This window comes from Amycolatopsis sp. NPDC045836 (assembly GCF_056431745.1).
Genome location: NZ_JBWKKF010000004.1, coordinates 1 through 110261, shown reverse-complemented (window position 1 = coordinate 110261; position 110261 = coordinate 1). Strand labels below are relative to the sequence as shown.

Sequence of the window (110261 nt, the reverse complement as noted above, 5' to 3'; positions counted from 1 at the left end):
GAGGTACCGGCACAGGTGCCACAGGGAGTGGAAGGTGGAGTGCAGGTCGACCGCGGTGGCCGACGGACCGGCCTCCAGCACCTCCACGGCGAAGGCGGCGGCGCCCTCGAGCAGCCGCGCGCGTTCCGCCGCGCCCGCCTCGAACACCGTGCCCTCCAGCAACTGGCGCACCACCCCGAAGGCGAAGTCGCGTTCCAGGCGGGCCGACCGCGCGGTGAGCACGCGGAACCCGCGGGCGGTGGCCTCGGCGGTGGCCGCGGTGAGCAGGGCGGTCTTGCCCGCTCCGGCGGCTCCGGCCAGGTTCAGGATGGCGGGGCGGCCGGCGGCCACCGCGTCGAGGCGGCCGCCGATCGCGCACAACTGCTCGGCACGTCCGCGAAGCCGCGGCTCGTGCGGGACGGAACCCTCCACGGCTACCTCCCGTGTGCTGTTTCCGGCCCGGGGTGTGCGCGACGGCCAGCGCCCTGTCCGGCTGTCCGACAGGTATCCGGGGGACCCTGTCACCGGAGCGGGAGCACTGTCAAGGCGGGCCGGTCGGTCCTGGTTGCGGCGGGCACCGGCTCAGCCCCCGGGTTCCCGGCGGGTACCGCCGGCCGGGCGAAGACGCGGCCGGACGGGTGACGGGGCGGAACGGGCGAACGCGGCGGAAAGTGTGATTCTCGCCGTGGGGGCTGCGAGATCGGATGCGACGGTGTTCACTGTGTTGCGTGCGTGTTTCTCGTTAGAGCGCATTAATGGACACCTCCCGCTGACGGGCCGAACTGCGCGACCGGACCGGTTCAGGCAATCCATATCCTAGGCGAGCCCGCCCGGCCGTGTGGTGAATTAACATGCACTTAAGGTTGCGCCGCCCCGGGCACCGGGTGGGGCGCCCCGGGTGGTCCGCGGCTCCGCAGGGTGGTCACGGCCAGTGTCCGGGAACTACCGTTCGTGATCATCCACTGTGGTGCCCCCAGCCCACGGCGCCGCCCGGCCGGTCCCCCGCCCGTTCCGGGCCGAACCTGCGCTTTCCTTGCCGGCCAAGGTTTTCCGCGTGGTTCTGTGACGCTGTTACGCGGCTCGGGCGGATAGTTCCCAACATCTCTGTGGATCGACCTGTGGAGTTCCGCAGTACCTGTGGAGTGACTCATGTGTGACGATAGGTGCACTCGAGCAGTTACATGAGTCGAGGGACCGGGGCCCGCTCGGTGGGCGCGGGGAACGCCGCGGCGACTCCGCCGCCGGGCTGCCGGGCAATTGCCACAAGCGATTGACCGGTGACCCGGCGACCGCCCGGGAAGCGGATTTCGGTCCGGAATGCCGGAACTCGCTCGATGTGAAAGTTTTTCGAGTTCGACCGGCAAGAGTCGGGGTGAAAGTTCGTGAGGTTCTGCGTTCTCGGTTCTCTGGAGATGGTCGACGACGGTCCGCCGGTCGAACTGAGCGGCGTGAAGCAGCGGGCCGTGCTGGGCTACCTGCTGCTGCACGCGAACAACGTGGTGCCGACCAGCCACGTGGTCAAGGCGCTGTGGGCCGACGGCGTGCCCTCGACCGGCCGCAAGATGGTGCAGAACGCCGTCTCCGCCATCCGCCGCACGCTGGCCTCCCGCCCGCACGCCCCCGGCCGCACCCCGATGCTGCTCACCCACGCCCCCGGTTACCTCCTGCGCGTGGACCCCGAGTCGGTCGACCTGCACCACTTCCAGTCACTCGCCGAGCGCGGCCGCGCGGAACTGGCCGAGGGCCTGGCCGAGCCCGCCGCCCGCACGCTGCGCGAGGCGCTCGGCCTCTGGCGCGGTCCCGCGCTGGCCGACCTGGTCGAGACCGGGATCGCCTGGCCCGAACTGGCCGCGCTGGAAAAGCTCAAGCTGGTCGCGCTGGAGGACCGGTTCGAGGCGGAGCTGAGCTGCGGGCGCCACCACGAGGTGATCGCCGAACTCGAAGAGGTGGTCGCCGCCGAACCGCTGCGGGAACGGCTGTGCGGGCAGCTGATGCTCGCGCTCTACCGGTCCGGCAGGCAGGCCGACGCGCTGGACGCCTACCGCCGCACCTACGCGCTGCTCGTCGACGGCCTCGGCATCGAACCCGGCCGCGAACTGCGTGAACTGCAGCGGATGATCCTCAACCAGGACGCCGAACTGACCGTGCCGGGCCTGCCCGCCGGGCAGATCCGGGTGGCCGTCACCAGCACCCCGCGGGCGATCCCGGGCCAGCGCCGCCCGCTCCCGGAACCGGCGGAACCGCCCGTGCACCAGGAGGCGCCGGCCACCACCGCCGAGCCCGCGCCGGTGGCCACCGTGCGGCTGCCGCCGTCCGCGCCCGCCGACGCCAGGGCCGAGCGCAAGAACGTCAGCGCGCTGCTGGTCTCCGCGCAGCTCGGGCCGGGCATGGCCGAGGCCGATCCCGAGGACGTCGACGAGGCGATGCGCGGGGTCGGCGCGATCATCGGCGGCGAGGTCCGCCGGTTCGACGGGGTGGCAGGCGGCTCGATCGGCTCGATGTACCTGGTGCTGTTCGGGGTGCCCCGCAACCACGAGGACGACGCCGAACGCGCGGTGCGGGCCGCGCTCGCCATCCGCGACCGGTTCCTCGCCGACGAGATCCCCGGGCTGAGCCGCCGGGCGGCCACCGGCATCAGCGTCGGGGTCGCGGTGGCCACCGGCCCCGCGCTGGTCCGCTACGGCGCCGCTGGCTGCGACGGGCCGCCGATGGTCACCGGTTCGGTGATGGACGGCTGCGCGCGGCTGCTGGCCGCGGTGCCCGACGGCGACATCCTCGTCTGCGACACCACCCGGTACGCCACCGAGGAGGCCATCACCTACGCACCGGTGCCCGGCGGCGGGCGCGGGGCGCTGGCCGTGGCACCCGCGCCGCGGACGATCGGCGTGCCGGAGACCGGGCCGGGCCTGGTCGGCCGGGACCACGAACTGCAGGTGCTGCGCAGCCTGCTCGGCCAGGTGCGCGGCTGGCGGCGGCCGCACCTGGTGACCGTGCTGGGCGAGCCGGGCATCGGCAAGTCCCGGCTGCTCGCCGAATTCGGCAGGCAGGCCGCCGAACGCGGGGAGATCGCCGCCGCGCTGACCGGCGACACGCAGCCGTTCGCCGCCGAAGCGCCGTACGCCGCGCTGACCGGGGTGCTGCGCGAGCACTGCGGGTTCGCCGCCGCCGACCCGGCCGGGGTGGTGCGCGAGAAGATCGCCACCGCGATCGACCGGCTCGCGGTGCCCGCCGAGGCGGCCGCCTGGATGCGGGAGAACCTGTGCCGGCTGGCCGGGCTGGGGGAGCGGCCCGCCGACCCGGGGCAGATGCTGGCCGCGTGGTGCCGCTTCCTCGAAGCCATCGCCGTGGCCGGTCCGGTGGTGGTGGTGCTGGAGGACCTGCACTGGGCCACCGACGAACTGCTGGACTTCGTCGACGAGCTGTCCGACCACGCCGCGCCGGTGCCGTTGTTCGTGGTGGCCACCGCGCGTCCCGAACTGCTGCAGCGCCGCCCCGGCTGGGGCGGGGGACGGCGCCACGCCACCACCACCACGATGGACCCGCTCTCGGACGAGGCGATCACCGGCATCCTGCAAGACCTGGTCGCCGGGGACGGGGCCGAGCCCGCCGAGGAGCAGGACCCGATCGTGGCCGACTCGCTGACCGAGTTCTGCCGGGTGCTGGCCGTGCGGGTCGGCGGCAACCCGCTGTTCGCCGTGGAGTACGCCAGGGTGCTGGCCGACCGGCTGCGCAGCGGCGACTGGCCCGATTCCGAACGCGACCAGCTGCCGCTGCCGCAGGCGGTGCGGAGCGTGATCGCCGCCAGGCTGGACACCCTGCCCGCGGTGGACAAGGCGGTGCTGCTCGACGCGTCCGTGGTCGGCGAGCCGGTGACCCCGGCGGCGGTGGCCGCGGTGGGCGGCCGGGAACCGGCCGAGGTGGCGCGGGCGCTGGGCAACCTGGAGCGGCTGGAGTTCCTGCGGCGGGCCCGCCCGGCGGGCGCGGGCGGCGAGGCGGCGTACGCGTTCGGCCACTCGCTGGTCCGCGACGTGGCTTACGCGCAGTTGCCGAGAGCCGAGCGGGCGGACAAGCAGCGGCGGGCGCGGGAGTGGGGCGAGGCCGCCGGCTGGGCGCCGCCCGCGCTGGCCGAGGAGAAGTGCGCTTCTTGACCGGGAGGGCCCGTGGACCCGTTCCTCGACGACCCCGGTGCGCGTTACCTGGTGCTGGAGAACGGAACCGGGGAGCACTCGCTGTGGCCGTCCTACGTGGACGTGCCGCGGGGCTGGCGGGTGGCCCTGCCCGCCACCTGGCGCGCCGAGGCCATCGCGTACATCACCGCGAAGCAGACCGAACTGCTCTTCGCCGATGATGCACCCGCGGTGGTCTGACCTGCGTGGCCACCGGCGAGTTACTCGCCGGTGGCCATCGGGTGGACAGCGAAACCCGCCGAAACCTTTGCCCCGGCGCCGCCGCCTGCCTACCTTGGAGTAGGAGGGGCGGCCGGGAACGCCGGCCGGGTGAGCGGGGCAAGGAAGGTCGGCGGTGATGAGCAATCCGTTCGCGGATCCCCGGGGCCGGTTCGTGGTGCTGCTGAACGAGAGCGGGCGGTACTCGCTGTGGCCCTCGTTCGTGGAGGTCCCCGCGGGGTGGACCACGGTGCTGGGCGAGTCCCCGCGGCAGGACGCACTGGACTACATCCACGGCACACGTGTGACCGGGCGGAGTTCGGGTACCCGGATCGCGTAAGCAACCGCGATCGAGGAGAACCCGTGGGCACGATCACCGAGACCGTCGAAGTCGGCGTACCGGTTTCCACCGCGTACAACCAGTGGACCCAGTTCGAGTCCTTCCCGGAGTTCATGGAAGGCGTGGAGGAGGTCCGCCAGCTGGACGACACGCACACCCACTGGCGGGTGAAGATCGGTGGCGCGGAAAGGGAATTCGACGCCACGATCACCGAACAGCACCCGGACGAGCGCGTGGCCTGGCGGTCGGACGACGGGCCGCGGCACGCGGGCGTCATCACCTTCCACCGGATCGACGACAACCGCACCCGGGTGACCGCGCAGATGGACATCGATCCGGAGGGCTTCGTCGAGCAGGTGGCTGACAAGCTCGGTGTGCTCGACCGCCGGATCAAGGGTGACATGAAGCGGTTCGAGGAGTTCATCGAGAAGCGCGGCCGGGAAACCGGTGCCTGGCGCGGTGACGTCCAGCGTCCCGGCAACTGACGGGGAACGCGAAAAAGGGGGCTTCCGGAAATCCGGAAGCCCCCTTTTCGGTCGATCCGTCAGCGGCCCAGCGCCTGCTGCAGTTCCTTCTTGGTCATCGTGGACCGGCCCTTGATGCCGCGCTTCTTCGCGTCGTTGTAGAGCTGGTCCTTGGTCGGCCCGCCGGGACCCCTCCGGTTGCCCGACCGCTTGCCGCCGCGGTGCTGCGGCGAGACGTCGCGCACGGAGGATTTGCTGGCCTGCTTGGCTTCCCCGGCCTGCGCGCGGTTCTTGTTGACCGTGCGCGCGGCGATCTCCTCGGCCCGGCCCTCGCTCGCGCCGCGGTCCTGCTGGCTCGACTTGATGTGCTCGTACTGCCGTTCCCGCTTGTTGCTCCAAGCCTGCTGCGGCATTTCCCGCCTCCTTCCGGAGAGTTTCCTGCGCCCGGCGGGTACCCGGGCACCGGTGGCGCAAACGGCCCGGTTGAGCCTCCGGCGATCGGGGTAGCCGGGCGGTAACAGCGCACGGGAGGTAACGATGACTCAGGACGACCGTTCGGTCTCCCAGTTGGTGGGGGACGCGTCCGAGCAGTTGAGCAGACTGGTCCGCGACGAGATGCGGCTGGCGACGGCGGAGCTGCAGCAGAAGGGCAAGCGCCTCGGCGCGGGCGCCGGCCTGGCCGGGGCGGCCGGGTTCGTCGCGCTGCTGGCGGTGCTCACCCTGGTCGCGGCCGCGGTGCTCGGGCTGGCCGTGGTGCTGCCGGGCTGGGCCGCCGCGCTGATCGTGGCCGGTGTCCTGCTGGTGCTCGCCGGGATCGCGGGCCTGCTCGGCAAGGCGCAGCTCAAGCGCGCCACCCCGCCGGTGCCCGAGGAGGCGGTGGCCAGCGTGCAGACCGACGTCAAGGTGCTGAAGGAGAGTGTGCGCTCATGAGCGGCGGCGAGTCCGGTGCCGGGTCGCAGCAGGGTAAAACCGCCTTCCCGCGCAACGCCGAGCAGGCGCGGGTGGACATCGAACTGACCAGGCAGGAACTCGGCGAGACGATGGAAGCCTTGGCGCACAAGGTGAACGTGCCCGCCCGCGCCAAGGAGCAGGCCCACCGGGCAGCGGATTCGGTGCACCGCAACCCGTGGCCGGTCGCCGGTGGCGGCGCCGCGTTGCTGGCCCTGATCGTGCTGCTGATCATCCGCAGGAGCCGCAAATGAACAAGGTGCTGTACAAGCCGCTCGGCCTGGTGGTCAGTTCACTCGGCGGGATCGCCGCCAGCGCGCTGTTCAAGCAGATCTGGAAGCGGGTGCGCGGGCAGGACGACGCCCCCGACGCCACCGACGCGAAGTACGGCTGGGCCGAGGTGGTCATCGCCGCGGCCGTGCAGGGCGCCATCTTCGGCGCGGTGAAGGCGGCGGTGGACCGGGCCGGGGCCGAGGGCTACCGCAAGGCCACCGGCGACTGGCCCGGCGACGAGTAACCGCTCACTCCCCGTCCGCCGTCGGCTCCGCCGCCCCGGGGGGCCGCCGGCGGATGTGGTGGGGCACCACGAACCACAGCACGCCGAAGAGCACGCCGATGGCGGGGCCGATCAGGGCCATCGACAGCGAGCCGAAGATGACCTTGGCGATCAGCGCCACCGTGGTGGTCACCGCGAGCGCCAGGCAGACCAGCCCGGCCAGCACCGATTTGTTGCCCAGCTGCAGGATCTCCTCGCGGCGGCCCTGCCGGAACAGCATGCGGTGCCAGACCGGGGGAGCGGCCAGCAGTGCCGTCGAGGTGGCGGCCAGCAGCACCGCGGTCAGGTGGATGCCCTTCTCGAACCCGCTCGCCTCGCGGAAGTGGTCGGTGAAGGTGATCGTCAGCAGGAAGCCGAAGAGGAACTGCACGGCTGCCTGGGCCACGCGCAGTTCCCCGAGCAACTCGCTGACGTTGCGCGCGAGCTGCTCGTCGCGGGATTCAGCGGTGGGCTGGCTACTCATCCATTCGTGGTACCCCGTGCGGTCGTTTTCCATTCCGTTCGCTTCGCGTTCACTCACCGAACCGGACGCCACCGGGATCCCGGCCCGGCAGCAGGCCGCGCCAGCGCGGGGTGCGCAGGCACGCCGCGTCGGTCCAGCCGCGGAAGACCACCTCGCCGACCAGGCACGGGCGCACCCAGTGCGCCCCGCGGGCCTGCGGGTCCGGCACGGAGTGGAACGGGGCGGTCTTGCGCTCCAGCCGCCGCAGCCGCCCGGCGAGCACCCCGAGCGCGTCGTGGGTGAACCCGGTGCCGACGTTGCCCACGTAACGCAGCCCGCTGCCGTGCGGAATGCCGAGCAGCAGCGAACCGAAGGTGCCCGCCCGCGAGCCGCCACCCGGCCGCCAGCCGCCGATCACCACCTCCTGGACCCCGGTGCCGGTCACCGCCAGCCAGTGGGCACTGCGCTTGCCCGGCTGGTACGGGCTCTTCAGCCGTTTCGCCAGCACCCCCGGCAGGCCGCGCGCGAGCGCCGAGCGCAGGGCCGCGCCCCCGCCGCCGAGCTGGTGCCCCGGGGTCTGCCAGGCGGGCCCGTGCAGGTCGAGGTCGGCCAGCAGCTCGCGGCGCTGCAGGTACGGCAGGTCCAGGCACGGGGTGCCGTCGAGGTGCAGCACGTCCGAGAGCAGGTACCAGGCCTTGGCGCGCCGCTTCCCGCGCCGCCGCAGCGCCGCCGGGCTGGGCAGGCCGCCGTCGAAGGCCATCAGCTGGCCGTCCAGCAGCACCTCGGTGCCGCCCAGCGCCGCGCCGATCCCGGCCAGTTCGGGGAACTCGTCGGTGATCACCCGGCCCGAGCGCTCACGGACCGACGTCCGGCCGTCCTGCACGCGGACCAGGGCCCGCGGACCGCCCCAGTCGAATTCGTAGGCCCATTCCTCGTCTTCGGCGACCGGCGGCAGGGAGCCCGGTTTCGCCTGCATCGGCGGGAGGAAGACGGGGAGCGGCTGGCGCCCGTCGTGCTCCGGCCCGAAATCCCGGGTGTGCACGGGGCGGGGATAACCACCGCGGGCCGGAACCAAACCCGCCGCGGGTTTGCCGGGGTACCTGATCGGGTAGTCCACCCGGAGGTGAGGCAGCGCGGCCGGGTGAGGTGAGGCGGGTGCGGGAACGGTTCCACGGCCAGCTCACGGACCTGGGCGAGCAGCTGATGGGGTTGTCCACCACGGCCGCCACCGAACTGCGGCTGGCCAGCCGGGCGTTGTTCGACGCCGAACCGGCGGTGGCGGCCGAGGTGGTGGCCAGCGACCGGCGGCTGGACCGGGCCAGGGACGAGTGCGAGCGGGCCGCGCACCGGCTGCTGGCGCTGCAGGCGCCGGTGGCCGGTGACCTGCGGCTGGTGCTCGCCGCGGTGTACTGCGCCGATCGGCTGGAGCGCATGGGAGATCTGGCCAGGCACATCGCCGAGACCGCCGCGCGCGCCCATCCGGCGCGGGCGGTGCCCGAAGAGCTCCTGCCCGCGTTCGAGCAGCTCGCCGCGTGCACCACGAGCATGGCCGAGGACCTGTGCGAATTCCTGCACGGCGCCGCCGAGACCGCGGTCGGGCGGCTGAGCGCGGCCGAGGCCGAAGTGGACGCGCTGCACCGGCACCTGCTCACCGAGGTCACCGATCCGGGCTGGCCCCACGGGGTACCCGCCGCGGTGAACGTGACCCTGCTGGCCCGGTTCTACGGCCGCTTCGCCGACCAGGTGGTTTCGGTGGCCCGCCGGGCGGATTTCGCGACGACGGGCGCACTGCCCGGCTGAACCAGGAGGCCGTGAGTTGACCGGAGTGAGCACCCCCGCCGAACCGCGGACCGCGGTGGAGCGCGAACGCAAGTTCGACTTCCCGCTGGACCGCCCGATCCCGGACCTGCGGGCCCGCGGGCCGGTCGCCGGTCAGTCCGAACCCCGCGAGCTGCGGCTCGACGCGACCTACTACGACACCCCGCGTTACGACCTGGCCCGCGCCGGGGTGACGCTGCGCCGCCGCACCGGTGGCGGGGACGAGGGCTGGCACCTGAAGCTGCCCGTCGGCGAGGACGCGCGCGAAGAGATCACGCTGCCACTGGGCGAATCCACCGAGGTACCGGCCGAACTGGCGGAACTGGTGCGCGGGCACAGCCGCGGTGCGGAGCTCATCGGCGTGGCCGGGCTGCGCACCGTGCGGTACGAGGTGGAACTGGCCGACGCCGACGGCCGCGTGCTGGCGACGCTGACCGACGACCACGTGACCGGGGAAGCGGCCGGTGCGGTGGCGCGCCTGGACCAGTGGCGGGAACTGGAGGTCGAACTGGCTCCCGAGACCGGCGACGGGACCCTGGCCACACTGGCGGACCTGGTCGTCGACGCCGGGGCGGTGCCGTCGGCGTGGCCGTCGAAGCTGCGGCGGCTGATCGGCGACCTGCTGCCCGCCGAATCCGGTGCGCCGCCGCGCAAGAAGGCGACCGCGGGCGAGGTGGTGCTGCACTACCTGCGCACGCAGGTGGAGGCGATGCGCCGCCACGACGCCGGGGTGCGCCGCGACGCCGGCGACGCGGTCCACCAGATGCGCGTGGCGATGCGGCGGCTGCGCAGCGCCCTCGGCTCCTTCCGCCGCGTGCTCGACCGCGACGCCGTGGCACACCTGCGTGAGGAGCTGAAGTGGCTCGGCGGTGAGCTGGGCCCGGTGCGGGACAACGAGGTGCTGCACGCCGGGCTGGCCGGGCAGGTGACCGGGCTGCCCCGGCGGCTGACCATCGGCCCGGTGGCGGTCTTCCTCGGCACCTACTTCGAACAGCGGGCCGCACGGGCCAGGACCGGCGCGCTCACCGCGTTGAACAGCACGCGGTACCTCGAACTGCTGCGGGCACTGGACGCGCTGCTCGACGACCCGCCGCTGACCAAGAAGGCGAAGCGCCCCGCCCGCACCGAACTCCGCCACGCCGTGCGCCGTGCCGCACGGCGGCTGGAGAAGGCGGTGGCCGCGCTGGACACCGCGAAGGACCGCGACGCCGCCCTGCACGAGGTGCGCAAGAAGGCCAAGCAGGCCCGGTACACCGCCGACGCGGTGCGGCCGGTGATGGGGAAGCGGCTCGACGCGTGGCGCAAGCGCGTCAAGGCGGTGCAGTCGGTGCTCGGCGACCACCACGACGGTGTGGTCGCCCGCGAGGAACTGGTGCCGCTGGCGGTGGCCGCCGATCGCGAAGGGCACAGCTCGTTCTCCTTCGGCGTGCTGCACGGCCTCAACGCCACCGAGGGCGCCGCGCTGGAGGCGGAGTTCCGGCGGAAGTGGGCTCGCGTCCGCGGCGACCGGCCCGGCTGGCTGGGGTGAACCCGGTTCGCCCGCCACGGCCGCGGGTCGTCCGGCGGCGGGCGATCCCGCGCGTGCCGCCCCCGGACGGCGGCGTCCGCGCTGCTCCGCACCGAACCGGCTGGTAGCGTGCCCGCGATGCCTGCGATCCGTGTCGTCCTCGTCGAAGACCACGACATGGTGGCGGAGGCGATGGAACTCGTGTTCGCCGGTATCGGCGACATCGACCTCGCGGCGCGGGCCGGTTCGCTGGCCGACGCGGTGCGCGAGGTGGAACTGACCAACCCGGACCTGGTGCTGCTGGACCGCAGGCTGCCCGACGGCGACGGCCTCGAACTGATCGCCCGGCTGCGCGCGCTCGCCGCCGCGCCCAAGGTCCTGCTGCTCACCGCCGAGGTCAGCGCCGGGGTGGCCACCCGCGTGGTCGAGGCGGGCGGTGCCGGCGTGGTGTCCAAGGCGGCCGGGCTGCACCACCTCGCCGACGCCATCCGCCGGGCGGCGGCGGGGGAGATGGTGTTCGACGCCGGCCTGCTCGGCGAGGTGATCGGCAGGCTCTCGGGCCGCGGCGCACCCGCCGAGCTGACCGCCCGCGAACGCGAGATCCTGCGGTTGTTCGCCGACGGCGCGACCGTCGAGGACATCACGCGGCGGTTGCACCTGGCCCGCAACACCGTGCGGAACCACGCCCAGCGCGCACTGGCCAAACTGGGTGCGCACTCCCGGCTGGAGGCGGTGGCGATCGCCCGCCGCCGCGGGCTGCTCGACTGATGCAGGTGCATCAGTGGATCGGACACCGCTGCGTCTAGCCGGACTGCGCCGGACGGGTGGACGATGGGAGATGATGGACAGCATGCTGAGTGCGGACGACCCGGTCACCGCGGTGCTGCCTGCCGACCTCACCGCCGAGGGCGAGGCCAGGCGGTTCGTCGCCCGCGTGCTGGCGCCGTGGCAGGGCACGCTGCCCTTCGAGGACGCCACGCTGATCGCCTCCGAGCTGGTGGCCAACGTGGTCCGGCACGCCGGCGGCAAGCCGACGCTGAGCATCACCTGCACCCGCGGCCTGATCCGGATCGAGTGCGAGGACGGCAACCCGGCCAGGCCGCGGCCCAAGCTCGGCGGGCCGGAGGGCGGCTGGGGGCTGGCGCTGGTGGAGCGGCTGTCCCAGAACTGGGGCGTGCAGGCCAGGGGTGGCGGCAAGGTGGTCTGGTGCGAGTTGCGGCTGCCATCGCCGAGCGGAAATGGCTGAGTCGTGGTCCCCGGCTGGTGAGCTTCCCGGAGTGAGCGGGCCGGAACCCGATGGTGTGGACGAGGCCGACCCGCTCGACGATCCCTATTCCGGTGATTCCTTCCGCCTGTTCGTGCAGAGCGTCCAGGACTACGCGATCTTCATGCTCGACCCCCGCGGTTACGTGGCGACCTGGAACACCGGCGCCGCCCGGATCAAGGGCTACGCCGCCGACGAGATCATCGGCAAGCACTTCTCGGTGTTCTACCCGCCCGACGACCTGCGGGCCGGCAAACCGGCCCACGAGCTGGAGGTGGCCACCGCCGAGGGCCGGTTCGAGGACGAGGGCTGGCGGGTCCGCCAGGACGGCAGCCGGTTCTGGGCGGTGGTGGTGATCACCGCCTTGTTCGACGGCCACGGCAGGCTTCGCGGGTTCGGCAAGGTCACCAGGGACGTCAGCGAGCGCGTGCGCGCGGAGAGCGAGCTGGTCGAGCGCAGGCGGCTGTTCTTCCACCTGGTCGAGGCGCAGGAGGCCGAGCGGCGCCGGATCGCCTGGGACGTGCACGACGACTCCATCCAGGCGATGGTGGCGGTGTCGATGCGGATGCAGCTGCTGAGCAGGCAGGTGCCCGAGGAGTTCCTGCCCGCGGTCCGCGCGCTGGACACCGCGGTGGCCGAGACCATCGACCGGCTGCGCGACCTGGTCCGCCGGCTCCGCCCGCCCACCCTGGACGAACAGGACCTGGCCGAGGCGATCGGCGCGCACCTGCAGCAACTGGCGGCCCACGGTATCGCCACCGAACTCGTCTTGGCCGAGCTGACCGGGGAGCCGCCGCCGGAGGCGTCGCTGACGGTCTTCCGCATCGTCGGCGAAGCGCTGACCAACGTGCACAAGCACGCGCGCGCGAGCCGGGTGCGGGTGCGGCTCCGCTCGATCGACAGCGGCACGCTCGCCGAGGTCAGGGACGACGGCATCGGCACCGACGTGGTGGCGGGCGGGCTCGGCGACGGCGGCACCCAGTTCGGCCTGCGGGCCATGCGGGAACGCGCCGAAGCGGTCGGCGGCTGGTGGGAGCTGATCAGCGAGCCCGGCGAGGGCACGCTGGTGCGGTTCTGGGTCCCGGACGGGCCGGGCGCGCGTGCGGAGGTGGACGGGTGAGCACCGAACCGGTTCGAGCGGACGTCCGCGTGGTCATCGCCGACGACGAGCTGCTCATCCGTGAAGCGCTGCGGGCGGTGCTGGAGGCCGAGGGCGATCTCACCGTGGTGGGGGACGCGGAGACGGTGGACCAGGCGGTGGCGCTGATCGAGCGGCACCGCCCCGACGTCGCCGTGGTCGACGTGCGGATGCCCACCGGCGGGGGCGCGGAAGTGGCCCGCCGCCTGGCCGGGCTCGGCATCGGCACGCCCCTGGTCGCGTTCTCCGCCTACGACGACGCCGGCAACCGGAAGCTGATGCGGGACGCCGGGGTGGGCGAATACGTGATCAAGGGCATGCCGAACGCCGAGATCGTCTCGGCCGTGCGGCGGGCGGTGAACGCGGGGGTCAGCTGACCGCGACGGCGCCGAGCGCGGCTTCGCGGCTGGTGTAGAGGCGCAGGCGGCGGTCGAGGCCGACGATCTCCACCGGACGGCGGACCGGCCGCCCGGCGCAGACCACCCGGACCTGCCTGCCGGTGGCGTCGGCCAGGTCCTGGAACTCGGTCAGCACCTGCAGCCCGGAGCTGGACAGGAAGCTCACGCCGCTGAGGTCGAGCACGACCACGGCGGGGTCGGCGGTGGTGACGGCGCTGGTCAGCGCGGTGTCGAACTGCCGCTTGGTGGCCAGGTCCACTTCGCCGGAGACCTGGATGACGGTGTGACCGGGAAGGCTGTGATCGGTGGCGATGTTCAGCTGATCCCGCATGAACGGAAACGTCATGGCGGACGCTCCTTCCGGCTCCGGAAACTCCCGGAGATCGGCGGAGACACGCTTGGAGCGGTACGTGCCCAGTGCATTCGGCTGCTGGTTTCAACCGCTGATCTCGACCGTACGCGCACCTTCACCGGTACTCAATGCCCACCCCCGGACCGGGTTTCCCGCCGACGTGATCATAATTACTCCGTTCGGGCGAACTTTCCGCATCCGGTACCGGATGGCAGTGCTCCGGAGCGGTCGCTACGATCTGTGCATCCGGTTGAGCAGCCAGCCGGGGATTCCGATCGCGCTCGGTCACGACCAACCGAGACCGGCGGAGAAACTTTCCGTTCGTCCGACCCCGGGAGGTCCCGTGCCATTGCCCAGCGAGCTGCTGGAGCTGGAACACCGTGCCGAGGAAGCAGCGGTGATCGTGGTCGCGTCCGGTGACGTCGACATGCTGACCGTGCCCGCGCTGGTCACCGAGTTCGACACCGCCCGTGCGCTGGCCAAGCCACCCCAGCTGGTGGTCGCCGACTTCACCAAGGTGAACTTCCTCGGTTCCTCGGGACTGGCCGCACTGGTGGAGATCCAGCAGAAGTGCACCGACGCGGGCACCCCGCTGCGGCTGGTCGCCACCGGCCGCGTGGTGCCGAGGGCCATCGAGGCCGCCGGCCTCCAGCCCGTGCTGCCCATCGACGAAACCGTCGAAGCCGCGCTGAGCCACCACGCCGAGGCAGCCGACGGCCGCTGAGGTCGTCCGGTCCCAGGACGAGGAGTGGGGCACCCGGAGCCTTCCGGGTGCCCCACTCCTCGTTTTCGGTGTTCAGAGCCCCGGTGGCCAGTCGAAGTCCGGGTCCTCGGTGACCGAGCGGAGCGCGGTGATCGTCGGGGTGCCCTGCTGCAGCAGGTGGGCGTCCGTGCCGGGTTCGGCGTTGCCGTCCACCACGGTGGTCACCACCTCGTCGGCGGAATCACCGGAGCGCTCCAGCCGGGTCTGCACGACACCGGCCGAGGACAACCCGGCCCGGGTGAGCTTCCCCAGTTCCGCCCGCGGCCGCGCGGGCACGTTCAGGTTGAGCACGGTGCCCGGGGCCGCGTCGAGCAGCATCGGGACCACCTCCGCGGCCAGCTCCTCCGCGCTGTCCCAGTGCAGCAGCCCGGAATCCGGGTGTTCCAGTGACACCGCCAGCGCCCGCAGGTCGTTCATGCCCGCGGTCAGCGCCGCGCCCACGGTGCCCGAGTGCAGCACCGCCCGGCCGATGTTGATGCCCCGGTTCACCCCGGAGAGCACCAGGTCGGGTGGCTCGCCGAAACTGCCCTCGCGGGCGGCCAGCACGATGTAGGCCGGTCGCGCGGTCACCGCGTGGCAGGGCACCCCGGGCAGTTCGGCCAGTTCGACCGGTTTGGCCGCCGGCCCGGTGCCCACCACGGTCAGCCCGGCGCTGGTGCCGCTGGACTCCTCGTGCGGGGCGGCGACCACCACGTCGAGCTGGTGCCGCAGCGCCGCCCTGGCCAGGGTGACCAGCCCGGGGGAGTCGATGCCGTCGTCGTTGGTGATCAGCACGCGGGTCATGCCGCTTCCCCGCTCTCGTTGATCCGCCGCAGTTCGACCCGTTCGGACACCGCGCGCACGCTTTCGCCGCTGCCGGTGGCCAGCCCGCGCCGGGTCACGTTCAGCGCCCCGGCCGCGGCGCCGAGCCGGACCGCGTCCAGCAGCGAAGCGCCTTCGGTGAGCGCGGCGGCCACCGCGGCGGTCATCGAATCGCCCGCGCCGCGGGAGTCCATCGGGTGCAAGGGCGGTGCCTCGATCTCGAACAGCTCCCCTTCGAGCAGGGCCAGCGCCGGGTCCGCGGCCCGCGAGACGACCACGGAGGCGTCCCCGGCCTGCTTGCTCAGTTCCCGCATCGCCGAGATCAGCTCGGCGGGTTCCTCGCTGTCCGCCCGCCCGTCGCCGAGCAGCTCCTCGTGGCTGACCTTGATGAACTGCGGTTTGCCCTCGACGGTCGCCTCCAGCAGTTCCCCGGACAGGTCGACCACCAGCAGGCAGCCGTTGGCCCGCAGATCGGCGGCCAGCCTGCGGTACATGTCGGCGGGCACCGGCTGCCCGGTGGACGGCCCGCTGAGCGTGACCGTCTTCGACCGCAACCCCTCCACCAGCGTCTTCTCGTACAACCCGTCCAGTTCGTGCCGGGACAGCGGTTCCCCCGGCGCCTCGACCACCGGCTCGCGCTCGTCGTTGCGCCGGTCGTGCACGTAGCCGCCGTTGCGCGAGTGGGCGTCCTGGGCGACCAGCTCGATGCCCTCCCCGGGGATCAGGTGCTTGAGCAGGTCGCCGGTCTCCCCGCCGAGCGCCGCGCAGAGCACCGCCGGCACGCCGAGCGAGACGATCATGCGGGCCTGCCAGACCCCCTGCCCGCCGGCGTGCAGGTGCATCTCGGGGATGCCGTCCAGTTCCTCGATGGTCACCGTCAACTGCGGTGACGGGGCGAACACCGTGACGCGTCGCTGTGGTCTCACGCTGGTCGTCCTCCTGTTCCGGCTGCCACGTCGAAGGACAGCTCGTTGTCGCGTTCGGACACGCGGACCCGGGCACCGGCGGGCAGTTCGCCCTTCAGCACCAGATCCGCCAAGGGGTTGTCCACCGCCCGCTGGATGGCGCGGCGCATCGGCCGGGCCCCGTACTCGGGCTGGAAACCGGCGCGGCTGAGCCAGCGCACGGCCTCCGGGGTGAAGTCCAGTTCGAGGCCCTGCGCCCGCGCGCGCTGCCGGGTGCGGGCCAGCATCAGCTCGGCGATCTGCTCGAGCTGCTCCTGCTCGAGCCTGCGGAAGACGATGATCTCGTCGACCCGGTTGAGGAACTCCGGCCGGAACGACTCGCGCAACCGGCGCATCAGCCGTTCCCGCAACGACTTCTCGTCTGCGTCCGCCGACGCCGGGGTGAACCCGAGCGCGCCCTGGGTGCCGCTGGTGATCAGCTCCGAGCCGAGGTTGCTGGTCATGATCAGCACGGTGTTGGTGAAGTCCACGGTGCGGCCGCGGGTGTCGGTGAGCCTGCCGTCGTCGAGCACCTGCAGCAGCACGTTGAAGATCTCCGGGTGCGCCTTTTCCACCTCGTCCAGCAGCACCACCGAATACGGCCGCCGCCGCACGGCTTCGGTCAGCTGCCCGGCGTCCTCGTGGCCGACGTACCCCGGTGGCGCGCCGAGCAGCCTGCTCACCGTGTGCTGCTCGCCGTACTCGCTCATGTCGATGCGCACCATGTGCTCGGCGTCGCCGAAGAGCGCTTCGGCCAGCGCCCGCGCCAGTTCGGTCTTGCCGACGCCGGTCGGGCCGAGGAACAGGAAGCTGCCGAACGGGCGGCCCGGTTCGGCGAACCCGGCCCGCGAGCGGCGGACCGCCTCGGCCACCGCGGTCACCGCCTCGTCCTGGCCGACCACCTTCTGGTGCAGGTGCTCCTCCAGGCGCAGCAGCCGGTCCCGCTCGTGTTCGGTCAGCCGGCTCACCGGGACCCCGGTGAGCCGGGCGACCACTTCGGCGATGTCCTCTTCGGTGACCTCCCGGACGCCGTCCGCGCCGCCGCCGCGCACCCCGGTCAGCTGCTCGCGGATCCCGCGGATCTCGTCGCGCAGGGTGGACGCGCGTTCGAAGTCCTCCTCCGCGACGGCTTGGTCCTTCTCGCGGTTCAGCTGGTCGAGCCGGGACTGGAGTTCGCGCACCTCGTCGGCGCGGCTGCCGCTGCGCAGGCGCACGCGGGCCCCGGCCTGGTCGATCAGGTCGATCGCCTTGTCCGGCAGGAACCGTTCGGTGAGGTAGCGGTCGGCCAGGTCCACCGCGGCCACCAGCGCCGCCTCGGCGTACCGGATGCCGTGGTGGGCCTCGTACCGGTCGCGGAGGCCGTGCAGGATCTCCAGGGCGTCCGAAACGGAGGGTTCGGGCACCAGGATGGGCTGGAACCGCCGCTCCAGCGCGGGATCGCCTTCGATGCCGGACCGGTATTCGTCCAGGGTGGTCGCCCCGACCACGTGCAGTTCGCCGCGGGCCAGCGCGGGCTTGAGCATGTTGCCCGCGCCGGGGGAGCCCTCCGAGGACCCGGCGCCCGCGACGGTGTGCAGTTCGTCGATGAACACCACCAGCTGGTCGCGGTGCTCGCGGATCTCCGCCAGCAGCGCGGTCATCCGCTCCTCGAAGTCACCGCGGTAGCGCGTGCCCGCCACCATCGCGGTCAGGTCCAGCTGGACCAGCTTGCGCCCGGCCAGCACGTCGGGCACGTCGCCGTCGGCGATGCGCTGGGCCAGCCCCTCCACGATGGCCGTCTTGCCCACCCCGGCTTCCCCGATCAGCACCGGGTTGTTCTTGGTGCGGCGGGAAAGCACCTCGATGGTCTGCTCGATCTCGTCGTCCCGGCCGACCACCGGGTCGATGTCGCCCTGCCGGGCGGCCTCGGTCAGGTCGCGGCCGAACTTGTCCAGGGTGGGCGTGTTCGTCTCCGGCCGCCGCGGTTCGCGCCGCTGCTCGAGCCCGGCGGTCATCGCGCGGTGCAGCGCCGGTGCGCTGGTGCCCGACGCCTGCACCAGTTCCCCGGCGGTCGACTCGGCGTTGCTCGCCAGTGCCAGCAGGACGTGCTCGGGTCCGATGTAGGAGGCGCCGAGCCCGCGGGCCAGCCGGTGCGCCTCGATCAGCGCGCGCTTGACCCCGGGCGCCAGCGCCGAGGGCGGCGGCGCCGTGGCTTCGGCGCCGTCCGTGCCGGGTTCCGGCTCGGTCAGCATCCGCAGGTCCGCGCCGGCGCGCTCGAGCAGCTGCCGGGTCGCCGGGGCCGCGGCGGCGGCGAAGAGCAGGTGCTCGGTGTTGACGTGCGGCAGGCCCGCGCGGGCCGCCTTGCGCGCGGCCTCGGCGATCAGCTCCCTGGCCTGCGCCGAGAGCAGCCGGGTCAGGTCCACCGAATGCGGGCGGCGGGCCGGTACGGCACCGCCGAAGAACTGGGCGAGGAACTGGTCCAGCGGACTGCCGCCGGGCGGGAAGAAGTCGGTCATGCTCGGCCAATCCCTGGCATAGGCGTCAGGCGGTCGGCATCCGGCTACCCGCGCCCGGACCGGGTGAAACCGGGCACCGGCCCGGTCAGCACGCTCCAGACCACCTTGCCGCCGGACCGGGTGGGCGTGCAGCCCCAGCGGCTGGCCAGCTGCGCGACCAGTTTCAGGCCGAGGCCGCCCGCCCGGCCGGAGGTGCCTTCACGCAGGCGCGCGAGCACCGGTGACCGGTCGGCCACGGCGATGCTCAGCGTGCCCCCGCGCAGGTCGCAGCGGAGCAGCGCGGGTGAATCGGTGTGCACCAGCACGTTGTCGACGAGTTCGTTGGCCACCATCAGCGCGTCACCGGTGCGGGTGGCGTCCACGGCCCAGGTCGCGCAGAGCGCCCTGGTGAAGTCCCTGGCCCGGCGGGTGCTGGCCGGTTCCGGCGGCAGTTCCACGCTCGCCCGCCGCCGCGGTGCCGCCACGGGGACCCGGGCGAGCGCGTCGGCCACCGACCGGTACACCGGTTCTCCCGCGGGAGAACCGGTGTGCCGGTGGCAAACCAGCAGCAGGGGGATGCCCGGCCACTCGGACACCCGCAGCCGCACCTGGGTGAACACCCGGGAGGCGCGAGCACCCCGCACGGTCAGCTCGCCGAGGTCGACCACCAGCGCCGCCGGCTGGTCCGCGGCGCAGCCGAGCAACGCGTCCCGCAACCGGGGGGCGCTGCCGGCGTCGAGCGCGCCGCCCAGCCGCGCCACCACGGCGTCCCCGTGTTCTTCCAGTCCGATGTGGAGGCTCGAGGTCGCGTCCACACCACGGGGTCAATCGAGTTGCCGGGGATCGGCGGGCTCCCGCTGCTCCGCGGTGTCGGCCGGGTCGGCCTCCAGCGGCAGTCCGGTGTCGGCGAGCCCGCCCGCCCGCTCCGGTTCGGCGGGCCGCCGCTGCTCCAGCGCGTCCTCGACGGGGGTCTCCAGGTCGTGTTCCGGTGTGCTCATGGACTCGCTCCTCGATCAGTGGCGCAGGATGGCGCCGAAGCCCTCGGGCAGGTCGAGCCGTTCGTCGAAGACCACCACGTCCGCGCCGACGGTGACCGCGGCCACCGGCAGCGCCTCGTCGGCGCGGTGCTCGGTGCTGGTGCCGGTGCCGAACGCCGCCAGTTCCGCCCGGTCGACGGCCACCTGCGCGGGTGAGGGGCCCACGGCCACGGTGCGGTCGCCCGGTTCGGTCACCAGCAGCGTCTCCACATTGCCTTCGCGCAGGGCGGTGGTCACCCCCGCCAAGCCGGCGACCGCCAGCCCGGGGGCCCGGCCCAGTTCGGCGCGGAACCGCTCGGCCACCCGGTCGAGCCGGGCCAGCCTGCGCCCGGCGAGCAGTTCGCCGAGCGCGGTGTCGAGCTGGCCGGGGGTGCCGGAATCGGTGCGGGCGCCCGAAGTCACCTCGGTGGCGATGTCCTTGGCCGCCTTGGGCAGCAGCTCACGCAGTTCGCGGCGCGCCTGCACCTCACCGGCCAGCACGATCAGCTCGGCGCCGAGTTCGGTGGCCAGCTTCGCGGTGCGCGCGGCGACCCGGTCCAGGTTGCGGTGCACGTTCTCCTCGACCCGCGCCTGGATGTCGCGGTGGGCTTCCGCGCCACCGCGCACCTTGTGCACGGGGTGGTCGTCACCGTCGATGCGTTCGGCCGCCTGCTGGCGGCCCCTGGCGTCCACCGCGGTGAGATCGGCGCCGGTGCGGTCGGCGGTGACCACCAGGTACGGGGTGCCGATCGCGGAGTGCGCCACCAGCGGGGTGAGGTAGGGCAGTTCGGAGAAGCGGACCTCGGGCGCACCCGGTGGCTCGGCCAGCGGCTCGTCGAGCAGCACCTCCCCGTGCGCGGCCAGCACCGCGCGCCCGCTGCGGCCCACCGGCGGCTGCCCGTCGCGGATGGCCTGGTCGACGGCCTCGATCGTGGTGTCCCCGGCGCCGCGCCCGGTCAGCTGCTCCCGGATGTCCCGGCGTTTGAGCTCCAGTTGCTTCGCCGCGTCTTCGGTGTCGTGCGAATCGTCGAAGTAGACCGAGGCGAACGGGCCTTCGGTCTCGGCCAGCGCACGCAGCGTGGTGGTGTCCAACGGACGCTCCCTTCGCGCTTGCGGTTGATCGGTTGCTCGCGGGGGCGGGTACCCGGGGTGGCCGGTGGCAAACGCCCGGATGGCGCAGGTGGTTCACCCTTCAGGCGGCTGAAATCCATGATCGAACCGGCCAGGGTTTTCCCGTCCGGCAACCGGGCCGGCCGACCGGGAGGGGTTCTCGCCGTGCGCATTCCCACCGAGCCGATCGGCAGTCTGCCGAGGCCGCGGTACCTGATCGAGGCCATGGGCGAGGCCGAGGCCGGCCGGATGGACGCCGCCGCCCTCGCCGCGCACCGGGGCCGGGCGGTCGCCGAGACGATCGAGCGGTTCGCCGCCACCGGCTCGCCGGTGGTGACCGACGGTGAGCAGAGCAAGCCGAGCTTCGCCACCTACCCGCTGGCCGGGCTGTCCTCGCTGGCGCCGGACGGGGTGGTCATCCCGTTCGCCGACGGGCACACCCGGCAGCTGCCCCGGCTCACCGGTGGCCCGTTCCGCTACGCCACCCACACCGACGAATACCTGCGTGAAGCGAAGAAGCACACCGGCTTGCCGGTGAAGCAGGCGGTCATCGCGCCTTCCGCGCTCAGCCTGGTCTACCCGCAGGACGGCATCGACGGTTATCCCCGCGAAGAGTTCCTGGCCGATCTCGTCGACCAGGCGGAGGCCGACATCCGCCGCTGCCTCGACGCCGGGGCGGACAGCGTGCAGCTGGACTTCACCGAGGGCAGGCTCTCGCTCAAACTGGACCCGTCCGGTGGCTTGCTTCAGTCCTTTGTGGACTTGAACAACCGGGTGCTGGCGCGGTTCTCCGCCGGGGAACGGGCCCGCATCGGGGTGCACACCTGCCCCGGCGGCGACCAGGACTCGGTGCACAGCCTCGATGTCGACTACGCCGAGCTGCTCCCGGCGTTGTTCTCGCTCGACGCCGGGCGGTTCTACCTGCAACTGGCCAGTGAAGCCGATCCCCGGCGCGTGCTGGGCGTCGTCCGGGAGCACTCGCGCCCGGGGCAGCGGATCTTCGTCGGGGTGACCGATCCGGTGAACCCCGTGGTGGAAACTCCCGAGCAGGTGCGCGACCGGGTGCGGCTGGCCGCGGAATACCTGCCCCCCGAACGGCTCGGCACCTGCGACGACTGCGGGTTCTCGCCGTTCGCCGACGACACCTCGACTTCGCGGGACATCGCCTTCGCGAAGATCGAGGCGCGGGTGGAAGGAACCCGGCTGGCCGCGGAGTGAGCGGCGGGGTCAGGCGGCCCAGGCGGGGTAGTCGGACCACGCTCCGAGGGTGCGGCGGCTTTCGAAGCGCCGTGGTTCCCCGCTGATCGGGTCGGTGAACTCCAGCACCTTCGCCAGCAGCTGCAGCGGGCGGCGGAAGTCGCCGAGCGCGGTCTCGGTGAGCACGGGGTAGAAGTCGTCCCCGAGGATCGGCACGCCGAGGCCGCTCATGTGCAGCCGCAGCTGGTGGGTGCGCCCGGTGGCGGGCAGCAGGCGGTACCGGCCGAGACCGTCCCGTGCCTCGGCGAGTTCCACGCGGGTTTCCGCGTTCGGCGGGCCGGGCACCTCCTGCGCCGCCAGCACGCCGCGTTCCTTGACGATCCGGCTGCGCACCACCCGCGGCAGCGCCAGCCCGGGGCGCACCGGCGCGATCGCCTCGTACTCCTTGTGCACCAGGCGATCCCGGAACATCGTCTGGTAGGCGCCGCGCAGCCGGGGGCGGATGACGAACAGCAGCAGCCCGGCGGTCACCCGGTCCAGCCGGTGCGCCGGGCTCAGGCTCGGCAGGTCCAGTTCACGCCGGAGCCGGACCAGCGCGGTCTCCAGCACGTGCCTGCCGCGGGGAATCGTGGCCAGGAAGTGCGGTTTGTCGACCACCAGCAGATCCTCGTCGCGGTGCACGACCCCGATCTCGAACGGCACCGGCGCCTCGTCCGGCAGGTCGCGGTGGAACCAGATGAACGAACCGGGCCGGAACGGGGTGTCCGGGCCGAGCGGGCCGTCGAGCCCGACGATCCGCTCTTCGGCCAGCAGTTCGTCGATCCGGGCCGGCGTGACCCGCGGCAGCCGGTCCACCAGGTGGTCGCGCAGGGTCGCCCACGGACCGTCGTCCGGCAGCCGGAGCCGGGCGGGGTCGAGGCCGTGCCGCTGCGGCAGCGGCGAGCGGAGCTTCCTGCGCATGCAGCGACCCTAACCGGCGGCCGCGCCGGCCACCTGCCGCCCCGCATCCGGGCTATCCTGCGAGGTGCGGCAGGGAGGGGTGGGAACGACGAGCGCGCCCGAAGTCGAATCCATCGCGGAGACGGTGCACCACGCCATCGCCTCCCGGGTTTTCCCGCACCACTGCACCGGAACCGCCTTCGACACCGCCCTGAAGCGGTGCGTGCGCGGCAACATCGGCCTGCTCGCCGACGTGGCGGCCGGCCGGTTGCACCAGGAGGAACCGGAAATCGGGCACGCGCTGGCCTTCGCCGAGGAGGTGGCGGGCAAGGGCATCCCGTTCGAGGACCTCGAACGCGCCTACTGGGTGGGGCTGGAGCAGTTCTGGCACCGCTGGCTGGCCATCGTCGGCGAGGCGGCCGAACGCGGCGACGGCACGGTCACCGACCTGATCGGCAACCGCACCCCGGCCGTGTTCGGGTACGTCACCCGGGTGCTCGGCCTGGTCAGCGCCCGCTACGACGAGGTCGCCGGCGAACTGGTGCACACCGGCGAGCAACGCCGCCGCGCACTGGTCGAGGAACTGCTCGGCCCCGCGCCACCCGCCCACACCCAGTTCCTCGACAACGAACTCGGCTACCGCCTGCGGGCCTGCCACGTCGCCCTGCTGCTGCACGGCGACCGGGCGCAGGCGGAGCGGCGGCTGGGCAGGCTGCGTCACGAAACCGGCGCCCAGGCGGTCCTGCTGGTCCAGCGCTCCCCCCGGCTCTGGGCCTGCTGGCTCGGCTTTCCCGGCCGGGTGGAGCAGGCCACCATCCGGCTGCTGCGGGGGGCGGTGGAGCGGCACGGTGAACCGGTGGTGGCCGGTGGCCCGGCGCTCGGGATCGCCGGGTTCCGCCGGGCCCACGAAGAAGCCACCCGGGCGTTCGCGCTGCGCGAGGTGCTCGCCGACCCGGACGATTTCCTCTTCTACCCCGACGTTCGCCTCGAAGCGTTCCTGCTGGACGACCCCGCGGCGGCCCGCCGGTTCGTGGCCGAGGAACTCGGTGAGCTGGCCGAGGCGAACGAACGCGCCGACCGCATCCGTGAAACGCTGCTCGCCGCGCTGGCCAGCGGCTCGCAGGCGCGGGCGGCCGCCGAACTCGGCGTGCACGAGAACACCGTGCGGCTGCGCATCCGCACCGCCGTGGAACTGCTCGGCGACGCGCTGTCCGAACGCCGCACCGAACTGCTGGTCGCCCTGCGGCTGCGGCGGGCGCTCGGGCCGCAGCCGGGCGCCGGTTCCATGGACGCCGCCGGTTGAGCGGGTTGTGGGAAACCCAGTGCCGGGGTGTCCCCTTCCGACATTGGGTGGCGCCCGCGGCCGACCTAGGTTGGGAGCATGCACGCAGAGACCATCGGCGCACTGGTGGAAGGGGTGGGGCGGGCACACGGCCCGCGCACCGCGGTGGTCGCGGGGGAGCAGCGCATCACCTACCGCAGCCAGCTCGGCCGCATCCGGCGGGCCGGGCGCGCGCTGCTCGGCCTCGGCCTGCGCACCGGGGACCGGGTGGCCATCCTGATGCACGACCGCCCGGAACTGCTCGACGTCTACTACGGCGCGCTCTGGGCCGGACTGGCGGTGGTCCCGGTCGGCGCCCGCCTCGGCGCGGCCGACCACCAGTACATCCTCTGCGACTCCGGCGCGCTGGTCCTGGTCCACGACGCCACCCACGCGCGGCGGGTGCAGCAGATCCGCGGGGTGTCCGGGGTCGAGCACGTAGTTTCGGTCGACGACGACGCGGTGCTGCCCGGCGGGCACAGCTGGCGGTGGCTGTCCGCCCGCCAGCCGGACCACCCCGGCGCGCCGACGGTGTTCCCCACCGATCTCTACGGCATCTACTACACCGCGGGCACCACCGGGCAGCCCAAGGGCGTGGTGCACACCCACCGCACCGTGCTCGCCGCGTTGTTCAGCCAGCTCGCCGAACTCGGGCTCGCCGACGGCGACCGGTTCGCCCACGTGACCCCGCTTTCCCACGCCGCCGGGGCGTTCGTGCTGCCGGTGTGGTTGCGCGGCGGCACCAACGTGCTGGCCGGGCGGTCCGATCCGGAGCAGCTGGTGCACACCATCGCCCGCGAGCGGATCACCGCCACCCTGCTCTCCCCGGACCTGCTCGCCGGGCTGCTGGACGCCGCCCCGGCGGCGGGCACGGACCTGCTGTCGCTGACCACCGTGGTCTACAGCGGCGGGGCCTGCAGCGGTGGCCGGGCGGACCCGGAGCGGCTGGTCGCCGCGATGGAGCGGTTCGGCCCGGTTTTCGTGCAGTACTACGGGCTGACCGAGGTGCCGAACCAGGTGACCGTGCTGCGCAAGCGCGACCACGCCGAGGCGGTGGCCACCGGGCGCCTCGGCCCGCTGTCCTCCTGCGGCCGCCCCGTGGCCATCGCCGACGTCCGGATCGAGCACCCCGACGGCACGCGGGCCCGGCCGGGGGAGCGCGGCGAGGTGGTGGTCGGCGGGCCGCACGTGATGCCGCGGTACTGGAACCGCCACGCCGACACCCGGCGCGCGCTGCGCGGCGGGCGGCTGCACACCGGTGACACCGGGCACTTCGACGAGGACGGTTTCCTGCACCTGGCCGCCCGGCAGCGGGAAACCATCCGCTCGGCGGGCGTGACGGTGCACCCGAAGCAGGTCGAAGCCGGGCTGATCACCCATCCCGCGGTGCGCGACGCCTGCGTGTTCGGCGCGCCGGACGGCCACCGCGGTGAGGTGGTGCACGCGGTGGTGGTCACCGATCCGGGTGCCACGGTGGGCGCCGAGGAGCTGATCAGCTGGGTGGCCGAGCGGGGCGGCGAGGCGCTGGCACCCCGCCGCGTCGACTTCGTGGACGCCATCCCGCTCACCGACGGCGGCGGGCACGACCGCCCGCGGTTGCGTCAGCGGTCCACTGTGGACTGACCTCGGCAGGTGGCGGAGTCGGTGTGCGTGGTGCCGTTCGCGCGGAACCCGGCCACCCGCTGCTGCACCTCGGCCGGGGAGAGCACCTGGTTCGCCGCGTAGTGGACCCAGTCGTTCTGCGTCCGGTAGGTGCTGCGGCCGCCGGAGTGCGCGGCGTGGTCGATGAACCACTGCTGGAAGGCGAGCATCATCGGCGTTTCGGGGTAGACGTGCCCGTCGTGCGTGGCCACCAGCCGGTCGCCGGCGAAGTACCGCAGCACCCCGCCGGAGACCTGCACGGTCAGCGTCTGCCAGCCGGCGAACCCGGAACGGACCGCGGTGCTGCGGTTGTCCGCCACCCACGGGTCGGGCTGGTAGGTCTCCCAGCTGGTGAGGAACAGGGTCGAGCCGGGCTCGCCCCAGCCGCCGTTGGGCAGGTACTCGAAGTCCAGTTCGCCGTAGGCCGGGTCGTTCGGGAAGGCCAGCGGGGTGATGGTGAAGAAGGTCTGGACCAGGTGGTCGCCGTCGGCCCCGGCGACCGGCCCGTCGCTGAACCGCACGCGGGCGGAATAGGTGCCCTCGAAGAACTTCCGCTGGTGCATCACCTCGGCCTGGCTGGTGCCGCCGGTGGTGCCGTCGGTGTGCGCGGTCAGCTGCAGCACCCGCTGCCCGTCCACCACCGGGAAGCTCGCGTTCGCCGCCGACCAGCTGCCCACCCCCGGCCCGCCACCGCCGTTGCGCAGCTGCCAGCCGCGCTGGGCGAGCCGCGGATCGGTGTGGGAGTCGTAGGCGAAGTCGTCGAAGAGCACCCCGGAGCAGGCGGCGGCCGGTGCGGCGGGTTCGGCGGTGACGGTGCTGACGGTGGTGGCCGGGGCGGCCAGCGCGAGGGTGAGGGCCACGAGAATTCGGCGGTTCATTTCCACGCCCTTCGGTTAACGGGGACTGGGGGAAAACGTGCCGGAGAATTGTGGCGGTGATTCGTCCGGACTCCCATTAACCCGCGTCCGCACCCGCGATCGCAAGGGCGGGCGGCACCGGTGTCCGGAGTTGATCGTTTGCGGACGGGAAACGGTCAGCTGTTCGAGCAGGTGGTGGCCAGCACCACCGCCGCGCCCGCCGCGCGCAGGCCGTCGAGTTCGGCCGGATCGGCGGCGTCGTCGGTGATCAGCCGGTCGATGCCGGTGGGCGGGATGGTCTGGACCATGGCGTCGGCGCCGATCTTGGTCGAGTCGGCGAGCACCACCACCTGCTCCGCGGCGGCCGCCAGCGCCCGGTCGGCCCCGGCCACCGCCGGGTTCGGTGTGGACAGGCCGCGTGCGGCGGTCAGGCCGTTGCCGGAGAGGAAGGCGTGGCGCACCCGCAGCTGGGCCAGTCCCGCCTCGGCGGCGCTGCCCACCGTGGCGAAGATCGACGCCCGCAGCGTGCCGCCGGGCATGAGCACCTCGACCCCGGGTGCCTGCGCGATGATCTGCGCCACGAGCAGGGAGTTCGTCACCACGGTCAGCTCGCCGGTGCGGACCAGGCGCCGCGCCAGCGCCTGCGTGGTGGTGCCGGGGCCCAGCGCCACCGAGTCGCCGGGGGAGACCAGGCCGGCGGCCAGCGCGGCGATCGCGTCCTTCTGCGCGCCCGCCACCTTCGCCTTCTCCGTGCAGCTCGGCTCGTAGGAGGTGCGGTTGGTGGCCACCGCGCCGCCGTGCCGCCGCGCGAGCAGCCCCTCGGCGGCCAGCTGCCGCAGATCGCGGCGCACGGTGACCTCGCTGGTCTGCACGATGCGGGCGAGCTCGCGCAGGGAGACGGCTCCGTTCGAGCGGACGAGTTCGACGATGACCTGGCGGCGTTCGGCGGCGAACATGGCCGCACGCTAACCGAGACAAAAGCGGATTCCTAGCGCCGAACCGAGGCCATCGGTGAATGGCGATTACCTCCGGTGTTCGACACCGGCACCGAACGGAGCATTGCGCTTCTGCTATCCATGGGGTTTGCTGCTGATCGTCTCGTTGTGGCAGCGCTCCCGACGACCCGCTGTTGACAACGTTGACATCAATTGCCGGTTTATCGCGCCCGCCGTGCTTAGGAGTGCTCCGATGACGTGGCCAGGCCGGACTTCCGCCGCTGTTCTGCTCTCACTGGCGGTGGCGCTTTCGCTCGCCGTGGTACCTGCTGCGTCCGCTTCCGCGGTGGCGAGCTGGACCGTCACCGGGCCGTCGTCCCGGTCGCCGCTGTCCGCGCAGCTCACCCTGGACGCGGGCGAGCTGACCTTCTCGGCGGCCCGCGCGGGCCGCACCGTGCTGGCACCCGCGCCGGTCGGGCTGCGCACCGAGCACGCCGATCTCAGCCGGGACCTGCGGGTGCTCGGGCAGCGGCAGCGCATCGTCGCCGAGCGGTACACGATGACCACCGGCAAGCGGCTCACGCGGGCCGTCCGCGCGCGGGAGGCGCGGTTCCAGCTGGCCGCCGGGGACGCGCGGTTCGAACTGGTGGTGCGGGTCTCCGACGACGGCGTGGCCTACCGCTACCTGCTGCCGGAGGAGGGCGTGGTCACCGGGGAGGTCTCGGCGTACACCCTGGCCCCGGACGCCACGGCCTGGCTGCTGCCCTACAACGCCTGGTACGAGAACCAGCGGGTGGAGACCACCGCGGCCGGTGCCGCCGCGGGCGAGTTCGGCCACCCGTCGCTGTTCCGCACCGGCGAGGACTACGTGCTGCTGACCGAGTCCGATGTGGACGGCGGGTACGCGGGGAGCAGGCTGGTGCACCAGGCCGGTTCGCCCACGTACGCGGTGGAACTGGCCGACGAGCGGGTCACCGCGCGGCGGACGCCGTGGCGGACGGCCATCATCGGCGACCTGGCCGCGGTCACCGAATCCACCCTGGTCGACGACCTGGCCGAACCGTCGAAGCTGGCGGACACCTCGTGGGTCCGGCCGGGCAAGGTGGCCTGGTCGTGGCTGAGCGAGCACCAGAGCCCGCGGGACTTCGACCGGCAGAAGGTCTACGTGGACTTCGCCGCCCGCAACGGCTGGCCCTACGTGCTGGTCGACGAGGGGTGGAGCGAGGACTGGGTGCCGGAGCTGACCCGGTACGCCCGCGCCCGCGGGGTCGAGGTGCTGCTGTGGTTCCACTGGCAGGCGCTGGACACCCCGGCCGAACGCGCGGAAACCCTGCCGAAGGTCAAGGGCTGGGGCGTCAAGGGCGTCAAGGTGGACTTCATGGAGTCGGACTCGCAGGCGCGGTACCGGTGGTACGACCAGCTCCTGGCGGAGACCGCGGCGCTGGAGCTGATGGTCAACTTCCACGGTTCGACCATTCCGCACGGGCTGGCGCGGACGTGGCCGCACGTGATGACCATGGAGGCGGTCCACGGGCAGGAGCAGTTGCCGCAGCCGGCGAACAACCCGGTGCACCCGTTCACCCGCAACGTGGTCGGTTCGATGGACTTCACCCCGGTGGCGCTGGAGGTCGGCCCGCGCACCTCCAGCGTGGCGCACGAGGTGGCGCTGCCGGTGCTCTACGAATCGGGGTGGCAGCACTTCGCGGACAAGCCGGAGGCCTACGACCGGCACCCGAACGCGCTGCGGTTCCTCAACCAGGTGCCGACGGTGTGGGACGAGACGCGGTACCTGGGCGGGCAGCCCGGTGACGAGGCGGCGCTGGCCAGGCGGCACGGGGACCGGTGGTTCGTCGGCGCGATCACCGCGGGCCCGGCGCGGTCGGTGGAGGTCCCGCTGAACTTCCTCGGCGACGGCGAGTGGCTGGTCGAGGTGGTGCGTGACGCACCGGGTTCACCGCGGTCCGATGTGCTGCGGGAGAGCCGCGTGGTGCGGGCGGCCGACGCGCTTTCCCACGACGTCCCGGCGAACGGCGGTTTCGCCGCGGTGGTCTGCCCGGCGGCGCGCTCGACCTGTGACGAGCCGATCCAGCACGTCCCGGGGACGACACTGGCGATCGACCCGGCCGACGCCGGTGACCGGGTGCCGGGTTCGACGTTCGAGATCAGCGCGGAGTTCACCGCGGACCGCGCGGTGCGGGACGTGGTGCTGGCGCCGGTGGTGCCGCAGGGGTGGACCCTGGCGGGGGAGCCGGTGCGGGACGGCGATTTCGTGCCGGGCGAGGTGCTGCGCGGCAAGTGGGCGGTGACGGTCGGGCCGGGGTCCGGGAAGCACGAGGTCCCGGTCGCGGCGGACTTCGCGGACCCATCGCTGGACGTGCCGGGCGTGCACGTGGCGCGAGCGGTGACGGTTTTTGTGCCGCCGCCGGTCCCGGGTGACGGGGCGCACGTGAGCGACCTGCCGTTCGTCTCGGCGAGCAACGGGTGGGGCCCGGTGGAGCGGGACCGTTCGGTCGGCGACCAGGCCGCGGGGGACGGGAATCCGCTGCGGGTCGGCGGTGTGGCGTATGGGAAGGGCCTCGGCACGCACGCCCCGAGCGAGGTGACCGTCTACTTGGGACGGGGTTGCGCGGAGTTCACCGCTTCGGTGGGGTTGGACGACGAGACCACGGAACCGGGTTCGGCTGCTTTCCAGGTGCTGGGTGATGGGGTGCTGCTCGCCGGGACCGCGGTGGTGCGGGGCGGTTCCCCGGCGGTGGCTTTGCGCGCTGATGTGCGGGGTGTGCGGATGCTCGTCCTGCGGACGACGGATGGCGGGGACGGGAAGAACCACGACCACACGGACTGGCTGGAGCCCCGCCTGACTTGCTGACGGTTTTCGGTAGTGGCCGGGTTGCCCTGTGGCCGGGGAGGGCGGTTCGATTGCCGGGGTGCTGCTCACCGAGACTGGGTGGTTGGCCGGTAGGGGCCGATTGCCTTGTGGCGAGGGAATCAGCGGTTCGGCCGGCGGGGTACTGCCTGCGCCGAAATGCGAAGGTGATTCCCCGGGCGGTGGCTTCGCGTGCTGATGCGTGGGATGTGCGGATGCTCGTGGCGGGGGAGCGGTCGGGTTGGCCGGCGAGGCCCTGCTTGCCGGGACTGGTTCCCCGGCCGTGGCTTCGCGTGCTCGGAGCCCGCCCGACTTGCTGACGCCCTGAAACGATTCATTCCGGGGGGTGGGTCGTGCGCAGCAACTGGCGCAGGTCACGGAGGGAGCCGCTGAGCACACCGGCGGCTCGGGCCTGGACGAGCAGGTTGCCCACGGCGGTGGCTTCGGCCGGACCGGCGTGCACCGGCAGGCCGCACGCTTCGGCGGTGAGGTGGCGGAGCAGGGTGTTGTGCGCCCCGCCGCCCACCAGGTGGATGGCTTCGACCGGGCGTCCGGAGAGGCGCACGGCGTCGGCGACGGCGTCGCGGTAGGACAGCGCCAGGCTGTCCAGGACGCACCGGGCCAGTTCGCCGGGGTCGCGGGGTTCCGGTTGCCCAGCCGAAAGACAAGCTTCCCGGATGCGGGCGGCCATCCCGCCCGGCGGCAGGAAGCGCGGGTCGGCCGCATCGACGACGCTGCGTCCCCCGGGAGCCCTGGCCGCCGCTTCGAGCAGGGGACCCAGCGCCAGCCCGAGGTCCCGCTGCACCTCCTGCAGCAGCCACAGGCCCATCACGTTCCGCAGGAACCGGATCTTGCCGTCCACCCCCCGCTCGTTGGTGAAGTTCGCCGCCCTGGCCGCCTCGGTGAGCACCGGCTCGTCCAGTTCCACCCCGACCAGCGACCACGTCCCGCACGAGATGTAGGCGAAGCGCTCGTGTGCGGCGGGCACGGCGACCACCGCCGACGCGGTGTCGTGCGAGCCGACGGTGTACACCGGGCAGCCCTCGTGGTGCCCGGCCGGTGTGCCCGGGTCACGCAGGGGCGGGAACAGGTCCCGCCGCAGGCCCAGTTCGTCGAACAGCTCGGCGCACCACTCGCCGGTGTGCGGGTCGAGCAGGCCGGTGGTGGAGGCGTTCGTCCGCTCCGTGCCCTTCTCCCCGGTGAGCCAGTAGCACAGCAGGTCGGGCACCAGCAGGACCTCGTGCACCGGCGCCAGGTCCGCCGCCGCCAGCTGGTAGACGGTGTTGAACGGCTGGAACTGGATGCCCGTCCTGGCGTACAACCGCGACGGCGGCACCACGGCGTGCACCCGCTCGACGCCCCGGGAAGTCCGCGGATCCCGGTGGTGCGCCGGATCCGCGAGCAGCGCACCCGAGGCGTCGAGCAGGCCGTGGTCCACCGCCCAGGAGTCGACGCCGATGCCGTCCAGCGCCCCGTGCCGCGCCACCGCCGCGCGCAGGCCGTCGGTGACCCCCCGGTACAGGGTGCGGATGTCCCAGCGCAGCACCCCGTCCCCGGTCACCGGCTCGTTCGGGAACCGGTGCACCTCGGCCAGTTCCAGCGTGCCCGCCCCGAACCGCCCGGTCACCACGCGCCCGCTGGAGGCGCCGAGGTCGACCGCCGCGAAGACCGCGGCCATCAGCGGAGGAACGCCGCGGCGACCCCGGCGTCCACCGGCACGTGCAGGCCGGTGGTGTGCCCGAGTTCACCCGCGGTGAGCACGAACACCGCACCGGCCACGTGCTCCGGCAGCACTTCGCGCTTGAGCAGCGTCCGCTGGGCGTAGAAGGCGCCGAGGTCCTCCTCCGCCACGCCGTAGACCGCCGCCCGCTGCGCGCCCCAGCCACCGGCGAAGATGCCCGAACCCCGCACCACCCCGTCCGGGTTCACCCCGTTGACCCGGATGCCGTGCGCCCCCAGTTCGGCGGCGAGCAACCGCACCTGGTGGGCTTGGTCCGCCTTGGCCGCCCCGTAGGCCACGTTGCTCGGCCCGGCGAACACCGAGTTCTTGCTGACGATGTAGACCAGGTCGCCGCCGAGGCCCTGCGCGATCATCTGCCGCGCCGCCTCGCGCGAGACCAGGAACGAGCCGCGGGCCATCACGTCGTGCTGGCGGTCCCAGTCGGCCGCGCTGGTTTCCAGCAGCGGCTTCGACACGGACAGCCCGGCGTTGTTCACCACCAGGTCCACCCCGCCGAAGGCGAGCGCGGCGGCGGCGAAGGCGGCGGCGATCCCGTCCTCGTCGGTGACGTCGGCTTCCACCGCGACGGCGGTGTCGGGGCCGAGGTCCGCGGCGACCTCGTGAGCCGAGCCGGCGTCCCGGTCGGCGACGACCACGCACGCGCCCTCGGCCGCCAGCCGCCGCGCGGTCGCCTTGCCGATGCCGGAACCGCCGCCGGTGACCAGGGCGACCCGGCCCGCCAGCGGTCCGGGTGCCGGGCGCCGCCGGAGCTTGGCTTCCTCCAGCGACCAGTACTCGATGCGGAACTTCTCGCTTTCCGGGATCGGCGCGTAGGCCGACACCGCTTCCGCCCCGCGCATCACGTTGATCGCGTTGACGTAGAACTCACCCGCCACGCGCGCGGTCTGCGCGTCGGCCCCGAAGGAGAACATGCCCACGCCGGGCACCAGCACGATCGCCGGATCGGCACCGCGCATGGCGGGGGAGCCCGGCTCGGCGTGCCGTTCGTAGTAGGCGCGGTAGTCCGCGCGGTACTGCTCGTGCAGCTCCCGCAGCCGCGTGATCGTCTCGTCCAGCGGCGCCGTCGGCGGCAGGTCGAGCACCATCGGGCGGACCTTGGTGCGCAGGAAGTGGTCCGGGCAGGAGGTGCCGAGCGCGGCCAGGCGCGGGTGCTCCGCCCCGGCGAGGAAGTCGAGCACCACCGCGGAGTCGGTGAAGTGCCCGAGCTGGCGGCGATCGGTGGAGGCGAGCCCGCGCAGCACCGGGGCCAGCGCGGCGGCCCGCGCCCGCCGCTCGTTCTCGGGCAGCGGTTCGCTGGCGGCGACACGGGCGCCGAACGGTTCCGGGCGGCCGTGCTCGGCCAGGAAGGCCGCCGCCGTGCGGATGATCTCCAGCGAGCGCGACTCGCACTCCTGCGAAGTGTCACCCCACGCGGTGATGCCGTGCCCGCCGAGGATGCACCCGATGGCCTGCGGATTGGCCGCTTTGCTCGCCGCGATGTCCAGGCCCAGCTGGAAACCCGGGCGCCGCCACGGCACCCACACCACCCGGTCGCCGAAGCAGCGCCGGGTGAGTTCCTCCCCGTCGGCGGCGGTGGCCAGCGCGATCCCGGAGTCGGGGTGCAGGTGGTCCACGTGCGCGGAGTCGACCAGGCCGTGCATCGCGGTGTCGATGGACGGGGCCGCGCCGCCACGCCCGTGCAGGCAGTAGTCGAACGCGGCGACCATCTCGTCCTCCCGGTCGGGGCCGGGGTAGACGCGGGTCAGCCCGCGCAGCCGGTCGAGCCGCAGCACCGCCAGCCCGGGCTCGGTGAGCGTGCCGAGGTCACCACCGGATCCCTTGACCCACAACAGTTCCACCTCGTCGCCGGAGGCGGGGTCGGTGGCCACGCCCTTGGCCGAGGTGTTGCCGCCGGCGTAGTTGGTGTTGGCCGGGTCCGCACCCAGCCGGTGGGACCGCCGCAGCAGCCGATCGACGGTTTCCTGGCTCATCACGTCTCCCAGTGGAGTCGGCCGGGTAGCGTTGAAACGTTTCATCCGCATGTTAGGGTTCGGTGTGACGGAGAGCAAGTATGGTCGGCATTAAGGACGTGGCCCGGATCGCCGGGGTGTCCATCGGCACGGTGTCCAACGTGGTCAACCGGCCGCACGTGGTTTCGGCCGCGACCAGGTCCCGGGTGCTCTCGGTGATCCAGGAGCTGGGGTACGTCCGCGACGAGTCCGCCAGGCAGCTGCGGGCCGGTCGCAGCCGCACGCTCGCGGTGCTGGTGCTCGACCTGGGCAACCCGTTCTTCGTGGACGTGGCGCAGGGCGCCGAGCAGGCGGCGCAGGAACAGGGCCTGAACGTGATCACCTGCAACAGCGGCCAGCGGGTCGACCGCGAGGCCGCGCACCTGGCCATGCTCGCCGAGCAGCGGGTGCGCGGGGTGCTGCTCAGCCCGGTCGGCTCGGCGGGCGAGAGCCTGGAGAGCTTCCGCCGCAGCGGCATCCCGTACGTGTTCGTCGACCGCAAGGTGCCCGATTCCGACGCCTGTTCGGTTTCGGTGGACGACGTCGCCGGGGGCGCGCTGGCGGCCAGGCACCTGATCGAGGCCGGGCACACGCACCTCGCCTTCGTCAACGGGCCGCAGTTGCTGGCGCAGTGCCGCGACCGCGAGGCCGGTGCCCGTGCCGCCCTGGCCGGCGCGCCCGCGCCCGGCCGCACGTTCACCGTGCTGGAGTCCGAGGCGCTGGACGTGGCGTCCGGGCGGGACGCCGGGGCACGCGTGCTCGGCATCAGCCCGCGGCCAACGGCGGTGTTCTGCGCCAACGACCTGCTCGCGCTCGGCGTGCTCCAGGCGATGGTGGCGGCCGGGGTGCGCGTGCCGGAGGAGATGGCCATCGTCGGCTACGACGACATCGAGTTCGCCGCGGCGGCCGCGGTGCCGCTGACCTCGGTCCGCCAGCCCGCCACCCGGCTCGGCCGGACCGCCGCCGAACTGATCATCGCCGAGACCGGCACGGCGCCGGAGGAGCACGAGCACCAGACCGTGGTCTACACCCCGGAACTGGTGGTGCGCGATTCCACCCGGGTGCGCCGCGACCGGGTCAGCAGGTAGGTCACCGCGACCGCGGCGGTGGCGGTGACCAGGCGGTTGACGTCGAGCGCCGGCACCCAGCGGACCCGGCCGCCCCGGAGTTCGTAGGCGCCGGTCGGGCGGGCGATCAGGCCGAAGCCCGCGCCGTGGGCCTGGTGCCCGTCGAGGTGGTCGCCGCCGCCACCGCCACCCCAGACGGTGGCGGCCGGGATGACCACGGCGCCGTCCTTCTCGCACGGCTCGCCGTAGACCCGCTTGACGGACAGGGAGTTCCAGGCCGAGCCGATCAACTCGGGAATTCTCATGACGCTCCCAGCTCGTGCAGCTCGACCTCGGTCAGTTCGCCGCCCTCGACGACCGCGGTCAGGTAGGTGTGGTGCGGCTGGCGGCGCCGGTCGGTGGGGGAACCGGGGTTGAGCAGGCGCAGCCCGGTGCCGGTCTCGGTGTCCCACGGGATGTGGCTGTGCCCGAACACCAGCACGTCGGTGCCGGGGTACGCCTTGGCGCACCGGGCTTCGCGGCCCTTCGCGGCACCGGTTTCGTGCACCACGGCCAGCCGCAGGCCGTCCAGGTCGGCGCGGGCCACCTCGGGCAGCCGGGCCCGCAGTTCGGGCCCGTCGTTGTTGCCGTAGACCCCGATCAGCCGCTTCGACCGCTGTTCCAGCTCGTCGAGCAGGGCCACTTCGACCCAGTCACCGGCGTGCACCACCACGTCGGCGGCCTCGGCCCGCGACCACACCTCGGCGGGCAGGTCGCGGGCGCGTTTGGGCACGTGCGTGTCGGCGATGATCAGCAGGCGCATGCTTGGCACCTTAGGGGCAGAATGACCGCCATGGCGGCCAAACGCAGCGCCGGGCTGCTCCTGCACCGCGGGGGACCGGCGCACACCGAGGTATTGCTGGGGCACATGGGCGGCCCGTTCTGGGCCCGCAAGGACGAAGCCGCCTGGTCGGTGCCGAAGGGCGAGTACGAGCCGGACGAGGAACCCCTGGCCGCCGCCCGCCGCGAATTCGGGGAGGAACTGGGCCTGCCGGTGCCCGCCGGGGAGCCGGTCGGACTGGGGGAGGTGCGCCAGTCGGGCAAGGTGGTCACGGTCTTCGCGCTCGAAGCCGACCTCGACCCGTCGCTGGCCGTGCCCGGCACCTTCGAGATGGAGTGGCCGCCGCGCTCGGGCCGGTTGCAGGAGTTCCCCGAGATGGACCGGTTCGAGTGGTTCGACCTGGCCGAAGCCGAGTGGAAGCTGGTCAAGGGGCAGCGGCCGTTCCTCGGCAGGCTGGCCGAGCGGTTGACCTGAACCTTTGTTCAAGTTCTAGCGTCGCGGCATGACCGACTGGCTGGACGAAGTGATCAGCGACGGACTGGACGGCCTTGGCGCCCGGGCCGCGGGCGCGGACATCGTGGCGCTGGGCGTGTCCTGCCGCGCCGCCCATGAAGTGTCCGCAATGGCCGGCGAGATGCTGCGGTACCTGGTGCGCGAGCACGGCTTCCGCGCGCTGGCGCTCGAAGGCGACGACGTGGCGAGTGCGCTGCTCGACGAGTACGTGGTGACCGGCCACGGTGATCCGCGGGAGATCCTCGCCGCGGCGAGGCCGTTCCTGCGGGCCGAAGAGGTCCTCGGCGCCATCCGGTGGCTGCGGTCCCGCAACGAGCGGAATCCCGGTGATCCGGTGCGCGTGGTGCACCCCGAGCAGGTCCCGGAGCTGCCCGGGACCAGGGCCGGGATCGAGCGGGTGCTCGCCGACGGGATTTCGCGGTGGCGCGACCGGAACCCGGCGAAGCTGGTGTACTGGGGCGGCATCGCGCACACCGCCCCGGACGGCGTGCCGACCATGGGCAGCCTGCTGCGCGAGCGGTTCTCCTACCTTTCGACCGGGCTGACCTTCCACCACGGGGACCCGCTGGACTGGCTGCCGGTGCCGCCGCCGGACTTCCTGGAAGCCACCCTGGACACCGCGAAGGCGGACACCTTCCTGCTCGACCTGCGTGACGCGCCGCCGTCCTTGGCCAACGCCCCCGCCAGGACCAGGCTGGTCGGCCCGCGCTACCCGGCCGACGGCCACCTCGACGGCACCCCCGCGGGCTGGTTCGACCTGATCCGGCACACCCGCGTGGTGACCCCCGCGCATTCGTTCGGCTGAGGTGTCGGTCTCCGCCGGGGCCGTTCGTCGAGGGGGGTGAGGCAACGGAAGGAGCAGGACCATGGCGGAATTCGAGAACGGGTGGCTGCGCCTGGAGCGCCGGTACCCCCACGGCGTCGCCCGGGTGTGGCGGGCGCTGACCGAGGAGGCGGAGCTGTCCGGGTGGACCCCGTGGCGGGTGCGGGGAGCAGCCGTGCCGGGCGGGGAACTGCTGCTGGCGTTCGGGAAGGAGAAGCCGGAGCGGGGACGGGTGCTGGAGGTCGAACCGGAACGCCGGGTGAGCTGGCGGGCCTACGGCGAGGTGATGGAGTGGGAGCTGCGTGAGGACGGTGACGGCTGCCTGCTCCGCTTCGCCATGACCGTGGACGACCTGGACCACGTGCCGCAGAGCGCCGCCGGGTTCCACATCTCCATGGACAACCTCGCGAAGCTGCTCAGCGGGCAGCCGGTGGTCAAGGCGGGCAGCCCGCCGAAGGAGCCGCGGTTCCCGGAACTGGTGCGGTACTACACCGCCGAGTTGTGACGACTCAGAGGTCGGCGGGCAGGTGGCGGGCGAGGTGCAGGCCGACGCCGACGACCAGGGCCAGCATGCCGGTCAGCACGAGCGTGGCGTTGGCGGTGAGCACCGCCAGGGTGAGCAGCAGCCCGGCGACCACGTCCACGCAGATCGGGAGGGTGCGGCCGATGCGGAACCGGCGGGGGGTGCCGATGCGGCGGAAGGAGGCGGCGAGGGCCGGTTCGGCGGCCTCGAACCACTCTTCGATCTTCTTCAGCTGCTCCCGGTCGTGGTGGCTCAGCATGGGTTACCAGCCCTTCGCGCGGTGCCGATACCGCCGGGTACCCGGAAGTGGCGAACGTTACACCTCGGACCGGGTGATCGGCGGCGGAAAATCCGGATACCAGGTGTGATTACGCACTGCACGGGGTAAACGGGCGTACCGCCACAGAGTTAACCGCCGGTCCCGCCGACGAAAGGCATCGTCCCGTGAGCAGCCTGATCGACTCAGACGTCGAATACCGGTTCAACCGCGGCCTCCGCGGCTACCTCGAAGCCGTCACCTCGGCGCTGGGGATCGGCCTGGAGTCCTGCACCGTCGACCTGGACACCCCGGTCTCGGCCTACATCGCCATCGACTGGCGGTTCGGCCGGTTCCCCGGGCGGGACGTCGCGCTGCTGTGGGACGAGCAGCACGGCTGGGCCGCGGCGATCGAGGCGTCCTGCGGGGAGGACGTGATCGTGCTGGCCTACCTCGGCGGCGACGACGTGCTGCCGGACCCGCGGGCCGTGGTGCGCTTCCTCGCCGCCCTGCGCGCCGACGACCACTCGCTGGGGCAGCCGGACCCGCCGCACATCCGGCTGCCCGGGCGCCACGACGAACTCCTGGACCGGATGCTGGGCCTGGACACGACCGACGGGGCCGTGGTCTAGCGAGTGTCCCGCGGAGCTCCGCCGGGGATGCGGTGGTCAGCAGCGCCGGGTCTTCGACAGCGCTGACTAACGACCCCGATCGCCAACGGGAGGGCTCGTCGCGGCGAGCAGTTCGAACGGCAGCCTGCCGAACGGCACGCCGTTGATCTGCAGTTCCAGCGCGTGTTCGCCGGGGTGGTAGACGCGGGTGGAGATCGGCTTGAACGAGTGCCGCCGCTCGATCGTCGCCGCGCCACCGGCGGGCAGGGTGCGGGTGGTCAGCTTGAACACCTTCGGGGACAGGCTGCCGTTGGCCTTGCGGTGGTGCACCACGTAGTCGATGGCCAGGCTCAGCGGTTCGGTGCCCTGGTTCAGCACGGTGAAGTCGAACGCCAGGTGGCCGCCGACGGCCACCTCGGCGGCCGGGACCCGCGGCCCGTCCACCGCCAGCCCGGCAGGCGGGCCGAAGCCGAGCAGTTCCAGCGCGGCCGGGTCGCCCTGCTTGACCAGGGTGCGCAGGCCGTGCCGGACCAGCCGGCGGGTGTGCTCGCCACCGCCTGCCAGCCAGCGGGCCGCGGTCCGCACGCACAGTTCCGGGTCGAGCCTGCTGATGTCGTTGAGGTGGTTGGCCACCGAACGCCGGACGTACTCCGACTCGTCGCGGTGCAGGGCGTCGAGCACCGGCAGCGCCGCCGCCGGCCGCCGCGTGATCGCCCTGACCCGCCGGGCCCACGGCAGCCGCGGGCGGGTGCCCTCGCTGGCGAGCCTGCGCACGTGCTCGTTCTCGTGCTTCGCCCAGGAGAGCGCCACCGCCAGCGCCCGGTCCAGGTCGGTGTCCAGGAAGGACCGGATGGCGAACTCCGCGGTGAGCAGCGGGGTGAGCGCGGCCAGCAGGCCGAGCCCGGCGTCGAAGTGCTCCGGCAGCGCCCGCACCGCCACCGCTTCGGTGACCGGCCAGACCATCCAGCCGGTGAACCGCGGATCGGCCAGCGCGGCGCGGACGACGGCTTCGAACTCCGGGTAGTCGGCGGGCAGCCCGGCGAGCACCGCGTCCCGGACGAACCGGCCGCGTTCGCCGAAGCTCATCCCCGGTACCGCGCCCGGGGCGGCACGCAACGCCGAAAGGTCCAGTCCGGGAGCGGCTTTCCCGAGGCAGCGGGCCAGTTCGGCGACGGCGGTGGTACTCAGCATCTCTTCAGCGGTGGGCACGGCGCACACGTTAGCCGCGGGGTACGTCAGTTCCGGCGCGGGCGAGCGCCAGGATCTCGTCCACGCTCCACTGGTCGTAGACGTGCTCCCCGTACTTCGCCGCGAGCACGGTGCCGTCCCCGCCGATCAGGAAGTCCGCGGGCAGCCCGAGCCTGCCGTGTTCCTGCTTCGGGGCGGGCAGCCGGTCGCGCCGGAGCAGCCCGGCCGCCACGCCGCGCAGCACCGGCCGCCACGCCCGCGGGTCGAGCAGGGCCCGCGGGCCCGACTCCACGCCGAACTCGCGGTAGAGCCGCTTGCCCGGATCGGCGACCACGGCGAACGGGAGGTCCGCGGTGTGCTCCCGCAGTTCGGCCTCGGGGGAGTGGAAGACGGCCACCTCCAGCACCCCGGCCGCGCTCAGTTCGGCGTGCCGCCGGGTCACCGAGCGCAGGTGCACGTTGCACACCGGGCAGCCGGCGAACCGCCGGAACTGCAGGTGCACCAGCCGCCCCCGCAGCGGAACGGCCACCGGCTCCCCGTCCACCACGTCGATCTCGCGTGGTTCGAGCACCGTGCCCGGCTGGATCCGCCTGGTCATGCTTCCTCCTGGATTCGTAAGCGTGCGGTGTACGCCTACGAACGTATGCGCGTATGCCGTACGCTGTCAACGAGATGCCCCGCCCCCGCTCCCTGACCCCCGCCCGGATCGCCACCGCCGCGCTCGCCGTGCTCGACCGCGACGGCCTCGCGGCGCTGTCCATGCGTGCCGTGGCGAGCGAACTCGGCATGGGCACGATGTCGCTCTACCGCTACGTCGAGGACCGCGAGCAGCTCGAATCGCTCATCGTGGAACTGGTGCTCGGCGGAATCGACCTCGAAGCACCGCCGCGGGCGCCGTGGCGCACCCGGCTGACCACCTACGCCGAGCGGATGCGCGCGGCCGTCGGCGGCCACCCCGCCGTGGTGCCGCTGCTGCTCACCCACCGGCATTCGTCGCCGGCCTCGGCCCGCTGGGGTGAGGCCGTGCTGGGCGTGCTGGCCGACGCCGGGTTCCACGGGCAGCGCCGGGTCATCGCCTTCCGCGTGCTGGTCGGTTACCTGCTCGGCGCGCTGCAGGCCGAGCACCTGGGGCCGCTGTCCGGTCCGGGCACCGACGCGCTGGCCGCGCTGCCCGAGACCGAATTCCCCCGGCTGCGTGAAACCGCGCGCCGGGCCAGGCGGATCGGCGCCGACGAGGAGTTCCGCGGCGGACTGGCCGTGGTGCTGCGAGGCATCGGCGGAAGTACCGGTGGCAGTGAGGAGAACGGTGATGGCTGAGCGACCGCGGGTGGAGCGGAACCAGGACGGCTCCCGGTACGAGGTCTTCGTCGGTGACCGGGTGGCCGGTTTCGCCGAGTACCGGGAGGACGGTGACCGGACCGTCTTCACCCACACCGAGGTCGGCGACGAGTTCGGCGGTCAGGGGCTGGGCAAGGTGCTCGCCGCCGGTGCGCTCGACGACGTGGTCCGGCGGGGGCGGGTGATCGTGCCGCTGTGCCCGTTCATCGCGAAGTACCTCGAACGCAACCCCGGCTACGAAGCCCACGTCGGCCGGAGCGGGCGATGACCGGCCTGGACAGCAGGCCCGAGGCGCCGCTCCGCCGGTCGGCGGCCGGGGAGGGCGCGGTGGCGGAGTTCCACGAACCGCGGGCGGTGCCGCTCGGCGGGGTGCGCGGGATGAAGGTGGACCGGCTGCTGCCGCAGCGGGCCCTGCCCGCCGTCGGCGCCTGGTGCTTCCTCGACCGGTTCGGCCCGGAACGGGTCGAGATGAACGTGCTGCCGCACCCGCACACCGGCCTGCAGACGGTGACCTGGCCGCTGGCCGGACAGATCCGGCACCGGGATTCGGTCGGCTCGGACGTGCTCGTGCGCCCGGGGCAGCTGAACCTGATGACCGCGGGACGCGGTATCGCGCATTCGGAGTTCTCGGTGCGCGGCACCGGGGAAGTCCCGCTGCTGCACGCCTTGCAGCTGTGGGTGGCGCTGCCCGACGCCGCGCTGGGCATCGAGCCGTCCTTCGAGCAGCACACCGACCTGCCCGCCTACACCGCGGACGGGGTCACCGCGACCGTGCTGATGGGCGCGCTCGGTGACGCCGTTTCACCCGCCACGGTGCACACCCCCTTGCTGGGCGCCGAACTGGCGGTCACCCCCGGCGCGCGGGCGGTCCTGCCGCTGCGCCCGGACTTCGAGCACGCCCTGCTGGTGATCGACGGGGAGCTCGAGGTGGACGGCGTGCCGCTCGGCGCGGGCCCGCTGCTCCACCTCGGCACGGGGCGCGCGGAACTGGGCATCACCGGCCACGCCCGCGCGCTGCTGCTCGGCGGTGAGCCGTTCCCCGGCGAACTGGTGATGTGGTGGAACTTCGTCGGGCGCAGCCACGACGAGATCGCCGCCGCCCGCGCCGACTGGGCCGCGGGCACCCGTTTCGGCGTGGTCGACGGCCACGGCGGCGAGCGGATCCCGGCTCCGGTGCTACCCGGCGTCCGGCTCACCCCGCGCCGCCGCCGGTCGTAGCCGGGCAGCCAGCAGCAGGGTGTCGTCGAGGTGGGTGACGACTTCGTGCATGTCGCGCACCACCGCCTCGGTCAGCTCCCCGGCCGGCCGGCCGGCGTGGCGGCGGGCCACCGCCCGCAGGCGCTGCTCGCCCTCCTCGGCGTCCTTCCGGCTCTCGGTCAGCCCGTCGGTGTACAGCAACAGCAGGTCGCCGGGGTGCAGCCGGTGCCGGACGAGGGTGTCGCTGCCCGGCTGCGGGAAACCGATGCCGCGGCCGGGGGTGGGCAGGAACCGGACGTCGTCCCCGGAGACCACCAGCGCGGGCGGGTGCCCGCCACCGGCCAGCCGCAGCTGCCCGGTCTCCGGGTGCAGCCGCGCCACCTGCACGGTGGCCCGCAGCCGCGGTTCCCCGGCGAGCACGGTGTGCGCGGTCCGCTCGATCAGCTCCTCCAGCGGCCGCCCCTCCAGCGCCAGCGCCCGGACCGCGTGCGTGACCTGCAGGGCGTGCCGGGTGCAGGTCACCCCGTGCCCGACCGCGTCGACCACGGTGATGTGCAGGGTGCCGTCCGGCAGCAGGAACCAGTCGTAGAGGTCACCGCCGGTCGGGGCCTGCGGATCGGCCGGGTCGTACCGCACGCCCAGCTCCACCCCCGGCACCGCGGGCGGCGGCGGGCGCAACGCGTGCTTGAGCTCGCGGAAGATCAGCGCGTGCGCCTCGCGCAGCTGCTCGTCGCGCTGCTCCAGGTCGACGTACATGGCCAGCACACCGCTGTTCGTCTCGGCGATTTCGTGCTTGAGCTGCCGGTGCTCGTGCTCGATGGCGTCGGCGCGGGCGAGCACCGCCCGCAGTTCTTCCTCGGTGGCCAGTTCCTCGTCCGAGGCCCGGCCCCGGGCGGGGTGCCCGGGCACCGGCAGCCGCCAGACCAGCCTGCCGGGCCCCGCCGGTTCGGCGGGCAGCGGCAGTTCGGGCAGTTCGGCGGGCGGAACGGCCAGCTCCACGGTGACCACCAGGAGGACCGAGCTGGTCTCGCGCCGGACGGTGGCGCTCAGCGTCAGCGGCGCCCCGGGTGGCGCGGCCCGCGCCACCATGGTCGCCGAGAGCACCAGCCGTGCCCGCACCTCCAGCGGCACGCCGTGCCGGTCGCACAGCTGACGCAGGTTCGCCCGCAGCTGCGGCAGCCGCTGGTGCGGAGCCGTGGTCCGCAGTTCCCAGCTCATCCCGGTGCTCCGGGGAACTGCACCACCAGCACGGAGGCGTCGTCGCGGGGCACCCGGTGGCGGTGCACCAGCGACGCCGCCAGCAGCGCGGGCACCAGCCCGGCCCGGGTGGCCGCGCCGGGCAGCCAGCCACCGGCCACCCCGTCGGAGTGCAGCACCGCGGTGGCGCCGTCCGGCAGGTCCACCGGCCGCACCGCGGCGGGCGGCAGGCGCAGCCCCACCACCCCGGGCAGGCTGAGCAGCTGCCGTGCGGAACCGTCCGCCAGCACCGCCGCGCTGACGTTGCCGATGCCGAGGAACTCCCCGTGCGTCCCCCGCCGCCGCAGCACCGCCACGGCCGCGCCCCTGGTCTGCCTGGCGGCGCGGTGCAGTTCGGTGAACAACGCGGGCAGCGGGCGCGCCGGGTCCGCGTCGAACGCGCGGAGCACCGCCGCGGAGGCTTCGGCGGCGTCCGGCCCGTGCCCGAGGCCGTCGGCGGTGAGCAGGGTGAACCCGGCTTCGGTCTCCCGCACCGCGGTCAGGTCGCCGCTGACCTCCTCCCCGGGCGCCGGCACGTTCAGGTGCGCCACCGGTGGCCGCCGCGGGCCGCCCGGCGCCAGCAGGCGGGCGCTGATCAGCGTGCCCTCACCCGGCACGGAGTGCACCGCGAACTCGCCCGCCATCCGGCGGATCGCACCCAGCCCGGCGCCGAGCGTGCCGGTGGTGGTGTGCCCGTCGGCCAGGCAGCGGTCCACGTCGAGCATGCCGGGACCGCCGTCCGCGGCGATGATGTCCACGCCGGTGCCGTGCAGCACCGGCTGGAGGTAGAGCTGGCCCTCGCGGGCGTGCTTGTCCAGGTTGCTGGCCAGTTCCGAGGCCACCACCGCGGCCTGGTCCGGCAGCGGCGAGGGCAAGCCGGCCGCGCTCGCCAGCTCACGGGCGATCCGCGCGGCCACGCGGACCGTGCTGACGTGGTCCACCCGCAGCTGCCTGGTGAACCCGCCGACGGCGAGCGGGGAGCTCATGCCCAGCGCTCCACCACGACGGTGGTGCCGCGGCCCGGTTCGGATTCGATGCGGAACTCGTCCACCAGCCGCCGGGTGCCGCCGAGGCCGTGGCCGAGCCCGGCGCCGGTGCTGTAGCCGTCGCTGAGCGCGGTGTCCACGTCCGGGATGCCCGGCCCGTCGTCGGAGACCACCAGCCGCACGCCCCGGCGCCCGCCCGCCCCGGTCAGCGGCACGATGCGCAGCACCCCGCCGCCGCCGTGGATGTAGGCGTTGCGCACCAGTTCGCTGGCCGCGGTGACCAGCTTGGTCTGGCCGACCAGGTCGAACCCGGCCGCGACGGCCGCGGCGCGGACCGCGTGCCGCGACCGCAGCAGGTCGCGCTCGTCGGCGATGGCGTGGTGCTCCTCGGGCACCGCACCACCCGGCTGGGTGGTGGTCTCACCCGTGTGCATGGGCACCGGTCCGCCGCTGCTCCCAGCCCAGCCGCGCCATCGCGCGCTCGGCGTTCAGCGCGGTCTCCACCCCGGACAGCTGCAGGCCGAGTTCGGACAGCGTGATCGCCACCGCGGGCCGCATCCCCGCCACGATCATCCGGGCCCCGAGCAGCTTGCCGGTGCCCGCCAGTTCCATCAGCACCCTGGCCACGAACGAGTCGATGATCTCCAGCCGCGAGATGTCGATCACCACCCCGCTGGCGCCCTCGTCGGCGATGCGGTCGACGAGTTCGCCGGTGAACTCCAGCGCGGTCTTGTCGTCGAGGTCGTTGAGCAGCCCGGTGAGCAGGATGTCGCCGAGGCGCAGGATCGGGACGGGGCCGGTCACCGGAGCTCCGCGAACTGCTCGCCGGTGCCGCTGGCGTCGTCGCTGCCGTCCCGCACCACGCGCATCGCCTCGGCCAGCGCGTCGGCCAGCGTGCTGCGGGTGCTGATCATCGACAGGTCGATGCCGAGCTGGGTGATGGTCTGCGCGATCGCCGGGCGGATGCCGCTGATCAGGCACTCCGCGCCCATCAGCCGCACCGCGCCGACGGTCTGCAGCAGGTGCTGGGCGACCACGGTGTCCACCGTGGGCACCCCGGTGATGTCGATGATCGCCACCCTGGCCTCGTTGGCCTGGATGGCTTCGAGCAGCCCGTTCATCACCACCTGGGTGCGGGCGCTGTCCAGGGTGCCGATCAGCGGTACCGCGAGGATGTGCCGCCACAGCCGGATGACCGGGGTGGACAGTTCGAGCATCTGCTCGTGCTGCCGCCGGATGATCTCCTCCCGTCCCTCTACATAGGACTGGAAGGTGAGCAGGCCCGCGGTGTCGAGCAGCTGGTTGACCACCAGCGAGGTCTCCAGCAGCACCGCCGGGTCGGTGGTCTCCCGGCGCACGGCGGCGAGCAGGATCTCCTTGAGCGAGAGGGTGGCCATCGCGGTGTCCTGCGGGGCGGCACCGTCGCGGGCACGCCGGGAGGACAGGTCGGTGATCGCGTCGCGCAGCGGCAGGTGCTCGCGGACGACCCGGCCGGCGGGCAGGTCGGAGTCGAGCCCCGTGCGCAGCGCCTCGAGCACCGCGGCCGCTTCGGCCAGCAGTTCCGCCCTGCCGGGCTGGTGGCCCTCGGCGAGGCGCCCCGACTGGGCCGTCACCCAGTTCTCCGTCAACTCGTCACCCGACTCGCGCAGCACGCGGGCCAGCAGGGCGCGCACCGTGGTTCCGCTCCCGGTCACCGATCATCCCTTCCGGCGGGCACCGGAGAACCCGCCCTTGCCACACCCGTTCCCGGTGCGGCAACCCTACCCAAGCGGACCGGGTTCGCGGTGACGACGCTCAGAGCGGGATGTTGCGGTGCTCTCCCCGGGTGTGCGGGAAGGAGGCGAGCAGGCCCGCCAGGCGCTGCCGGGTGTCCGCCGGTTCGATGACCTCGTCGACCACGCCGATGCCCAGTGCCCGGCCGACCCCGCCGGCGATCAGCTCGTGCTCGGCGACCAGCGTGGCCAGCAGCGCCTCGCGCTCGTGTTCCGGTGCGGCGGCGAGCTTCTTGCGGTGCAGGATGCCGACCGCGGCCTCGGCGCCCATCACCGCGACCTCGGCCTCGGGCCAGGCGAGCACCGCGCTGGCGCCGAGCGAGCGGGAGTTCATCGCGATGTACGCGCCGCCGTAGGACTTCCTGGTGACCAGGGTGATCCGGGGGACGACGGCTTCGGCGAAGGCGTGCAGCAGTTTGGCGCCGCGGCGGACCACCCCGCCCCACTCCTGCCCGACGCCGGGCAGGTACCCCGGCACGTCGACCAGCACCAGCAGCGGGATGCCGAAGGAGTCGCACATCCGCACGAACCGCGAGGCCTTCTCCGCGGACAGCGAATCCAGGCAGCCGCCCTTGCGCAGCGGGTTGTTCGCGATGACGCCGACGGTCTTCCCGCCGATCCGGCCGAAGCCGACGACGATGTTCGGCGCCCACTTCGCCTGCAGTTCGGCGAAATCGCCGTCGTCGAGCAGGGCGCGCACGAGTGGTTTGACGTCGTAGGCGCGGCGGGGGGAATCGGGCAGCAGCGCCCGGAGGTCTCCGGTGCCGGTGACGGCCTTCGTGTCGACCGAGCCCGGCCTGCCGACGAAGCCGACGATCCGCCGGGCTTCGGCGAAGGCTTCGGCTTCGGTCCCGGTGGTCACGTGCACGACGCCGGACTTGCGCCCGTGTGCCTCCGCGCCGCCGAGACCGGCCATGTCGATCTGCTCGCCGGTGACCGAGCGGACCACGTCGGGCCCGGTGACGAACACCCGGCCGGCTTCGGACATCACCACCAGGTCGGTCAGCGCCGGGCCGTAGGCCGCGCCACCGGCGGCCGGGCCGAGCACCACGGACAGCTGCAGCACGCGGCCCGAGGCGCGGACCATGGCGGCGAACATGCGGCCGATGCCGTCGAGCGCGGCCACGCCCTCGTTGAGCTTCGCGCCCCCGGAGTGCCAGACGCCGATCACCGGGCAGCCCTGCTCGACGGCGAGGTCGATCGCCTCGACGATCAGGGGTGCCTCGTCGACGCCGATGGCGCCGCCCATCCGGCTGCCGTCGGTGCAGTAGGCGATCACCGGCGTACCGCCGACGAGCCCGCGCGCCACGGCGAGGCCGATCCCCTCGCCGGCGTGGACGGGCACCAGCGAGCCGGGGTCGAGCAGCTGGGCCAGCCGGTGCACCGGATCGCGGTGGTCGACCGCCTCGGCCGAGTCCGGCACGGCGAAAATCGTCATCAGTCACCTCTACGGCTTGCCGTGGCAGGGGCGGCCCCAGTAGACCCGCGCCCTCCCCGGGATTTGCCTAGTCTTGCGGCATTTCCCCGCTCTTCGCCCTCTTTTTCCGCTTTTCGCGGACATTCGGGGAACAGCTCAGGTGAACCCCGCGAGGTCGCGCCGGTCACCGGAGGGCGGTGCGCCGGGCCGCCCAGCGGCACGGCGTGCCGTCCTCCGATGACCGGCTCAAAAGCGACCTCGCCGCCGCGCCGGAGGCGCGGCATAAAACACAGTTGGTTAATGACCGACCACAGTGAACAGTGCACTGTGTGTGCGTTCGAACGCACTGCGTGGAACCGCTCTTCCAGGCTTGATCGGTGTTTTCCATCGGCCGCCCATCGAACGGTAACTCCGGGCCGCGGCGGGGTCGTGGGGGATATGGGCGGTTCGCCTGCTCCGCGGTGGTGGCATCGGCCGCCGTAACACCGTTGTGCGCGGCGGAACACCTGCTCGGCGCGGTCGCCGGGGAAATGTTCACCGGAAAGGGCGGCGACCACGCGGAAGGCCGGACGGGGTCACCGTACGACTGTACGGTTCCACGGCCGGATCACCGGTCGTGCACGATGACCCGCGAGCCGCCTAACCTTGGTCCCGCGGATGCGGCGTGGGGGCCGGGATGCGGGGGTGACCCGCCATCTGGCGAAGTCGTCACGGGCTGCGCCGCGCAAGGGAGGACCAGTTGGTCGAGCGGACGGACGTCCCCGGCGGCCCCGGTGTGCTCGTCGGCCGGGGTGGCGAGCTGGGGGCGCTCGCGCGCCGGGCCGCGGCCGCCCGCGCCGGGGACGCGGGCCTGGTCGTCCTTTCCGGACCCAGCGGGATCGGCAAATCCAGTCTGCTGCGGGCGTTCACCGCCCAGGCCGCCGGGGAAGGCATGCGGGTGCTGCACGGCGCCTGCGGGGAAGTGGTGGCGGGCACCGGGTACGGCGGCGCGCAGGCGTTGTTCGGTTCGCTGGAGCTGACCGAGCGGTCCCCGCTGCTGCGCGGCGGCGCCCGCCGCGCCCTGGTCGCCCTGGCCGACGACCCGGGGAACACCGGTTCCTCGGCCGCGGACTACCCGGCGCTGCACGGGCTGTACTGGCTCGCGGTGAACCTGATGGCCGACGGGCCGCTGGTGCTGGCGCTGGACGACGTGCACTGGTGCGACGAGCGGTCCCTGCGCTGGCTGGAGTTCCTGATGCGGCGGGCGGACACCCTGCCGCTGCTGGTGGTGCTCGCGCTGCGCACCGAGACCGAACCGGTGGCACCCGGCGCGCTGGCCGACATCACCGCGCAACCGCGGGCGGTCACCATCGGCGTGGGCCCGCTGGCCGACGCCGACGTGGCCACCGTGATCGGCCGGGAGTTCCCCGGGCCCGCGGATCCGTCCTTCGTGCACAACGCCGCGGTGGTCTCCGGCGGCAACCCGCTGGTGCTCACCCGGCTGCTGCAGGAACTGCGCGAACTGGGCGTGGCACCCGACCGCGACGGCGCCCGCCGGGTCACCGAGGTCGGCCGGTACGTGGTGGCCACCTCGGTCCGCGCCGCGCTGGAGCGCAAACCGGACTGGGTGCGTGCGGTCGCGGTGGCCGTGGCGGTGCTCGGCGACCAGGGCGAGGAACTGCTCGGCGCGCTCGCCGGGGTGCCGTCCGCCCGGGTGGAGACGGCGCTGGAGCTGTTGCGCGGCGCGGACATCCTGGCCGCCGACCGGACCGAACCGGTGCACGACGTGGTGCGCACGGCGGTGCTGGACTCGATCGGCACCGGCGAACTCGCCGCGCTGCGCGTGCGGGCCGCCAGCCTGCTCAGCGACGCCGGGCGGCCCGCCGAGGACGTGGCGAACCTGCTGCTGCTGGTGCCGGAGGTGACCCAGCCGTGGATGACCGGGGTGCTGCGCGCGGCGGCCGCGCGGGCCGAGCTGCGGGGGGCGCCCGAAGCCGCGATCCGTTACCTGCACCGGGTTCTGGAGGCCGAACCGGAGAGCGTGCCGGTCCGGCTGCAGCTGGCGCGGTCACTGGTGGAGATCGACCCGCCGAAGGGGGCGGCGCTGCTGCGCGAGGCGCTGGTGCTGGCGCTGGACGTGCGCACCAGGGCGATGGTCGCGGTGCAGTTCGGCATGACCTGCCTGCACGTGCAGAAGTCGCCGGAGGCGGTGCGGGTGCTCGGCGAGGTGCTCGACGCGCTGGACCTGGAACTGGGGCCCGAACCCGATCCGGCCGACCGCGAACTGCGCACGCACGTCGAATCGGCGCTGCTGCTCACCGGCGTCGACGAGAAGGCCACCATCGCGCCGATCCGCGCGCGGGTGGCGCGGATGACCCCGCCGCCGGGGGACACCCCGGCCCAGCGGCAGCTGCTCGGCACGATGACCGTGGTGACCGCGATGGACGGCACCTCCCCGGCGCTGGCGGTGGAGCAGGCGCGCCGGGCGATGCGCGGGCCGGGGGTCACCCTCGGCGGCTGGTCGCTGCTGTCCTCCGCGCTCGCGCTCAGCTTCGCCGACGAGGTCGGCGACTGCATGGACGCGCTCGACCGGGTGCTCGACCACGCCAGGGAGAACGCGGCGGTGCGCACCTACGTGCTGACGCTGTCCTTCCGCGCGTTCATCATGCACGGCCTCGGCGAACTGGCCGACGCGATCTCCGACGCGCAGGTCTCGCTCGACGTCAGCCGCGGCGAACCGTGGGGCGACGCGGTGACCATGCCGCCGACGGCGCTCGCCGCCGCGCTGGTCGACCGCGGGGAACCCGAGCGCGCCGAGGAACTGCTGGCCGGGGTGGGGCGCACCGGCCTGGACCGGTTCGTCTGGGAGTACCACTGGTTCCTGATGACCCGGGCCAGGGCGCGGTGGGCCCGCGGCGACGCCGACAGCGCGCTGGCGTTGTTCGACGAGTGCGGCCGGTCGCTCAAGCAGGCCGGGCTGGTGAACCCGGCGTTCGTGCCGTGGTGGGTGGAGGCGGCGTGCGTGCTGGCCGACACCCGGCGGCCGGGCGACGCGGTGGAGATCGTCGACCACGGCAGCGAACTGGCCCGCCGCTGGGGCACCCCGCGGGTGCTGGGGCTGGCCGCGCTGGCCCGCGGGGTGATCACCCCCGGCACGGCCGGGATGGACCTGCTCGCCGAAGCCGCTTCGCTGCTGGCGCGCTCCCCCGCCCGGCTGGAGCAGGCCCGCGCCGAGTTCCGCCTGGGACAGGCACTGCTGCAGGCGGGGCACCGCGAACGCGCCCGCGGGCACCTGCGCACCGCCGCCGACCTGGCCCGCCGCTGCGGTGCGCTGGCGCTGGCGAGGTCGGCGCGCCGGGGCCTGGTCGCCGCGGGCGGGCGGATGCGGGAGATCACCGAATCACCGGTCGACATGCTCACCGGTACCGAACGCAAGGTCGCCGCGCTCGCGGTGGCCGGGGCGGGCAACCGCGCCATCGCCGAATCGCTGTTCGTCACCGTGCGCACGGTCGAATCGCACCTGACCAACGTCTACCGCAAGCTCGGCGTCGGTTCGCGCGCCGAGCTGGCCACCGCGCTGGCCGACATGCCGTCCTCGCTCGGCGGCGCGGCGAAGCGGGTGCTGTCGTGAACGGTGACCGGTTCACCGAGGTGTTCGGCCTGGAGCGGCAGGCCGAGCGGAACGCGCTGACCACCGTGCTCGGCGCGCTCGACCGCGGCACGCCGTCGGTGGTGGCCATCTCCGGCGCGCCCGGCCTCGGCCAGTTCGAGCTGCTGCGCTGGCTGGCGCGGCTGGCCGGTGGGCAGGGCGTGCGGGTGCTGTGGGCCAAGGCGACCCCGGCCGAGCACGAGCTGCGCTACGGCGTGGTCGCGCAGCTGCTCACACCGCTGGTGCCGCGGGTGCGCGAGGTGCTGGCCGGACCGGACCAGCTGCCGGGGCTGGCCGAGCTGACCCGGTCCGCGCGCACCCGGCCGACGATGGTGATCGTCGAGGAGGCGCAGTGGCTGGACCCGGCGTCGTCGGCCTGGCTGCACGCGCTGGTGCGCCGGCTGCCCGGCACCCGGCTCGCGTTGCTGGCCAGCACCGGCGGCGGTGTCTGCGGGGACGCCGAGCCGGTGTCGAGCCTGGTGCCCGGCGGGCAGGTGGACACCGTCGAACTGCCGCTGGCCCCGCTCGGCCCGCGTGGGGTGGCGGACGCGGTGGAGCTGGTCTGCGGCGAGCCGGGCGAGCCCGCGTTCACCGCCGCCGCGCTGGCCGCCACCGGGGGCAATCCCTTGCTGCTCAAGGAAGTTCTCGGCGAGTTCCGGGACCGGGGCGACCGCCCGGTGGCCGCCGGGGTGCCGCGCCTGCGGGCCATCGGCGAGGCCGCGCTCGGCGAGTACGCCACCCGGGTGCTGGACGGGCTGTCCGCGGAGACCATGTCGGTGCTGCGGGCCGTCGCCGTCTGCGGGCACGTGCTCGACTTCCCGCTGCTCTGCCGGCTGGCCGGGGAGCCCACCCTGCACGAATCGCGGATCCGCTCGATCCTCGCCTCCAGCGGGCTGACGGTCGGCGAGGGGGAGCGGCTGCGGGTGCGCGCGCCGGTGGTGGCGGCCAGGGTGCTGGAGCGCATGCCGGGCCCCGAACGCGCCGCACTGCACGCCCGCGCGGCGGAACTGGCCTACCGGGCCGGCGCCGGTGATCCCGACGTGGCGCGGATCCTGCTGTGCGCCGGGCCGATCGGCAGCCGGTGGGCGGAGCACCTGCTGCGCCGCAGCTTCGCCGCCGCGCTGCGCGACGGCGAGGACGGCCTGGCGACCGCCTACCTCAACCGCGTGCTGGAGGAACCGCTGGACCCGGTGACCCGCGCCCGGCTGACCTTCGAACTGGCCTCGGTGCAGGTGGCCGCGGCCCCGGTGGCCAGTGACCGGCGGCTGAGCGAACTCGCCACCACCCCCGGGCCCGAGTTCGCCGGGCTGCGGCTGCGCGCGGTGGACGCCAAGCTGAGCCGGGGCGACAGCCACTGGGCCCGCCGGGTGGCCGCCGAGGCGGTGCTCGCCGAGCACGAGTCCGAAAAGGACAGCATGCTGGCGCTGTACTGGCTTTCCGAGCAGACCCGCCAGGACGACGGCGAGCCGATGGTGCCGGAGATGCCGTCGCTGCCGGACCACCCGCTGGACACCGCGCAGGCCGGGGCCAGGGCCTGGCAGCTGGCGGCCTCGGCGAACGACCTGCAGGCCACCCGGGTGCTCGCCCGCCGGGCGCTGCGCCGGGAGCAGGCGCGCCCGCTGCTGGTGATGCCCCGGCTCTCCGCCTGCCGCGCGCTGATCCTCACCGACGACCTGGAGGAGGCCGAGGTCCAGCTGAACGCGCTGCTGGCCGACGTGCAGCGCGCGCACCTGCGGGCGGGCACCGCGCGGGTGCTGGCGGTGCGGGCCGAGCTGAGCATGCGCACCGGCCGCAACGACGTCGCCGAACGGGACCTGGCCGCCGCCGAGCGCGCGCTGCCGCTGAGCGGCTGGCACCCGAACATGGTGCTCTACCCGGTTTCCCTGCGGATGTGCATCGACGTCCAATATGGACGGCTCGACCGGGCCAGGGAACTGGCCGCGCGGGACAGCCCGGCCGAAGGCGCCTTCTCCGCCTACTTCATGTTCGCCAAGGCGCTGCTGGCGCTGGCCGAGGGCGACCCGGTGGCCGCGCTGGACCGGTTCCGCGAGTGCGGCAGGCGGTTGCTGCGGCAGAACATCGTGAACCCGGGCCTGCTGCCGTGGCGGTCGGTGGCCGCCGGCGCGGCCGCCGCGCTGGGCCACGTCAAGGAAGCGCAGCGGCTGAGCCTGGAGGAGTGGACGCTGGCCGAGAAGTGGGGGGCGCCGAGTGCGCTGGGCTGGGCCGAAATGGGCTTCTCCCGGCTGTCCGGTGAGGACCGCGTGCTCCGGGCCCGCGAAGCGCTGCGGGTGCTGCGCGGGTACCGGCTGAGCCCGGTCTACACCCTGGCCCTGCTCGAGGCCGCGGCGGCCGAACTGGACGACGGCGATCCGGCGGCGGCCCCGCCGTTGCTGGCCGAGGCCGCCGCGCTGGCCACCATCCACCGTTCGCACTGGCTCACCGCGCGGCTGCGGGAGCTGGGCGAGCGGGCGGGCACCCCGCCCGCCGCGCCGGTTTCGCCGATCTGGACCTCGCTGTCGGAGCCGGAGCGTAAGGTCGCGGTCATGGTCGCCCGCGGCCGCGCCAACGGGGAGATCGCGCAGGTGCTCTCGGTCACCAAGCGCACCGTGGAGCGGCGGCTGAGCTGCGTCTACCGCAAGCTCGGCATCAGCGGACGGGCCGAACTGGGCGCGCTGGTCAGGTCGATGGAGGGGTTCTGAGCCGATGTTGCTCGAGCGGGACGGCGAACTCGCGCTGGTGGCGAAGGCGCTGCGCGCCGCCGCGGCGGGCGAATCCGCGCTGATCCTGCTGCGCGGCCCGCTGGGCATCGGCCGGACCGCGCTGCTGCAGCGGCTGCCGGGGCTGGTCACCGGGTCCGAGGCCAGGGTGCTGCGGGCGAACGCGGCGCCGATGGAGCAGGACTTCGCCTTCGGCGTGGTCCGCCAGTTGTTCGACAGCCTGCTGGCGGGCACCCCCGAAGAGGCGCGCGAGCACTGGATGACCGAGCGCGCCGGGTTCGCCAAGCTGGTCTTCGCCGACGACGCGGTGCCCCCCGCGGAAACCAGGGACGTGGCCCAGTCCGAATCCGTGCTGCACGGGTTGTGCACGCTGCTGGCCAACGTCGGCGAAGAGACCCCGCTGCTGTTGCTGGTCGACGACCTGCAGTGGGCGGACGTGCCGTCGCTGCGGTGGTTCGCCTACCTGGCCCGGCGGTTGCAGGGGCTGCGGGTGGTGGTGGTCTGCACGCTGCGCGACGGTGATCCGCGCGCGCAGCACGCACTGGTGCGCGAGGTCGCCGATGCGGCCACCCGGGTGCTCACCCCGGCGCCGCTGTCGTTCGCGGCCACCGGTGAGGTGATCCTGCGCCACTTCGGCGAACAAGCCGACGAGGAGTTCACCAACGCCTGCCACGAATCCTGCGCCGGCAACCCGCTGTTCCTCAACTCCCTGCTGTTCAGCCTGGTCGCCACCGGCTGCCGCCCGGAGGCCGCGCAGGTACCGCAGCTGCGCACGCAGCGGCCGTCGAAGCTGCGCGAGCGGGTGGAGAGCGGGCTGCGCAACCAGCCGCAGCCGGTGCGGGACCTGGCCGCGGCCATCGCCACCTTCGGCGAGCAGGGCGATCCGGAGCTGATCGCGCGGCTGGCCGGGCTCGACGCGATCGGCTTCGCCGGCGCGCTGCGCTCGCTGCACCAGCTCGGCCTGCTGGCCACCGAGCAGGAACCGCGGTTCTTCCACCGGGTGGTGCAGGACGCGGTGGAGGCGTCGATGACCGTGGTCGAGCGCGAGCGGCTGCACGATTCGGCCGCCGCGCTGCTCTACCGCTTCGGCGCCCCGGCCGAGCAGGTGGCCGCGCAGCTGATGGCGGTGACCGCCTCGCGCCAGCCGTGGTCGGTGGTGGTGCTGCGGGCCGCCGCCGACACCGCGCTGCGCCGCGGCGCGCCGGACACCGCCGCCCGGTACCTGCGCCGCGCGCTGCTGGACAGCTCCACCGAGGGCGAGGACCGCGCGCGGCTGCTGATCGACCTCGCCACCGCCGAACGCGGGTTCGACCCGGCTGCCTGCGAACGCCACGTCTCCCAGGCCGTTCCGCTGCTGACCACCCCGCGCGACCGGGCCGCCGCGGTGCTGCGCATCGCACCGACCGTGCTCGGCGCGCCCCCGGCGTCGATGATCGACCTGATCGGGCAGGTGGCCGCCGACCTGGGCAGCGCGGACACGCTGGACGGTTCGGCGCGGGAGATCGCGCTGCGGCTGGAGGCCCGGCTCCGGCACGCCGGGCACGAGGACCCGGCGGAGCTGGCTTCGGCCAGTGAACGGCTGCGCGGGCTCGGCGAGCACCCGCCGATGCGCTCGGGTGCCGAACGCGAGCTGATCGTCGTGCTGCTGCACGCCGCCACGATCAGTTCCCGGCGCCCGGCCGCCGAGCTGGCCTCGCTGGCCAACCGGGTCCTGGAGCGGGAACCGGCCACGCCCTCGCACGTGCACACCGCGCTGCCGCTGCTGGTGCTCACCCTGATCGCGGCGGATTCGGTGCAGGGCATCAGTTCCTGGCTCTCCATCGAGCGGCAGGCGCGGCGGCAGCGGGTCACCGTGGCCGACGCGCTGGTGCACGTGGAGCACTCGCTGGTGCTCACCGCGCGCGGCAGGCTGCCCGCCGCCCGCGAGCAGGCCGAGCGCGCGATGCAGCTGGTCGACGCCGACTGGCACGAGGTCAGCGCCTGCGCCATGGTCTCGCTGGCCGCGGTGGCGCTGGAACTGCGGGACGCCGAGCTGAGCAAGCGCATCCTCAGCGGCGTGGGCAGGCGCCGCTCGGAGAGCCTGAGCCTGACCGCGGTCGGGTCGATCCTGGAGGCCGCGGTCGACGCGCACCAGGGCCAGTGGGTCAGCGCGCTGGACGAACTGCTCACCGTGGGCAGGCTGCTGGAGGCCTCCGGCTGGCGCAATTCCGCGCTCTACCCGTGGCGGCCGTGGGCGATCAGCCTGCACCAGCGCCTCGGCGACCACCCGTCCGCGCTGGCGCTGGCCGAGGAGGAGCACGCCTGGGCCGAGTCGTGGGGTGCGGCCTCGGCCATCGGCCGGGCCCTGCGGCTGCAGGGCTGGCTGCACGGGGGAGACCGCGGCCTGGACCTGCTGCGTGACGCGGTTGGCACGCTCCGTGGCTCGGCCAACGACCTGGAGCTGGCGCGGGCGCTGGTGCTGCTGGGCCGCAGGCTGGGGGAGTCGGCCGAGGCCACCGCCGCGCTGCGGGAAGGCGCCGAACTGGCCGCGGCCTGCGGGGCGGACTGGCTGGTCGAACGCGCCCGCCCGGCGGGCGGGGCCGGTCCGTCGCCGTCCCCGAAGGCGTCGCTGACCCGCACCGAGCGGCGGGTGGCCGAACTGGCGGGCACCGGGCTGACCAACGCCGAGATCGCCGACCGCCTCGGGGTGTCCTCGCGGGCGGTGGAAAAACACCTCACCAATTCCTACCGCAAGCTCGGCGTCGGCGGCCGGTCCGGGTTGGCCGAAGCCATCTCGGCCACCGCCGGTTGACGAACAATTCCCGTTCCCGGCGGGTGCTCCAGCTCACTCACCAGCTAGGGAAGTGCCGTTGTTTCCCCTCGGTAAACTCAATGGCAACGGGCTCGTTCCCAGACCATTCCACGGCCGTCGCCAATCCTGCGGTGGGCCGGCCGCCTGGTTCGGTGTCGGTGGTGCCGGTGTCGGTGGTACGGTTCGGTCGACGGGGGGACGCCCAGGTAAAAGCCGGTGTCAGCCGCCCTCCGGCCGGGGTTCGGGGGCGCCGACCGTACCGAACCACCGAAGCCGCCCCTGTCGGCCCGTACTACTTCGACAAGTTCCCACAGGCTTCTCACCCAGTTACCGCCCGCATTGACGCCCCGCTGCCGCGGTGGATAGTTTTCATTGCGACTTCAGGGCGTAGAGCGCTCTAAGAATCGTCGGGGCGGGAACTCACCGCGGAACACCGCCGGAGATCGAAACACCGTTTTGAAAAAGGCGATCCGGCGTTGCTTCTTCGATGACCGAAGGGATGGGCAGTCAGCATGACGAGTGCGGCACTCGCGGACACCGGCCGGGCACCGGTCCGCGGCTTCGAGCACGAACTGACCGTGGACACCGAGGCGGGCGCGCAGGCCGAGAAGGCGGGCCTGATGGTCTGCCTGGACCAGGCGCTGCGGGTCCAGCAGGCCAACCAGGAGTTCTTCCGCCAGTTCGGGATGGCCTCGGCGGACGTGTGCGGCCGCGGCTTCACCGAGCTGGTGCACCCGAGCATGCAGCAGGCGCTGCGGCGGCAGTTCGCCGGCCTGGTCGAGGGCAAGCGGCACCGCTTCGCCGCCCACGTGGTGCTGGTGCGCGCGGGCGGGGTGGCCTTCCCGGCGACGCTGACCGGGGTCGCGGTGCGCGGCGGCACACCGGAGATCGGCGGGTCCACCACGATCCTGGTGATGATGCGCCCGGCGCAGGGCGCCGCCGACGCCGGGGTGGTGACCAACCGCAAGAAGATCCTGTCCGAAATGGACGCCCGCATCCTGGAGGGCATCGCGGCCGGCTTCTCCACCATTCCGCTGGCGTCGCGGCTGTACCTGAGCAGGCAGGGGGTGGAGTACCACGTCAGCGGCCTGCTCCGGAAGCTCAAGGTGCCCAACCGCGCCGCCCTGGTCTCGCGTGCCTACTCGATGGGCGTGCTCAACGTCGGCATCTGGCCGCCCAAGGTGGTCGACGACTTCATCAAGTGAGCACCGGTGCCCAGCCGCCCAGGCCGGAGGCCGCGACCCGCCGGGTCGCGGCCTCCTTCCACGTCCGCCACCTGTGGGTTGCCGCACAGAGCAAAGGGGGTGTGGGCGGTTTGCCGGAGTCGGGAGTACCGTCGGCGGCGTGGGGCAGCTTCGGACGCGAGTGAGTGCCTGGCTGGCACGCCGGTACCTCAGCAGGGTGCGCAAAAAGGGCTTCGACCTGTCGAAGCTGGGCATGTTCCCGGATTCGGCGCTGATGCCGCTGCGGCGTGACGGCCTGGACCCGGTGCCGGAACTGGCCGGGCTGCGGCAGCGGGAGCCGATCAGCAGGCTCGACATCCCGTTCGGGGTGAACGTCTGGCTGGTTTCCGGTTACGAGGAGACCAAGGCGGTGCTCAGCGACTCCGCCCGGTTCAGCAACGACTTCGCCAACCTGGTCGGGGAGGCCGGGGCCAGCGCCGACGCCAACCCCGGCGGGCTCGGGTTCGCCGACCCGCCCGTGCACACCCGGCTGCGCAAGCTGCTCACCCCCGAATTCACCATGCGCAGGCTGTCGCGGCTCAAGCCCGGCATCGCCGCGATCATCGAGGAACGGCTCGACGCGATGGCCGCGGCTTCGGCCGGTGGCGCGCCGGTGGACCTGGTGCAGGAGTTCGCGCTGCCCATCCCGTCGCTGGTCATCTGCGAGCTGCTCGGCGTGCCGTACGAGGACCGCGAGGAGTTCCAGCACCTCAGCGTGGCCCGGTTCGACCTGTTCAGCGGGGCGGAAGCCTCCTTCGGCGCGATCTCCGAGTCGCTGGAGTACCTGCTCGGCGTGGTCGCCAAGCAGCGGGAGCACCCCGGTGACGGGCTGCTCGGCATGATCATCAAGGAGCACGGCGACGAGGTCGGCGACCGGGAACTGGCCGGGCTCGCCGACGGCGTGCTGACCGGCGGGTTCGAGACCACCGCCAGCATGCTGGCGCTCGGCGCGCTGATCCTGCTGCAGGACCAGGACACCTTCAAGCGCATCCACGACGACGACCAGGCGGTCGGCGGGTTCGTCGAGGAGGCGCTGCGGTACCTGACCGTGGTCCAGGTCGCGTTCCCGCGCTTCGCCAGGCAGGACCTGGAACTCGGCGGGGTGCGCATCGGCCGGGGCGACGTGGTGGTCTGCTCGCTGAGCGGGGCGAACCGGGACCCGGCGTTCGGCCCGGCGCTGGAGGACTTCGACGCCTTCCGCGCCCCGGCCCCGCACGTCGCCTTCGGCCACGGGGTGCACCGCTGCATCGGCGCCGAGCTGGCGCGGATGGAACTGCGTGCGGCCTACCCGGCGCTGGTCCGGCGGTTCCCGGAGGTGCGCCTGGCGGTGCCCGCGCACGAACTGAACTTCCGCAAGGTGTCGGTGGTCTACGGGGTGGAGTCGCTGCCGGTGCTGCTCTGAGCCAGCTGCCCGCCGTGCACGGCCTGAGCGGTGGTGTCGTGGAGCCGGAGCAGGTCGTCGACGCCGGTGGCGGCCAGCGCCCGGCGCACCGCGCGGGGACACCCGGCCACCCGGAACTCGATCCCGCGCTCGGCGGTCTCCTGGTGCACCAGCACGAGCGTGGCGATCCCGCAGCTGCCGAGGAACTCCACCTCGGTCAGGTCGGCGACCAGCACCTCCGGCGGGGTGGCGGCCAGCGCCGCGGCCAGTGCGGTGTCCCAGGTGCTCAGCGTGCCGAGGTCGATCTCACCGGCGGCGCGGACCACGACCACGCCCGCGGCCGGCCGCTCGGTCCGGACGGCAAGGGTGGTGGCTGGTCGGTTCACGGTTGCCCACCTCACTCCGCTGTGTGCGATCGAACGCGCACCGTGATGCACTAGGAAAAAGGTACGGGGTCCGGGCGGCCCGCGACAAGCTCGGGCGGGCCGCGGTCGCCCCGTCCGGCGGGCGCCGATCACCGTCACTAGGCTCCGCCCATGGCCAGGTACTTCGACGTGCACCCCGACAACCCCCAGCGCCGGTCGATCAGCCAGGTCGTGCGGCTGATCGGCGAAGACGGCCTGATCGCCTACCCGACCGACTCCTGCTACGCGCTGGGGTGCCGGCTGGGGAACAAGGACGGCATCGACCGGATCAAGGAGATCCGCGGGCTCGACGACAAGCACCACTTCACCCTCGTCTGCCAGGACTTCGCCCAGCTCGGGCAGTTCGTGCACGTCAGCAACGCGGTGTTCCGCCTGGTCAAGGCCGCCACCCCGGGCCGGTACACGTTCATCCTGCCCGCCACCAAGGAGGTGCCGCGGCGGCTGATGCACCCGAAGAAGAAGACCGTCGGCGTGCGCATCCCGGAGCACGTGGTCACCCAGGCGCTGGTCGCCGAACTCGGCGAGCCGCTGCTGTCGAGCACGCTGCTGCTGCCGGACCAGGCCGAGCCGATGACGCAGGGCTGGGAGATCAAGGAGCGGCTGGACCACCAGGTCGACGCCGTGCTCGACTCCGGGGACTGCGGGACCGAGCCGACCACGGTGATCGACCTGTCCGAGGGCGAGCCGGTGATCGTGCGCCGCGGCGCGGGCGACACCGCGCGGTTCGAATGATTTGCTGAGCGCATGGACCTCGATTCGATCGCCGCCGAGCTGTACTCGGGTTCGCGCGAGGAGTTCACCGGCAGGCGCAACGAGCTGGCGGCACGGGCGCGCAAGGCGGGGGACCGGGACCTGGCCGCCCGGATCAAGGAACTGCGCAAGCCGACCAGTTCGGCGTGGCTGACCAACCGGCTGGCCGCGGCGCACCCGGACGAGCTCGGGGAGCTGACCGAACTGGGCGAGTCGCTGCGGCAGGCGCACCGCGAGCTGGCCAGCGACGACATCCGCGAGCTGTCGCACCGGCGGCGCGAGCAGATCAACCGGCTGCTCGGGCTGGCCAAGCAGGTGGCGCGGGACGAGGGCGTCACGATGAGCGAGTCGATCACCCGGGAGGTGGAGAGCTCGCTCGAAGCGGCCGTCGCCGGGGAGGAGGCCGCCGAGCAGGTCACCGCCGGGCGGCTGAGCACCGCGCTGACCCCGGACATGACCGACATGTGGCTGATGGCCGCCTCCTCGGCACCCGCGCCGCCGCGCAAGGCGGAAAAGCGGACGGCGGCGGGCAAGAAGAAGGCCGAGCCGGTGCACGACGAACTGGCCGCGAAACGCGCCGAAGCCGAACGGCGGCGGCGCGAGGAACGCGAACAGGCCGAGGAACGCGCCAAGCGCACCGCCGCCGAACGGACCGCCGCCGAACGGGAACTGGCGGAACTGGAAGAGGAAGCCGAAGAACTCGGTGGCCGGGTGGAAAACCTGGAAAAGGAACTGGCGAAACTGAAGCAACGGCACCGGGACGCCCGCAAAGCCGTTGCCGCCGCGGAAAAAGCAGTGGAAAAGGCGACGGGTGCGGCCGGTGCCGCGGAACGCGCGCTCGCTTCCCTGCGTGAGCGGTGACGGCCGTTTCGCCAGGTGATCGGCTTCGTCGCGTCCGTGGCCGGTGCCGTTGGAGGTGCCCCGCCTTTCTGCGTGAGCGGTGACGTCGTGCACATCGCGGTTGGTTCCGCGGGTGGAGTTGTTCTCGCGGTGATCGTTGGAGGGGGCGCTGTGGGGCGGGCTTTCGCTTTCTTGCGTGGGCGTTGATGGCTGCGAGCGTGGCTCTTCCTTGCTGCACGAGCGGCGAAGTCGCGCCACACCACGGTCAGTTCCGCCGGTGGAGCTGTTCTCGCCGCAGGGGAGGCGAGGGGCGGTCCCTCGCCTCCTCGCGTGGGTGGTTTCGGTCAGAGCACGTCGCGGCGGTGGAGCAGCCAGCCACCCAGGCCGGTGAAGGCGACCAGGTAGGCGGTGACCACCAGGGCGGCCTGCACCGGGCTGGTCAGCTCCGCCACGCCCGGTGACTGCGTGGACGCCCCCAGCGACGCCACCAGTGAACCGGCGTTCGAGCCCGGCAGGCCCAGTTGCAGGTCCCGCACCCACGACAGCAGCGGCGCGGCCACGCCGATCAGCAGGTTCTGCACCACCAGCAGCCACACCAGGCCCAGCCCCAGCGGCAGCGCCACCCCGCGCAGCGCGATCGCCAGCAGCGCGCCCAGCACCGCCCAGGTGGTGGCGATCAGCCAGCCCGCACCGATCCCGGCGAGCAACTCGCCCACCGCGGGCCAGTGCAGCGGCGAGCCCTGGTTCAGGGCGATCACCGCGCTGGTCACCGCACCGGTGGCGAAACCGGTCAGCACCAGCGCGAGCATCGCGACGGCCAGCGCGAAGAGCTTGCCGCCGTAGACGGTCAGCCGGGACGGGCCCTGGGTGAGCACGGTCTTCCAGGTGCCCCAGCCGTATTCGCCGCCGACCGCCAGCACGCCGACGACCAGCGCGATGGCGCCGAGGAACACCGGCAGCCCGCCGATCGAGTTGCCGACCAGTTCCTCCGGCAGCGTGGCGGCGATGCCGCGGTCGCTGTTCGGTGCCCCGGGTGAAGCACCGGCGGCACCGGCCAGTGGCAGCAGGTAGGTGAAGGTCAGCCCCAGCGCGGTGCCGACGGCGAGCATCAGCCAGTTCGCCGGCCGGCGCACCAGCTTGGTCAGTTCGGCGGTGGCACTACGCACCAGCATGTCCGGCACCCTCTCCGGTGAGTTCGAAGAAAACCTGCTCCAGTTCGCGTTCGGCGGCGCGCAGCTCGCGCACGGCCAGCCCGGCCCCGACCAGCTCACCGTTGAGCCACGCCGCGCTGTCCGGATCCGCGGTCAGTTCGAGCGCGTTCCCGCGCACCCGGACCCGGGCCTCGCCGAGCAGCCGGGTGGCCACTTCGGCGGCCAGCGGCAGGGGATCGGCCACCACGTGCAGGACCGAACCGCCCCGCAGTTCGGCCACGGTGTTCTCGGCGACCAGCTTGCCGCGCGACACCACGCCGACGCGGTCGCACACCTGCTGCACCTCGCCCAGCAGGTGGCTGGACAGCAGCACGGTGCACCCGCTCGCGCCGAGTTCGCGGATGAGCGCGCGCATGTCGGCCATGCCACCGGGGTCGAGGCCGTTCGTCGGCTCGTCCAGCACCAGCAGCCGCGGTTGCTTGAGCAGCGCGGCGGCCACGCCGAGCCGCTGCTTCATGCCCAGCGAATACGCGGCGTACCGGTCCCCGCCGCGGTCCCGCAGGCCGACGGTCTCCAGCACGGCTTCGACGCGCCCGGCACCGGCACCGGTGTAGTGCGCCAGCACCCGCAGGTTCTGCCTGCCGGACAGGTACGGGTAGAACGCGGGCGCTTCGATGAGCGCGCCGACCCGGGACAGGTCGCCGTGCGCGCGGCCGAACAGCCGGACCCGCCCGGACGTCGGCCGCAGCAGGCCGAGCAGCACGCGCAGCGTGGTGGTCTTCCCGGCACCGTTGGGGCCGAGGAAGCCGTAGACCTCGCCCGGCCGCACGGTCAGGCTCAGCCGGTCGACGGCGAGCACGCCGCCGTAGCGCTTGGTCAGTTCGCAGATCTCCACCGGGAGGTTCATGCCGGAAATGGTGGGCGCCGGACCGCCCTCACCGCGTCCGGCGGCGGGCGGCACCACGCGCTACGCCACCGGGCGTAGACGTGAAGGAAGACCGGGGCCGTGTCGGCCCCGGCCTTCCCCCGCGGTGCGGGGCAGACTCCGGTTCGGCACGAAGGGGCCGTCCTCTGCCACGACCGCTCCGGGGCCACCGCCGGACGGGAGTTTCCGCCGCACCTGACCGGCGAGGGCCCTCAGCTCGTGAAGTTCAGCACGAAGTCGAAGGTCGCTTCCCGGCCGCCCGAGGGGGTGTTCCGCACGGTCATCAGCAACCGCGGGTCGAAGATCGGGTCGGTGTTGTTGCGCGGTTCGTTGGGGAAGTACAGCTGCGTGGTCAGGATCGGCCTGCCCGGGGCCTGCACCTTGACGTGCAGGTGCCGGGTGCGGCCCGGGTAGAGGCCCGGCACGATGGTGGACAGGGTGAACTTGCCGTCGGGGCCGGTGAACTGGTGCCCGCGGAAGTTGTACCCGACGTTGTCGTAACCGCCCTGGTTGTTGGCCTGCCAGAAGTCCAGCAGCGCCTGCGCCACCGGTGCGCAGGACCGGTTGAACACGTAACCGGTGACCAGCAGCCTGGTGCCCGGCGTCTGCGGGGTGACCAGCGTGGTGCGCCGCGGTGAGTTCGGCTTGAAGTAGGGGCCCTCCATCTGCGGGATGGTGGGGTCGTCCCCGTCGTCACACTGCGGGGTGGGCTCCAGGTCCAGGGGCACCGCTTCGGACTGGCCGGCGGACTGGGCGGTGCCCGCGGCGGCGGCGGACAGCGCCGCGGCCGCCGGGACGGCGAGCAGGCCGAGCTGGAGCGCGCGCTTGCGGGAGATGCCGTTGTCCGTGCCGTCGGTGTTGCCTTCGGGGTTCGTGGTGGGGTCCGGGTCGTCGGTCATCGCGTGGTCTCCTTGTGGGTCGCGAGTGGTTTAGACCATGCAGGACGGAACGGAACCGTTGCAATGCGTAGCGCTACGGACTTAAATGGCTCGTCTTTCCGCGAAGGAGCCGAAGTTGACCGACCAGATCGCGATGGTCGGGCGCGCCGCCGCGCAGGCCGCGCTCGACGCCGTCACCGCACCCGCGCTGATCCTCGTCGGCGGGGAGGCGGGCATCGGCAAGACGCGGCTGGTGGCCGGGCTGCGGGAGCCGGGGCGCCTGCTCACCGGGCGCTGTTCCCCGCTGCGCGAACCGCTCCCGCTCGGGCCGGTGGTCGAAGCCCTCGGCGTGGCCGGGGGCTTCCCGGCGCTGCGGGAGCTGCTCGCCGGCGCCGGTCCGGCGACGCTGGTGCTCGAAGACCTGCACTGGGCCGACAACGCCACCTACGAGTTCCTGCGGTACCTGTGCCCGCGGCTCCCGCCCCGGCTGCGGGTGGTCCTCACCTACCGGCCGGAGGAGACCCGGCCGCTCGACCTGGCCGCCGGTGCCGCGACGGCGGTCGAAATCGCGCTGAAGCCGCTGAGCCGGGAGGAAGCCGCCGAACTGGCCGCCGCGCACCTCGGCGTGCGCGCGGTTCCGCCCGCGTTCGCCGACCGGCTCTACGAACTGACCGCGGGGGTGCCGTTCGTCATCGAGGAGGTGGTGCGGGCCCTGCCCGATTCCACCGCGTTGTTCGGCGACCTCCAGCCGTCGGTGGCGTTGCGCGGTTCGTTCGCCGAACGCCTCGGCCGGGTTTCCGCCGGTGCGCGGGCGGCGGTGGTGGCCGCGGCGGTGTTCGCGGTGCCGGTGGAGGAAGCCCGGCTCGGCGCCCCCGAAGCGGTCGACGAGGCGCTCGACGCCGGACTGCTGGTGACCGCCGCCCCCGGCCTGGTCTCCACCCGTCACGCGCTCGCGTCGCGGGCCATCGAGGACCTGCTGTCCCCGTCGGAGCGCCGGGCCGCCCACCGCGCCGCCGCCGACGCCCTCGGCGCGGCCGAGCCGGTGCCCGCGTTGCGCCTGGCGCACCACAGCCGCGAAGCCGGGCGCCTGCGGGACTGGGTCCGGTACGCGCTGGCGGCCGGGGAGCAGGCGGACCGGACCGGTGAGGGCGACGCCGTGGTCGGGCAGCTGGCCGGTGCGCTGGCCGCCCCCGGCGTGACCAGGGCCGACCGCCTGCGGCTGGCCACCCTGCTCGGCCGGGTGGCCGGGCACGGCAGCAGGCACGACGTCGCGATCAAGGCCCTGCAGGGCCTGCTCACCGAGGAGTTCACCCCGGTGCAGCGCGGGGAGATCCGGCTCGCGCTGGCGATGCTGCTGTGCGGGCAGGGCTGCGACCGGCCGGCCGGTCGCCACCAGCTCACCGTGGCGGCCGCGGAACTGGCCCCGCGGCCGGACCTCGCCGCCCGCGCGATGGCGGCGCTGGCGGTGGCCGGGGACGGCACGGAAGCCGTGGCGGACCGCCGGAAGTGGGCGAACCGCGCGCTCGGCCTGCTCGACCGGGTCGACGACGCCGAGGTCCGCACCGCGGTGCGGGTCAACCACGCGACCGTGCTGCTGTACGCGGGCGACCCCGGGGGCCGGGCCGCCGCGGACCGGGTGCTCGCCGAACCGGGGGTGCCCGCGCAACTGGCCAGGGGAGCGGTCAACTTCGCCGACGCCGCCGCCTGGCTCGGGCACCCCGGCGACGCCCGCCGCCTGCTCGCCAGGGCCCGCGAACTGTCCGGTGGGGACGAGTACCTGGCCACGGTGATGGCGGGGGCCCGGTTGCGCGCCGATTTCGCCGCCGGTGACTGGACCGGGCTGGCCGAGCGCGCGGAACTGGTCCGCGCCGACGCGTGGCGGCTGCCCGAACTGGCCGCGGAGGCCAGGCTGGTGCTCGGCGAGCTGGCGCTGGCGCACGGCGATCTGGTGACCGCGCGTCACGAACTGCGTGCGGTGGCCGAGATCGCCGCCCGCGACCTGTCGCTGCCGATGCTGCTGGCCGCCCGGACCGCGCTCGCCCGGATCGAGCCGGAGCCCCCGGCCGACCTGCTGGCCGCGCTGCGCAAGCAGGACCTGTGGGTGTGGGCCGCCGACGTGGTGCCGCTGGCGGTGCGCGAGCCCGGTGAGGGCGAAGCGCTGCTCGCCGAATTCCGCGCCGGGATCGACGGCCTCGACGCCCCGCTGGCCGCCGCCGGGGCGGAACTGGCCGCCGGGCTGCTGCACGGTGAGGAAAGCAGTTTTGCCGCGGCGATCGAGGGGTATTCGGGGCTCGGCCGCAGGTATTCCGCTTTGCGCGCGGCCGAGGCACACGCTGAACTGCGCTTGCGGAGGAGGGACGAAAAACCAATGGTGCGCACGGCCGCCGAATACACCGCCCTCGGTGCTTCCTGGGACGCGGCCAGGTGCGCGGAAACCCTGCGCCACCACGGGTTCCGCCTGCCGCACCGGCGAGGGAGACGGGGCTACGGGCAGGCGTTGTCCCCGCGGGAGAAGTCGGTGGCCGAACTGGCCGGACGCGGGCTGACCAATCGCCAGATCGCCGAATCCCTGTTCCTGTCCATCCGGACCGTCGAGGCCCACGTGGCCAGCGCCATGCGCAAACGCGGCGTTCGCGACCGCCGCCTGCTGGCCGGGGAATAACCCGCGCGGAACCGCTGTTGGACGCGGTGTTCCCAGCACGACCGGCCGGAAAAATGCCGCGCGCCGTGCTGCCCTCGTCCCGCAGAATCAGCACACACCCGAGTTGCACCACCACCGCCTGGAAGGGGGCGGCTTCACCATGGACTTCGACAACATGCCCTTCGACAACTGGACCGAACTGGCCGCCTGCGGCGACCACGACCCCGAACTGTTCTTCCCGCTTTCCGACGTCGGGCCCGGTGCCCGGCAGGCCCAGCGGGCCAAGGCCGTCTGCGCCGGGTGCCCGGTGCGGGCCCAGTGCCTGTCCTACGCCCTGGAAAACGGCCTCGACCACGGCATCTTCGGCGGGGCCACCGAAGGCGAACGCCGGGCGCTCAAGCGCGCCACCGCCACCCCGCGCGCCGCTTGAGTCCACTTCGGACAACCGGCCGCCTGCGCCCGTCGGCGTAGGCGGCCGGTGCGCGTACGCGGGCGGGCGCAGCCGCGGAAGCCGGACGCGGGCGGACGCGGTGACCGCCCGCGATCCGCAGACTCCTTTCCATGCACACCAAAGGTTCCGCCGCCTCCCCGCCGCGCTTCCCCCGGCTCAGCCCGCGGGTCCGCAAGGCCGTGGTGGCCGCGCACGTCGTGACCTCGGTCGGCTGGCTCGGCATCACGCTGGCCAACCTGGTGCTCGCCGTCACCGGCCTGACCACCACCGAACCCGCCCGCCAGCACGCCACCCTCCTGGCCATGGCGGTGGTCGGGCAGACCCTGCTGATCCCGGTCAGCCTGGCCGCCTTCGGCACCGGGCTGGTGCTCTCGCTGGGCACCAAGTGGGGCCTGTTCCGGCACTGGTGGGTGGTGGTGAAGTTCGTGCTGACGCTGATCGCGGTGGTGCTCACCCCGCTTTCGTCGGTACCGGGCCTGGTGGAGCTGGCGGAGGTGGTCTCGGTCACCCCGGCCGGTCAGCCGGCCGACACCGGTGACCACGCCGTCGGCCTGCTCTCCGCCGGTGGTGTGTCCTCGGTCATGTACCTCACCTGCGTGCTCATGACCGTGTACAAGCCGGGCGGCCGGGTCCGGTTCCGCCGCCGGTGATCGGCCTGCCGCCGTGCCACACCGCCCGGATCCGGTTCGCCAGGTCTGCGGTGTCCAGCTCGATTCCTTGCAGCAGCACCAGATCCGCGCGTTTGCGCTCGGTGATCTCACCGCGGTCGGCCGCCAGCCCGAGCAGTCTGGCAGCGTCCAATGTGGACGCACGCAGCGCGCCGGCGTCGCCGAGCCCGGCCTCGGCGAGGTGGTGGATCTCACGCAGGGCCTCGGTGTGCGGCGTCACCGGGTTGTCGGTGCCCAGTGCGATCGGCACCCCGGCCGCCAAGGCGAGGCGCACCGACTCCCGGTGCGCCTCGGCCTGGCCCGCCGGTGCGTCGTCGCGCCCGTGCGTGCAGGACAGCGTCGGCACGAACCAGGTCCCCGCCGCCGCCATCGCGGCGACGGCGGCCTCGTCCAGGAACACCCCGTGCTCGACGCTGGCCGCGCCCGCCCGCGCCGCCAGTTCCGCGGCCCTGGCCCCGTGGGCGTGCACCATCACCTTCCGGCCGCCCTGCCGCGCCGCCTCGTCCACCAGCGCCGCCAGTTCCCCCGCGGTGACCTGCACGTCGTGCACCCCGGTCCCGGCGGCGATCGAGCCGGTGGCGGCCACCTTGATCCAGTCGGCCCCCGCCCGCACCATCCGCCGGACCACCGCCCGGGCCTGGTCGGGCCCGTCGAACACCGGATCGGGCATCGACGGGTCGCCGAAGAAGTCGACCCGGCCGGTGACCGGCGTCCAGTGGTCGCCGATCCCGCCGGTGGTGCCGGTCTGGCGCAGGCTGATCAGCACCTGCGGGCCGTCGATCCAGCCCCGCTCCAGCGCGAGCCGCAGCCCGGCGTCGGCACCCCAGGCGTCGCGCACGGTGGTGATGCCGAGGCCGAGCAGGGTGCGCAGCACCGGCACCGCGGACAGTGCGCGGGCCGAGCGCGGCAGGCCCCACGGGTTGCCGAGGGTCTGGGACATGCAGACGTGGGTGTGGCAGTCGATGAACCCGGGCAGCAGCAGCCCGCCGGTGCAGTCCACCGCCTCGTCCCCGTCGAGATCGGTGCCGACCGAGGCGATCCGGTCACCCTCGAGCACCACGTCGGCGCGGCTCACTTCGCCGGAGGCGGCGTCGAAGACCGAGCCGCCGGTCAGCAGGTATCGCATCGCCGCATCCTCCCAGTTGCCCCGCCCGCGCGGACGGCTGTATGCTCCGGTGTCAATATTGCCAGTGAGGAATATAGGGGATGACGGTGCTGGGCAAAACCGAGGACGGCCGGTTCGCGCTGCGGTTCGAACGGCGGCTGGCGCACCCGCGCGAGAAGGTCTGGCGGGCGCTGACCGAACGGCACGAACTGCGGGCCTGGTTCGTGCAGATCCTCGACTACGACCGGTCGCGGCTGGAGTTCACCGAGGGCGCGGACCTGGCTTTCGTGCCGAGGTCGGGGGAGACCGGGACGGGCACGGTGGTGCACGCCGACCGGCCGCGGCTGCTCGAATACACCTGGGACGGCGAGACGCTGCGCTTCGAACTGACCGCGGACGGCGACCACGCTTGCACGCTGGTGTTCACCAACGTGCTCGACGACCCCGAGACCGGGTCCGCGGTCGCGCCGGGTTGGGAGGCCGGGCTCGATCTGCTCGCCGCCTTTTTGGACGGGGTCACCTCACCGGGGTTTGCCCGCAGCGGGGAGGTGCCTTGAGCTTGTGCCGTGGTGGGAGCTGCCGGGGCGGTGTGGGCTCGCCTGCCGGGGGCGGCTGGGCCTGACCCTTGCTCTTCCGGTTTTGGAGGCGCTTTGCCGGGGCTTGTTCGCAGTGGGCGGAGTTTGGGTTTGTGCCGTGGTGTGCAGGTCTGAGCCGATTGATGGCCTCTTCCGGCTTTGAAGGAGCCTCGCCGGGGCCTGTCCGCAGCGGGGGGTGTCTGCCGAGTGGCAGGTCCTCTGCCGGGGCTGGGTCCGCCTGGCTCTGTTCTTCCGGCTTCGAGGACGCCTCGCTAGCCCGGTAACGCGAACAGCTCTCCCTGCACGGGTGCGGCGGCCACCGCTTCGGCGGCCGGCGGCTCGTCCGGGGCCTGGGCGCACCACCGTTCCAGCGCTTCGAGCGCCGCGGCGGCTTCCTCGCGGGCTGCCGGGTCCTCGTGCGGAGCTCCGGCCAGTGCGGCGCGCGCGGTGAACAGCAGGCGTTCGCGGTCGGCGGGGGAGAGCCAGCCGGTGCGTTCCCAGGTCTCCAGCCGCCGCCGGGCCTGCTCGGCCAGTTCGGCGAGCAGCGCGATGTCCTCTTCGTCGAGTTCCAGCACGCCGGGCGGGGCGCCGAGGCCACCGGCGGTGTAGGTGGCCGCGGCCGGGATGGTCTCGGCGTAGGTGGCGGCGGCGTGGTCCTGCCCGCGGACCGCGGCTTCGGTGGCGCACCAGTTCGTGATGCTCGAAACGAGCGTGGTCATGGACGCTCCCCTCGGGTCGGGTGCCGCCCCGATGGTGCCACCACCCACCGGCGGACCCGGGCGGGTGCCCGGGAGTGTCGCGGATCGGGTTTTCAGTCCGGCAGCAGCGAGAGCACTTCCGAGACCGGCCGCAGGTGCTGGTGCAGCAGGCGGGCCGCTTCGGCCTGGTCGTGCCGTTCCAGCGCCGCGACCAGGGCGCGGTGCTCGGCGTTGATCACCGGCAGGCGGTCCGGCCTGGCCTGCAGCGCACGCACCGCGACCCGCTGCTGGCGGGAGCGCAGCGTGTCGTACAGCTCGGTGAGCACCGAGTTCCCGGCGGCGTTGACCGCCGCCCGGTGGAAGGCGCGGTCCAGCCCGGACACCTCGAACCACGCGCCGGCCGCCCCGGCCCGCTCCATCGACTCCAGCAGTCCGGGCATCTCCTCGGGCAGCGGGGTGCCCCGCGCGCACAGGGCCGCGATCGCGTGCCCCTCGATCAGCCGCCGGGTCTGGTAGACCTCCTCCAGTTCCCGCGCGGTGACCGTCCGGACCTGGGCCCCCTTGCGCGGCAGCAGGCTGATGAAGCGTTCGGCGGCCAGCCGGTGGAACGCCTCCCGCACCGGGGTCCGCGAGACGCCGACCACGCCGGAAACCCAGTGCTCGTCGAGGAACCGCCCGGCTTCCAGCTCGCCGGAGATGATCCCGTCACGCAACCAGGTGTACACGCGGTCGCGTGCGGGCGCGGCGTCCGGCACGGTCATGGAGCTCCCCTCGTCGAGCGATCGGGCCGATCCTACACCGCTGGACACCTCGTGTATCCGTCTTGTATACAAGCTGTACGCGATCCCGATGCGGAAAAGAGGAAGCTCATGGTGCACGTCGCCGTCGCGCAGTTCGCCCCCGGTGAGGACAAGCGGGCGAACCTGGCGCGGGTCGCCGGACTGGTGGACGAGGCGGTCGCCCGCGGCGCGCGGGTGGTGGTCCTGCCCGAGTACGCCATGTTCACCGTGCCCGCGATGGACGAGCGGTTCGTCGAATCCGCCGAACCGCTGGACGGGGCGTGGGTGTCCGGGCTGCGGGCGCTGGCCGCCGAACGCCGGGTCACCGTGGTGGCGGGGGTCAACGAGGCGCTGCCGGGCACCGGGCGCATCTCGAACACGCTGGTCGCGGCCGGGGAGGACGGTTCGATCGCCGCGCTCTACCGCAAGCTGCACCTCTACGACGCGTTCGGCTTCCGCGAATCGGACTTCGTGCGGGCCGGCGAGGTGGAACTGCCCGAAACCTTCCGGGTCGGCGACCTCACCTTCGGCTTGCAGACCTGCTACGACCTGCGGTTCCCCGAGGTGACGCGGCGGCTGATCGACGCGGGCGCGGACGTGGTGCTGCTGCCGGCGGAATGGGTGCCCGGGCCGCTCAAGGAGGACCACTGGACCACGCTGATCCGCGCACGGGCCATCGAGAACACCGCCTACGTCGCCGCCGCGGGCCAGTGCGCGCCGACCGGCTCCGGCAACAGCCTGATCGCCGACCCGATGGGCGTGGTGATCGCCGCGGCCGGCGAGCGCAGCGCCACCGCCGGGGCGGAGCTCACCAGGGCGCGGCTGGACGAGGTGCGGGCGAAGAACCCGGCACTGGCGCTGCGGCGGTTCACCGTGGCCGGGCCGGAGATCACCGCTTGACCGATTCCGATCAGTTCCGATCGCGCGTTTGACTTCGCCCGGTGGTCTGGACCACATTGCAGTTGGTTAGTAACTGTCCGGTCCCCCTCACCGTCGAGGAGTCTGATCATGATCTCTCGCCGCGCCTTCATCGGTGGTTCCGCCGCGGCGCTGGCCGGTGTCGCACTGAGCCGGTTCGCCCCGGCGTCGGCGGCCACACCGGAAACCTTCACCCTGAGCATCCGCAACGAGTCCGGCTCCGGGACCGCGTATGCCTACGTCACCGGCCTGTCCGGCGGGAAGCCGGTTTTCGTCAAGGAGGGCGGGGCGACCTACTTCCCGCCGTCGCCGGGTGCGCCGACCACGCCGCTCGGGGAGGACTGCGCCATCCCGCTCGGCGGGCCGGGCAGCACCACCTCGGTCCGGGTGCCGCGCATGTACGGCGCGCGGATCTACGTGGTGACCGGGGCGAAGATGACCTTCTTCGTCAACCCCGGGCCGAACGTGGTGCACCCGAGCTTCCTCAACCCGGACGACCCGAATTACGCGCTGGACTGGTCGTTCGCGGAGTTCACCTTCAACGAGGCGGAGCTGTTCGTCAACGTCAGCTACGTCGACTTCGTCGCGGCGCCGCTGGCGCTCGGGCTGACCACGCTCTCGGGTGCCTCGGACAGCGTGCCGGGGCTGCCCGCCGGGGCGCTCGACGGGATCTGCGCGGCGCTGGAGGAGCAGGCCGCCAAGGACGGCGCGCCGTGGGGCGGGCTGATCCAGAAGGCCGGTGACGGCCGGAACCTGCGGGCGATGAGCGCGCACTACCGGTCCGCGGAGTTCGGAGACTACTTCGCCGGGTACGTCGACGAGGTGTGGGCGAAGTACAGCGGCAGCCCGCTCACCGTGGACACCCAGGCTTCGTGGGGCAAACTCACCGCTCAGGTCACCGACGGCCTGCTGCGGTTCGACAACGGGGAGACCTTCGCGAAGCCGAGCACCGCGGACATCCTCAGCTGCGACTCGGGTCCGTTCGCCCTGGACGGTGCCAGTGAGGTGCGCAAGGCCATCATCCCCCGCCTGGCGGCGGCGCTGAACCGGACCACGCTGCGGGACAACGCGGATCAGCCGAATGGTGAGCGGCCGGAGAATTTCTATACGGTCGAGCGGACCAATCACTATGCGCGTATTGTGCATGAGCGGTTGCCGGACAATCGTGGATATGCTTTTCCGTATGACGATGTGACGTCGACGGGCGGGCCGGACTTCAGCGGGGCGGTTCGGGCGGGGGATCCGGATACGTTGACTGTGGTTTTGAAATCGTTGCGGGGGTGAGTTTCCAACCCGGCTTTTCATTGTGACTACGGCGGGGATGGCTTTGTCAAGGCGGGAAAGATGCCTTGACAAAGCCATCCCCGCCGTGTTTCTGGCTTCGGGCCGGGTGGAGGGGGGAGTGTGGGTGGGGGTGGGGTTTGGGTGCCCGGCTTGCGTTTTGCAGGTTGGGGTGGGGGGTGGGATTGGGTGGGGGTGGAGTTTACGGGTTTGCGGGTTTGGGTGTTCCGGCTTCCGGCTTCCGGTTTGGGTTTTGCGGGTGGGATTGAGTTTGTGGGTTGGGTGCCCCGGTTTCCGGTTTGTGGGTGGGTGGGGTTTGTGGGTTGGGTGCCCCGGTTTGTGGGTGGGGGCGGGGTTTGTGGGTTGGGTGCCCGGCTTGCGGTTTGTGGGTGGGCGGGGTTTGTGGGTTGGGTGCCCGGCTTGCGGTTGCGGTGCGGGTAGGGGTTTGCGGGGTTGGGTGATCGGTTTGCGGCCGGTGACTTGCGGCTTGGTGGCCCGGCTTGCGTTGGCGTGTGGGTTGTGAGGGGGCGCGGAGCTTTCGAGGGCTCTTGTTCGCCTGGTGAGTTTGGCGGCGGGGATCAAGCCGCTTGCCTTCTCTTGGCGCGAGGGGCCGAGGGCCGACTCGAAGCCGCATCGGCTCTGGGGGGCGCGGCTTGACACCAGAGCTGCCGCTGGCCTGGCCGCTGCGGGAGCGGCAGCCGGGGGCGCGAACCGGGCCTCAGCCCAGTTCGATGGCGACGATGCAGGTGTCGTCGTCGGTGTCGGCGTTGCTGTGGGTCAGCAGGTGGTCCAGGCGCTGCTCCAGCGACACCGCTGGGGCTTCGGCCAGGGTGAGCAGTTGGGCGATCGCCTCGTCGATGGAGCGGCCCCGGCGTTCGATGAGGCCGTCGGTGTAGAGCAGCAGGACGTCGGACGGGGCCAGCTGCACGCTCTGCTCCTCGTACTCCGCGGTGGAGGTGGCACCGAGCAGGATGCCGCCGATCATCGGCTGGCCGCCGGCCCGGCCGCCCCGGATCAGCACCGGGGGCAGGTGACCGGCCCGCGCCCACCGCAGCACCCGCGTCGCCGGGTCGTAGATGCCGCACACCGCGGTGGCGATCACCCGCTTGGTCAGGTGGTGCGCCACCAGGTTCAGCCAGGTCAGCAGCTGCGCCGGACCGGCACCGGTGGCAGCGAGGCCGCGCAGGGCGTTGCGCAGCACCACCATGCCCGTCGCCGCTTCGATGCCGTGCCCGGCGATGTCGCCGACCGAGAGCAGGATCTGCTTCGACGGCAGGGTCACCGCGTCGTACCAGTCGCCGCCGACGAGCTGGTCGTTCTCCGCGGGCCGGTAGTGCACGGCGATCTTCAGCCCGGCGGTGTCGATCGGGTCGGGTGCGGTCGGCATGATCGCGCGCTGCAGGTGCAGCGCCAGCCGGTTCCGCTCGGCCGACTCCTGCTCGGTGTGCGCCAGCTGGTCCCGCGTGGCCGCCAGCGCCACCTCGGTCCAGTGCTGCGCGGAGATGTCCTGGTAGGCCCCCCGCACGGTGAGCAACTGCCCGTCGGCGTCCAGCACCGGGTCGGCGATCACCCGGATGTGCCGCGCGATGCCGTCCGGCCGCTGCAGCCGGAACGCGGTGGACGCGGGCCGCCGGTGGTGCAGCAGGGTGCGCAGGAACCGGCCGATCGAGGTCGCGTCGTCCGGATCGGCGTGGGCGGGCAGCCGCCGCAGGGCGATGGGTTCCGCGGTCACGGGCAGCCCGTAGAGCGCGTACACCTCGGTGTTCCAGGCGATCTCGCCGGTCACCGCGTTTTCCTCGAACCCGCCGATCCGCCCGAGCCGCTGCGCGTGCTGCAGCAACCCGGCCAGCCGCGCGGTCTCGTCCTGCACCCGCCAGATCAGCAGCACCGCGTCGCCGTGGCGGGTCACGCTGATGCCCGCGGTCAGCGTCACCGGCACCTGCTCGACCAGCGTGGTCAGCGTGGTTTCCTTGGCGCGGAACGGTTCCCCGGTGGCGTGCACGTGCTCGACCTTGTCGAACAACCCGCTCTTCCCGGCCACCATCGGATAGACCTCCAGCAGCGGCGCGCCGACCACGGCGTGCCGCGGGCGCCCGGCCGGATCGGCGAACGCGCCGTTGGTGTGGTGGATGCGGAAGTCGGCGAGCCCGCCGTCGGGGCCGAGTTCGGGCAGCAGCACCAGGGCCGGGTCCAGGATCGCGTCGGCCACCGCGATCAGCGCGCTCACGCCGGTTTCGGGTGGCGGCGCGGCCTCGGTGCCGCGGGTGTCCAGCGCCCTGGCGCACAGCTCGGCCAGCGCCTCGATCTGCCGCTCGATCTGCGGTGGCTGGTGCGCCAGCGGCGCCGGCCAGCAGATCTCCAGCACCCCGAGGATGCGCCCGCCGGCGTCGGCGGGCACGGTCACCCTGGCACCGGGGAACTCCTGGTGGGCGATCGACGGCGGGCCGGTGCGGGCCAGGTGCTCCAGCCAGACCAGCCGCCGTTCGGTCAGCGCGCGCCGCGCCGGGGTGGCCAGGCCGGGTGGCACGTACCGCCACCGCACGGCCTCCTCCGCGGACAGCCCGGCGAACCCCGCCAGCGACAGGGAGGCGTCCGAGCCCGCGGCCCAGATGGCGACCGCGGTGGCCCCCAGCGGCGCCAGCGCGTGCTCGAGCAGCGACTCCGCCACGGCCGGTGCGTCGGTGGCCGCCAGCACCCCGCTTTCCGCGCTGCGCAGGCGAACCGCGGCCGGCCGCCCCGGCTCGGCCTTGCCCGCCGCGTCGACCAGCTGGTCCCGCGCGGACTGGTTGACGATGTCGACGGCCAGCTCCAGCTGCGGCAGCCCGGCCTGGGCGGCCAGCTCGGCCAGCTGGTGCGCGGCCTCCGACGGTCCGCAGTGGAGCCGTTCCACCAGTACGCCCTTGGCCAGCTCGATCAGCGCCCGGCCCTCGGCCTCGGCGTTGGCCCGGTGCACCTCGCCCCGCAACCGCTCCACGGTCGCGGCCAGCCGGTGCAGGTTCGCCGTCTCCACTTCGGCGCCGGCCACCACCTAGTTCTCCAGCCAGCGCTGGATGCAGGCCAGCAGGTGCGCCGAGTCCACCGGTTTGGTGACGTAGTCGCTGGCCCCCGAGCCGAGGCTCTTCTCCTGGTCACCCGGCATCGCCTTGGCGGTCACCGCGATGATCGGCAGCTCGCGGTGCTCGGGCATGGCCCGGATCGCCGCGGTGGCCGCGTACCCGTCCATCTCCGGCATCATCACGTCCATCAGCACCAGGTCGATCTCCGGGTGCCCGACCAGCGTCTCCACCCCGCGGCGCCCGTTCTCCGCGTGCAGCACCCGCATGCCGTGCGTTTCCAGCATGCTGGTCAGCGCGTAGACGTTGCGGGTGTCGTCGTCGACCACCAGCACCGTCCGCCCGGCCACGCGCCGGTCCGGTTCCCGCGGTGACTCGGCCGGGGCCGGTGCGCGGACCAGCGGCACCACGTCGCCGGGCTGCTCGGCGGTCAGGTGCAGCGCGATCCGCTCCCGCAGCTCGTCCAGGCTGGAGAGCAGTTCCAGCGGCTGCACCCCGGCCCTGGCCTGGAGCACGCGTTCGGCCTCCTCGTCGAGCCGCCGGTTGTGGTGGGCCAGCACCGGCACCGCGCGCAGCGCCGAATCGCCGTCCATCGCGGCGAGGAAGCGCAACCCGGCCTCCTCGGGCATGTCCAGTTCCAGCACCACGCAGTGGAACGCCTGGGTGGCCAGCGCGGCGGCGGCCTCCTCGGCGCCCACCGCGGTCACCAGCTCCACCGCACCGCGGGATTCGATCAGCTCCGGCACCTCGGTCAGATCGGCGATCACGCTCTCGGCCACCAGCGACAGCAGCCCGCGCGGGTACTTCTCGATCACCAGCAGCCGCCGCGGCTGCGGTGGCCCGGCCGCCGCCTGCGGCGCGGGCTCGGGAGCGGGCGCCCGGTGGTCCGCGGCGGGGGAGCTGTCCTCGAAGTCCGGCCGGGCCACCGGCAGGTACAGGGTGAACGTGCTGCCGTGGCCGGGCCTGCTGGCCACGGTGATCACCCCGCCGAGCAGGAAGGCGATCTCCCGGCTGATCGACAGGCCCAGCCCGGTGCCGCCGTACTTGCGGCTGGTGGTGCCGTCGGCCTGCTGGAAGGCGCCGAAGATGGACTGCAGCTGCTGCTCGGGGATGCCGATGCCGGTGTCGGTGACCCGGAACGCGATCGCCGCGCCGTGGTGGCTGACCGAAGCGGGCACCTCCGGCGGTGACACCGGTTCGATGTGCAGTTCGACCCCGCCCGCCTCGGTGAACTTCACCGCGTTCGACAGCAGGTTGCGCAGCACCTGGCGCAGCCGCGAGTCGTCGGTGAGCAGGTCGACCGGCACCCCCGGCGCGGTGGTCACCCGGAACTCCAGGTCCTTCTGCGTGGTCAGCGGCCGGAAGGTGGCCTCGGCGTAGTCGAGCAGGCGGCGCAGCGGCACCCGCTCCGGGCGGATGTCCATCTTGCCCGCCTCGACCTTCGACAGGTCCAGGATGTCGTTGATCAGCTGCAGCAGGTCCGAACCGGCCGAGTGGATGATGCCGGCGTACTCCACCTGCTTCGAGGTCAGGTTGCGGGTCGGGTTCTGGGCCAGCAGCTGCGCCAGGATGAGCAGGCTGTTCAGCGGGGTCCGCAGTTCGTGGCTCATGTTCGCGAGGAACTCGGACTTGTACTTCGAGGCGATGGTCAGCTGCTGCGCGCGGGTTTCCAGTTCCTGCCTGGCCTGCTCGATCTCCAGGTTCTTCGCCTCGATGTCGCTGTTCTGGCTGGCCAGCAGCGCCGCCTTCTCCTCCAGTTCGGCGTTGGACCGCTGCAGTTCCTCTTGGCGCACCTGGAGTTCACCGGACCGCGACTGCAGTTCGGTGGCCAGGCGCTGCGATTCGACCAGCAGCTCGTCGGTGCGCGCGTTGGCCACGATGGTGTTGACGTTGACGCCGACGGTCTCCATCAGCTGGTCGAGGAAGTCGCGGTGGGTGGGGGTGAACCGGTGCACCGAGGCCAGTTCGATCACGCCGAGCACCTGGTCCTCGACCACGATCGGCAGCACGATCAGGTTCGTCGGCGTGGTCTGGCCGAGGCCGGAGGAGATGGCGATGAACCCGGCGGGCATCTCGTCCACCGCGATCGTCCGCCGGCTGCGGGCGGCCTGGCCGACCAGCGATTCGCCGAACCGGAAGCGGACCTCCTGCCCGGCGGCCGGGTGCCCGTAGGCGCCGATCAGCCGCAGCTCCGGGGTGGCCGAGGAGTCGTCGGCCAGGTAGAAGGCGCCGTACTGGGCCGAAACCAGCGGGGCCAGCTCGTCCATGATCAGCTCGGCCACCACGGCCAGGTCGCGGCGGCCCTGCATCAGGCTGGAGATGCGGGCCAGGTTCGACTTGAGCCAGTCCTGTTCCTGGTTGGCCTTGGTGGTCTCGCGCAGCGACTCCACCATCGAGTTGATGTTGTCCTTGAGCTCGGCCACCTCACCGGAGGCCTCCACGGTGATCGACCGGGTCAGGTCGCCCTCGGCGACCGCGCTGGTCACCTCGGCGATGGCCCGCACCTGCCGGGTCAGGTTCCCGGCCAGTTCGTTGACGTTCTCGGTGAGCCGCTTCCAGGTGCCGGACACGCCCTCGACCTCGGCCTGCCCGCCGAGCCTGCCCTCGCTGCCCACCTCGCGCGCCACCCTGGTCACCTCGGCGGCGAACGCCGAAAGCGTGTCGACCATGGTGTTGATGGTGGTCTTGAGCTCCAGGATCTCCCCGCGGGCGTCGACGTCGATCTTGCGGGTCAGGTCGCCCAGCGCCACCGCGGTGGTCACCTGGGCGATGTTGCGCACCTGGTTGGTCAGGTTGTTCGCCATGAAGTTGACGTTGTCGGTGAGGTCCTTCCAGGTGCCCGCCACGTTCGGCACCTGCGCCTGCCCGCCGAGCATGCCTTCGGTGCCGACCTCGCGGGCCACGCGGGTGACCTCGCCGGCGAAGGCGGAGAGCGTGTCCACCATCGTGTTGATCACCCCGGCCAGCGCGGCGACCTCGCCCTTGGCCTCCACGGTGATCTTCTGCGACAGGTCGCCCCTGGCCACCGCGGTGGCCACCTGGGCGATCGAGCGCACCTGGCCGGTCAGGTTCGACGCCATCACGTTGACGTTGTCGGTCAGGTCCTCCCAGGTGCCCGACACCCCGCGCACGGTGGCCTGCCCGCCGAGGTTGCCTTCGGTGCCGACTTCGCGGGCGACGCGGGTGACCTCGTCGGCGAAGGCGGAGAGCTGGTCGACCATCGTGTTGATGGTTTCCTTGAGCTCCATGATCTCGCCGCGCGCGTCGACGCGGATCTTCTGCGACAGATCGCCCTTGGCCACCGCGGTGGTCACCTGCGCGATGGAGCGCACCTGCGCGGTCAGGTTGTCCGCCATCACGTTCACCGACTCGGTCAGCGCCTTCCAGGTCCCGGAAACGCCCTTGACGTCGGCCTGCCCGCCGAGTCTGCCTTCGGTGCCGACTTCGCGGGCGACGCGGGTGACTTCGACGGCGAAGGCGGAGAGCTGGTCGACCATCGTGTTGATGGTTTCCTTGAGCTCCAGGATTTCCCCGCGCGCGGTGACGGTGATCTTCTGCGACAGGTCCCCGCTGGCCACCGCGGTGGCGACCTGGGCGATCGAGCGCACCTGCGCGGTCAGGTTCCCGGCCATGAAGTTCACCGAGTCGGTGAGGTCGCGCCAGGTCCCGGAAACGCCCTTGACGTCGGCCTGGCCGCCGAGGATGCCCTCGGTGCCCACTTCCCGCGCCATCCTGGTGACCTCGTCGGCGAACGAGGAGAGCTGGTCGACCATCGTGTTGATGGTGTTCTTCAATTCGAGTATTTCGCCGCGGGCGGCCACGTCGATCTTCTGCGACAGATCGCCCTTCGCCACCGCGGTGGTCACCTGGGCGATGTTGCGCACCTGGTCGGTGAGGTTGCCTGCCATGAAGTTCACCGAATCGGTGAGGTCGCGCCACACCCCGCCGACCCCGGGCACCTGCGCCTGCCCGCCGAGCCTGCCCTCGCTGCCCACTTCGCGGGCCACGCGGGTGACCTCGTCGGCGAACGAGGAGAGCTGGTCGACCATCGTGTTGACGGTTTCCTTCAGCTCCAGGATCTCCCCGCGCGCGGCCACGTCGATCTTCTGCGACAGGTCCCCGCTGGCCACCGCGGTCGCCACCTGGGCGATGTCCCGCACCTGCGTGGTCAGGTTGCCCGCCATCGCGTTCACCGAATCGGTGAGGTCCTCCCAGGTGCCGGACACCCCGGGGACCTGTGCCTGGCCGCCGAGCCGCCCGTCGGTGCCCACCTCCCGCGCCACCCTGGTCACCTCGGAGGTGAACAGGGAGAGCTGGTCCACCATCCCGTTGAAGACGGTGGCTATTTCCCCGAGCAGGCCGTCCGCGTCGTCCGGCAGCCGGATCCCGAAATCCCCGTCGCGGACCGCGGTCAGCCCGGCCAGCAACTGCCGCAGCTCCGGCTGCTCGGCCCGCTCCGGTGACCGCGTTTCCTCGACCGTCGCCTCACCCATGCCAACCCCGCTTCGATCCGGCCCGCCCCGGGCGCGGTTCAACTTACCGCTGCCGGGGCCGGTTGCGGGGGCTCGGCGCGGCTCGTCAGCCGCTCGCGCGGCGGGGCCAGCTCATCTGCACCGTGGTGCCGTGGTCGGACGGGCGGATTTCCACCGAACAGGCGAAAGCGCGGATCATCGTCAGGCCGCGCCCGCGCCCGGTGAGCCGGGGGTCACGGGGTGCGCGCCAGCAGCCGTCGTCGGTGATCGTCACGGTGGCTTCGTCCCGCCCCGGGGGGCACGCCGCGTAGAGGTCCAGCGGACCGGTGCCGTCGTCGTAGGCGTGGTCGACGACGTTGGCCATCGCCTCGTAGGCGGCGCAGACCACGGCTTCGGTGTCCTCGTCGGAGAGGTCGACCCGGTGGCACCACGCGGCCAGTTCGCGCCGGATCTCCGGTAGGCGCTCGGCACGCGCGGGAACGCGGACGTGCAGTTCGGTTTCCGGCTGGCTGAACACGGGCCAGTGCCCCCTTCGACTCGCGACGGGTACGGCGTGAAAGGCATACCCTGGCCAAAAGGGGGTTAACCGTCGCCGAGTGCTTCGTCCCGGCTGGGGTGGATGCCGAGCACCTGGGTCAGGCCGGTGATCTCCAGCGGGCGGAGGGTGGCCGAGCTGCCCGCGACCACGCGCAACGGCGTGCTCCCGGCTTCCTCCTGCAGGGCCACCAGCGCTTCCAGTCCGGCCGAAGCCAGGAATCCGACGTCGGTGAGGTCCACCACCAGGCGCTCGGGCCGCTCCCGCAGCGCCTCGGTGCCCGCTTCGCGGAGCCGGGGCGCGGTGAGCAGGTCGACCTCCCCCGCCAGCACCAGGACCACCGTGGTGCCCAGCCGCTCGGTGCGCACGCTCAGGGCCGCCCCGCCGTCGGCGGCCATCGGATCGGAAGTCACCGCGTCATCCTCCCACGGCCAGGTCACGTCCCGGTGCTCGGCGCACTCCGTTCCACCAGGAGGAGGAAGGCGCGGCGAACGGCCGGAGCAACGCGGCCAGTTCCGGGTCCCCGCGGCCGCGCAACTCGTCGGACGCGATCTTCCTGGCCACCCCGGCGAGGAAGTCGGCGACCTGCACCCGGGGGTCGGCACGCGAGTCGGCGAACCGCAGGCGCAGCGGGATGCCGCCGAGCAGGCGGCGCACCTGGGCGATCCGCGCGCCGGTCAGCGAAGGCTGCTCGTCGTGGACCACCGAAACCCCCGCGCCGTGGCTGAACCCGCGCACGGTCTCGGCCAGCGCGGGCAGCAGCGGGTCGAGCAGCACACCGGGCCGCCAGGCGGCCAGGTCGGCGCGGCGCAGCGGCTCCGCGAGCGGGGTGCCGGAGACGAGGACGGCCAGGGAGCCGGTGGAGGCGGGCCGCCGGTTGCCGGTGCGGAGCAGGTCGTTGAACGCGCCGAGCACGCGCGTCCACCCGGTGGCGCCGAAGGTGGCCGGCCCGTCGCCGTGCAGCGTGGCGTGGTCGTGGCCGAGCAGGTCGGCCAGCAGGCCGGTGAGGTAGAACGCCTTGTCGGTCAGGTGCACCGCGGCCACGCCGTGGATCGGCCCGGTGGTGCCGAGCAGCCATTCCAGCACCGGGCGGTGCTTGGCCCGCAGCAGGTGGTTCGCCTTGTGTTCGAGGGCGGGGGAGCGGATGCGCTCGCGGACCTCCCCGAGGCAGTCCGCGGCCGCCCCGGTGGTCAGCCGCACCCCGGCGTGCGCGAACACGTCGGTCTCGCCGCCGATGAGCTTCTCGCCCTCCGAGCCGGATTCGTCGCAGGCGATCTCGGCGAACGCCCGCCCGCCGTCGTCACCCGCGCCCCGAGCCCAGGCGACCGGCCACCCGTCCACAGAGGACTTTTCCGGCTCAGGCGACCGGGCGCACGCCCTGGCCGATCGCCGAGGCGAGGAAGCACCAGCCCCGCGAGACGGTCAGGCACGGCAGGTGCCTGGCCCGCAGCTGGTGCAGCAGCGGGTCTTCGGTGTGCAGGCGGTCCTGGTCGACCACGCCGCAGACGACACCCTCACCCACCTCGTCCGCGGCGAGCACGCCGTGGCGGCCCGCCCAGGCGGCCAGTTCGCGCATGGCCGCGGAATCGCCGAGGTAGACCACCTTCAGCGGGGTCCTGGTTCTTCGGTCACCGGCTGGCATGGCTGACTCCCCTTCCGCTACGGGCGCTTCCGGGGATAACCGGAAACGCGGTGTTCAAAACCGTTGAACACCCGGCACCGGGGAAATTGCCAGTTCCTTTCCACCGAATCGATCAGGTGTTCCGCCGGGTGGGGGCCGGTCACCGGGATCGGTGACTCCGCCCCGGGGACACGGGCGGCGGCTCAGCTGTGTTGGTTAACCATCTCCGCATGGTTGGGAATCTTCTGACAAAACCGGACAAGGTGCACCGGCCGCCTTGACGGGGACATTGGTCTAGTCCACCGTCGGTGGGCACGGAAGGTCGCGGACGGTGTCCGTGCGCGGACGGCCCGCGACCGCAGGTCCCCACCTGGCATGGAGGCACTATGTCGACTCGAAGCCGGTCCCTCGGCCGCAAACTCGGCCTGCTCGCGGCGTCGCTGGTTGCCGGAGCACTGGCGGTGGTGCTGCCACCGGCCGCCTCGGCGGGCCCGCCGGACGACGTCAGCGCGGCGGCGTTCGTGGTCAGCGAAGCCCAGTTCAACCAGATGTTCCCGAACCGGAACCCCTTCTACACCTACAGCGGGCTGACCGCGGCGATGAGCTCCTACCCCGGCTTCGCCAACACCGGCAGCGACACGGTGAAGAAGCAGGAAGCCGCCGCTTTCCTGGCCAACGTCAACCACGAGACCGGTGGCCTGGTGCACATCGTGGAGCAGAACCAGGACAACTACCCGCACTACTGCGACGCCACCCAGCCCTACGGCTGCCCCGCCGGGCAGGCCGCCTACTACGGCCGCGGCCCGGTCCAGCTCAGCTGGAACTTCAACTACAAGGCGGCGGGGGACGCGCTGGGCATCGACCTGCTCGGCAACCCGTACCTGGTGCAGAACGACGCGGCCGTGGCCTGGCGGACCGGCCTCTGGTACTGGAACACCCAGAGCGGCCCCGGCACGATGACCCCGCACGACGCGATGGTCGGCGGCCGCGGTTTCGGCGAGACCATCCGCAGCATCAACGGCGCGCTGGAGTGCGACGGCAAGAACCCCGGCCAGGTGCAGAGCCGGGTCACCGCGTACCAGAACTTCGCCGGCGTGCTCGGCGTCGACCCGGGCGGCAACCTCTACTGCTGACCCGCGCGCTCACCCCACCGGCACGCCGCGGAGCCGCACCGGGCCGCGGGTGAAGTCGAGCAGCACCCCCTGCTCGGTGCCCGCCGGGTTGAGCGTGTCCAGCACCTTGGGTGCCGCGGCCGGATCGGCGGCGCACCGGGCCCGCCACCCCCGCGGCGCACAGGCCGAAGGTGCAGGGCCCGGCGGCCGTGGTGAACGGGCGCGCCTGGTCCGGGCTGTTGCCGTCCTGTCCACTGAGGACGACGGCGAACTTCCAGCCGGGGCCGGGCGCGCCGAACGCGGCCCCGGGGGAAACCCCGTCGGCTCCGACGGAGGACGGATCGGCGAAGCCCTGCACCTCGATCCGCCTGCTCCAGGCGTCCTCTTCGGCGACCGAATAGTTGCGGCTCGGAAATGGTGCGGTGGCGGCGTCCGCGGCGGCCGGGTCGTGCGCGTACACCGTGAGCAGCTGCGCGCCGAGCGGGGAGCCGAAGGCCGGTGTCAGGTCGCGCAGGCCCGTCCGCAGCACCAGCTGGTCACCGGTGTCGATGACCTGGAACCGCCGCAGGTCGCAGGCGCCGTCGTGGAAGTCGCCCGCGGTCGGATGGGAGAAGGTGCAACCCGCTACCGCGACTCGGTCGCCAGTTTGACGCCCAGCCCGATCAGCACGGTGGCGGTCAGCCGGTCCAGCACGCGGCGCACCCGGTCGCGGAGCAGCAGCCGCCGGGCCCTCGCCGCGCTCCAGACCAGCAGCGGGTACCAGGCCAGGGTGACCACCAGGTGGATGGCCACCAGCAGGGCACCCCAGGCGGTGGCACCGGGGCCGGTGGGCAGGAACTGGGGGAGCAGGCTGACGTAGAACACGCCGACCTTCGGGTTGAGCAGGTTGGTCAGCAGCCCGGCCCGCAGCGCCCGGCTCGCGCCCGCTCCGGCGTCCACCGGTTCGGCTGGTTTCCGGTTGCGCGGCAACGTCTTCCACAGCGCCGACGCGCCGAGCCAGATCAGGTAGGCGGCACCGGCGATGCGCACCACCTGGTACGCCAGTTCCGAAGCGGCGAGCAGGGCGGTGAGCCCGGCCAGGGAAGCCGTGGCCCACACCAGGCAGCCGAGCGCGATGCCGGCGATCGCGCGCAACCCGGCCCGCCGCCCGCCGAGCAGGGTGTGGCGCAGCACCAGCAGCGTGTCGATCCCCGGGGTGATCACCCCGAGGAAGGCGACGAGGGTCCAGGCGAGCAGCGTGGTTTCCGGCAAGGTGTTCTCCCCAGTTCTTCAGGCGGGCCAGTCGCCCCGGCCGGCGAGGTGCAGGACGAGCGCCGCGATGTTCCACGCGTCATCCTCGCCGCGATGGTGCCTGCCTTCAAGGGGCAGCCCGGCGAACTCCAGCGCCCGCGCCATCCCCGGCCGGGCCCGCAGGCCGTGTGCCGCGGCGAAGACGGCTTTCGCGTTGGTGTGGCGGTCTCCGAAGGGATATCCGGCCGGACCGCACTGGCGGGCGAACTGCTTGCGGTCGTAGTCACCCCAGCTGGCCCACGGCCGCCCGCCCGCTTCGTGCTCGGTGGCCAGCTGGCGGCACGCTTCGGTGAAGGGCACCCCGCCGTCCACTTCGTCCTGGGTCAGCCCGGTCAGCTCGGTGCAGAACCCGCTGACCGCGGACCGTTGCGGTCGCACCAGGATCCGGTGCTTGGCCACGCGTTCGCGCCGGCCGGGGTCGACCACGGTGAGGCCGATCTCGATGATCTCGCCGACCTGCCCGGCAGGCGGCCGCCCCGGCCAGCAGGTCGCCTCCACGTCCACGACGTTGAGCAGTGCGTCCACCCGGCGAAGGGTAGGACGCACCGCACCGCGTGTCCCGTTATTTTCCGCTGGCCCGCTTGATCGCGTCGACGAGCTCGGCGACCTCCTTGGCGTGACCGGCGGAGTACTGGAAGGTGTAGGGGCTGAGCTTGTCGGCGAACATCGGCACGTTCTTCACGACCTCGCTGGTGCCGCCCGCCACGCGGAACTCCACCCGCCCCGGGCGCCAGGTGGTCGGCGGCTGGTGCTCGATCCCGGTGATCTTGCTGACCGGGAAGCGGTTCCGCTGGTCCCCGGGGAAGTTCCACGAATCCTTGATGGCGATGCTGATGATCACGTTCCTGCCGTCGAAGCGGATCGAGCGGCGTCGGCTACGCACGTGCACGGGCAACCCCCTCGTCGTCCCGAAAAAACCGACTCTAGGCTTCGGGCAACCGAAGTCAAGACGAAAAACCTCATGCTTCGTAGTGCCGGAACTCCGGCCACAGCTGCGCCCACGGCCGGACCGGGGCCCGGCAGATCCACAGTGGACTGCCCTGTTCCTCGTTCGCCACCCCGAATCCGTGGTCGATGGTGCCCGCCGGGGTCACCGAGGCGAAGCGCTCCCGCAGTGCCCGGCCGTCGTCGAAGCCGACGGCGATGACCGTGGCGGACTCGTCGGCGGGCGGGCCCCAGAGCCAGTAGTTGTTGTGCCCGCTGACCGGCTGCCCCAGCCGGTGCTCGCCGCCGAGCCGTTCGACCGCACCGGCCTGGCCGTAGTTGGCGGTCAGCACCACCGCCGGGGTCCCGGGCGGCAGCGTGTCCCGCACGGCCGCCACCTGCCGGACGAACTCCGGCCAGCCGATGGTTTCGGCGAGCACCGGGTTCAGGCCGGTGATGGGCAGGTCACGGTGTGCTGCCACGGGCAGGATCGGCAGCGCCATCGGCAGGGCGAGCAGCCCGGCCAGGCCGACCGCGACCGGAACCGCCGCCCGCCGCCGCGACCAGCGCTCGGCCGCCACCCCGCCCGCGGCGAAGAGCACCACGTACATCGGCGCCAGGTAGTAGTGCTTCCCGCCGACGGCCACCACCAGCACCAGCAGCACCACGTGCAGCCAGCCGAACAGGCGGAACTCCGCCGTGCGGAACAGCCACCACAGCCCGGCCAGCCACACCGGCGCCAGCAGCGGGTTCATCGTGACGAACTGCATCGGCAGGAACAGCGCCGCGCCCGCCAGGCCGCCTTCGTCCTCGCGGATGGAAGCCGAGACCGCGAGCATCGGCCAGTCGTGCGCGGCCTGCCAGGCCAGCACCGGTGCGGCGATCGCCAGCGCGAGCAGCGCGCCGAGCCACGGCCACGGCGTGGCCGCGTGCCGCCGCTGGGCCGGGGTCAGCAGCAGCGCCACCGGCAGCGCGAGGCCGAGCAGCGCCAGTGTCTGCTTGTTCTGGAACCCGAGCCCGGCGAGCAGGCCGAAGCCCAGCCACCACCGGGGATCGGCCCCGCGCACCAGCCGCAGCAGCAGCCACAGGCACCCGGCCCAGGCGAGCTGGTCGAAGGCGCTGGGACCGAACAGGTGGAACATCGACAGCGAAACCGTGGCGGTGCCCGCCGCCAGCCCGGCGATCACCTGCGCCCGCCCGCCACCGCCGAGGTCGCGGGTGATCAGCGTGCCGATCAGCACCACGGCGGCCCCGGCGAGCGCGGGCCACAACCGCAGGCCCAGCAGCGAATCACCGAACAGCGTGGTGGACACCCGCGCCAGCAGCGGGGTGAACGGCGGCTCGCTGGCGAAGGCCCAGTCGAGCCGGGCCGACTCGGCCAGGAAGTACAGTTCGTCGCGGTGGTAGCCGTACGCCGTCGCGCAGCTCCGTGCAGCACCAGTGTTCCCGCGGCGATCAGCAGCGCGGGGCCCGCCCCCAGGTGGCCATGCGGCGAGCGTAGTGCGCCCGCCGCGCGCCGGCGGCGGGGTTATCGGCCTGTGCTGTCGAGGCGCACGTCACCGGCCGGGACGACGTGGACGCTGTCCCGCCACTTCTGCCACCGCGCCGGGATCAGCAGGTGGTCGTCCTTCCGGGCTGGGTGATCGGGTCGGCGACCACCCGGGTCCGGCGATGCCCAGCCGTTCCACGCCGTGGGGCGTCACCGGCGGGCGCGCGGCCGGCTGCGTGGCCACCCCGGTGACGAGCTGAGTGAGGGTGCCCGCCACGGCCAGCGCGAGCAGCGCGGAACCGGCGAGGAAAGCGGCGGTCAGCGCGGCACGGAACACCGGGTGCCCGGCGCGCGCGGCGGTCCGGAGGCAGCGGCGGTGCAGCACGGCGGCGAGCACCGCCGGGACCCGGTTCGGCGCTCGGCGGTGAGCCGGGGCCGCGCACCTCCTCGTCACGGGCGGCGGTCAGCAGCACGGCCAGGGCTGCGAGCACGGCGGGCAGTGGCGGACGAGTGCACCGCACGACCGGCCTCCCCGCCGCCCGGGCACCGCGTCACCGGTCCGGCCGGGGAGCAGCCGCATGGCGGTATCGGCCGGAATGCCCGCTCGCCGGTGGGTAATTCGGCCGTGTGGCGTGGGGAACCACCCGGGAAAGCTCGTCGGCGGGGAGTTCCCGAGCGAGGAGGCGTGATGACGGGTGCGTTCCGGGTGGAGCCGGAGGCCGCGAGATCGGTGGTCCGGTCGATGGAGGACCTCAACGCGACGGCGGTCTCCTCGGCCCGTGACCTCGGCTCGCTGGGCATCGACATCGCCTCCTTCGCCGCCATCGGCAGCCCGGTCGGCAGCGCCAGCGCCTCGCTGCAGCAGCAGCTGACCGGTGCGCTCAGCCGGTTCACCGAGCTGATCGGCCAGCTCAGCGAGTACGTCCGGCTCGCCGCGGACGGCTACACCGCCGCCGACGACGCCACCGCCCGCGGTTACGGCGGCGGCCCGGACACCGGCGGCACCCAGGGCGGCAGCGGCACGCAGCTGCCCGGCCCGCCACCGCAGCCGCCCACCGATCCCGGTGCCGGGCCGCACGCCTCGCAGCAGCCGTCCCTGGCCGACCAGGCCACCTGGCAGGCCGCGTACGCCGGTGCCGACGTGGCCGACGGCATCGGCTGGACCAACGCCAGCAGCCACCTCAAGCACTTCCTGGACAACACCGGCACCCCGGTCACCGTGGACGCCGACCAGATCAGCCGCGACGTGCCCTCGTTCCGCGGGGTGGTCGACCGGACGGTCACCGAGCAGATGCGCCAGCTCGCCGCCGAAGCCGCCCGCACCGGCAACTACGGCACCCCGGTGCCCTTCGACTCCGGCTGGCACGGGCACTACCTCGGCCCGGCGGAGAGCAAGAACTGGTACTACGCCATGGGCGGCATCCAGTACTCGGTCACCGGCGTGGCCACCGTGCACCCGCCCGCGGTGCCCGGCGGCGCCCCGACCATCGAGATGGACTACCACGCGCACGTGTTCGACCGCTACAACTGGGACGGCGGCAAGGCCACCCAGATCGGCCCGATGACGGTCACCGACGCGTCACTGGCCGAACTGCACCGCTCCGGGCTGGCGCAGGAGTACAACATCTCCGGCTCCACCGACCCGCGGCACTACTCCGGTACGGTGCCGGGCGCGGGCTCCCAGGTGGTGCTGCCGCAGAGCCCCGACAACCGCGACGGCACCCGCCTGGACGTCCGCCGCTAACCCGTGCCCGTCCCAGGAGGAACCATGAGCACGCCCACCGCCGCACTGGACTTCGGCGGCATCGTGCTGCCGCCCGGCGCCGAGGTGCTCGGGGTGCGCGACGAACGCGGCATCGACCAGCTCTACGCGCTCACCGTCGCGGTCGAACCGGACACAGTGGACAGTCTGCTCACCGGGTCCGGGTTCACCACGCCACTCGAGCCCGGCCGCCGGGTGTTCCTGCCGCCGGTGCCGGGCTTCGACCCGGACTCCGGCACCGAAATCGCTTCCGCGCAGGACGTGCTGCCCGCCGGGCGGGCGCGCCCGGCGAAGGTGACCAGGGAGGTCCTGGTCGACCGCAGCGCACCGGAGCACCCGGTGGTGCACCTCTGGCTGTTCACCACCTGAACACCGGTTCCGGGGAACGGAACGCCGTGGTTGCCGCGGTGAGCTCCCCGGCGTGATCATCGGCCGGTCTCCGGAGGAGGGTGGCCATGCCGCGAACCGAGTTCACCGTGCGCAAGAGGATCGCCTTGATCGGCGGCTCGAGCGCGCTCGCGGTCTTCCTCACCATCCCGGTGCTGACCTCGTTCACCCCGCTCTTCGACGGCTGGTTCGGCCCGATCGGCGCCGGTTACGCGGCCGGCGCGTTCGCCATCGTGTTCCCGCTCGGCCTGGCCTGGCTCTACGGCCGGTGGGCCGACCGCTGGGAGGACCGGTGAACGGGTCCGCGGTGCTCGTGGTGGCCGCGATCGTCGCGGTCACCCTCGGCCTGACCAGTTACGCGGCCCGGCGCAACAAGAGCACCGACGACCACTACATCGCCGGCCGCCGGGTCGGCGGCTGGCAGAACGGCCTGGCGCTGGCCGGTGACCAGCTCTCGGCCGCGTCGTTCCTCGGCATCACCGGCGCGGTCGCGCTGACCGGGTTCAACGGGTTCTACCTCGCGCTCGGCATTCCGATCGCCTACCTGCTGGTGCTGCTGGTGATCGCCGAACCGCTGCGCAACCTCGGCCGGTTCACCCTGGCCGACGCGGTGGCGGCGCGGTTCGACGGGCGCCTGCTGCGGGCCGTGCTGGCCGGTGCCTCGCTGGTGCTGAGCGTGGTCTACATGGTGATCCAGTTCGTCGGCGCGGGGGTGCTGGCGCAACTGCTGCTCGGGCTCGACTTCCCGCTGGCGGTGGTGGTGATCGGGCTGCTGATGACGCTCTACACCGTGCTCGGCGGCATGGTCGGCACCACCTACATCCAGGTGTTCAAGGCGATCCTGCTGATCGCCACGGTGCTCGGCCTGCTGGTGCTGATCGCGGTGCGGACGGGCGGCAACCCGCTCGGCGCGTTGTCCGAAGCCCGCGAAACGCACGGCGACGCGGTCATCCTGCCGCGTCACGACGACACCGCCACGGCCTTCGACAACGTCTCGATGAACCTGGCCATGGCCTTGGGCATCATGGGCCTGCCGCACGTGATGGTGCGCTTCCTGACCGTTCGCGACGCGAAGGCCGCCCGCCGGTCCGCGCAGGTGGCGATGTGGATCTTCGCCCTGTTCTTCCTCGCCCTGCCGGTGTTCGGTTACGCCGCGCTCAACGAGGTCGGGCGGGACCGGATCATCGCCGACAACAAGGCGGGCAACCTGGCCGCGCCCCGGCTGGCGGAGGTGGTCGGCGGTGAACTGGTGTTCGCCGTCGTGGTCGGCGTGGTGATGGCGACCATTCTCGCGGTGCTCGCCGGGCTGGCCATCGCCTCCTCCGGCGCGGTGGCGCACGACCTCTACAGCACCGTGCTCAAACGCGGCGACGTCACCGCCCGGCAGCAGCTGCTGGTCGGCAGGCTCGCCGGGCTCGCGGTGCCGGCGGTGGCCATCGTGCTGGCACTGGGCGCGCGCACGATGAACGTCGCCTTCCTCGGCACCGTGGCGTTCGCGATCGCCGCCAGCACCACCATGCCGGTGCTGCTGCTGACCATCTACTGGCGCGGGTTCAACCGCGTCGGCGCCACCTGCGGCCTGCTCGGCGGGCTGCTGGTCTCGGTCGGGCTGGTGCTGCTCGGCCCCGACGTGCTGGGGGAGGACCACCTGTTCCCGCTCTCGGTCCCGGCGCTGGTCTCGGTGCCCGCCGGATTCCTGGCCGCCTGGCTGGGCAGCCTCGCCGGGAGGAACAACGCCGCCGCGCGCGGCACGCCGTACGACGAACTGACCGCACGGGCCTTCCCCGGCAGGCGGCGACCGGAGGTGCGCACATGACGACCACGACCAGCCGGGCGTTCCTGGAAGCCCTGCGCGAAGGCGGCGTCGAGTACGTCTTCGCCAACCTCGGCAGCGACCACCCCGGCATCGTCGAGGCGTACGCGCGAGCCAGGGCCGAAGGCCGGGCGGACACCCTGCCCGAACTGGTCATCTGCCCGCACGAGAGCGTCGCGTTCTCCGCCGCCCAGGGCTACGCGCAGGTCACCGGGCGGGCTCAGGCGGTGCTGGTGCACGTGGACTGCGGCACCCAGAACATCGGCGGCATGCTGCACAACGCGGCCAAGGGCCGGGTGCCGGTGCTGCTGTTCGCCGGTGCCTCGCCGTTCACCCAGGAAGGGGAGCTGACCGGCAGCCGCAACGAGTTCATCCAGTGGATCCAGGACGTGCACGACCAGCGCGGCATCGTGCGCGGGTACACCAAGTACGACAACGAGATCCGCACCGGGCACAACGTCAAGGCCCTGGTCGGGCGCGCGCTGCAGATCGCGCACAGCGAGCCCGCCGGGCCGGTCTACCTGGTCGGCGCGCGGGAGGTGATGGAGGCGGAGGTGCCGGACCAGGCCCCGCCGCACGTGGTGCCGATCGCCCCGGCCGCGCTGGCGCCGGGCACCGCCGGCCAGCTCGCCGACGCCCTGCGCCGGGCGGAGAACCCGCTCGTGGTCACCTCCTACCTCGGCCGGGACCCCGAGGCCGTGCCGGTGCTGGTGGAGCTGTGCGAACGGCTGGCGATGCCGGTGCTCGAATCGGTGCCGATGCGGCTGAACTTCCCCGCCGACCACCCGCTGCACCTGGGCTTCCAGTGGAACACCACCGAACCCGACCCGGTGCTCACCGCCGCCGACGTGGTGCTGGTGCTGGGCAGCGACGTGCCGTGGATCCCGGTCAGCAACCGGCCGCGGGCGGGCGCGCGCCTCTTCGTCGTCGACGTCGACCCGCTCAAGGAGCAGATGCCGCTGTGGTCGGTACCCGCGGAACTCTTCGCGCGCGCCGATCCGCGCACCGCGCTCACCCAGCTCCTCGAACGGATCGAGCACCGCCCGGACCCCGGCCGGCTGGCGCGCGTCACCGCCGAACACCACCGCCGCACCGCCGAGTACGCCGCGCTGGAGCGGCCGGACGGCGAGGTGATCACCCCCGAATACCTGCTGGCCTGCCTGCGGGACGCGATCGACGAGGACACCCTGGTGCTCACCGAGGCCATCTCCAGCTACCAGGCGGTCGGCAGGCACCTGCGGCGCACCCGGCCGGGTTCGCTGATCGGCTCGGGCGGCGGCTCGCTCGGCTGGCACGCGGGCGCGGCGATCGGGGCGAAGCTGGCCGAACCGGACCGCACGGTGGTCTCGGTGGTCGGGGACGGCAGTTACCTGTTCGGCGTGCCGTCGTCGGCGCAGTGGGTGGCCCGGCGCTACGGCACGCCCACGCTGACCGTCGTGCTGGACAACCGCGGCTGGAAGTCGCCGAAGCTGTCCACCCTCGGCGTGCACCCCGGGGGTGTGGCCGCCGAACGCGACGACTTCAACGTCAGCTTCGAGCCGGAGGCCGACCTGCCCGGCATCGCCACCGCCGCCGGTGGTGCCTGGGGCCGCACCGTCCGGCAGCCCGACGAGCTGAAGACGGCGCTGGCCGAAGCGCTGGCGGCGGTCGGCGGCGGGCGGTCGGCGGTGCTCAGCGTGCACCTGCCGCCCGTCCAGTCGTCCCGCTGAATGGAACGATCGCTTGCCCGGGTGGGCGGTACCGAGCAGCATCACCCGGATGAGCAGCGAATCCGCACCGGCACCGAAGTCGGTGCTGGCGCGTGGCCTGTCCCTGCTCGACGCGTTCACCCCGGGTGAACCCGAGCTGAGCCTCGGCGAGCTGGCGGCCCGCAGCGGCCTGCCCAAGCCGACCGCCCACCGCCTGCTCGGCGAGCTGGTCGACTGGGGTGCGCTCGAACGCACCGGCCGCGGCGGGTACCGGCTGGCGGCGAAGCTGTTCCGCCTCGGCCAGCTGGTGCCGCGCTACCGGGTGCTGCGTGAAACCGCCCTGCCCTTCCTCGAAGGGCTGCAGCGGTCCAGCCGGGAGAACGTGCACCTCGCCGTGCCCGACGACGTGTGCACGCTGTTCGTGGAGAAGCTGTCCGGCAGCGAGTCGATGGTGATCCGGTCCAGGGTGGGCGGCCGGATGCCCGCGCACTGCACCGCCACCGGCAAGGTGTTCCTCGCCTGGGGCGGGCGCGAGCGGCTCCGGCGCGCGGTCGACGCCGGCCTGGCGCGGCTGACCCCGCGCACCATCGTGCTGCCCGGCCTGCTGCACAAGGACCTGGAGCGCACCAGGGAACGCGGGCTCGCGATCAACCTGGAGGAAGCCGAGCCGGGCGTCACCGCGGTCGCCGCGCCGGTGCACGGCACGCGGGGCGAGGTGGTCGCCGCGGTGTCGGTCACCGGGCACACCCGGCGGCTGGACCTGGACCGCTGCGGAACCGCGGTCCAGGCCGCCGCCGGTGCGCTCTCGGCGGCGCTCAGAAGGGATACCCCGCCACGTCCCCGCGCAGGGTGACCCAGCGGGTCTCGGTGAACGCCTCGATGTTGGCCGCCGCGCCGCCGAACCGGGAGCCGGTGCCGGAGGCGAGCACCCCGCCGAACGGGGCGTGCGCCTCGTCGTTGACCGTCTGGTCGTTGATGTGCGCGATCCCGGTCGGGATGCGGTCGGCCAGCGCCAGCCCCTTCGCCACGTCCGGGGTGACGATGCCCAGCGACAGGCCGTATTCGCTGGCGGCGGCCAGTGCCACGGCCTCGTCGTCGCTGCCGAACCGGGCGACCGGCGCGACCGGGCCGAACACCTCCTGCGCGTAGGCGGGCACCGACGGCCCGGCGTCGGCGAGCACCGTCGGCCGGTAGAACAGCTCCTCGTAGGTGCCACCGGCGGCCAGCCGGGCGCCGCTGTGCACACTGGCCTGGACCAGCCGGTGGATCTTGTCGCGCTGCCCGCCGTCGATGATCGGGCCCAGCGCCACCTGCTCGATCGCCGGATCGCCCACCGGCAGGCCGTCCGCCTTCTCGGCCAGGCGTGCCACGTACTCGTCGTAGATCGACTCGTGCACCAGGTGACGGCCGGTGGTCATGCAGATCTGGCCCTGGTGGAAGAAGGAACCCCAGGCCGCGGCGCTGATGCAGTGGTCGAGGTCGGCGTCGGCGAGCACCAGCAGCGCGGAGTTGCCGCCGAGTTCGAGGTGGGCGCGCTTGAGGTGGCGCCCGGCCAGTTCACCGACCGCGCGCCCGGCGCCGGTCGAGCCGGTGAACGAGATGACCCGGACGTGCGGGTCCTCGACCAGCGCGGCCCCGGCGGCGGCGTCGCCGGGCAGCACGTGCAGCACGCCCGCGGGCAGCCCGGCTTCCTCGAAGACCGCCGCGAGCGCGAACCCGCCGCACACCGCCGTGCGGGGGTCGGGCTTGAGCACGACGGCGTTGCCGAGCGCCAGCGCGGGCGCGACCGAGCGGATGGACAGGATCAGCGGGGCGTTGAACGGCGCGATGACGCCGACCACCCCCGCGGGCACGCGGCGCACCATGCTGGTCCGCGGCGCCTCGCTGGGCAGCAGCTCGCCGAGCGGGCGGGAGGGCAGCGCCGCGGCTTCGTAGCATTCCTGCGCCGCGACGTGCAGTTCGAAGTCGGCCTTGCCGGGCACGCTGCCCGCTTCGCGGACCAGCCAGCCACGCAGTTCGCCGGCGTGCTCCTCCCACAACTGCCCGGCGCGCCGCAGCACCGCGGCCCGCTCCTGGAACGGCCGGGCCGCCCAGTCCCGCTGCGCCCGCGCGGCCCGTTCGGCGGACCGGGCGATCACCGCCGGATCGGCCAGCCCGTGCCTGCCGAGTTCGGCGCCCGTCGCCGGTTCGATCACCGGGCCGTCGGCGCCGGTGGTGTCCCAGCCGCCGGTGAAGACCCGGCCCTGCCATTTCGCTTCGTCGAGTAGTGCCACGGCGCCGATCATCCGCCCACCGCGCCCCGGTGGGGAGGCGGCCCTTCCGCCCACCGGAACGCCCGAGCGCTGTCCCGATCTGTCCCGAACACCGTTTTCCCTGGTGGGCCGGGTGCGGAGGGTTGGTTCGCAGTGCGGCCGACGGGCCGCGACGCGGAAAGGGCAACGATGCCACGACCTCAGCTGACCCGGCTGCGGCGGCGCCGGCCACGATCACCGCACCGGCGCAGGACGACCGCCCGCCCGCGCTGGCCGCCGGAACCGCCCTGCCGGACGAGTTCAATGCCCTGCTCGACGACTACCTGGCCGACCAGGGCTACCTCCCGGGGGAGCTGCCTTCGGAGGAACTGCTGCCGGACGAGCCGGGTGAGCTGCTGCCGGGTGAGTCGCCCGGTGAGCCGGCCCCCGCCCCGGTGCCGGTGCCGGTGCCGGTCCCGCCGGACCGGCTGGCGCCGGTGCGTGACCGGGCCTCCCGCTGGCCCTGCCTCCGGACCTGCTCGGCGACCCGACCGAGCCGATCGGCTCCCTCGCCACCCCGGCGATCGCGGCTGCCGCGCAGCCAGTGGCTGCCGTGGTTGCTCAGCCGGTGCTGGCCGCGGCTGCCGAGCCGGTGGCGGCGTCGGCGGAGCCACTCGCGGCTGACCAAGCCCAAGCCCGCGCTGAAGCCCTCGCCGACGCCGTCACCGTCGCCGGGGCCGTCACCGACGGCCAGCCACAAGCCGGCGAAGACCCCGGACAAGGCGGAGGCGCCGAAGAACAAGGCGCGGACCACCAAGAAGAGGGCCACCGCGCCACACCGGCCTCGATCCACTAGCGGCCCGGACCGAGGGGAGCGGGACCGAGTTAGGGTGGGCCCATGGCAGAGGAGTTCAAGCGGGCCCCGAACCACTTCCGGGGGCGGGCACTGGCCGACGGGTCGTCGCCGTGGCCGGTGGAGCCGGGGCGGTACCGGCTGGTGGTCAGCCGCGCGTGCCCGTGGGCCAGCCGCGCGATCATCGTGCGGCGGCTGCTCGGCCTCGAAGACGCCATCTCGATGGCCGTGGTGGACCCGATCCAGGACGAGCGCAGCTGGCGGTTCACCCTCGACCCGGACGGCCGCGACCCGGTGCTCGGCATCCGCTTCCTTGCCGAGGCCTACCACGCCGCCGAGCCCGAATACGACGGCGGCGTGAGCGTGCCCGCGCTGGTCGACGTGCCCAGCGGCAAGCTGGTTTCCAACGATTACCCGCAGATCACCCTCGACCTGTCCACCGAATGGACGGCCTACCACCGCGAAGGCGCTCCCGAGCTGTACCCCGAGCACCTGCGCGACGAGATCGACGCGGTCAACGAGGTGGTCTTCCGCGACATCAACAACGGCGTCTACGCCATCGGCTTCACCCGCGACCAGTCCGCCTACGACCGGCGCTTCACCCGCCTGTTCGACCGGCTCGACGAGCTGTCCCAGCGGCTGGCGAACCGCCGCTACCTGGTCGGCGACACGATCACCGAGGCCGACATCCGGCTGTTCGTCACCCTGGTCCGCTTCGACGCGGTCTACCACGGCCACTTCAAGTGCAACCTGCTCAAGCTCACCGAGATGCCGGTGCTGTGGGCCTACACGCGCGACCTGTTCCAGACGCCGGGCTTCGGCGACACCGTCGACTTCGACCACATCAAGCGGCACTACTACGTGGTGCACGACAACATCAATCCCAGCGGGATCGTGCCCGCCGGGCCGGACCTGTCCGGCTGGACCACCCCGCACGGCCGGGAGGTCCTTGGCGGCCGCCCGTTCGGCGGCGGCACCCCACCCGCCTGGAAGGGCGACCACGAGCCAGCGAGGGGGTGACCGGGAGCCCGGTCACCCCCTCGTCCACCGCCGCTCAGCTGACCTGCAGGTCGATGCAGGCGTAGAAGGCGTTCGGGGTGTCCGCGACGTTCCAGATGGCCAGCACGGTCTGGCGGCCGCTGGAGGGCAGGTTCACCTGGTGGGTGACCGTGGCGGGCGGCTGCTGGTTGTTACCGCTGATGTCGGCGACCTTCTGCCCGCCGACGTAGTACTCGTAGTTCGAGGTCCGGTGCCGCGCGGTGAAGGTCCAGGTGAAGTTCACCGTCCGGCCGACCGGGGCGGCCACCCACGGCTTGCTGTTGTCGTTCAGCTCGGCGAACGCCGGCACGCCGCCGTTGCACTGGCGCAGCCCCTTGGGGCCCTCGACGCTCTGCGGCTCGTACTTGATCGCACCGCACTGGACCACGCCCTTCGCGCACTGCGCCTGGCGGCTGGCCGGGGAGTTCACGTAACCGTGGGCGCTGGCCGTGCCGGCCGGAATGGCCACCAGCGCGATCGGGGTGACGGCGGCACCCAGGACGGCGGCGAGCAGTTTCCTCTTGGCGGTCATGTCAGCTCCTGGAAATCCGTTGGTGGGGAGGAGTCTTCGCGGGCCTTCCGCTCAATGTGGTCTAGACCATACGCCCGGTGGTACGCACGGTCAAGAGATGCCGGAATTCCAGCTGGGTTGGTGACTTGCCGACGCAAGTGGGTTGTGCCGACGGCCCGCGGCCGCTACGGGGTGGATTAGTCCACAGTGGACGACTACCAGACGTCGCCGCCGCGCCAGTCGCAGCTCAGCTCGCCGGTGCGGTCCAGCGGCGCGCTGCCGGGCAGGACGAAGACCGAGTCGTCGTCTTCTTCGGTGCGCAGCACGCCCGAAGGCGAAAGGACCGAGGTCGGGCCCTGCCAGCGCAGCCAGCCGCGCCGGGCGTAGAAGGCGGCACCCTCGTCGCTGGCGCTCAGCGCGCCCAGTTCGTAGGCGTTGCGGGAGATGCGCTCCAGTTCGGCCATGATCCGGCCCGCGTGACCGCGCCGCCGGCGGTCGGCGCGGACGGCGACCCCTTCGACGTAGCCCGCGCGCAGCGCCCGGCCGCCGTGGGTGAGCTGCCGCCGCACGATCGAGCCGTGGCCGATCAGCTCGCCACCCTCGGTGAGCAGCACGTGCACCCCGCCGAGCGAGTGGTCCCAGTCCTCGTCGCTGAAATCCCCCTCGAAGACCTCGTCGAGCAGTTCACGCACGCTGGTCAGCGTGGTGCTGCCGAGGTCGGCGGTGTGGGCGGTGAGCAGTTCGGTCACGGTCACTCCGGGTTGCGGTGCAGGCGCCAAAGCGCGATCGCCAGGTGCGGGCGCAGCCGTCCCGGTGGTTCCCGGACCGGCCGGCCGAGCAGGTGCTCGCTGTGCGCGAGCCGTTCCTGCAACGTGGAATGGTGTACCACCAGCGTGGTGGCCGCGGTGCGCAGGCTCGGACTGGCGGCCACGGCGGCCAGCGTCGGCAGCACCCACGGCGCGCTCGCCCCGGCGCGGTCGAGCGCCACCACCACGTCCGGCGACGGTCCGGTGCCGGGCCCGACGGCGGAGGCCAGCACGGCCAGCCCGCCCAGTTCCTCCGCGTGCACCACCCGCGGTCCCGGATCCGGTTCGGTGGCGGCGAAGCGGAGCGCGGTCCGGGCCGCCTGCCACGACGAGGGCAGCTCCAGCACCGGCACCACCGGGCCGACGCCCTGCCGCTGCTCCTCGGGGATCGGCGTCGCGGGCGATTCGACGCGCACCCGGCCGGCGTCCAGCGCGACCACCCTGGCCGTCTCGCCGAGACCGAGCCGCCGGGCCGCGCGGAGCCGCGTTCCCGCCGGTGCGGTGGTGTCCAGCACCACCTCACGCGGCTCGCGTTCGGCCGTGCGGTCCAGCACGCCGTGCACGGCCGAGACGGCCCGTTCCAGCACCATCGCCCCGACCGGCCCGGCCGGGCCGGGGCGCTCCAGCCAAAGCTGGCCACCGGACCGGAGCCCGGCGTGCGGCCAGGCCGCCTCCGGGGCCGAGCCGCCGCCCCGTCCGGATCGACGCGGATGCGCACGCGGCGCTCCGGCACGGACAGCCGCGCCACGCACCCGGCGAGCACGGCGGCGCCGCGCACGATCGGCGCCAGCCCGGCCCGCGACTCGACCAGCCGGTCGAAGTAGGTCGGTCAGCTCGCGCTCGGCGTACTCGGCTCGCCGGGCGGCGATGTCCAATTCGCCGAACCGGTCCGGCATCTGCTCCTTGAGCACTTCCAGCGCGGCGGCCAGTTCGACGTCGAACGGCGGCGGGGTGGTGGTCATCTGGTCTCCTCCGGGTGGGGTCCTGCCGCCATCTTCGGTGGTGGCCGCCCAGCCACGCGGCGGGAATGCCCCGCCAGGTGGCGGGCTCGTTCCGCCGGTGCAGCGCGCTGTGCCAGGCGTGCAGTTTCCCGCCGCGGGCCGCCGCCGCCCTGGTTCGCTGCGGCGCACCGAGGAAAGGAGGAGCAGTGAGGAAGCTGATCGTGGTGCTCGCCGCGCTGGTCGCGGCGGGGGCGCTCGTGCCGGCGGCGGGCGGGGCGACCGCGGTCGCCGACACCATTTCCGGCGACCGGGCCACCGTCCGCGAGTACCCGGGCAGGCTGGTGCTGGCGAACGCCCGCGACCGGGACCCGGTGGTGCTCACCGCGTACTGCGGCGAGTGGGTCCGGATCCGGGTGGAGGCGGCCCACGCGATGGCCACGCCGGTCGGCTGGGTGCTGCGCGGTCACCTGGCCAAGGCGAGCAGGCCGGGTGGCCTGGCGGGGGTGCCGGAGCGCTGCGGCACCGACACCGATCGTTGGCGGGACTGGGTGGGGGCGATCAACGCGCCGTTCCACTCGGTCCGCAAGGTCACCGTGGACGGCAGCACGGGCTGGCGGCGGATCACCTTCGGCACCGGGGTGCGGTTGCCGGCTTCACCGGAGTGCACGCCGTCGCTGAACTACACCCGGATCGGCGACGGTCCCGATGTGGTGGACGCGGGGCAGCGGGTGCAGCTGGACCTGACGAAGGTGAGCTACCGGTATGTGACGGTCGATGGTTCGGTCGCGCTGGTCAGCGCTCCACCGGCGGGGCAGAGCTACGGTGTGTGGTCTTTTGTGCCTTCGGGATGCTTGGAGCCGAAGGGCCGCGAGCACGTCTACTTCGACGAGCCGGTGGCACAACTGGAGAACATCGGCGGGCTGGAACTGGGCCGGAGCTACTCGGATGCCACCGTCCGCGCGCGAGGCTGCTCCGCCGCGTTGCTGAGCCCGGTCCGGTCCGCGTATGGGTACTGGCCGGATCCGGAGCCGGGGAACCGGCCGGCTTGTCCGGTGTGAGCGGGGGCGCGGTGGCGGGGTTTTCTGCTGCGCGCCCCCGGTGGCGGACTGCTGTCGCCGCGAACACCTCGGTACCACCGGCACCGCGGGGTGCATCGAGAACGCCCGGGTCGCGGGCCGCGGGTGGACAGTCGAGGAGTCGTTCCGGACCGGCAAACGCTTCGCCGGGCTTGACCAGCACACCGAACGAAACCCGGGCCCGCAACTGCCGGGTGGATCTCGCTGACCTGCAACTCAAGACCGCGGTCGAACTTTCGCCGGCCGGAACTCCGGTCAGTACCGGGAGAGGTGGAGCGAGGAGGTCGCGTCGTTGAATCCCGGCAGTGCTTCCCAGCCGGAGATCTGGGTGCCAAGACTCCTCAGCCGGTAGATGCCACCGCCCGGGTCACGCCCGACCCAGTTGTACAACGTCACGTCGTTGCACCACGACTGGGTGATGAGTGACGAAGTCACGTTTTCCATTGCGAAGCCGACCGAGTTGATGCCGTAGCCGCTTTGGTCACAGGGTCCGTCCTGCCCGTAGTAGATCTCCCAGTGGCCTTTGTAGTCATTGTCTGTATACAGTGTGACGAGAACGTTTTGGGCACTCGCCGCGCTCGTGGCAATGGCGGGGTCGTTACCACACTCGCGAGAAACAACTTCGGATGCCGTCTCGCCCGGCTTGAGCTTCTTGAGTGTGGTCACGCAGTATTTGCCCGTCGCGGTATCGGGCTGTGGCGCGGCTGAGGCGCTGCCCGAGCCGAGCAGGCCGGCGATGCTGACCAGTCCGGCGACGATGGCCGCCCTTTTCCTGTGCCCAGTTTTCACGATAGGACGGTCGCATGGGATGCGATTTGCTGTCGAGCCCCTTCAGAGCAGCCTGAAGCGGCGTTCCGCGCCGCCCGGGACAGTATCAACTGGCGGCCGCGCCCGTCTTCCGCCAGCCCGGATCACGAAGTACGGCTGGAGTATTGGGGCGGGCTCGCTGTCGCCGCGCTTTGTTGGCTCGCTGTCGCCGCGCCTCGGTGGTGGGTTTGCTGTCGCCGGGCCCCAAGGGCGGATCTGCTGTCGCTGCGCTTTAATGGGTGGGTGGATCGGTTTGCTATCGCCGCGGCTTGGTGATGAATTTTGCTGTTGCGCGGCTTGGTGGCGAGTTTTGCTGTCGCTGGGTCTTGGTGATGAGTTTTGCTGCCGCCGGGTCTTGGTGGAGGCCCCCTGTCGCCGGAATTTGGTAGTGGCTTGCTGTCGCCGGGTCTTGGTGGAGGGTTCCTGTCGCCGGAATTTGGTAGTGGCTTGCTATTGCTGTGTCTTGGTGGCGGGTTCCGGTACCGCGACTCAATGGTGGGTTGCTGTCCTCGCGCCCCAGTTGCGGGTTGATGTGGCAGTTGCCGGAAGGGTGGAATCCGGCGGTGCGGGTGCGAAAACCAGCGTCGTGGGTGTCGAGCCCGAGCTCGCGGAGGGGAAGGGCCGTAAGGGTTAGAGGGTGGGCAGGGTCGGAGGGACGGTGTCCGTCAGGCGCGGGTCCGGTGGGGCGCTGGTGAGGGTCAGCAAGCCGCGGGCGAAGCGGAGGAGGAGCGGCCAGTTCTTCGGCTTCCGCTTGTCGATGCCGCCGATGAGTTGTTTCAGCATGGACAGCGAATCGAAGTAGATGCGTTCGCTGATCAGGTTTTCCTCGGCGTCGAACAGGAAGTAGGCGGTCATGCGCACGCGGAACGCCGAGCCGGTGGCCGGCAGGCCGCCGAACGGGCCGAGGTGCGTGCCCAGCAGCCAGAACTCCACGATCACCGCGTCCGCGCTGTGCCGCAGCGCGATCAGCTCGTGCCGCTGGTCGGGGAAGGCGACCCGGGTGGCGCGGTAGTAGTCGCGCACGGCCTGGTCGCCGTCGTGCACGGTCATCGTGGCGATCAGTTCGTAGTGCGGGTGCGGGAAGGTGGCCAGGGTGGCGTCCCAGTCCTGCGCCACCTCGTCCTCGAAGTGGTCCAGCACCAGCTTCTGCCTGGCCGCGAGCACCTCGTCGGCGGGCATGCCGCTGCCGCTCATGACCGGGCCGCCGCCGCGACCTCGCCCGCCGCGGCCACCGCCTGCTCCTCGTCGCCGACCGGGATCAGCACCACCGACTCCGCACCGGCCCCGTGCAGCGCGCGCACCTGCTCCACGCACCGGGTCAGGTCCCCGGAAACGCTGAGCCGGTCCACCCATTCCGGCGGCAGTTCCGCGGCCAGGTCGGCCTTCTGCTCGATCAGCGACAGCAGGTCCCCGGCGAACGGCAGCGGCCGGATGTGCGGCGCGGTCGACGCCCGCAGGCAGCCGACCACCCACGGCCGCACCCTGGCCCGCGCCCGCGCGGGATCGGAATCCATGGCGAACCAGTTGTACGCCACGATCGAATGCCGGTCCGGCGCACCGGGCTCGCCCGCGCCTTCGGCGATGCTGGCCAGCGCCGCCCGCACGTACTCCGGGCTCGACGGCTCGGCCAGGATGGTGCCGTCGGCCGCGGCACCGGACACCGCCAGCGAACGCGGCCCGCGCACCCCGCTCAGCACCGGCGGCACCACCTCCGGCGGAAACTCCAGCCGCACCCCGTCGAGCCGGACGTGCTTGCCCGCCAAGGAAATCTCCTCACCGCGGAGCAGCCCGCGCACCGCGGTGAGCGTCTCCCGCAACGCGGCCAGCGGCGACGGCGGGTACGCGCCGATCTGCCGCATCCACGACGGCACCCCGTGGCCGAACCCGGCGATCAGCCGGCCGGGGTGCAACCCGGCGAGGGTGGCCAGCTCCATCGCCGCGATGGCCGGATTGCGCGCCACGGTCGGCAGCACGCCGATGCCGACGGTGATCCGCTCGGTCGCGGCCAGCGCCGCGGCCGCGGTGGCCACGCCGCCGGTGTAGAAGCAGTCCTCGACCACCCACACCTCGTCGAGACCGGCTTCCTCGGCCCGGCGCACCAGGCCGACCAGCCGCGCCGGGGGCAGGCGGCACGGGATCATCACACCCACACGACTCATGCCGGCGACCCTAGCGGTGATCACCGGCAAAATCGAAAACGCGGCCGGGATTGAGGATCCCGCGTGGATCGAGGCTCGCCTTGAGCTGCCGGTGCGCCCACAGCGCCGCCTCGTCCAGCTCGCGTGCCAGCCAATCCCGTTTGAGCACCCCGACCCCGTGCTCACCGGTGATCGTGCCGCCCAGGCGCAGCCCGAGGTCCATCACCGCGGCGAAGGCGGCCTGCGCGGCGGCGACCTGGCGCTCGTCGGTGTCGTCGAAGATGACCGACGGGTGCATGTTCCCGTCGCCCGCGTGCCCGGCGCAGGTGATCCGCACCCCGTGCGCGGCGGCGATCCCGTCGAGCCCTTCGACGAGTTCGGCGAGCTTGCCGCGCGGCACGCACACGTCGTCGACCAGGCTGGTGCCGAGAGCTTCGTGTGCCGGGCCGACCAGGCGGCGAGCCCGCATCAGCAGTTCGCCCTGCGCCGGGTCGTCGGCGACCAGCACCTCGTCGGCCTTGCAGTCGAGCGACGCCCGTTCGAAGGCCGCCAGTTCCGCCGCGGCGGCGTCCCCCGCGTCCGACTGCGCGATCAGCACCCCGCCGACCTCCGGCGGGAAACCCAGGTCCACCAAGGCGGACACGGCCCGCACGGTCTCGGCGTCCATGAACTCCAGCACCGACGGCCGGTGTCCCGCACCGAGGTAGGCGGCCACCGCGCGGCAGGCGTCGGCCGGAGCCGGGAAGAACGCGACGGCGGTGAGCGGGCGGCGCGCGGCCGGGCGCAGCGCGAGGGTGATCTCGGTGATCACGCCCAGCGTTCCCTCGGAACCGACGAACAGGCTCGTCAGGTCGTACCCGGCGACGCCCTTGGCGGTGCGGCGGCCGGTGCGCATCACCCGCCCGCCGGCCAGCACGACTTCCAGGCCCCGCACGAAATCCCCGGTGACGCCGTACTTCACGCAGCACATGCCACCGGCGTTGGTGGCCACGTTGCCGCCGATCGTGGAGATCTCCATCGAGCCGGGATCGGGCGGGTAGTGCAGGCCGCGCTCGGCGACGGCCGCGGCGAGCGCGCCGTTGAGCACCCCGGGCCGGACCACGGCCAGCTGCTCGGCCACGTCGATCTCGACGATTTCGTCCATTTTCTCCAAGCACAGCAGCACACAGCCGTCGAGCGCGTTCGCCGCCCCGGACAACCCGGTCCGCGCGCCCTGCGGCACCACGGGAACCCCGTGCCGATCGGCCCACCGCAACGCCACCGACACCTCCTCGGTGCTCCGCGCGCGGACCAGCACGGCAGGCACCCCGCTGGGGCAGAAGGAAGCCCGGTCGTGGCGGTAGGCGGCGAGCACATCCGGGTCGTCGACCGCCGAACCGGGCAGGAGCTGGACCAGCGGGTGCACGGGGACCTCCAGGGTGCGGTTCTTCCCATTGTGCGACAGCACCCCGTCAATCCCTTGCCGGAGCACCGCCGCCAGGGCTACCGTGACCGCATGACCGAATGACCAGAACGGTGTTCTTGGTCAAAACCTGGGGGTTGACGTGCGAGGACGTGCGGATCGCATCCTGGACGCGGCGGGTGCGCTGCTGCTCCGGCACGGCTACCGCAAGCTGACCATCGGCGACATCGCCGACCGGGCGGGCGTCGGCAAGGGCACGGTCTACCTGCACTGGCGCGCCAAGCAGGAGCTGATCGAGGCGTTGTTCGACCGCGAGTCGATCGTGCTCATCGGCGAACTGCTCGCGTGGCTCCGCGCCGATCCGGCGGGCATCGCCCCGCACCGGCTCTACCCGCGCGTGCTCGAGCTGACCGCCGCCCGCCCGCTGGTCACCGCGTTGATCACCAAGGACGCCGAACTGCTCGGCAAGCTGGCGGAAAGCGCGCTGCGCAGCCACAAACTGCTCGCCAACGACCACGGGTACCGGCTGATGGTGCGGCACGGCCTGCTGCGCGACGACCTGCCCGGCGGGCAGTTCGCGTTGCAGGCCACGGTGGCCGGGTTCTACCTCTACGACTCGCTGGACCCGGTGACCGGGGCCCGGCTGGACCCGGCGGCCAGGGCGCGGCTGCTGGGCCACACCATCCGGACCGCGTTCGAGCCGGCCGAACCCGGCCGGGTCGAACCGGCCGCCGCCGAATTCCTGGCGCTGTACGGGGATCTGGCCGAGACCTACCGGAAGTCGGTCTATTCGAACGACCCGCGACCGGCCTGAACGACCTCGGGCCGGCGGGGGAAGCGCACGGAAGGGGATCGCGATGACCGCTGTGGCACAGCTGGCGGACGAGTGGGGGATCAGCCCCGAGCAGTTCTGGTTGCGGGAGAAGGTGCCCGCGCAACCGGTGGACTACGACGCGAAGAGGGGGGTGTGGAACGTCTACGGCTACCGGGAAGCCGTGCAGGTGCTCAGCGACCCGGCGACCTTCTCCTCCGAAACCGGCAGGCTGATGCCGGACCGGGAGGAGTTCACCGAGGGCAGCATCGTCTCGATGGACCCGCCGCAGCACCAGAAACTGCGGAAACTGGTCAGCCACGCGTTCACCCCGAAGGTGATCGCCGATCTGGAGCCGCGGATCGCGGAGCTGACCGGCGAACTGCTCGACCAGGCCGGTGACCGGCTCGACCTGGTCAGCGAACTGGCCTATCCGCTGCCGGTGATCGTGATCGCCGAACTGCTCGGCGTGCCCGCCGAGGACCGGCACCTGTTCAAGCAGTGGGTGGACAAGATGCTGGAGCGCTCCGGTCAGTTCTCCCTGGTGGAGCAGAGCGAAGAGCAGGACCGGGCGGTGGAGGTCGCGCTGGAGCAGCTGCGGAACCTGACCGGCTACCTCGGTGAGCACGCCGCCGAGCGCCGCAGGCAGCCGCGGGAGGACCTGCTGACCAAACTGGTCCAGGCCGAGGTCGACGGGATGAAGCTGACCGATCGGGAGGTGGTCAACTTCGCCAACGTGCTGCTCGTGGCCGGGCACATCACCACCACCATGCTGCTCGGCAACACCGTGCTCTGCCTGGACCGGCACCCCGAGCAGCTGGCGAAGGTGCTGGCCGACCGCGAACTGGTGCCGAGCGCGATCGAGGAGTCGCTGCGGTTCCTCAGCCCGTTCGCCACCACCGGGCGGGTCACCAACCGCGAGGTTTCGGTCGGGGGCACCACGATCGGCCAGGAGGAGATGGTGCTGGTGTGGCTGGCCGCGGCCAACCGCGACCCGGCGCACTTCCGCGACCCGGCGGTGTTCGACGTGACGCGCGAGCCGAACTCGCAGATCGCCTTCGGCCGCGGGGTGCACTTCTGCCTCGGGGCGCCGCTGGCCAGGCTGGAGGGCCGGGTGGCGCTGAACCTGCTGCTCGACCGGTTCCCCGGGCTGCGCCTGGATCCGGAGCGGGCCCCGGAGTTCATCCCGGCGCCGACGATGACCGGGGTGCGCAAGCTGCCCCTGGTGCTCCGGGATTCCTGACCCGGGCGGGCGCCGGATCAGGCCGTCAGCATCAGCACGGCGGTCGCCGCGGCGGCCAGGGTGAGCAGGACCGCGGGCAGCACCTGCGGCACCGGGTCCTTGGCGCGCACGTGGTAGACCACCGCGCCGGCCATCAGCACGGTCAGGCCGATCGCCGCGGCCACGCCGATCGGTGCCCAGAACAGGCCGGTGATCAGGCCGGCCGCCGCGGCGACTTCGAGCGCGCCGATCACCCGGCTCAGGGTGGCCGAGTAACCGAGGTGCTCGGCCGATTTTTTCATCGCGTCCACGTTCGCGAGCTTCGCCAGGCCGGAGCCGAGGAACACCATGGCCAGCAGGATGGACAGCACCAGGACAACGGTCGACACGGCTCGCTCCACGGACAGGGGGGCTCGGGCGCGACCACGGTAGCGCGGGCTGCACTGGCACGGCTACCAGTGATCCAGATCACAGCTAACCGGTCGAACCGGCACGGGACGGGACCCGTGTCACAGTCATGCCGCGCGCCGGGGTCGCCCTCGCGCTGCTGGCCGTGCTCCTCACCGGGTGCACCGTGCCGGTGGGGGGCCGGAGGCCCCGGTCGCGGTCACCGACGGCCCGAGCGGGCCCAAAGCCGGTGCGCCACCGGCGGACCTGAAGGTCGAGGGCGGCGACGGCGGTGACCTCGACTGCTCGCGACCGCCGCGGTGGCCGACGTCGAGCGGTACGGGACCGGGCAGCTCCCGGCGAGCTTCGGCCGGGAGTACGTACCGGTCATCCGGCTGGTCTCCGACGATTCCGGCGCACCGGGGGCCGAGCTCTGCGGCACCGCACCGAGGGGCTGAGCAATGCCTTCTACTGCGGTGGCGTGCCGGACGTGGTCGCCTGGGACCGCGGGGAACTGCTGCCGGAGCTCCGCGACTCCTTCGGCCCGGTCGCCGTGCTGACGGTGCTGGCGCACGAACTCGGGCACGCGGTGCAGTTCCGGCTCGGGGTCACCGAGGGGACGCCGGCCATCGTCAAGGAGCAGCAGGCCGACTGCTACACCGGCGCGTACCTCCGCCGGGCCGCCGACGGCCGGTCGCCGGGTTTCCGGAGCACCACCGGTGAAGGGCACGGCAACGCCTTCGACCGCGTGTCCGCCTTCCAGATCGGCTTCTGCGCGGCTTGTCGAGCAGCCGCGTTGAGAAGGCAGCGATCGGGCTCCTCGGCGGGCGACTACGTGCGTGGCTCAGGGCGCCGCTGGTGTCCCCTGAGCTGTAACCTCGGTCCGGGACGGAGAGGACTCCAAGGTGTCCAGCGGCACCAACCCGGGGGTGGCTAGCCGGAGCGAAATCTCCGGGACGGCGCCGGTACAGCACGCGCCCGCCGGTCAGGACCAGCCAGCGGTCCGGGCTGTCGAAGAACTGGAAGGTCGGGCACCGGCGAGCTCGTCGGAGGTGAAGTCGGGTTGGGCCACCGCCGGATCCTCACACGCCACCGACTACGCCTCGGGTTTCCCAGTTGGGGGAGTGCGAGGTCACAGCAGCACCTGCCTCGTCACCGGGCACCAGGCCAAGGACGGCACCGGCGAGCAGCAGCAAGCCCGCGGTAAGCAGCAGGACGGTGCGCCACATCCCGCTGGCCGTGCCGCCAAGTCCCGCCACGAGGACCGCGGCGACCAGCGTGGTGAGCACGCGGGACAAGTCTGCACGGCGCCGTTCGGCAGCGCGCTCTTGAGCCGCTCGGATCTCCTCGACCGGGTTGCTCTCGACCTGGTCGTTGTTGACGGCGACGACGGTGTCCAGCCTGTGGGGCTCTGCGGCTTCCTCAACCAGGGCGGGCAATTCTTCCTCGGCCGGGTCGGACGATGCGCTCGCTAGGGTCTGTCCGCAAAGCGAGTGTGGTCGGTCTGCTTTTGATCTTGGTTCGTGATCGGCAGGCACGACCGCGCACACAGGTACAACGTGCCTTCGGTGGTGCGGTGTTCGGTGACATCGGCCAGCCACAAGGGGTTCGGCGCGGTGGTGGTGAAGTCGCGCTGGACCAGGCCGTCATGGATCGGCGGACCCGGCTTCTTGCCGAACGCGCCCCACCAGCTCATCGCTGAGCAACCCCAGTCCCAGCTTGTTCGGCGCCCCGCGAGTCGTGCGGTGCACCCACTCGACGTCCTCCACAGCCAGCTGGAAGTACTGGACCAGCTCGTCTCGGCCGACTTCGGACGGCCAGGACTCCAGCTCACCGATCTCGCTCGCGCGAGAAGAACCGCGTCGCCACCAGACACCGCCAACCCGTGCACCGACTCGACGATCGGGATCACCTCGAGCGGCACTCGTCATCAGCGCTGGTCAGTGACTATTCCGTTGGCTATTCCGCCGGCTGTCCGAGCCCCCCGAACTGCCCTCGCGCCACTACCCTGAGCGGAGCCGCTTTGGTCCGGTACCACGAAAGCAAGGCGGCGATGGCCAGCGCCGAGCCGATCAGCCAGCACAGCACGCCGGCGGGAATCACCCAGAACGGCCACCCACCGGCCATCAGGGCGTC

108 protein-coding genes and 3 pseudogenes (1 of these 111 running past the window's edge) are annotated in these 110261 nt (G+C 72.8%); 52 read left to right on the top strand and 59 right to left on the bottom strand.

The features are described 5' to 3' along the window. Nucleotides 1–411: the beginning of a helix-turn-helix transcriptional regulator gene (locus tag AC07EG_RS07920; RefSeq protein ID WP_478252273.1), read on the bottom strand. It extends 2388 nt beyond the left edge of the window; the window shows 411 of its 2799 coding nt (coding positions 1–411); the start codon lies at nucleotides 409–411; the stop codon falls past the left edge of the window. A gap of 950 nt (nucleotides 412–1361) precedes the next feature. Here AC07EG_RS07920 and AC07EG_RS07915 point away from each other — a divergent pair. From AC07EG_RS07915 to AC07EG_RS07900, 4 genes are all read left to right on the top strand, one after another. Next, nucleotides 1362–4127 carry a BTAD domain-containing putative transcriptional regulator gene (locus AC07EG_RS07915; protein ID WP_478252272.1) on the top strand — a complete coding sequence of 922 codons (2766 nt, stop codon included), beginning with the start codon at nucleotides 1362–1364 and terminating at the stop codon, nucleotides 4125–4127. Between the two features lie 12 nt (nucleotides 4128–4139). Continuing rightward, nucleotides 4140–4346: an MbtH family NRPS accessory protein gene (locus AC07EG_RS07910; protein WP_478252271.1), complete on the top strand. Its 207-nt coding sequence runs from the start codon at nucleotides 4140–4142 to the stop codon at nucleotides 4344–4346. 157 nt (nucleotides 4347–4503) lie between these two features. Next, a complete protein-coding gene (locus AC07EG_RS07905) occupies nucleotides 4504–4704 on the top strand; it encodes an MbtH family protein (protein WP_478252270.1) in 201 nt (66 codons plus the stop codon). A 23-nt stretch (nucleotides 4705–4727) separates the two neighbouring features. Beyond that, a complete protein-coding gene (locus AC07EG_RS07900) occupies nucleotides 4728–5189 on the top strand; it encodes an SRPBCC family protein (protein ID WP_478252269.1) in 462 nt (153 codons plus the stop codon). A gap of 59 nt (nucleotides 5190–5248) precedes the next feature. Here the strand turns inward: AC07EG_RS07900 and AC07EG_RS07895 are convergent, their stop codons facing one another. Continuing rightward, on the bottom strand, nucleotides 5249–5581 hold the full coding sequence (locus AC07EG_RS07895) for a plasmid stabilization protein (RefSeq protein ID WP_478252268.1): 333 nt from the start codon (nucleotides 5579–5581) through the stop codon (nucleotides 5249–5251). Between the two features lie 124 nt (nucleotides 5582–5705). Between AC07EG_RS07895 and AC07EG_RS07890 the strand changes: the two genes are divergently transcribed. From AC07EG_RS07890 to AC07EG_RS07880, 3 genes are read left to right on the top strand one after another with little or no spacing between them, the layout of a single operon-like run. Further along, nucleotides 5706–6098 (top strand): phage holin family protein, encoded by a 393-nt coding sequence (locus AC07EG_RS07890; RefSeq protein WP_478252267.1) that lies wholly within the window; start codon nucleotides 5706–5708, stop codon nucleotides 6096–6098. After that, nucleotides 6095–6370: a DUF3618 domain-containing protein gene (locus AC07EG_RS07885; protein WP_478252266.1), complete on the top strand. Its 276-nt coding sequence runs from the start codon at nucleotides 6095–6097 to the stop codon at nucleotides 6368–6370. Before AC07EG_RS07890 ends, AC07EG_RS07885 begins: the two co-directional genes overlap by 4 nt. After that, the gene (locus AC07EG_RS07880) at nucleotides 6367–6633 is read left to right on the top strand and encodes a DUF4235 domain-containing protein (RefSeq protein WP_478252265.1); all 267 of its coding nucleotides are present in this window, start codon (nucleotides 6367–6369) and stop codon (nucleotides 6631–6633) included. The genes AC07EG_RS07885 and AC07EG_RS07880 overlap by 4 nt, the downstream gene beginning before the upstream one ends. 4 nt (nucleotides 6634–6637) lie before the next feature. On the opposite strand, the gene AC07EG_RS07875 is transcribed toward AC07EG_RS07880, so the two are convergent. After that, nucleotides 6638–7135 (bottom strand): DUF6328 family protein, encoded by a 498-nt coding sequence (locus AC07EG_RS07875; protein WP_478252264.1) that lies wholly within the window; start codon nucleotides 7133–7135, stop codon nucleotides 6638–6640. Between the two features lie 49 nt (nucleotides 7136–7184). Then, nucleotides 7185–8156: an ATP dependent DNA ligase gene (locus tag AC07EG_RS07870; RefSeq protein WP_478252263.1), complete on the bottom strand. Its 972-nt coding sequence runs from the start codon at nucleotides 8154–8156 to the stop codon at nucleotides 7185–7187. A gap of 113 nt (nucleotides 8157–8269) precedes the next feature. Here AC07EG_RS07870 and AC07EG_RS07865 point away from each other — a divergent pair, with 113 nt between their 5' ends. From AC07EG_RS07865 to AC07EG_RS07840, 6 genes are all read left to right on the top strand, one after another. After that, the gene (locus tag AC07EG_RS07865; protein ID WP_478252262.1) at nucleotides 8270–8914 is read left to right on the top strand and encodes a phosphate signaling complex PhoU family protein; all 645 of its coding nucleotides are present in this window, start codon (nucleotides 8270–8272) and stop codon (nucleotides 8912–8914) included. Between the two features lie 25 nt (nucleotides 8915–8939). Then, nucleotides 8940–10460: a CYTH and CHAD domain-containing protein gene (locus tag AC07EG_RS07860; protein ID WP_478252607.1), complete on the top strand. Its 1521-nt coding sequence runs from the start codon at nucleotides 8940–8942 to the stop codon at nucleotides 10458–10460. Nucleotides 10461–10577: 117 nt separating this feature from the next. Continuing rightward, nucleotides 10578–11207 (top strand): response regulator transcription factor, encoded by a 630-nt coding sequence (locus tag AC07EG_RS07855; protein ID WP_478252261.1) that lies wholly within the window; start codon nucleotides 10578–10580, stop codon nucleotides 11205–11207. An 82-nt stretch (nucleotides 11208–11289) separates the two neighbouring features. Further along, on the top strand, nucleotides 11290–11685 hold the full coding sequence (locus tag AC07EG_RS07850; RefSeq protein WP_478252260.1) for an ATP-binding protein: 396 nt from the start codon (nucleotides 11290–11292) through the stop codon (nucleotides 11683–11685). 31 nt (nucleotides 11686–11716) lie between these two features. Beyond that, the gene (locus AC07EG_RS07845) at nucleotides 11717–12823 is read left to right on the top strand and encodes a PAS domain-containing sensor histidine kinase (RefSeq protein WP_478252259.1); all 1107 of its coding nucleotides are present in this window, start codon (nucleotides 11717–11719) and stop codon (nucleotides 12821–12823) included. Continuing rightward, nucleotides 12820–13218, top strand: coding sequence for a response regulator (locus tag AC07EG_RS07840; protein ID WP_478252258.1), 399 nt, complete (start codon nucleotides 12820–12822; stop codon nucleotides 13216–13218). Before AC07EG_RS07845 ends, AC07EG_RS07840 begins: the two co-directional genes overlap by 4 nt. Here AC07EG_RS07840 and AC07EG_RS07835 read toward each other — a convergent pair. Continuing rightward, the gene (locus tag AC07EG_RS07835; protein ID WP_478252257.1) at nucleotides 13211–13585 is read right to left on the bottom strand and encodes an STAS domain-containing protein; all 375 of its coding nucleotides are present in this window, start codon (nucleotides 13583–13585) and stop codon (nucleotides 13211–13213) included. The genes AC07EG_RS07840 and AC07EG_RS07835 overlap by 8 nt on opposite strands. 349 nt (nucleotides 13586–13934) lie before the next feature. On the opposite strand from AC07EG_RS07835, the gene AC07EG_RS07830 reads away from it, so the two are divergent. Beyond that, on the top strand, nucleotides 13935–14315 hold the full coding sequence (locus AC07EG_RS07830; protein WP_478252256.1) for an STAS domain-containing protein: 381 nt from the start codon (nucleotides 13935–13937) through the stop codon (nucleotides 14313–14315). A gap of 72 nt (nucleotides 14316–14387) precedes the next feature. On the opposite strand, the gene surE is transcribed toward AC07EG_RS07830, so the two are convergent. From surE to AC07EG_RS07800, 6 genes are read right to left on the bottom strand one after another with little or no spacing between them, the layout of a single operon-like run. Next, on the bottom strand, nucleotides 14388–15137 hold the full coding sequence (surE, locus tag AC07EG_RS07825; RefSeq protein WP_478252255.1) for a 5'/3'-nucleotidase SurE: 750 nt from the start codon (nucleotides 15135–15137) through the stop codon (nucleotides 14388–14390). After that, the gene (locus AC07EG_RS07820) at nucleotides 15134–16081 is read right to left on the bottom strand and encodes a 1-phosphofructokinase family hexose kinase (RefSeq protein ID WP_478252254.1); all 948 of its coding nucleotides are present in this window, start codon (nucleotides 16079–16081) and stop codon (nucleotides 15134–15136) included. Before AC07EG_RS07820 ends, surE begins: the two co-directional genes overlap by 4 nt. After that, nucleotides 16078–18594, bottom strand: coding sequence for an ATP-dependent Clp protease ATP-binding subunit (locus tag AC07EG_RS07815; RefSeq protein WP_478252253.1), 2517 nt, complete (start codon nucleotides 18592–18594; stop codon nucleotides 16078–16080). The genes AC07EG_RS07820 and AC07EG_RS07815 overlap by 4 nt, the downstream gene beginning before the upstream one ends. Before the next feature lie 44 nt (nucleotides 18595–18638). After that, nucleotides 18639–19388 carry an ATP-binding protein gene (locus tag AC07EG_RS07810; protein WP_478252252.1) on the bottom strand — a complete coding sequence of 250 codons (750 nt, stop codon included), beginning with the start codon at nucleotides 19386–19388 and terminating at the stop codon, nucleotides 18639–18641. A gap of 9 nt (nucleotides 19389–19397) precedes the next feature. Beyond that, nucleotides 19398–19571 carry a hypothetical protein gene (locus tag AC07EG_RS07805; protein WP_478252251.1) on the bottom strand — a complete coding sequence of 58 codons (174 nt, stop codon included), beginning with the start codon at nucleotides 19569–19571 and terminating at the stop codon, nucleotides 19398–19400. 15 nt (nucleotides 19572–19586) lie between these two features. Continuing rightward, complete coding sequence (locus AC07EG_RS07800) at nucleotides 19587–20681, bottom strand: Rv2629 family ribosome hibernation factor (RefSeq protein WP_478252250.1); 1095 nt, start codon at nucleotides 20679–20681, stop codon at nucleotides 19587–19589. A 183-nt stretch (nucleotides 20682–20864) separates the two neighbouring features. Here AC07EG_RS07800 and AC07EG_RS07795 point away from each other — a divergent pair, with 183 nt between their 5' ends. Then, nucleotides 20865–21917 carry a cobalamin-independent methionine synthase II family protein gene (locus tag AC07EG_RS07795; protein ID WP_478252249.1) on the top strand — a complete coding sequence of 351 codons (1053 nt, stop codon included), beginning with the start codon at nucleotides 20865–20867 and terminating at the stop codon, nucleotides 21915–21917. Nucleotides 21918–21926: 9 nt separating this feature from the next. Here AC07EG_RS07795 and AC07EG_RS07790 read toward each other — a convergent pair whose 3' ends face one another. Next, nucleotides 21927–22856 carry an RluA family pseudouridine synthase gene (locus AC07EG_RS07790; RefSeq protein WP_478252248.1) on the bottom strand — a complete coding sequence of 310 codons (930 nt, stop codon included), beginning with the start codon at nucleotides 22854–22856 and terminating at the stop codon, nucleotides 21927–21929. 79 nt (nucleotides 22857–22935) lie between these two features. On the opposite strand from AC07EG_RS07790, the gene AC07EG_RS07785 reads away from it, so the two are divergent. Both AC07EG_RS07785 and AC07EG_RS07780 read left to right on the top strand, forming a co-directional pair. After that, nucleotides 22936–24138, top strand: a complete 1203-nt coding sequence (locus AC07EG_RS07785; RefSeq protein WP_478252247.1) for a PucR family transcriptional regulator — start codon at nucleotides 22936–22938, stop codon at nucleotides 24136–24138. Nucleotides 24139–24216: 78 nt separating this feature from the next. Then, a complete protein-coding gene (locus AC07EG_RS07780) occupies nucleotides 24217–25779 on the top strand; it encodes an AMP-binding protein (protein ID WP_478252246.1) in 1563 nt (520 codons plus the stop codon). Here the strand turns inward: AC07EG_RS07780 and AC07EG_RS07775 are convergent. Next, nucleotides 25758–26675, bottom strand: a complete 918-nt coding sequence (locus AC07EG_RS07775; RefSeq protein WP_478252244.1) for a glycoside hydrolase family 16 protein — start codon at nucleotides 26673–26675, stop codon at nucleotides 25758–25760. The two genes, AC07EG_RS07780 and AC07EG_RS07775, sit on opposite strands and share 22 nt — an antisense overlap. 155 nt (nucleotides 26676–26830) lie before the next feature. Continuing rightward, nucleotides 26831–27610 (bottom strand): DeoR/GlpR family DNA-binding transcription regulator, encoded by a 780-nt coding sequence (locus AC07EG_RS07770; protein WP_478252243.1) that lies wholly within the window; start codon nucleotides 27608–27610, stop codon nucleotides 26831–26833. Between the two features lie 232 nt (nucleotides 27611–27842). Here AC07EG_RS07770 and AC07EG_RS07765 point away from each other — a divergent pair, with 232 nt between their 5' ends. Then, nucleotides 27843–30458, top strand: coding sequence for an NPCBM/NEW2 domain-containing protein (locus AC07EG_RS07765; protein ID WP_478252242.1), 2616 nt, complete (start codon nucleotides 27843–27845; stop codon nucleotides 30456–30458). 331 nt (nucleotides 30459–30789) lie between these two features. Here the strand turns inward: AC07EG_RS07765 and AC07EG_RS07760 are convergent, their stop codons facing one another. Next, a complete protein-coding gene (locus AC07EG_RS07760; protein ID WP_478252241.1) occupies nucleotides 30790–32133 on the bottom strand; it encodes a rhamnulokinase in 1344 nt (447 codons plus the stop codon). Then, complete coding sequence (locus AC07EG_RS07755; protein ID WP_478252240.1) at nucleotides 32133–34166, bottom strand: bifunctional aldolase/short-chain dehydrogenase; 2034 nt, start codon at nucleotides 34164–34166, stop codon at nucleotides 32133–32135. Before AC07EG_RS07755 ends, AC07EG_RS07760 begins: the two co-directional genes overlap by 1 nt. 80 nt (nucleotides 34167–34246) lie before the next feature. Here AC07EG_RS07755 and AC07EG_RS07750 point away from each other — a divergent pair, with 80 nt between their 5' ends. Continuing rightward, nucleotides 34247–35272, top strand: a complete 1026-nt coding sequence (locus AC07EG_RS07750; protein WP_478252239.1) for a LacI family DNA-binding transcriptional regulator — start codon at nucleotides 34247–34249, stop codon at nucleotides 35270–35272. On the opposite strand, the gene AC07EG_RS07745 is transcribed toward AC07EG_RS07750, so the two are convergent. Then, the gene (locus AC07EG_RS07745) at nucleotides 35209–35556 is read right to left on the bottom strand and encodes a sporulation protein (RefSeq protein ID WP_478252238.1); all 348 of its coding nucleotides are present in this window, start codon (nucleotides 35554–35556) and stop codon (nucleotides 35209–35211) included. The genes AC07EG_RS07750 and AC07EG_RS07745 overlap by 64 nt on opposite strands. Then, the gene (locus AC07EG_RS07740) at nucleotides 35553–36053 is read right to left on the bottom strand and encodes a metallophosphoesterase family protein (protein ID WP_478252237.1); all 501 of its coding nucleotides are present in this window, start codon (nucleotides 36051–36053) and stop codon (nucleotides 35553–35555) included. Before AC07EG_RS07740 ends, AC07EG_RS07745 begins: the two co-directional genes overlap by 4 nt. A 30-nt stretch (nucleotides 36054–36083) precedes the next feature. On the opposite strand from AC07EG_RS07740, the gene AC07EG_RS07735 reads away from it, so the two are divergent. From AC07EG_RS07735 to AC07EG_RS07725, 3 genes are all read left to right on the top strand, one after another. Beyond that, the gene (locus tag AC07EG_RS07735) at nucleotides 36084–36545 is read left to right on the top strand and encodes an NUDIX hydrolase (RefSeq protein WP_478252236.1); all 462 of its coding nucleotides are present in this window, start codon (nucleotides 36084–36086) and stop codon (nucleotides 36543–36545) included. Between the two features lie 28 nt (nucleotides 36546–36573). Then, nucleotides 36574–37389, top strand: coding sequence for an erythromycin esterase family protein (locus tag AC07EG_RS07730; RefSeq protein ID WP_478252235.1), 816 nt, complete (start codon nucleotides 36574–36576; stop codon nucleotides 37387–37389). 61 nt (nucleotides 37390–37450) lie between these two features. Then, nucleotides 37451–37912: an SRPBCC domain-containing protein gene (locus AC07EG_RS07725; RefSeq protein ID WP_478252234.1), complete on the top strand. Its 462-nt coding sequence runs from the start codon at nucleotides 37451–37453 to the stop codon at nucleotides 37910–37912. A 4-nt stretch (nucleotides 37913–37916) separates the two neighbouring features. Here the strand turns inward: AC07EG_RS07725 and AC07EG_RS07720 are convergent, their stop codons facing one another. Then, nucleotides 37917–38189, bottom strand: coding sequence for a DUF3040 domain-containing protein (locus AC07EG_RS07720; protein WP_478252233.1), 273 nt, complete (start codon nucleotides 38187–38189; stop codon nucleotides 37917–37919). Between the two features lie 185 nt (nucleotides 38190–38374). Between AC07EG_RS07720 and AC07EG_RS07715 the strand changes: the two genes are divergently transcribed. Next, entirely contained in the window at nucleotides 38375–38818 is a 444-nt protein-coding gene (locus AC07EG_RS07715; protein WP_478252232.1) for a DUF6292 family protein, read from the top strand. Between the two features lie 66 nt (nucleotides 38819–38884). On the opposite strand, the gene AC07EG_RS07710 is transcribed toward AC07EG_RS07715, so the two are convergent. Continuing rightward, a complete protein-coding gene (locus AC07EG_RS07710) occupies nucleotides 38885–40006 on the bottom strand; it encodes a DNA alkylation repair protein (protein WP_478252231.1) in 1122 nt (373 codons plus the stop codon). Nucleotides 40007–40016: 10 nt separating this feature from the next. Beyond that, on the bottom strand, nucleotides 40017–40583 hold the full coding sequence (locus tag AC07EG_RS07705) for a peroxiredoxin-like family protein (RefSeq protein WP_478252230.1): 567 nt from the start codon (nucleotides 40581–40583) through the stop codon (nucleotides 40017–40019). A gap of 74 nt (nucleotides 40584–40657) precedes the next feature. Between AC07EG_RS07705 and AC07EG_RS07700 the strand changes: the two genes are divergently transcribed. Genes AC07EG_RS07700 through AC07EG_RS07690 form a run of 3 tightly spaced genes read left to right on the top strand, consistent with a single transcriptional unit; the run spans nucleotide 40658 to nucleotide 42541 of the window. Further along, nucleotides 40658–41302 (top strand): TetR/AcrR family transcriptional regulator, encoded by a 645-nt coding sequence (locus tag AC07EG_RS07700; RefSeq protein ID WP_478252229.1) that lies wholly within the window; start codon nucleotides 40658–40660, stop codon nucleotides 41300–41302. Continuing rightward, nucleotides 41295–41591, top strand: coding sequence for a GNAT family N-acetyltransferase (locus tag AC07EG_RS07695; protein ID WP_478252228.1), 297 nt, complete (start codon nucleotides 41295–41297; stop codon nucleotides 41589–41591). Before AC07EG_RS07700 ends, AC07EG_RS07695 begins: the two co-directional genes overlap by 8 nt. Continuing rightward, the gene (locus tag AC07EG_RS07690) at nucleotides 41588–42541 is read left to right on the top strand and encodes a pirin family protein (RefSeq protein ID WP_478252227.1); all 954 of its coding nucleotides are present in this window, start codon (nucleotides 41588–41590) and stop codon (nucleotides 42539–42541) included. Before AC07EG_RS07695 ends, AC07EG_RS07690 begins: the two co-directional genes overlap by 4 nt. Here the strand turns inward: AC07EG_RS07690 and AC07EG_RS07685 are convergent. The 6 genes from AC07EG_RS07685 to AC07EG_RS07660 all read right to left on the bottom strand — a co-directional run bounded on the left by AC07EG_RS07685 (nucleotide 42500) and on the right by AC07EG_RS07660 (nucleotide 47952). Beyond that, on the bottom strand, nucleotides 42500–43738 hold the full coding sequence (locus AC07EG_RS07685; RefSeq protein ID WP_478252226.1) for a PP2C family protein-serine/threonine phosphatase: 1239 nt from the start codon (nucleotides 43736–43738) through the stop codon (nucleotides 42500–42502). The two genes, AC07EG_RS07690 and AC07EG_RS07685, sit on opposite strands and share 42 nt — an antisense overlap. Continuing rightward, nucleotides 43735–44742: an ATP-binding protein gene (locus tag AC07EG_RS07680; RefSeq protein WP_478252225.1), complete on the bottom strand. Its 1008-nt coding sequence runs from the start codon at nucleotides 44740–44742 to the stop codon at nucleotides 43735–43737. The genes AC07EG_RS07685 and AC07EG_RS07680 overlap by 4 nt, the downstream gene beginning before the upstream one ends. Further along, nucleotides 44739–45176 carry an ATP-binding protein gene (locus AC07EG_RS07675; RefSeq protein WP_478252224.1) on the bottom strand — a complete coding sequence of 146 codons (438 nt, stop codon included), beginning with the start codon at nucleotides 45174–45176 and terminating at the stop codon, nucleotides 44739–44741. Before AC07EG_RS07675 ends, AC07EG_RS07680 begins: the two co-directional genes overlap by 4 nt. Continuing rightward, a complete protein-coding gene (locus tag AC07EG_RS07670; RefSeq protein ID WP_478252223.1) occupies nucleotides 45163–45546 on the bottom strand; it encodes an STAS domain-containing protein in 384 nt (127 codons plus the stop codon). The genes AC07EG_RS07675 and AC07EG_RS07670 overlap by 14 nt, the downstream gene beginning before the upstream one ends. Beyond that, entirely contained in the window at nucleotides 45543–46436 is an 894-nt protein-coding gene (locus tag AC07EG_RS07665; RefSeq protein ID WP_478252222.1) for an STAS domain-containing protein, read from the bottom strand. Before AC07EG_RS07665 ends, AC07EG_RS07670 begins: the two co-directional genes overlap by 4 nt. A 100-nt stretch (nucleotides 46437–46536) precedes the next feature. Then, nucleotides 46537–47952: an acyl-CoA carboxylase subunit beta gene (locus tag AC07EG_RS07660; RefSeq protein ID WP_478252221.1), complete on the bottom strand. Its 1416-nt coding sequence runs from the start codon at nucleotides 47950–47952 to the stop codon at nucleotides 46537–46539. A gap of 718 nt (nucleotides 47953–48670) precedes the next feature. Here AC07EG_RS07660 and AC07EG_RS07655 point away from each other — a divergent pair. The 5 genes from AC07EG_RS07655 to AC07EG_RS07635 all read left to right on the top strand — a co-directional run bounded on the left by AC07EG_RS07655 (nucleotide 48671) and on the right by AC07EG_RS07635 (nucleotide 59692). Then, nucleotides 48671–51541: a helix-turn-helix transcriptional regulator gene (locus AC07EG_RS07655; RefSeq protein WP_478252220.1), complete on the top strand. Its 2871-nt coding sequence runs from the start codon at nucleotides 48671–48673 to the stop codon at nucleotides 51539–51541. Further along, a complete protein-coding gene (locus AC07EG_RS07650; RefSeq protein ID WP_478252219.1) occupies nucleotides 51538–54258 on the top strand; it encodes an AAA family ATPase in 2721 nt (906 codons plus the stop codon). The genes AC07EG_RS07655 and AC07EG_RS07650 overlap by 4 nt, the downstream gene beginning before the upstream one ends. A 4-nt stretch (nucleotides 54259–54262) precedes the next feature. Next, nucleotides 54263–57067 (top strand): ATP-binding protein, encoded by a 2805-nt coding sequence (locus tag AC07EG_RS07645; RefSeq protein ID WP_478252218.1) that lies wholly within the window; start codon nucleotides 54263–54265, stop codon nucleotides 57065–57067. A gap of 512 nt (nucleotides 57068–57579) precedes the next feature. Continuing rightward, complete coding sequence (locus AC07EG_RS07640; protein WP_478252217.1) at nucleotides 57580–58272, top strand: helix-turn-helix transcriptional regulator; 693 nt, start codon at nucleotides 57580–57582, stop codon at nucleotides 58270–58272. Between the two features lie 139 nt (nucleotides 58273–58411). Then, nucleotides 58412–59692: a cytochrome P450 gene (locus tag AC07EG_RS07635; protein WP_478252216.1), complete on the top strand. Its 1281-nt coding sequence runs from the start codon at nucleotides 58412–58414 to the stop codon at nucleotides 59690–59692. On the opposite strand, the gene AC07EG_RS07630 is transcribed toward AC07EG_RS07635, so the two are convergent. Continuing rightward, entirely contained in the window at nucleotides 59659–60057 is a 399-nt protein-coding gene (locus tag AC07EG_RS07630; RefSeq protein ID WP_478252215.1) for an STAS domain-containing protein, read from the bottom strand. The genes AC07EG_RS07635 and AC07EG_RS07630 overlap by 34 nt on opposite strands. Nucleotides 60058–60207: 150 nt before the next feature. Here AC07EG_RS07630 and AC07EG_RS07625 point away from each other — a divergent pair, with 150 nt between their 5' ends. After that, nucleotides 60208–60828 (top strand): L-threonylcarbamoyladenylate synthase, encoded by a 621-nt coding sequence (locus AC07EG_RS07625; protein ID WP_478252214.1) that lies wholly within the window; start codon nucleotides 60208–60210, stop codon nucleotides 60826–60828. Between the two features lie 12 nt (nucleotides 60829–60840). Next, on the top strand, nucleotides 60841–61707 hold the full coding sequence (locus tag AC07EG_RS07620; RefSeq protein WP_478252213.1) for a hypothetical protein: 867 nt from the start codon (nucleotides 60841–60843) through the stop codon (nucleotides 61705–61707). A gap of 323 nt (nucleotides 61708–62030) precedes the next feature. Here the strand turns inward: AC07EG_RS07620 and AC07EG_RS07615 are convergent, their stop codons facing one another. The 4 genes and pseudogenes from AC07EG_RS07615 to AC07EG_RS07600 all read right to left on the bottom strand — a co-directional run bounded on the left by AC07EG_RS07615 (nucleotide 62031) and on the right by AC07EG_RS07600 (nucleotide 64661). Next, a complete protein-coding gene (locus AC07EG_RS07615) occupies nucleotides 62031–62858 on the bottom strand; it encodes an ABC transporter permease (RefSeq protein ID WP_478252212.1) in 828 nt (275 codons plus the stop codon). Continuing rightward, nucleotides 62845–63354: an AAA family ATPase gene (locus tag AC07EG_RS07610; RefSeq protein WP_478252606.1), complete on the bottom strand. Its 510-nt coding sequence runs from the start codon at nucleotides 63352–63354 to the stop codon at nucleotides 62845–62847. The genes AC07EG_RS07615 and AC07EG_RS07610 overlap by 14 nt, the downstream gene beginning before the upstream one ends. Further along, nucleotides 63340–63726: pseudogene (locus AC07EG_RS07605) on the bottom strand (ATP-binding cassette domain-containing protein); the annotation flags it as partial. The gene AC07EG_RS07610 and the pseudogene AC07EG_RS07605, both read right to left, overlap by 15 nt. 248 nt (nucleotides 63727–63974) lie before the next feature. After that, the gene (locus tag AC07EG_RS07600) at nucleotides 63975–64661 is read right to left on the bottom strand and encodes a dioxygenase family protein (RefSeq protein ID WP_478252211.1); all 687 of its coding nucleotides are present in this window, start codon (nucleotides 64659–64661) and stop codon (nucleotides 63975–63977) included. A gap of 115 nt (nucleotides 64662–64776) precedes the next feature. Between AC07EG_RS07600 and AC07EG_RS07595 the strand changes: the two genes are divergently transcribed. The 3 genes from AC07EG_RS07595 to AC07EG_RS07585 all read left to right on the top strand — a co-directional run bounded on the left by AC07EG_RS07595 (nucleotide 64777) and on the right by AC07EG_RS07585 (nucleotide 68382). Then, nucleotides 64777–67302: a LuxR C-terminal-related transcriptional regulator gene (locus AC07EG_RS07595; protein ID WP_478252210.1), complete on the top strand. Its 2526-nt coding sequence runs from the start codon at nucleotides 64777–64779 to the stop codon at nucleotides 67300–67302. A gap of 139 nt (nucleotides 67303–67441) precedes the next feature. Continuing rightward, the gene (locus tag AC07EG_RS07590; RefSeq protein ID WP_478252209.1) at nucleotides 67442–67711 is read left to right on the top strand and encodes a WhiB family transcriptional regulator; all 270 of its coding nucleotides are present in this window, start codon (nucleotides 67442–67444) and stop codon (nucleotides 67709–67711) included. 131 nt (nucleotides 67712–67842) lie between these two features. Then, a complete protein-coding gene (locus tag AC07EG_RS07585) occupies nucleotides 67843–68382 on the top strand; it encodes a hypothetical protein (protein WP_478252208.1) in 540 nt (179 codons plus the stop codon). Here AC07EG_RS07585 and AC07EG_RS07580 read toward each other — a convergent pair. Continuing rightward, entirely contained in the window at nucleotides 68333–69526 is a 1194-nt protein-coding gene (locus AC07EG_RS07580) for an amidohydrolase family protein (RefSeq protein WP_478252207.1), read from the bottom strand. The two genes, AC07EG_RS07585 and AC07EG_RS07580, sit on opposite strands and share 50 nt — an antisense overlap. A gap of 80 nt (nucleotides 69527–69606) precedes the next feature. On the opposite strand from AC07EG_RS07580, the gene AC07EG_RS07575 reads away from it, so the two are divergent. Further along, nucleotides 69607–70062: an SRPBCC domain-containing protein gene (locus tag AC07EG_RS07575; RefSeq protein ID WP_478252206.1), complete on the top strand. Its 456-nt coding sequence runs from the start codon at nucleotides 69607–69609 to the stop codon at nucleotides 70060–70062. A gap of 290 nt (nucleotides 70063–70352) precedes the next feature. Here AC07EG_RS07575 and AC07EG_RS07570 read toward each other — a convergent pair whose 3' ends face one another. Together AC07EG_RS07570 and AC07EG_RS07565 are read right to left on the bottom strand one after the other, a co-directional pair. Continuing rightward, nucleotides 70353–70799 (bottom strand): hypothetical protein, encoded by a 447-nt coding sequence (locus tag AC07EG_RS07570; RefSeq protein WP_478252205.1) that lies wholly within the window; start codon nucleotides 70797–70799, stop codon nucleotides 70353–70355. Between the two features lie 92 nt (nucleotides 70800–70891). Next, nucleotides 70892–71539 carry a GntR family transcriptional regulator gene (locus tag AC07EG_RS07565; RefSeq protein WP_478252204.1) on the bottom strand — a complete coding sequence of 216 codons (648 nt, stop codon included), beginning with the start codon at nucleotides 71537–71539 and terminating at the stop codon, nucleotides 70892–70894. Nucleotides 71540–71647: 108 nt separating this feature from the next. Between AC07EG_RS07565 and AC07EG_RS07560 the strand changes: the two genes are divergently transcribed. Both AC07EG_RS07560 and AC07EG_RS07555 read left to right on the top strand, forming a co-directional pair. Beyond that, nucleotides 71648–72457 carry a carbon-nitrogen hydrolase family protein gene (locus AC07EG_RS07560; RefSeq protein WP_478252203.1) on the top strand — a complete coding sequence of 270 codons (810 nt, stop codon included), beginning with the start codon at nucleotides 71648–71650 and terminating at the stop codon, nucleotides 72455–72457. 108 nt (nucleotides 72458–72565) lie between these two features. Then, nucleotides 72566–73759 carry a glycoside hydrolase family 64 protein gene (locus tag AC07EG_RS07555; RefSeq protein ID WP_478252202.1) on the top strand — a complete coding sequence of 398 codons (1194 nt, stop codon included), beginning with the start codon at nucleotides 72566–72568 and terminating at the stop codon, nucleotides 73757–73759. Nucleotides 73760–74474: 715 nt separating this feature from the next. On the opposite strand, the gene AC07EG_RS07550 is transcribed toward AC07EG_RS07555, so the two are convergent. The 6 genes from AC07EG_RS07550 to AC07EG_RS07525 all read right to left on the bottom strand — a co-directional run bounded on the left by AC07EG_RS07550 (nucleotide 74475) and on the right by AC07EG_RS07525 (nucleotide 83458). Continuing rightward, entirely contained in the window at nucleotides 74475–76784 is a 2310-nt protein-coding gene (locus tag AC07EG_RS07550) for a SpoIIE family protein phosphatase (RefSeq protein ID WP_478252201.1), read from the bottom strand. After that, nucleotides 76785–81302: a HAMP domain-containing protein gene (locus AC07EG_RS07545; protein ID WP_478252200.1), complete on the bottom strand. Its 4518-nt coding sequence runs from the start codon at nucleotides 81300–81302 to the stop codon at nucleotides 76785–76787. It abuts the gene before it with no gap. Between the two features lie 85 nt (nucleotides 81303–81387). Further along, entirely contained in the window at nucleotides 81388–81798 is a 411-nt protein-coding gene (locus AC07EG_RS07540; protein WP_478252199.1) for an ATP-binding protein, read from the bottom strand. A gap of 65 nt (nucleotides 81799–81863) precedes the next feature. After that, entirely contained in the window at nucleotides 81864–82229 is a 366-nt protein-coding gene (locus AC07EG_RS07535; RefSeq protein ID WP_478252198.1) for an STAS domain-containing protein, read from the bottom strand. 4 nt (nucleotides 82230–82233) lie between these two features. Continuing rightward, nucleotides 82234–83157: a DUF3800 domain-containing protein gene (locus tag AC07EG_RS07530; RefSeq protein WP_478252197.1), complete on the bottom strand. Its 924-nt coding sequence runs from the start codon at nucleotides 83155–83157 to the stop codon at nucleotides 82234–82236. A gap of 16 nt (nucleotides 83158–83173) precedes the next feature. Continuing rightward, nucleotides 83174–83458, bottom strand: coding sequence for a hypothetical protein (locus AC07EG_RS07525; protein WP_478252196.1), 285 nt, complete (start codon nucleotides 83456–83458; stop codon nucleotides 83174–83176). Between the two features lie 365 nt (nucleotides 83459–83823). Between AC07EG_RS07525 and AC07EG_RS07520 the strand changes: the two genes are divergently transcribed. After that, nucleotides 83824–84570 carry a chitinase gene (locus tag AC07EG_RS07520; protein WP_478252195.1) on the top strand — a complete coding sequence of 249 codons (747 nt, stop codon included), beginning with the start codon at nucleotides 83824–83826 and terminating at the stop codon, nucleotides 84568–84570. A gap of 379 nt (nucleotides 84571–84949) precedes the next feature. Here AC07EG_RS07520 and AC07EG_RS07515 read toward each other — a convergent pair. From AC07EG_RS07515 to AC07EG_RS07490, 6 genes and pseudogenes are all read right to left on the bottom strand, one after another. After that, nucleotides 84950–85117: pseudogene (locus tag AC07EG_RS07515) on the bottom strand (hypothetical protein); the annotation flags it as partial. 56 nt (nucleotides 85118–85173) lie between these two features. Beyond that, a complete protein-coding gene (locus AC07EG_RS07510) occupies nucleotides 85174–85800 on the bottom strand; it encodes a LysE family translocator (RefSeq protein ID WP_478252194.1) in 627 nt (208 codons plus the stop codon). 18 nt (nucleotides 85801–85818) lie between these two features. Beyond that, a complete protein-coding gene (locus tag AC07EG_RS07505; RefSeq protein ID WP_478252193.1) occupies nucleotides 85819–86364 on the bottom strand; it encodes a 3'-5' exonuclease in 546 nt (181 codons plus the stop codon). A 37-nt stretch (nucleotides 86365–86401) separates the two neighbouring features. After that, nucleotides 86402–86728 (bottom strand): DUF4429 domain-containing protein, encoded by a 327-nt coding sequence (locus AC07EG_RS07500; protein WP_478252192.1) that lies wholly within the window; start codon nucleotides 86726–86728, stop codon nucleotides 86402–86404. 70 nt (nucleotides 86729–86798) lie between these two features. Continuing rightward, nucleotides 86799–88145: a glycosyltransferase family 39 protein gene (locus tag AC07EG_RS07495; RefSeq protein WP_478252605.1), complete on the bottom strand. Its 1347-nt coding sequence runs from the start codon at nucleotides 88143–88145 to the stop codon at nucleotides 86799–86801. A gap of 174 nt (nucleotides 88146–88319) precedes the next feature. Continuing rightward, nucleotides 88320–88649 carry a hypothetical protein gene (locus AC07EG_RS07490; protein WP_478252191.1) on the bottom strand — a complete coding sequence of 110 codons (330 nt, stop codon included), beginning with the start codon at nucleotides 88647–88649 and terminating at the stop codon, nucleotides 88320–88322. A 291-nt stretch (nucleotides 88650–88940) separates the two neighbouring features. On the opposite strand from AC07EG_RS07490, the gene AC07EG_RS07485 reads away from it, so the two are divergent. The 6 genes from AC07EG_RS07485 (at nucleotide 88941) to AC07EG_RS07460 (ending at nucleotide 94755) form a co-directional block, all read left to right on the top strand. After that, nucleotides 88941–89996 (top strand): hypothetical protein, encoded by a 1056-nt coding sequence (locus tag AC07EG_RS07485; RefSeq protein ID WP_478252190.1) that lies wholly within the window; start codon nucleotides 88941–88943, stop codon nucleotides 89994–89996. A 24-nt stretch (nucleotides 89997–90020) separates the two neighbouring features. Further along, a complete protein-coding gene (locus tag AC07EG_RS07480) occupies nucleotides 90021–90383 on the top strand; it encodes a hypothetical protein (protein ID WP_478252189.1) in 363 nt (120 codons plus the stop codon). A gap of 86 nt (nucleotides 90384–90469) precedes the next feature. Next, the gene (locus AC07EG_RS07475) at nucleotides 90470–90697 is read left to right on the top strand and encodes a hypothetical protein (protein WP_478252188.1); all 228 of its coding nucleotides are present in this window, start codon (nucleotides 90470–90472) and stop codon (nucleotides 90695–90697) included. Next, a complete protein-coding gene (locus tag AC07EG_RS07470; protein WP_478252187.1) occupies nucleotides 90694–92217 on the top strand; it encodes a solute symporter family protein in 1524 nt (507 codons plus the stop codon). The genes AC07EG_RS07475 and AC07EG_RS07470 overlap by 4 nt, the downstream gene beginning before the upstream one ends. After that, nucleotides 92214–93923 (top strand): thiamine pyrophosphate-requiring protein, encoded by a 1710-nt coding sequence (locus AC07EG_RS07465; RefSeq protein WP_478252186.1) that lies wholly within the window; start codon nucleotides 92214–92216, stop codon nucleotides 93921–93923. Before AC07EG_RS07470 ends, AC07EG_RS07465 begins: the two co-directional genes overlap by 4 nt. Nucleotides 93924–93972: 49 nt before the next feature. Then, nucleotides 93973–94755 (top strand): IclR family transcriptional regulator, encoded by a 783-nt coding sequence (locus AC07EG_RS07460; protein ID WP_478252185.1) that lies wholly within the window; start codon nucleotides 93973–93975, stop codon nucleotides 94753–94755. Here AC07EG_RS07460 and AC07EG_RS07455 read toward each other — a convergent pair. Further along, on the bottom strand, nucleotides 94718–96175 hold the full coding sequence (locus AC07EG_RS07455) for a benzaldehyde dehydrogenase (RefSeq protein ID WP_478252604.1): 1458 nt from the start codon (nucleotides 96173–96175) through the stop codon (nucleotides 94718–94720). The genes AC07EG_RS07460 and AC07EG_RS07455 overlap by 38 nt on opposite strands. A 316-nt stretch (nucleotides 96176–96491) precedes the next feature. Beyond that, the gene (locus AC07EG_RS07450; protein ID WP_478252184.1) at nucleotides 96492–96962 is read right to left on the bottom strand and encodes a hypothetical protein; all 471 of its coding nucleotides are present in this window, start codon (nucleotides 96960–96962) and stop codon (nucleotides 96492–96494) included. A 69-nt stretch (nucleotides 96963–97031) separates the two neighbouring features. Here AC07EG_RS07450 and AC07EG_RS07445 point away from each other — a divergent pair, with 69 nt between their 5' ends. Beyond that, nucleotides 97032–98006 carry a glutathione S-transferase family protein gene (locus AC07EG_RS07445; RefSeq protein ID WP_478252183.1) on the top strand — a complete coding sequence of 325 codons (975 nt, stop codon included), beginning with the start codon at nucleotides 97032–97034 and terminating at the stop codon, nucleotides 98004–98006. A gap of 34 nt (nucleotides 98007–98040) precedes the next feature. Here the strand turns inward: AC07EG_RS07445 and AC07EG_RS07440 are convergent, their stop codons facing one another. The 3 genes from AC07EG_RS07440 to AC07EG_RS07430 all read right to left on the bottom strand — a co-directional run bounded on the left by AC07EG_RS07440 (nucleotide 98041) and on the right by AC07EG_RS07430 (nucleotide 100303). Further along, a complete protein-coding gene (locus tag AC07EG_RS07440) occupies nucleotides 98041–98556 on the bottom strand; it encodes a lytic polysaccharide monooxygenase auxiliary activity family 9 protein (protein WP_478252182.1) in 516 nt (171 codons plus the stop codon). Between the two features lie 194 nt (nucleotides 98557–98750). Next, nucleotides 98751–99314: a GNAT family N-acetyltransferase gene (locus AC07EG_RS07435; protein ID WP_478252181.1), complete on the bottom strand. Its 564-nt coding sequence runs from the start codon at nucleotides 99312–99314 to the stop codon at nucleotides 98751–98753. Continuing rightward, nucleotides 99287–100303 (bottom strand): helix-turn-helix domain-containing protein, encoded by a 1017-nt coding sequence (locus tag AC07EG_RS07430; RefSeq protein WP_478252180.1) that lies wholly within the window; start codon nucleotides 100301–100303, stop codon nucleotides 99287–99289. Before AC07EG_RS07430 ends, AC07EG_RS07435 begins: the two co-directional genes overlap by 28 nt. A 185-nt stretch (nucleotides 100304–100488) precedes the next feature. On the opposite strand from AC07EG_RS07430, the gene AC07EG_RS07425 reads away from it, so the two are divergent. Beyond that, on the top strand, nucleotides 100489–101340 hold the full coding sequence (locus AC07EG_RS07425; protein WP_478252179.1) for a hypothetical protein: 852 nt from the start codon (nucleotides 100489–100491) through the stop codon (nucleotides 101338–101340). Between the two features lie 273 nt (nucleotides 101341–101613). On the opposite strand, the gene AC07EG_RS07420 is transcribed toward AC07EG_RS07425, so the two are convergent. From AC07EG_RS07420 to AC07EG_RS07405, 4 genes are all read right to left on the bottom strand, one after another. Next, nucleotides 101614–102147 carry a hypothetical protein gene (locus AC07EG_RS07420; protein WP_478252178.1) on the bottom strand — a complete coding sequence of 178 codons (534 nt, stop codon included), beginning with the start codon at nucleotides 102145–102147 and terminating at the stop codon, nucleotides 101614–101616. 648 nt (nucleotides 102148–102795) lie between these two features. Beyond that, entirely contained in the window at nucleotides 102796–103359 is a 564-nt protein-coding gene (locus tag AC07EG_RS07415; RefSeq protein ID WP_478252177.1) for an ester cyclase, read from the bottom strand. Then, complete coding sequence (locus AC07EG_RS07410; RefSeq protein WP_478252176.1) at nucleotides 103356–104324, bottom strand: LLM class flavin-dependent oxidoreductase; 969 nt, start codon at nucleotides 104322–104324, stop codon at nucleotides 103356–103358. The genes AC07EG_RS07415 and AC07EG_RS07410 overlap by 4 nt, the downstream gene beginning before the upstream one ends. 10 nt (nucleotides 104325–104334) lie before the next feature. Beyond that, nucleotides 104335–105708 (bottom strand): FAD-binding oxidoreductase, encoded by a 1374-nt coding sequence (locus tag AC07EG_RS07405; RefSeq protein ID WP_478252603.1) that lies wholly within the window; start codon nucleotides 105706–105708, stop codon nucleotides 104335–104337. Nucleotides 105709–105847: 139 nt separating this feature from the next. Between AC07EG_RS07405 and AC07EG_RS07400 the strand changes: the two genes are divergently transcribed. Both AC07EG_RS07400 and AC07EG_RS07395 read left to right on the top strand, forming a co-directional pair. Then, complete coding sequence (locus tag AC07EG_RS07400) at nucleotides 105848–106519, top strand: TetR/AcrR family transcriptional regulator (RefSeq protein ID WP_478252175.1); 672 nt, start codon at nucleotides 105848–105850, stop codon at nucleotides 106517–106519. 43 nt (nucleotides 106520–106562) lie between these two features. Further along, on the top strand, nucleotides 106563–107759 hold the full coding sequence (locus AC07EG_RS07395; protein WP_478252174.1) for a cytochrome P450: 1197 nt from the start codon (nucleotides 106563–106565) through the stop codon (nucleotides 107757–107759). A gap of 17 nt (nucleotides 107760–107776) precedes the next feature. On the opposite strand, the gene AC07EG_RS07390 is transcribed toward AC07EG_RS07395, so the two are convergent. After that, nucleotides 107777–108127 carry a DoxX family protein gene (locus tag AC07EG_RS07390; RefSeq protein ID WP_478252173.1) on the bottom strand — a complete coding sequence of 117 codons (351 nt, stop codon included), beginning with the start codon at nucleotides 108125–108127 and terminating at the stop codon, nucleotides 107777–107779. Between the two features lie 318 nt (nucleotides 108128–108445). Between AC07EG_RS07390 and AC07EG_RS07385 the strand changes: the two genes are divergently transcribed. Both AC07EG_RS07385 and AC07EG_RS07380 read left to right on the top strand, forming a co-directional pair. Beyond that, a complete protein-coding gene (locus tag AC07EG_RS07385) occupies nucleotides 108446–108583 on the top strand; it encodes a hypothetical protein (RefSeq protein WP_478252172.1) in 138 nt (45 codons plus the stop codon). 23 nt (nucleotides 108584–108606) lie between these two features. Beyond that, nucleotides 108607–109062: a hypothetical protein gene (locus AC07EG_RS07380; protein WP_478252171.1), complete on the top strand. Its 456-nt coding sequence runs from the start codon at nucleotides 108607–108609 to the stop codon at nucleotides 109060–109062. A 145-nt stretch (nucleotides 109063–109207) separates the two neighbouring features. On the opposite strand, the gene AC07EG_RS07375 is transcribed toward AC07EG_RS07380, so the two are convergent. Further along, a complete protein-coding gene (locus AC07EG_RS07375) occupies nucleotides 109208–109564 on the bottom strand; it encodes a hypothetical protein (RefSeq protein ID WP_478252170.1) in 357 nt (118 codons plus the stop codon). Nucleotides 109565–109668: 104 nt separating this feature from the next. Then, nucleotides 109669–109791, bottom strand: a pseudogene (locus tag AC07EG_RS07370) (IS3 family transposase); the annotation flags it as partial. Nucleotides 109792–110261 lie beyond the last annotated feature (470 nt).

What these genes read in the sequence shown, in the direction of transcription:
- AC07EG_RS07905 (WP_478252270.1), top strand. Translation starts at nt 4,504, where the DNA reads ATGAGCAATCCGTTCGCGGATCCCCGGGGCCGGTTCGTGGTGCTGCTG.
- AC07EG_RS07895 (WP_478252268.1), bottom strand. Translation starts at nt 5,581, where the DNA reads ATGCCGCAGCAGGCTTGGAGCAACAAGCGGGAACGGCAGTACGAGCAC.
- AC07EG_RS07890 (WP_478252267.1), top strand. Translation starts at nt 5,706, where the DNA reads ATGACTCAGGACGACCGTTCGGTCTCCCAGTTGGTGGGGGACGCGTCC.
- AC07EG_RS07885 (WP_478252266.1), top strand. Translation starts at nt 6,095, where the DNA reads ATGAGCGGCGGCGAGTCCGGTGCCGGGTCGCAGCAGGGTAAAACCGCC.
- AC07EG_RS07880 (WP_478252265.1), top strand. Translation starts at nt 6,367, where the DNA reads ATGAACAAGGTGCTGTACAAGCCGCTCGGCCTGGTGGTCAGTTCACTC.
- AC07EG_RS07875 (WP_478252264.1), bottom strand. Translation starts at nt 7,135, where the DNA reads ATGAGTAGCCAGCCCACCGCTGAATCCCGCGACGAGCAGCTCGCGCGC.
- AC07EG_RS07855 (WP_478252261.1), top strand. Translation starts at nt 10,578, where the DNA reads ATGCCTGCGATCCGTGTCGTCCTCGTCGAAGACCACGACATGGTGGCG.
- AC07EG_RS07850 (WP_478252260.1), top strand. Translation starts at nt 11,290, where the DNA reads ATGCTGAGTGCGGACGACCCGGTCACCGCGGTGCTGCCTGCCGACCTC.
- AC07EG_RS07835 (WP_478252257.1), bottom strand. Translation starts at nt 13,585, where the DNA reads ATGACGTTTCCGTTCATGCGGGATCAGCTGAACATCGCCACCGATCAC.
- surE (WP_478252255.1), bottom strand. Translation starts at nt 15,137, where the DNA reads ATGACCCGCGTGCTGATCACCAACGACGACGGCATCGACTCCCCCGGG.
- AC07EG_RS07815 (WP_478252253.1), bottom strand. Translation starts at nt 18,594, where the DNA reads ATGACCGACTTCTTCCCGCCCGGCGGCAGTCCGCTGGACCAGTTCCTC.
- AC07EG_RS07805 (WP_478252251.1), bottom strand. Translation starts at nt 19,571, where the DNA reads ATGAGCACACCGGAACACGACCTGGAGACCCCCGTCGAGGACGCGCTG.
- AC07EG_RS07790 (WP_478252248.1), bottom strand. Translation starts at nt 22,856, where the DNA reads ATGCGCAGGAAGCTCCGCTCGCCGCTGCCGCAGCGGCACGGCCTCGAC.
- AC07EG_RS07780 (WP_478252246.1), top strand. Translation starts at nt 24,217, where the DNA reads ATGCACGCAGAGACCATCGGCGCACTGGTGGAAGGGGTGGGGCGGGCA.
- AC07EG_RS07775 (WP_478252244.1), bottom strand. Translation starts at nt 26,675, where the DNA reads ATGAACCGCCGAATTCTCGTGGCCCTCACCCTCGCGCTGGCCGCCCCG.
- AC07EG_RS07770 (WP_478252243.1), bottom strand. Translation starts at nt 27,610, where the DNA reads ATGTTCGCCGCCGAACGCCGCCAGGTCATCGTCGAACTCGTCCGCTCG.
- AC07EG_RS07765 (WP_478252242.1), top strand. Translation starts at nt 27,843, where the DNA reads ATGACGTGGCCAGGCCGGACTTCCGCCGCTGTTCTGCTCTCACTGGCG.
- AC07EG_RS07760 (WP_478252241.1), bottom strand. Translation starts at nt 32,133, where the DNA reads ATGGCCGCGGTCTTCGCGGCGGTCGACCTCGGCGCCTCCAGCGGGCGC.
- AC07EG_RS07755 (WP_478252240.1), bottom strand. Translation starts at nt 34,166, where the DNA reads ATGAGCCAGGAAACCGTCGATCGGCTGCTGCGGCGGTCCCACCGGCTG.
- AC07EG_RS07750 (WP_478252239.1), top strand. Translation starts at nt 34,247, where the DNA reads ATGGTCGGCATTAAGGACGTGGCCCGGATCGCCGGGGTGTCCATCGGC.
- AC07EG_RS07745 (WP_478252238.1), bottom strand. Translation starts at nt 35,556, where the DNA reads ATGAGAATTCCCGAGTTGATCGGCTCGGCCTGGAACTCCCTGTCCGTC.
- AC07EG_RS07740 (WP_478252237.1), bottom strand. Translation starts at nt 36,053, where the DNA reads ATGCGCCTGCTGATCATCGCCGACACGCACGTGCCCAAACGCGCCCGC.
- AC07EG_RS07735 (WP_478252236.1), top strand. Translation starts at nt 36,084, where the DNA reads ATGGCGGCCAAACGCAGCGCCGGGCTGCTCCTGCACCGCGGGGGACCG.
- AC07EG_RS07730 (WP_478252235.1), top strand. Translation starts at nt 36,574, where the DNA reads ATGACCGACTGGCTGGACGAAGTGATCAGCGACGGACTGGACGGCCTT.
- AC07EG_RS07725 (WP_478252234.1), top strand. Translation starts at nt 37,451, where the DNA reads ATGGCGGAATTCGAGAACGGGTGGCTGCGCCTGGAGCGCCGGTACCCC.
- AC07EG_RS07720 (WP_478252233.1), bottom strand. Translation starts at nt 38,189, where the DNA reads ATGCTGAGCCACCACGACCGGGAGCAGCTGAAGAAGATCGAAGAGTGG.
- AC07EG_RS07705 (WP_478252230.1), bottom strand. Translation starts at nt 40,583, where the DNA reads ATGACCAGGCGGATCCAGCCGGGCACGGTGCTCGAACCACGCGAGATC.
- AC07EG_RS07700 (WP_478252229.1), top strand. Translation starts at nt 40,658, where the DNA reads ATGCCCCGCCCCCGCTCCCTGACCCCCGCCCGGATCGCCACCGCCGCG.
- AC07EG_RS07695 (WP_478252228.1), top strand. Translation starts at nt 41,295, where the DNA reads ATGGCTGAGCGACCGCGGGTGGAGCGGAACCAGGACGGCTCCCGGTAC.
- AC07EG_RS07690 (WP_478252227.1), top strand. Translation starts at nt 41,588, where the DNA reads ATGACCGGCCTGGACAGCAGGCCCGAGGCGCCGCTCCGCCGGTCGGCG.
- AC07EG_RS07685 (WP_478252226.1), bottom strand. Translation starts at nt 43,738, where the DNA reads ATGAGCTGGGAACTGCGGACCACGGCTCCGCACCAGCGGCTGCCGCAG.
- AC07EG_RS07680 (WP_478252225.1), bottom strand. Translation starts at nt 44,742, where the DNA reads ATGAGCTCCCCGCTCGCCGTCGGCGGGTTCACCAGGCAGCTGCGGGTG.
- AC07EG_RS07675 (WP_478252224.1), bottom strand. Translation starts at nt 45,176, where the DNA reads ATGCACACGGGTGAGACCACCACCCAGCCGGGTGGTGCGGTGCCCGAG.
- AC07EG_RS07660 (WP_478252221.1), bottom strand. Translation starts at nt 47,952, where the DNA reads ATGACGATTTTCGCCGTGCCGGACTCGGCCGAGGCGGTCGACCACCGC.
- AC07EG_RS07645 (WP_478252218.1), top strand. Translation starts at nt 54,263, where the DNA reads ATGTTGCTCGAGCGGGACGGCGAACTCGCGCTGGTGGCGAAGGCGCTG.
- AC07EG_RS07640 (WP_478252217.1), top strand. Translation starts at nt 57,580, where the DNA reads ATGACGAGTGCGGCACTCGCGGACACCGGCCGGGCACCGGTCCGCGGC.
- AC07EG_RS07625 (WP_478252214.1), top strand. Translation starts at nt 60,208, where the DNA reads ATGGCCAGGTACTTCGACGTGCACCCCGACAACCCCCAGCGCCGGTCG.
- AC07EG_RS07620 (WP_478252213.1), top strand. Translation starts at nt 60,841, where the DNA reads ATGGACCTCGATTCGATCGCCGCCGAGCTGTACTCGGGTTCGCGCGAG.
- AC07EG_RS07615 (WP_478252212.1), bottom strand. Translation starts at nt 62,858, where the DNA reads ATGCTGGTGCGTAGTGCCACCGCCGAACTGACCAAGCTGGTGCGCCGG.
- AC07EG_RS07610 (WP_478252606.1), bottom strand. Translation starts at nt 63,354, where the DNA reads ATGAAGCAGCGGCTCGGCGTGGCCGCCGCGCTGCTCAAGCAACCGCGG.
- AC07EG_RS07600 (WP_478252211.1), bottom strand. Translation starts at nt 64,661, where the DNA reads ATGACCGACGACCCGGACCCCACCACGAACCCCGAAGGCAACACCGAC.
- AC07EG_RS07590 (WP_478252209.1), top strand. Translation starts at nt 67,442, where the DNA reads ATGGACTTCGACAACATGCCCTTCGACAACTGGACCGAACTGGCCGCC.
- AC07EG_RS07585 (WP_478252208.1), top strand. Translation starts at nt 67,843, where the DNA reads ATGCACACCAAAGGTTCCGCCGCCTCCCCGCCGCGCTTCCCCCGGCTC.
- AC07EG_RS07580 (WP_478252207.1), bottom strand. Translation starts at nt 69,526, where the DNA reads ATGCGATACCTGCTGACCGGCGGCTCGGTCTTCGACGCCGCCTCCGGC.
- AC07EG_RS07575 (WP_478252206.1), top strand. Translation starts at nt 69,607, where the DNA reads ATGACGGTGCTGGGCAAAACCGAGGACGGCCGGTTCGCGCTGCGGTTC.
- AC07EG_RS07570 (WP_478252205.1), bottom strand. Translation starts at nt 70,799, where the DNA reads ATGACCACGCTCGTTTCGAGCATCACGAACTGGTGCGCCACCGAAGCC.
- AC07EG_RS07565 (WP_478252204.1), bottom strand. Translation starts at nt 71,539, where the DNA reads ATGACCGTGCCGGACGCCGCGCCCGCACGCGACCGCGTGTACACCTGG.
- AC07EG_RS07560 (WP_478252203.1), top strand. Translation starts at nt 71,648, where the DNA reads ATGGTGCACGTCGCCGTCGCGCAGTTCGCCCCCGGTGAGGACAAGCGG.
- AC07EG_RS07555 (WP_478252202.1), top strand. Translation starts at nt 72,566, where the DNA reads ATGATCTCTCGCCGCGCCTTCATCGGTGGTTCCGCCGCGGCGCTGGCC.
- AC07EG_RS07545 (WP_478252200.1), bottom strand. Translation starts at nt 81,302, where the DNA reads ATGGGTGAGGCGACGGTCGAGGAAACGCGGTCACCGGAGCGGGCCGAG.
- AC07EG_RS07525 (WP_478252196.1), bottom strand. Translation starts at nt 83,458, where the DNA reads ATGCCAGCCGGTGACCGAAGAACCAGGACCCCGCTGAAGGTGGTCTAC.
- AC07EG_RS07520 (WP_478252195.1), top strand. Translation starts at nt 83,824, where the DNA reads ATGTCGACTCGAAGCCGGTCCCTCGGCCGCAAACTCGGCCTGCTCGCG.
- AC07EG_RS07485 (WP_478252190.1), top strand. Translation starts at nt 88,941, where the DNA reads ATGACGGGTGCGTTCCGGGTGGAGCCGGAGGCCGCGAGATCGGTGGTC.
- AC07EG_RS07480 (WP_478252189.1), top strand. Translation starts at nt 90,021, where the DNA reads ATGAGCACGCCCACCGCCGCACTGGACTTCGGCGGCATCGTGCTGCCG.
- AC07EG_RS07475 (WP_478252188.1), top strand. Translation starts at nt 90,470, where the DNA reads ATGCCGCGAACCGAGTTCACCGTGCGCAAGAGGATCGCCTTGATCGGC.
- AC07EG_RS07465 (WP_478252186.1), top strand. Translation starts at nt 92,214, where the DNA reads ATGACGACCACGACCAGCCGGGCGTTCCTGGAAGCCCTGCGCGAAGGC.
- AC07EG_RS07460 (WP_478252185.1), top strand. Translation starts at nt 93,973, where the DNA reads ATGAGCAGCGAATCCGCACCGGCACCGAAGTCGGTGCTGGCGCGTGGC.
- AC07EG_RS07445 (WP_478252183.1), top strand. Translation starts at nt 97,032, where the DNA reads ATGGCAGAGGAGTTCAAGCGGGCCCCGAACCACTTCCGGGGGCGGGCA.
- AC07EG_RS07440 (WP_478252182.1), bottom strand. Translation starts at nt 98,556, where the DNA reads ATGACCGCCAAGAGGAAACTGCTCGCCGCCGTCCTGGGTGCCGCCGTC.
- AC07EG_RS07430 (WP_478252180.1), bottom strand. Translation starts at nt 100,303, where the DNA reads ATGACCACCACCCCGCCGCCGTTCGACGTCGAACTGGCCGCCGCGCTG.
- AC07EG_RS07415 (WP_478252177.1), bottom strand. Translation starts at nt 103,359, where the DNA reads ATGAGCGGCAGCGGCATGCCCGCCGACGAGGTGCTCGCGGCCAGGCAG.
- AC07EG_RS07410 (WP_478252176.1), bottom strand. Translation starts at nt 104,324, where the DNA reads ATGAGTCGTGTGGGTGTGATGATCCCGTGCCGCCTGCCCCCGGCGCGG.
- AC07EG_RS07395 (WP_478252174.1), top strand. Translation starts at nt 106,563, where the DNA reads ATGACCGCTGTGGCACAGCTGGCGGACGAGTGGGGGATCAGCCCCGAG.